This window comes from Bifidobacterium catenulatum PV20-2 (genome assembly GCF_000800455.1).
In the GTDB taxonomy this organism is placed as follows: domain Bacteria; phylum Actinomycetota; class Actinomycetes; order Actinomycetales; family Bifidobacteriaceae; genus Bifidobacterium; species Bifidobacterium kashiwanohense_A.
Map to the genome: position 1 here is coordinate 1,036,555 of NZ_CP007456.1, position 111,899 is coordinate 1,148,453.

The following is a 111,899-nucleotide window of genomic DNA, read 5'->3' on the forward strand; positions in this document are numbered from 1 at the left end:
TGATACAGGGGCGCGTTATTCTAATCCACGCATTAAAGAACCGCAAGACTTTTCTTGCCTAAAAACATTGAAGGTGGTTTCGGTGACTTTCCACGCCCCGTTAGATCTCACGATCCATGATTCCCAAGGTATGTACGATCCTGGCGCTGAGCATGATGCTTGCGGTGTGGGTATGGTCACCACCCTCAACAAGCGCCCGGAACGCAAGATCATCGACGATGCCATCGAAGTGCTCGTCAACCTCAATCACCGTGGTGCGGTCGGCGCCGAGGAGAACACCGGCGACGGCGCAGGCATCCTCATGAGCATGCCAGACGAGTTCATGCGCGCCACCGCAGGCGTGGAATTGCCCGAAGAAGGCCATTACGCAGCCGGCATCGCGTTCCTTGACCGCGACATCGCCACCTCCGGACAGCAGGAGCAGGCCATCACCAAGATCGTGCGCGAAGAAGGCCTCGAAGTACTCGCATGGCGCGTCGTACCCACCAACCCGGACGGGCTCGGACTGCAGGCGCTCGCCAGCATGCCTGCGTTCAAGACGCTGGTCGTGGCCGACCCTGAAGGACAGCTCGCCGGCATCGAACTGGACCGCAAGACGTTCCGCATCCGCAAGCGCGTGGAACATGAGGTGGGCATCTACTTCGCGTCCCTGTCTGCACGTACCATTACCTACAAGGGCATGCTCACTACCATGCAGCTCAAGCCCTTCTTCCTGGACCTTTCCGATGAACGCATGAAGGCGAAGATCGCCATCGTGCACTCCCGCTTCTCCACCAACACGTTCCCGAGCTGGCCGCTCGCACAGCCGTTCCGCCAGCTGGCCCACAACGGCGAGATCAACACCATCCAAGGCAACCGCAACTGGCTGTCCGCACGTGAAGGCCGCCTGAGCTCCGAACTGCTCGGCGAATTCAAGCCGCTGCTGCCGATCGCGACCCCGGGCTACTCCGATTCCGGCACGTTCGACGAATGCCTTGAACTGCTACACCTGTCCGGCCGTTCCATGCCACATGCCATCTCCATGATGCTGCCGCCAGCATGGGAGAAGAACGACCAGCTTGACTCCGACGTCAGAGCGTTCTACGAGTACAACAACACGCTGATCGAACCGTGGGACGGTCCGGCGCACATCATCTTCACCGACGGCACCCAGGTCGGCGCGTTGCTCGACCGCAACGGCTTCCGCCCCGGTCGCTGGCAGCTCACCGACGACGGCTACATCGTGCTCGCATCCGAAATCGGCGTGCTCCCGGAGAACGCCGAAGAGCATATCGTATCCAAGGGCCGCTTGGAGCCGGGTAAGATGTTCCTCGTCGACACCAACGAAGGTCGCATCATCCCCGACGAAGAAATCAAGAAGTCTCTCGCATCCCAGCATCCGTACCGCCAGTGGGTCGAAGGCAACACCGTCGAGATGAGCCAACTGCCCAAGCGCGAGCATGTCAACCACTCCGGCCAGTCCGTGCAGCGCCGCCAGCGCGCATTCGGCTACACCGAAGAGGACCTGAAGCTACTGCTCGCCCCTATGGCCAACACCGGCAAGGAACCACTCGGATCCATGGGCAACGACGCGCCTATGGCCGCGCTCTCTTCCCGCAGCCGCATGCTGTTCGACTACTTCACCCAGAAGTTCGCGCAGGTCACCAACCCACCGCTCGACTGGGAACGCGAAAAGATCGTGACCTGCCTCGAATCCGCCATCGGCCCCGAGCCGAACCTGCTGGCCGATTCCGAACTGCACGCCAAGAAAATCCTCATCCCGTTGCCGGTGCTCAACTCCGACGAAATGGCGCAGCTCAAGCGCCTTGACCGAGCCAAGATCCTCGGTGGCTACTACAAGCCGTTCGTCGTCAAGGGCCTCTATCAGGTCGCAGGCGGCGGCAAGGCTCTGAAGGAACGTCTCGACGATATCTTCCAGGAAGTCGACGAAGCCATCGAAAACGGATCCAACTTCCTCGTGCTCTCCGATCGCGACTCCAACTACACGTGGGGGCCGATCCCATCGCTGTTGCTCACCTCCGCGGTGCAGCACCATCTGCTGCGCAGGCACACGCGCACCCAGATCTCCATGGTCGTCGAGGCCGGCGATGTGCGTGAGATCCACCATGTCGCTCTGCTGATCGCCTACGGCGCGGCGGCCGTCAACCCGTATCTGGCCTTCGAATCCGTTGAAGACCTGTCACGCAAGGGCTATCTCAACGTCGACGCCGAAACCGCGGTGAAGAACCTGACCAACGCGCTGTCCACTGGCGTGCTCAAGATTATGGCCAAGATGGGCGTTTCCACCATCATGAGCTACCGTGGCGCGCAGCTGTTCGAAGCCATCGGCCTGAATAAGGACGTCATCGACGAATACTTCACCGGTACCACCTCCCGCGTCGGCGGCGTCGGGCTCGACGAGCTGGCCGAAGAGGTCGCCATCCGTCACCGCGTCGCCTACCCGTCGCAGTGGACCGCCCGTCCGCACCGCAACCTGCGTACCGGCGGTGAATACAAGTGGCGTCGCACCGGCGAGGGCCACCTCAACGATCCTGAGGCCATCTTCCTGCTGCAGCAATCTACCCAGCGCGGCGATTACGACATGTTCAAGAAGTATTCGGCGCACATCAACGACACCTCCAACCGTCTGATGACGCTGCGCGGCCTGATGAAGTTCAAGTCCGATCGCAAGCCGATCGACATCAGCGAGGTCGAGCCGGCCAGCGAGATTGTCAAGCGTTTCTCCACCGGCGCCATGAGCTACGGATCCATCTCCCAGGAGGCGCACGAGACCCTCGCCATCGCCATGAACACCATCGGCGCACGTTCCAACTCCGGCGAGGGCGGAGAATCCGAAGACCGCATCAACGATCCGCTGCGCTACAGCAAGATCAAGCAGATCGCATCGGCGCGCTTCGGCGTGACTAGCGACTACCTGGTACATGCCACCGATCTGCAGATCAAGCTCGCCCAAGGCGCCAAGCCTGGCGAAGGCGGCCACCTTCCGGGAGCCAAGGTCCCGCCGTGGATCGCCAAGGTGCGTCACGCGACCCCGGGCGTCGAGCTCATCTCTCCGCCGCCGCACCATGACATCTATTCCATCGAGGATCTGAAGCAGCTAATCAACGATGCGAAGATGGCGAATCCGAAGGCCCGCGTCCACGTCAAGCTCGTCTCTGAATTCGGCGTCGGCACCATCGCGGCCGGCGTTGCCAAGTGCCATGCCGACGTGGTGCTGATTTCCGGTTACGACGGTGGCACCGGCGCGGCTCCGCTCAACGCGATCAAGCACGCTGGCACCCCATGGGAGATTGGCCTGTCCGAAACCCAGCAGACGCTCGTGCTCAACGGCCTGCGTTCGCGTATCACCGTGCAATGCGATGGCGAGCTCAAGACCGGCCGCGACGTGGTGATCGCAGCCCTGCTTGGTGCCGAGGAGTTCGGCTTCGCCACTGCGGCGTTGATTGTCGAAGGCTGCGTCATGATGCGTGCCTGCCAGAAGAACACCTGCCCGCAGGGCATCGCCACCCAGGATCCCGAACTGCGCGCACGTTTCAAGGGCAAGCCGGAGCACGTCATCAACTTCTTCATGTTCATCGCCGAGGAAGTACGCGAACTGCTCGCACAGCTCGGCTTCCGCACCTTGGAGGAGGCCGTCGGCCATGTCGAATGCCTCGACCAGAACGAAGCGATCAAGCGTTGGAAGTCCGACGGCATCGATTTGAGCAACGTGCTCATGCAGCCGGGACCGGTTCCGGGAACCATCCTGCATCAGACCATCGAGCAGAACCACGAACTCGACAAGGCGCTCGACAACAAGCTCATCGAGCTTGCGCAGCCGGCCCTCGAAAAGAAGGAGCCGGTGCGCATCGAGATGCCGATCCGCAACGTGTACCGTACGCTCGGCACCATGGTCGGCTACGAGATCACCAAGCGCTACGGCGAGGAAGGCCTGCCGGACGACACCATCGACATGACCTTCCACGGTGCAGGCGGCCAGTCCATCGGCGCGTTCATTCCGCGCGGCGAAACCATCCGCATATACGGCGAAGTCAACGACTACGCGGGTAAGGGACTGTCCGGCGGACGCATGGTCGTGCGTCCGGAGGCGGGCATCACCTTTGATCCGCATAAGAACGTGATCGCAGGCAATGTCACCGGTTTCGGTGCCACCTCCGGCCAGATGTTTGTGGCGGGACGTGCCGGCGAGCGTTTCGGCGTGCGCAACGGCGGCGCCACCTTCGTGGTGGAAGGCGTCGGCGACCACGGATGCGAATACATGACCGGCGGCACCGTCGTGATTCTCGGCACCACGGGCCGTAACCTCGGCGCAGGCTTCTCCGGCGGACACGTGTACGTGCTTGATCTCGACATGAAGCAGGTCAACCCGGCAGCCGCCACCAACGGCGCACTGCTGTTCGAACCGCTCGACAGTGAGTCGGACGAAATCGTGCATGGCCTGGTCAAGCAGCATGCGGAAGAGACCGGTTCCGCATTCGCAGCCGGACTACTCGCCGACTGGAAGAATGCATCCAAGCGATTCACGCACATCGTGCCGAAGCACTTCATCGCCATGCAGAAGGCGATGAAGAACGCCGAAGAGAACAATATCGATTTTAATACGCCCGGCGTCTGGGAACAGGTGTACGAGCAGGTTATGGAAGGAGCGCGCTGACATGGGAGATCCACGTGGATTCCTGAAGGTCCGTACCCGTCGCGAACTGGCCGAACGCCCCGTCGAGGAGCGAATCAAGGATTGGTTCGACGTCCACGCCGAATCCGGCCTGCAACCTTGGACCACTGAACAGGCGGCCCGATGCATGGATTGCGGCACGCCGTTCTGCATGAACGGCTGCCCGTTGGGCAACATCATTCCAGAATTCAACGATCTGGTCCGCCAGGAGAAGTGGGAAGACGCGTACAACCGCCTGTCCGAGACGAACAACTTCCCTGAGGTCACCGGCCGCATCTGCCCCGCGCTGTGCGAGGCCGCCTGTGTGCTAGGCATCCACCAGCCGCCGACCATGATCAAGAACGACGAGTGCACGATCATCGATCAGGCATGGGAGCTTGACTATGTCAAGCCGTTGCCTCCGCAGCGTCTGACCGACCAGACCGTCGCCGTGGTCGGCTCCGGCCCGTCCGGTCTAGCATGCGCCCAGCAGCTCACCCGCGCCGGCCACACCGTGGTCGTATACGAGCGTGATGACGCCATCGGCGGTCTGATGCGTTACGGCATTCCGAACTTCAAACTCGACAAGCGACTCATCGACCGCCGTGTGGAACAGATGGAGGCCGAAGGCACTGTATTCCGTACCGGCGTGGAGATCGGCAAAGACATCTCCTGGGACGACCTGCGCTCCCGCTACGATGCCGTGGTCGTTGCCATCGGCTCCACCGTGCCGCGCGACATGAAGATTCCGGGTCGTGAACTCAAAGGCATCCACTTCGCCATGGAGTTCCTGCCTGACGCGACCCGCCGCATCTACGGCGTTAAGCCAGTCAATGACATCACCGCCGAAGGCAAGCACGTCGTGATCATCGGCGGCGGCGATACCGGATCCGACTGCTTGGGCACGTCCATCCGTCAAGGCGCCAAGGACGTCACTGTGCTGCAGATCATGCCGCAGGAACCAAGCGAACGCCCGGCCAACCAACCGTGGCCGACTTTCGCACGCCTGTATCAGAAGACCTCCTCCATGGAGGAAGGCTTCGAAACCCAGCGCGCCGAATACGTGTACAGCACGGATTCCGTGAACTTCGTCGGCACCGAAGAGGAACAGGCTAAGGTGAAGGTGGAACACTCCACCGCCACCGAAGGCTTCGTGGCCGACGAGAACGGACATGTGACCGGCCTCAAGGTCGTGAACGTGGCACCCGGCGAAAACGGCCCGTTCACACGTCAGCCGGGCACTGAACGCGTGATCCCGGCCGACTTGGTGCTCATCTCCGTCGGTTTCCTGCATCCGGACACCACCACGCTCGTGGACCAGCTGCCCGTTGACCTCGACGGGCGCGGCAATGTGGCTCGCAACGACAAGTTCGCCACCAGCCAGGATGGTGTATTCGCCTGTGGCGACGCCGGACGCGGCCAGAGCCTCGTGGTATGGGCCATCTCCGAAGGCCGCTCCTGCGCGGCTGCCGTGGATGAATACCTCACCGGTGCCACTGAACTGCCGGCACCCATCGTGGCCTCCAAAAGGCCGATGATGCTGCCACGCTGATTCGACGGCGACACTAAGATTCAAGTGGTCTTCATCCGCATCCATCAGAATGCGGATGAAGACCACTTTCCCTATAGGTAACGTTTTTCTTGAATCGATATGACTGAAGCGTGGAAAACAGCCAGCATACGGGTCCAGCATACGCTAAAGTAGCATGCAGCAACACGTAACAAAGGAGTGCACCAATGCCAAATCGCGCCGAACGACGTGCCCAAGCCAAGCAGAACCGCAGGGGAGTGCCTCAACAGTACGACCAGACCAGAGGCCGTGGCCGTTCCGGCATGCTTGACGAATACCAGCTTCAGGAGAAGTCCCGTCGCCTGCAGGACGGCACCGACGGCCCATGGAAACCGACCGGCGGCAGCGTCGTGGAAAATGAAAGCCTGCTGACCACCAATCCGGATTACACAAATCCGAAGATGTTCAAAGCGCCGCATTCCATGCGCCAGTGGTTCCGCGTAGCCAGCTGGACGCTGATCGCATTGTCCGCAATCGCATTCCTTGTAGTCATGTGGCTTCCATCACATCCGATGTGGCTCATCGCAACCGTTTCCATTGTTTTTGCCATCGGTGTGCTTAGTCTGTTCTTCACGGCGGGTAATCCGAAGCATAATCCGAATCTCGATCAGAATGGTACGGCCGTCTGATAGTAAAGCGATGAACGTAAAGCGGGGCTGCGTCCGATGGAAGAATGCAGCCCCGCTTTCACATGCGAGTCACGAATGACGGCACCGTTCGGTCTTGGTTTGTCAGAAAAGATGCAAAACTTTGTGACACGAATGAAACAATCAGGCGTTTCATTGAAAAATTGCCTTACAGTAGTGATGGAACAACTGCCTGACTCGAAGAGGAGAGCACAGATATGAAGGTTGAAATCCTTTCCCGTGAATATCCGCCCAAGGTGTATGGCGGCGCAGGCGTGCACGCGGAGGAGCTTTCCAAAGTTCTGGCGGAACGCGTGGATGTGACGGTCCGTGCGTTTGATGGACCGCGTGCCGAGAATGAGATCCCCAAGATTCCGAGTGATGATCCTAAAGGTTCGCTTAAGGTCATCGGGTACGACGTTCCCAAGGAACTCCAAGAGGCGAACGGCGCGTTGAAAACATTTGGCGTCGACTTGCAGATCGCCAACGATGTGGACGCCGACATCATCCACGCCCACACATGGTACGTCTGCCTAGCCGGTTACCTCGCCAAGATGCTGCACGGAACGCCGCTGGTCATCACCGCGCATTCCCTCGAACCGTTCCGTCCATGGAAGCGTGAGCAGCTGGGCGGCGGCTACGACCTGAGCTCGTGGGCTGAACGTGACGCATACGAGCACGCCGACCGCGTCATCGCCGTATCCGCCGGCATGCGCGAAGACATCCTGTCCGCTTATCCGAATCTCGATCCCGACAAGGTGGTCGTGGTGCACAATGGCATCACCATGAGCCAGTTCGAAACCCCGGCTGACGATGATCCGGGCTGGAAGGTGTTCGAACGCTACAACATCGACCGCAATAAGCCCACGCTCCTGTTCGTCGGCCGCATTACCAGGCAGAAGGGTCTGCCGTACCTGCTGCAGGCGTTGCATTTCGTCGATTCAGGCATCCAGGTCGTGCTGTGCGCCGGCGCACCCGACACTCCGGAAATCATGAACGAGGTCAAAACCGCGTTCGCCAAGCTTGATGAGGAGCGCGGCAACATCATCTGGATCGAAGAGATGCTGCCGAAGCCGGAACTTAACGCGCTCGAACACGGTTGTGACGCGTTCATCTGCCCGTCCATTTACGAGCCACTCGGCATCGTGAACCTTGAAGCCATGGCCTGCGGTCTGCCCGTGGTGGCCTCCGCGACTGGCGGTATTCCTGAAGTCGTCGTCGACGGCGAAACCGGTTACCTCGTGCCCATCGACCAGTTGCACGACGGCACTGGCACCCCGACCAATCCAGACAAGTTCGTGCACGATATGGCCGACGCTATTAACCGCATCATGGCCGACCCTGAAAAAGCGAAGCAGATGGGACAGGCTGGATATGAACGAGCACGCGACAACTTCAGCTGGGAGTCGATCGCCGACAAGACCGTCAAGGTCTACGAGGACGTGCTTGCCGAGCAGGGCAAAGCCGCCGAATAGCCCGTTCGCCACGTAGATGATACGTGAACGCCTTTCGCCGTACGCATTATTCTGGCGGAAGGCGTTTTCATGACTGCAATCTGCACAATGGCAGGGGAGGAAGAATGTCGGAAAAGAACATCGCGCTGAAACTCACTGACGTGGAATTCCGTCGTCGTAAGCGTGTGATTCTCACCAAGGTCAATTTGGAAATCAACAAAGGTGAGAAATGGGTGTTGTTCGGTCCTAACGGTATCGGCAAATCAAGCTTGGTTCAAATGATGAGCACCAGAGGCTTCCCGTCGGAAGGTACCGTCGACATTCTTGGCAACCGTCTCGGTAAAGTGGACGTGTTCTCCTACCGTAACCGCATCGGTTTGAGCTCCGCGGAACTGAGCCGTGCATTCCCGCCTCAGGAAGATCCGCTCGACGCCATCGTGACCGCATTGACCGCGACCACCGGCCGTTGGCGCGACACTTACACCGACGAAGATTATGCCAAGGCGCGCTCCCTGATGCGCGAATTCGGCATCGAATACCTCGAAGGCAAGATGATGTTCAAGCTTTCGGAAGGCGAACGTACGCGCGTGCTGATCTGCCGTGCGCTGATGGCCGATCCGGATTTGCTGATTCTGGATGAACCGACCACAGGACTCGACCTGGGTGGTCGTGAGATCGCGCTTCGTGCGTTGAGCAGGGTTGGTGCCGAACAATCAGACCGTGCCGTGGTATTGGTGACGCATCGTCTTGAGGAGATTCCGCAGGGATTCGACCATGTGGCGATCATGGGTAGAATCACCGGCAACGAAGCCGATGCTTATGCCGACAATGTGGCAGGCAACGATCCGGCCCCCGGAACCATCGTGTACACGGGCGACTTGGAACATGGCTTCACGTCCGCGCGCTTAAGCGAGGTGTTCGGCCTGAAGCTCGAGGTGACACACATGAACGGGCGCTGGAACGCGTACGCGCTGTAACTGGCGCTTTGCATGGCGGAACATGCTGTAGCATGAATAGCGCCAGACAGGCGGTCTTGACCGCACTGTCGCAATGATGGAAGCCGTGTTGGGAATGAAGGAGCGATTGATGCGTCGAGGACCGTTGACGGCGGGCGAGAAAGTGCAGTTTACGGATCGCAGATCCAATAAGATCACCGACCAGCTGGTGCCTGGTGGCGTGACGCAGACCTCGCATGGCATCATTCTGCACGACGACGTGATCGGGCAGCTGGAGGGATCTGTGGTGGTGACGGTGAGCGCCAAACGTGAGACCCAGATCAACCAGGACCATCCGGAACGCGACGCCAACAAGCCTTGGAAGGGCACACGCGCCATCGGTGGGTGGCAGTTCGCGGTAATGCGCCCGCGGCTGGCCGACTATGTGCTGTCGATGCCTCGCGGCGCGCAGATCATGTATCCGAAGGACATTGCCCAGGTAATTCAGTTGGGCGACATCCGTTCCGGCATGAACGTGCTGGAATCCGGAGCCGGATCTGGCGCCATGAGCATCAACCTGTTGGACGCGGTGAGTGAGTCCGGCCGGCTGACCACCATCGAGATGCGGTCGGAATTCGCCCGCGTGGCCGAAGCGAACGCCACGGTCTATTTCGGAGGCCGCCCTGCTTGGTGGGATTTGAAAACTGGAGATTTCGACTCGGTGGCGGCCACGTTGCCGGAGCATTCCTTCGACCGCATCATGCTTGACATGCTCGACCCTTGGAACCGGCTTGAACAGGCGTATCGAGTGATTGCCCCCGGAGGCGTGCTCGTGGCGTATGTGACCACCACCACGCAGCTGAGTCGTATGGCGGAGGCGTTGCGCGAAGCCGGCTGCTGGACGGAACCGGACATCCAGGAAACGCTGGAACGTGACTGGAAGGCGCAGGGTTTGGCGATCCGCCCCGACCATCAGATGATCGGGCACACCGGTTTCCTTATGGTATCCCGTGCGATGGCTCCGGGATTCCAGGCGTTGCGCAAACGCGACCGTGCCACGAAAGACACGACCACGGATATCGATTCCCTGAGCGCCGAAGAACGTGCCGAACAGCTCGAAGACCTTGAACTACGTGACATTTCCGACCGTAAGCTGCGCAAAGTGCTGCGCGATCTCGACGCGCAGGTCGAGGCTATCGGCGATTGATACGGTGTTTCTTGCAGTTGTCCTGAGACAATAGTCGTGTGTGTTGCGTTGACGCGCATCGGATCGTTAAGGATTGGAGCATTCGTCCATGGGAACGAGCCTCAAGAAGGTTGCGAAGAAAGCCAAGGATTACAAATACGTGCTGCTGGTGATGCGCCACGCCAAGACCGAACCGTTCGGTGACGGCGGCGACGCCGGGCGCGAACTGACCGACAAGGGACGCAAGCAGGCGAAGGCCGTCGCCAAAGGCTTGGTCACGCACAAAATGGCGCCGACGCGTATCGCGTGCTCCAGCGCCACCAGAGCAAGACAGACATGCGACCGCATGCTCAAGGTGTTCGGCGACGACCCGAAGGTCGACTATCGCCAGAGCCTGTATGAGGGTGGGGTGCAGTCCGTGTTCGACGAGCTTGCCCAGACCAAGGAAAAGCATCGCGAATTGTTGGTGCTCGGCCATGAGCCCACCGTGTCGATCGCATGCCAGTGGCTGGCGAGCTCCGAATCGGATGCGACGCTGCTCGACCTGCTGAACCTGGGCATGTCGCCGGCTTCGCTCGCCGTGTTCGGATCGAACGAGCCGTTCAATCAATGGCAGTTGCACAGCGGCGAACTCATCGCATTGCTGACGGCCAAGGATTTTGAATAATTCCTTGTCGATCGGCATGATGTTGAGAGGCATGAAACGTTATTGTGCCAACTGATATAAACCGTGCTAATACGCGCCACACTATGCCGGTATGACGCCGAATCGTTGGAATACTGCGGAAACGTAGACGGCAGTAAGGCTTGTATGGTGTTGTGCGCGCGTGACGCTGATACGAGTTTTCCTGCCGAAAACGGCGTTTTACGCCCACTTAGAGTGTGATTTAGAGTGGACTCCCTGACACGGGAGGACAGTCATGGCGGGCAAGACGAAAAACAGAAGGACCGGGGGATCCGGAAGCGTGTTCCAGGACTCCAAAGGACGATGGCACTTCCGCAAGGACATGGGAACCGACCCGGCGACCGGACGCAGACGCCCGCCGATCGAAGCCACCGGCATGGTGAAAAGCGAGGCGCGCGCCCGTTTCCAGGCGAAGATAGCGGAATGGGAGCGGGACGGAAGACTGCCCAGCAAGGACGGCCCGAAAACCGCGGACTACTTCGAACGGTGGATGGAGAAGCACAGGACCACCGTCAACCCCACCACCTGGCGCAACGAATCCAGCTGGATGCGCACCATGAACGCGATCATCGGGAACATCCGCCTCAACCGGCTCACCGCCGACGACATCAACGGCATGTGCAGACGACTGCGCCGCACACGCAAAAGCAAGACCGTCAACACCTATCTCGCAGTCCTCGGCGCCATGCTCCGAACCGCGAAACGGGACGGACTCATCGCCGACGACCCGATGGAAAACGTCGGACGAATGCCGGAGGACCGGTACGAACGCCCCATCCTCGACGTCGCCGACCCAGCGAAGGTCATCGAGGCCGCGCTCGCCGAGCCCGATCCGGCGGTCGCAGTGTTCGACAGTCCGGACGAGCGTGAGAAGTGGGCACTCATGTTCGAACTTGCCTTCACCACGGGCATGCGGCCGGGGGAGAGGTATGGCCTGATGCCCTACCAGCTGGAACTGCATCATGGGATTCCCGTCATCAACGTGTGCCAGCAGGCCAAGCCGATACCAGCCGGCGCCACGATCCCGGATTGGATGGAAGCCGAGCATCTGGATGGGGCGATCTGGCTGACCAAACCGAAGACCGCCAAAGGCGTGCGGACAGTTCCCATTCCGCAGGGGCTTTGGGACCGTCTTTGGGCGCATATCGTCAAATGGGGCGTGCCGTCCCATGGACTGGTGTTCACCAATCTTTACGGCCATCCCATCAGACGGGACAACGAGGAGAAGCGTTGGCGCCGCGCCCTGAAGATGGCGGGACTGCCGTACGTCGACATCTACAGCGCGCGGCACTGGCTCGCCACCGAACTCGCCGCCGCCGGCGCGAGCGACGAGGAGCGCACCGCCATCATGGGCCACACCGACATCCACACCACCAGCGTGTACACGCATTGGAGGGAACGGCGGCTCGCCAAGACGCTCGACGCCGCCCTGCCAGACCTCCGCGACGGCCAGTGACGGACGGCGGCGGCTTTTCCGCAACACGAAAGAGTATTGACACGCCCCGCGCTCGCCGGTAGATTGAGATACGAAGCAAGGAGGTGCCGTGGACGATGAGCATGAAGACAAACGCTTTGACCAAGGGAATACGCAGGGGGGTATCCCTCGTGATGGCGCCGAATCCGACAACGGAATTCAACCGAATCAAAAAAAGGATAGCGGGAACGGACGTGGAGACGTCGTCGGCCAGACTGATCATGATGTCGATGGGCGAGGCGACCCGCAGGACGGTAATGGACGACAGACGATAATAGGCGCGTCGCTCTGGGACGGGCCGACCCCGTCGCCGGAGGATATGGCCGGTTTCAAAACCGTCGATCCGACGTTTCCCGAACGCATTATGCGCATGTCGGAGGAAACCGTACGTACCAAAAACAAGGCGATGCTGCGCTCGTCGACGCTTGAATCATGGGCGGTCCTCATCACATCCGCCAGCATGTCCGCACTACCATGGGTCATCTGCCTCACAGGTGTCCTCAACGGGAACAACGCGGCGGCCGTCATAGGCGGCATCGCCGGTCTTCTCGCCTCAGGCTCAAGCCTGATACAGGCGATCAGGAACAAGAAAAACGATTAAAACATTCAAACCCCGGCGCTCGCGGTATGAACCGCACCCCGATTGTTGGACTGAAGAAATTCAGATTCGATGATCGGAGGTGCGGTTCTTTCGTATGCGTGAGGATCGAAGGAGACGTTACGACGACGGGTTCCGGCGCGAGGCGCTGGAACTCATCAAGGCCGGAGCCGGCAAGGACACGCTCGCCAGACGGCTTGCCATACCGGTGTATACCGCGAGAAACTGGATCATGCTGTACAGGTCCGGCGGCGAGGAGGCGGTCATGGGAGGCGGCGGCAGCAGACGCTACGACTGGGAGACGAAGGTCGCCGCGGCGCGCGACCACGTCGAGAACGGTCTGACCAAGACGGAGGCCATGGCCAGGCACGGGATCGCGAGCATCGCGTCCCTGGAGCGCTGGTGCCGCGACTACCGGTCCGGAGGTCCGGAGGCGCTCAGGCCGAAACCCAAGGGCAGGCCGAAAGGCGCGAGATCCAGACCGAAGCCCGAACCGACGCGCGAGCAGGAGCTCGCCGAACAGGTCGCGTACCTGAAGGCGAAGGTCGCGTACCTGGAAAAACTCCGGGCCCTGCGGGCGTCCAAGTCACGCGGCGCGAGCGAAGCGCCGTCGTCCGACTGCTCGCGGGGCGGGGACACCGGCTCGACCACCTCCTCGAGATAGCCGGGCTGCCGCGATCCACGTACTACCATCACCTGTCGCGCCCGGCGCATGTGTCCAGGCCGGACGTGGAGCCGATGGTACGGGAGATATGGGAGCGCACCCCGAACGGGTGCGGCCACCGGCAGGTGCGCATGTGTCTGGTCCACGAGTTCGGGCAACGAGTGTCGGCCAAGAGCGTGCTCAGGGTCATGCGGCGCATGGGACTGAGATGCGCCATCCGCTCCAGGAACCCGTGGAGGAGGTACAGCTCGTACAGGGGCGGGACGGGAGGCCACGTGCATAACCTGCTCAGACGCGACTTCGACGCGGCCCGTCCGTTCTCCAAGCTCGGCACCGACGTCACCGAGTTCAAGGTGGCGGGCGGCAAGGCGTACCTCGCGCCCGTGTACGACATGGCCAGCAAGGAGATCGTGGCCTGGGACGTGAGCCGGCGTCCCGACCTGGACCAGCAGAAGCGTCTGCTCGCCATGCTCGCGGAGCGCCTGCCCGCCGGCGCGGAACCCATACTGCACTCGGACATGGGATGGCAGTACCAGCACCAATGGTGGCGGGACGAGCTCGAACGCCTCGGCATCCGCCAGTCCATGAGCCGCAAGGGCAACTGCCTGGACAACGCCGCCACCGAGCAGGTGTTCGGACACCTGAAGGACGAGTTCTACCGCGGCCGCGAGTTCGACTCGTACGAGCAGTTCAAACGCGAGCTGGACGCCTACATCGTGCACTGGAACACCAGACGGCGCCAGATACGACTCGAGGGACACACCCCGGAGGAGTTCCGGAGCATGTCCCTCGCGGTCTAGGGCTGTATCCTAATTAACAACGTCCAACAATCGGGGCGCAGTTCAATGCTGGGGGAGGGGCGTTTTCGTGTTCCGGCGGGTGTATCATACGGAGAAAGCAGAAAAATAGAGTCTACTTTGAGTGACACTCAGGTGGTGGAAACACGAAACTCCAAGCGTGGCAACGCATGCAGAAACCTCACCGCTATAAACCGTGCTTATAACGACACTCAAGTTTTCTTAATGCCTTATAGCAAGGCGTTTTGTGATAGCTTGAGCGGGTTGCATTGTTTATATCAGATGGAGGATTCATGTCCGCTCTCACTTCCGTCTCCGGTTTCCCGCGCATCGGCCAGAACCGCGAGCTGAAGAAAATTATCGAAGCCTATTGGAAGGGTGCCGCCGCGCTTGACGACGTGCGCGCCACCGCCAAGGAGCTGCGTGCCAAGCATTGGAAGTTGCAGCAGGCAGCAGGAATCGACCTGATTCCGAGCAACGACTTCAGCTATTACGACCAAATGCTTGACACTGCCATCCTGCTGAATGTCATTCCGCAGCGCTATCAGCGCCTCGCCTTCGACAATCCCGAGGAGACGCTGTTCGCCATGGGCCGCGGCTACCAGGGAGACAAGGGCGACGTCACCGCGTTGCCGATGAAGAAGTGGTTCACCACCAACTACCACTATCTGGTGCCGGAAGTCGATGAAGTCACCGACATCAAGCTCAACAGCACCAAGCCGTTCGACGAGTTCAACGAGGCGAAGGCGCTCGGCATCACCACCAAGCCGGTACTCATCGGCCCGTACACCTTCCTCAAGCTAGCCCGCAACCCGCAGGCCGAAGAACTCGAATACGATAAGGGCCTGATCAACGCGGTCGCCGCCGTCTACGCCGAGGTCGTGGCCAAGTTCGCCGAACTGGGCGCCGAATGGATCCAGATCGACGAACCGTACCTCGTGCTCGACAAGGAGCCGGGCGACGTCGAACTGTTCAAGAGCCTGTACGCCAAGATCCTGCCCGCACGCAATGGCAAGATCAAGGTGCTGCTCAACACCTACTTCGGCCACATCGCCGACGTGTATGAGACCGTCAACCTGCTCGCCTTCGACGGCATCGGACTCGACCTCAACGAAGGTAAGGATGAGAATCTCGCCGCCGTCGAAAAGTTTGGCGTCGCAGAGAACACCACCATCTTCGCCGGCGTGGTCAACGGCCGCAACATCTGGCGCAACGATTACGCCGTCAGCCTCGGCCTTGTCGACGCGCTGAAGAAGGTCGCCGACAACGTGGCCGTCTCCAGCGCAAGCTCCCTGCTGCACGTGCCGTTCAGCACCGAAGGTGAGGACAGTCTCGCCGATGACGTGCGCAAGCATTTCGCCTTCGCCGTTGAAAAGCTCGGTGAACTGCACGACATCGCGGTCCTTGCCGACGCCAGCGAGGAAGACAAGAAGGCATCCGAAGCATTGGCCGGCAACCAGGCACTGTTCGACGGTACCCGCGTCGCCGCCGACAAGAACGTAGCGGAACGTCTCGCAGCCCTGACCGACGCGGACTTCGTACGCCAGCCGGCACGCGCCGAACGCCAGAAGGCACAGCGAGAGGCGTTGAACCTGCCATTGCTGCCGACCACCACCATCGGATCCTTCCCGCAAACCAAGGAAGTGCGCGCCGAACGCGCCAGACTGCGCAAGGGCGAAATCACCAAGGCAGAATACGACGAATACATGAAGGCGCAGATCGATGCCTGCATCAAACATCAGGAGCAGATTGGCCTCGACGTGCTTGTGCATGGCGAATTCGAACGCAACGACATGGTCGAATACTTCGGCCAGAACCTCAACGGTTTCCTGTTCACCAAGAACGCTTGGGTGCAGTCCTACGGCACCCGCTGCGTGAAGCCCCCGATCGTATGGGGCGACGTGTCCCGCGCCAACCCGATCACCGTGGAATGGAGTGCTTACGCGCAGTCCCGCACCAGCCATGTGATGAAGGGCATGCTCACCGGCCCGGTCACCATTCTCAACTGGTCCTGGCCGCGCGAGGACATCACCCACGAGCAGCAGACCCAGCAGCTGGCCCTCGCCATCCGCGATGAAGTGCTCGACCTCGAAGCAGCAGGCATCAAGGTCATCCAGATCGACGAGGCCGCCCTGCGCGAAAAGCTACCGCTCAGGAAGACCGACTGGCACAAGAAGTACCTCGACTGGGCCATTCCGGCATTCCGACTGGTGCACTCCGCAGTCAAGCCGACCACGCAGATCCATACCCACATGTGCTACTCGGAGTTCAACGACATCATCACCGACATCGATGCCATGGACGCCGACGTGATCTCTTTCGAAGCCTCCCGCGGTGATCTTGTGGTGCTCGACGCCATTCACGACGCCAACTTCGAAACCGAAGCTGGCCCGGGCGTCTACGACATCCACTCGCCGCGCATCCCGTCTGAAGCCGAAATCGAGGAACGCATCTACGAAATCCTCAAGAAGATGGACGTCGAAAAGGTGTGGATCAACCCCGACTGCGGTTTGAAGACCCGCGGCAACGCCGAAACCTGGCCAAGCCTCGAAAACCTCGTGGCCGCAGCCCAGGCTGTGCGCGCCAAGCTGGCCAAGTAAGGCGAAACGTTAGGAACAAGACAACAGCCATGCATTCGCCAATGTTCTCGCTCGAGGTGTTCCCTCCAAAGCGAACCTCCCCTGTGGGTACCATCTACGACACGTTGGATGGCCTGCAGGGGTTGGACCCCGATTTCATTTCCGTCACCTACGGCACCGGCAAATCATCCGACCGTACGCTGACCGCGCGCATCGCCCACACCGTAAGCGAATACGGCATCCCCAGCGTGGCCCATCTGACCGCGCAATATCTGAACAGGGATGACGTCGACCAGGCACTCGATATGTTCGAACAGGCCAAAGTCTCCGGCGTACTCGCCTTGCGTGGCGACCGCATCGACGGTGCCGAACCGGCAGGAGTGTTCGACCATGCCAGCGATCTGGCCGTGTACATCCGCCAGCAGCGTCCGGGCATGAAGATCTACGGCGCCTGCTATCCGGAAAAGCATCCGCAGGCGGCAACACTGGAAGAAGACATCGACAATCTCAAAAAGAAAGTCGACGCCGGCGTGACACACCTGATCTCGCAACTGTTCTACGATAACGAGGACTTCCTGAGATTCCTCGACAAAGCGAGGACTGCAGGCATCGACGTGCCGATCGAAGCGGGCATCATGCCAGTCATGAACGCGAAATCGGTGTTGAACATGTCGAGCAAATGTCAGTCGAAGATTCCCGAAAAACTCGGCATCATGCTCGATAAATGGGGAAGCGACAAGGCTTTGCTTAAAGAGGCGGGTATCGCTTACGCATCCGAGCAGATCTGCGATTTGGTGGCGCGGGGCGTCGACGGTGTGCACCTGTATACGATGAACCATCCATGCGTCAGCCGACGTATTTGGTCCAACGTCAAACCATTCTTCGTCTGATTTCAGGCGATGCAACAAACATCAGGGGCGGTTGCGGGTATTTCGCAACCGCCCCTGGTTTTATACGGTTGCTATAGAAACCATGACTTCCATGCAACACAAGTTCGGAGCGCTCGATCTGATTCGAGCAGGGCTGCAAGATTTCGACAAAGCTCGCACATTGTTCGATGAGCTGCACAATGACGGCATTGACGATGACAGAATGCGACTGCTGCTGACAACGCTGGAAAAAGCGTGCGATCCTGACGTCGAACTCAGCAACCTGGTGGACATCACCAACGCGATGCAAAGCCAGGGGCGCGACTTCGACGCCATGGTGCCCGACGAGGCGGCGCTCGTACGGCTCATCACCGTGCTCGGCGTATCCGATGAAATGGGCAAGCTCATGCGATTCCGGCCCGAACTCGTGGAGGCCGTAGCCAACGACGCCTGCGAAAGCCATCTTTACAATCACGAACAGCGCAGAGCGCATGTGCTCAAATCCGTAGGAGCCGATCCCAATGACCATGCCATGCCGGCCGCAAGCCTGCCACTTGCCGAGGCTGCGACGGCGCTACGTAAAACCTATCGCAAACAACTCGCCGCAATCATGGCGCAAGACGCCACGGCGAACGATCCCATCGAAATCCAACCGCGCATCAGCGCCGAACTTTCCGACCTTGCGGACGCGGCGCTTGAAGGCGCGCTCGCCATCGCACGCCATGAAGTGGACGGCAGCGAACATGTACGTTTCGCCATCATCGGCATGGGCAAATCCTCCGATCACACGGCTACGGCGCGCATCGCGAACGCGATCCGCTAAGAATACGGCATCGACGCGGTGACACATCTGACCGCGCAGTATCTGGATCACGAGGCCGTGGACGAGGCGTTGGACATGTTCGACCAGGCCAAGGTCTCGGTGTGCTCGTCCTGCGCGGCGATCACGTGGAAGGTCGTGAGCCGGCCGGCGTGTTCGAGCACGCCTCCGATCTGGCGGCATATGTGCATGAGCGCCGTCCGAACCTCAAACCGTACGACGCCTGCTACCTGGAGAAACACCCGCAGGCGGCAACACTGGACGAGGACATCGAGAATCTCAAAATCAAAGTCGACGCCGGCGTGACACACCTGATCTCGCAACTGTTCTACGATAACGCCGATTTCCTGCGCTTCGTGGACAGGGTGCGCGCCGCCGGCATCGACGTGCCGATCGAGGCCGGCATCATGCCGGTGACCAACGAGCAATCCGTGCGGCGCATGACCTCGATGTGCGCCTCTCGAGTGCCGGAGAGGCTGGATCGGATTCTGCAACGATGGGGGAGTGACCCCGCTACGCTGAAGGAGGCCGGCATCATCTACGCCTCCGAGCAAATCGCCGATTTAGTGGCCCGGAGCGTGGACGGCGTCCATTTGTATTCGATGAACCATTCCGGCATCGCCCGTCACATCTGGCGTAACGTGCAGCCGCTGTTCTGAGGATTATCTGCCTGTTCGCCGCGCTGCGATTGTGTTCCGCGGGGATGGCGGAACGTCATATATGTGACGCCGAGAGAGTCCTGTTGCGTCGGATATCACGCAAGATCGTTCTATCCGACGTCACGGTTGGGACTTCTACTTTTTCTTGGTATTCCTCGCACGCTTCAGTGGTGTTTTCGGCTTGGCGGGCTCGAACCACGGGAAGCAGTGAAGCACCCAACGGTGCAGTGGCGGGGTCTTGGCGACGGCCCAACCTGCAATCATTGCGAAAATCGCCACCCACGAGGCGAGATTCTGCTTGGCGAAGATCAGCAGGATGGTTAGTCCCACGGCGACGATGCCGAGGACTTGCGAATATTTGTTCTGTGATTCGGTGGTCTTGTCCGTCTTCATCGGCACGAAACCGAAGAACAGGCCGATCGCCACGGATGCGATGGCGACGGCGACACAGATGATGATGTCCTGAGTGCTCATGAACGTTCCCTCCCGGAACAGGCGATGAAGATATGCGATTGCATCAGTCTACCGTGGCGCATCGGTGCGCGCCGGATGCCCTCCTTCTATTCGAGATTCATCTCGGCGCTGATCGTGCGGTCGATGAGCTTGCGCTGATGGATCATGTTGGCGTATTTCGGGTTCTCCGTCATCCCCTCGCTCCCATGTCCGGCGTCAACGCCAGCGATTTGCGCGATAATCTCCTCGTAGGAGGTCTTGGCGGTGCGATACACGCCGCGGATACGTCCTTGTCGGATGACCACGATGCGATCCGACACCGCGAACACGTTCGGCAGGTCATGGCAGACCATCACCACCGACCGGCCATCGGAACGTATCCGTTTGATGTAGGACAGCACTTCTGCAGCCTGCATCACCGACAGCGAGGCGGTCGGCTCGTCGAGCAGGATGAGCTGCGGGTCGTTGAGCAGCGTGCGGGCGATGGCCACGGTCTGACGCTGCCCCACCGACAGCGAGGCGATGGGGGACCCCACGCGGATCGCGGAGTTCAGCGCTCCGAGCACGGAACGGGCTCGCGTGTTCATCATATCGTCGTCACGAACCCAGCCCGACTGCATCTCCTTGCCGAGGAAAAGATTGGAAGCCACATCGAGGTTGTCGCAGAGCTCCTGGCCTTGGAAGACGGAAGCGATGCCCATGCGGTCCGCCTCCCGGATCGATGGGATCGTCACCTGTTCGCCGTTGAGATAGATATGCCCGAATCCGGGTTGCAGAAAACCGGAGATCACCTTCATCAGTGTGGACTTGCCGGCGCCGTTGTCGCCCACGATGGCAATGACCTCTTTGCGATCGATGGTCAGATTCACCGATTTCAGCGCCTCGACGAATCCGAATCTGACGCAGATGTCCTCCAATCGCAGCAACGGAGGTGTACTTGCGTTCCTCATGTCATCCCTCTTTCCTTGACCTTTCCCTCATGGGTGTTTCGTCTATGCTGCGATGCTGTTGCGGATCGCATGTCCGATGGCGGCGAGCGCGCCACCCAGCGCGCAGTTGCCGCTCGGGTGAGGGGAGCTCAGCACCGTGATCGGCATGACCGCGTCGGGGAACAGCAGCCGCTGCAGCGCTTCATTGAACGGTTGCGTGAACACCTCGCCGGTCATGGCGAGTTTGCCTCCGACCACGACGACCTCCGGGTCGATGCTGATGCACAGGTCGGCGGCCACTTGCCCGATGCGCACCGCCGTGTCGGCGATGATGCGGCGGCATCCGGGGTCGCCGTCGTTCGCCTGTGCCACGAGGTCATCCATCGTCATGTTGCCGTGTGTGACGCTGAGCAGTTGCACCAGCCGGTTCTCAGAGACGATGGTGTTGAGACATCCGCGATTGCCGCAGGAGCAGATCGCACCGAGCGGATCGACTTGGATATGGCCGATCTCGCCGGCTAGGCCGGTCACCCCGTGCATGATCTTCCCGCCGGCAACGATACCCGCGCCTACGTTGTCATTGGTGGAGATATAGACGAAGTCGCGCTTGCCAATTGCCGCGCCCATGCGCGATTCGCAGTAGGCGGCGTAGTTTGCATCGTTGTCGACGTATACGGGGGTGTTGAATGCGGTGCTTAGCAGGGAGACGATGTCGAAGCCATCCCACCCGGGCATGATGCCGGGGATGGCGATCATGTGGTCGCCGATGGCGACTGGTGCGGCCAAGGCCACGCCGATGCCGGCGATCTCCCCGAGATCAGCGTCGATACTGGTCATGGTCTCATCGATGAGTTGTATCGCGCGTTCCAGTGTGGTGTCGGCCTTGTGTCCGAGGGGAAGCGGCAGCATATGCTCCGCGATGATTGATTTAGAGAAATCGACGACGGCCAGTTTCAGTTCGCGTTGCGCGATCCACAGGCCGATGCCGAGACCCTGATTGTGGGCGAGTTTGACCAAGGTAGCCCTGCGGCCGTTGCGTATGGTGCTTTTGGTCTCCAGCTGTCCCTCGTCGACGAGTTGGTGGACGAGTGTGGAGACCGTCGCGGTGGAGAGGCCGGTGACCTCCGCGAGTTCGACCTGCGTCATGGCACCGAATTTGTGGATACTGGACAGCAGGTTGGCGCGGTTTGCCTCGCGCAGGGAGGTTTGTGAGCCGAAAAGTCGTGTTGCCATGGATATCCAGTGTAGTCCGACACGGTAGTCGCCGGGGCCGTGTGCGCTCTTCCTGCGGCGTGTCGCGTCGAAAGGCGCATATACAGCTCTTATGTTCGATAACTGAATTTAAAAATCGTCTAAGAACCAAAATAAGTTTGACAACTTAACTCAAGATGTATACTATGGGATGAACCGGGATGGTCCGGATCACAAACGGAACGATGGTTGTTCCGTCACCCTCAAAGATGAAGGAGAATATATGCAGTTCACCAAGAAGATCGTCGCCGTCGTGGCGGGCGTGGCGATGTGCGCGGGTCTCACGGCCTGCGGCAGCAGTCGAACCGGACAGTCTGGCGACGGCGACAAGATCGAGAAAGGCGCAACCATCGGCATTTCGATGCCGACCAAATCCGAGGAGCGCTGGAACAAGGATGGCAACAACCTCAAGGCCAATCTTGAGAAGCAAGGGTACAAGGTCATCCTGTCGTTCGCGGATGACAAGCCCGCCCAACAGAACGCCGACATCGAGAACATGGTCAACAACGATGCGAAGATCGTCGTGGTCGCCTCCAAGGACGGCACCGCGGTCGGTCCAGCCGTCGAGAAGGCCCGTGACGCTGGCGCGAAGGTCATTGCCTACGACCGTCTGATCATGAACACCGACGCGGTCGACTACTACGCCACGTTCCAGCTGGAGCAGACTGGCGTGCTCGAGGCCACCTGGCTGATCGACAAACTCGGGTTGGAGGACGGCGCCACCGGCCCGTTCAACATCGAGCTGTTCGCAGGCTCCCCGGACGACAATAATTCCAAATACTTCTTCAAGGGCGCATGGGATCTACTCCAGCCCTACTTCGAGAAGGGCATCCTCGTCAACCCATCCAACCACGGCGGCGGCGTGAAGGCCTCCGACAAGGCCGAGGACATCTGGCAGAAGATCGGCGTGCAGTCTTGGAAGGCCGAGCAGGCCCAGAAGGATATGGAATCCATCCTCGACTCCACTTACGCGCACGGCGAGAAACTCGACGCGGTGCTCAGCCCTTACGACGGCATCACCCAAGGCGTGGCCAACGCCATCGAGTCCAAGCGCCCGGATATGAAGCCCGGCACCGACAGCTGGCCGTACATCACTGGCCAGGACGCGATGGAGATCTCCATCGCCAACATCGCTAACGGCAAGCAGGGCGAGACCGTGTTCAAGGACGTGAACAAGCTCGCGAACGCCGTCGAGGAGTTGATCATCGAGATCGCCGAGGGCAAGGAGGTGTCCGGCATCAACGGCAAGTTCAACAACGGCAACTTGGACGTGCCGTCCAAGCTGCTTGACCCGCAGGGCATCACCATCGACAACCTCTCCGATCTGGTGAAGGCGAACTACGTGACCCAGAGCCGCTTCAACGAACTGACTAAGGGCACGCTGCTCGAGGATCAGATCAAGTGACGCGACGGTTCGACGGATGGGGCACGCGGCCGTCGTGGCGTGCGCCCCATCCCCTCGCAACACAATATGAGGAGTGATGAAATGTCTCAAACAGACACCATTCTGATGATGGAGAACATCACCAAGACGTTCGGACCGGTCAAGGCCCTGACTGACGTGAATCTGGAGGTGGGCCGTGGCGAGATCCATGCCATCTGCGGCGAGAACGGCGCGGGCAAATCGACGTTGATGAACGTGCTTTCCGGTGTGTATCCATACGGCAGCTACAGCGGCAGGATCGTCTTCGACGGCAAGGAATGCAGATTCCGCACGATCAATGACTCCGAGGCTGATGGCATCGTGATCATCCATCAGGAGCTGGCGCTGAGTCCGTTCCTGTCCATCGCCGAGAACATCTTCATTGGCAACGAGCGAGCCAGGGCCGGCGTCGTCGACTGGGACTGGACTCGCGCCGAGTCCAGAAAGCTGTTGGATCGCGTGGGTCTCCCGGAGGATCCGGACACCAAGATCATGGACATCGGTGTCGGCAAGCAGCAGCTCGTCGAAATCGCCAAGGCTCTGAGCAAGGATGTGAAACTGCTCATCCTCGACGAGCCCACCGCAGCCCTGAACGACGAGGACTCCGCCCATCTGCTCGGTCTGGTGCGCCAGCTGCGCGACGAGCAGGGCGTGACTAGCATCATCATCACGCACAAGCTCAACGAGGTCGCCGCTGTCGCCGATAACGTCACCATCATTCGTGACGGCTCCACCGTCGGACAGATGTACGTGACGCCGGAGACACCGCTCGATCAGGACGAGCTGATCCGCAAGATGGTCGGTCGCCCGCTGCACAACTTGTATCCGGATCATCCCTCTAACAAGCCGGGCGAGGAATATCTGCGCATCGAGGATTGGACCGTGCATCATCCGCTCGACGTCGAGCGCGTGATTGTGGACCACGCGAACATCAACGTGCGCGCCGGCGAGATCGTCGGGCTCGCGGGGCTGATGGGTGCCGGCCGCACCGAGTTGGCCATGAGCGTGTTCGGACGGTCCTATGGCTCGAACATCTCAGGCAACGTGTACGTCAAAGGCAGGAAGGTCAACCTGCCGAACGTGCAGGCCGCCATCGACGCCGGAATCGCCTACGCTACCGAGGATCGCAAGGTATACGGCCTAAACCTGTTGCAGAACATCCGTGAGAACGCCTCGCTCGCCTCGTTGAAGAAGATGAGCCGGCACGGTGTGATGGACGATAACATCGAACGCAAGGAGGTTGAAGAATACCGCAAGGACTTCCACATCAAATGTCATGACATCGATGTGAACGTCGGCACGCTTTCCGGCGGCAACCAGCAGAAGGTCGTACTCGCCAAATGGGTGATCTCCCAGCCGGACATCCTCATCCTCGACGAACCGACCCGAGGCATCGACGTCGGCGCCAAATACGAGATCTACGAGATTATCGACCAGCTGGCCGACGCCGGCAAGGCCGTCATCGTGATCTCCTCCGAACTGCCGGAACTCATCGGCATCTGCGACCGCATCTACACCGTAAGTTACGGCGTCGTCACCGACAACGTCGAGAAGAATGGATTCACTCAGGAATACTTGATGAAGGGAATGACCAAGGAAAGGAAGGTGGACGCCCGATGAGCGCCACAACCGCAACATCTGCACAGAAGAAAGAGAAGGTCAGCCTGCTGGCCACCATCGGCAACAATGCCCGCCAATACGGCATCGTCGGCGCGTTGCTCGTGATCGTCATCGCCTTCGAGATCCTCACCGGAGGTGTGCTGCTCAAGCCGAACAGCTTCGTGTCGCTGATCCAGCAGAACGCCTATGTGATTATCCTCGCCATCGGCATGGTGATGGTCATCATCGCCACCCACATCGACTTGTCTGTCGGTTCGCTAGTCGCCTTCATCGGCGGCGTCTGTGCCCTGCTGATGGAGCGCGCAGGTATGAACTGGACTCTCGCCATCCTCCTCTCCCTCGTCGTCGGCCTCATCGTTGGCGTCTGGCAGGGATTCTGGGTGGCCTACGTGGGCATCCCGGGCTTCATCACCACCTTGGCTGGCATGTTGATGTTCCGAGGGCTCGCCACCGTGATCGTTGGCGAATCCGTGCCGATCACCTCCAATGCCTTCCGTGGCATCGCCCGTGACTATCTGCCGAATATCCTGGGTTTCTGGGGGCCGTTCGATGGCCTGACCCTTGTCGTCGGCGTGCTGTGCATCGTCGGCTACGCTTTCTCCCAGCTGCGCAAGCGCAAGCGCGTCGAGAAGGTCGGCCTGGTGCCTGAACCGATGAACCTGACTATCCTCAAGATCGTCCTCACGGCCGTGGTCATTGCGTTCGTCACCTATCTGCTGGCCTCTTCGGGCAACGCGGAACAGGGCGGCATCCCGATTATGCTCGTCATCGTCGGCGTGCTCGTGCTCGTCTACAACTTCATCCTGACCCGGACCGTGTTCGGTCGTCACGTCTACGCCGTCGGCGGCAACCGCAAGGCAGCCATCCTCTCCGGTATCAACACCAAGCGCGTCGACTTCCTGCTGTTCGTCCATATGGGCTTCCTCTCCGCCGTCGCCGCGGTCTGCATGCTGTCCCGTCTGGCTTCCGCGACTGCACAGGCCGGCATGGAGTTCGAAATGGACGCCATCGCCGCCTGCTTCATCGGCGGTACGGCCGTCACCGGCGGTATCGGCACGATTCCGGGGGCGGTGGTCGGCGCATTCGTGATGGGCGTCATCAACCAGGGTCTGTCGATCATGGGCGTGGACACCGCCGTGGTGAAGACCATCAAGGGCCTTGTGCTCCTGCTGGCCGTCGCCGTGGATATCATGTCCAAGCGCAGGAAGAGCTGATCCGTTCCGAATCCCCTCCGGCGGATGGGGTCGGCATCGCGGCGATGCCGACCCCATCCGCCCGTCCCATGCTCATTGTCGAAAGAAAAGGAGTCCTCATGCGACTGAATACGCATTCCACCGCCCGTCTCTATGCGCTAACCTGCCTCGCCTGCGTGATCTGGCTCGCCCAGTCGCTGATGCAGGCACAGGCCGACGGCTCGTTGCTCGACTGGTCTACCATCGTTTTCTCGCTGTGTCTGCTCGTCGTGATCGGCTGGTGCGCCCGTTGCGCCGTCGTTGGCTGGAACACGAAGGACGGCGATCAGGCATCGACGTCCCACGATGTGGGGACCTCGATGGAGCATCGTCGATGACATGTCTGTCGTGAAACGCGGAGGCGGTCGCAGATCGACCGAAATCGCGTCTGAACGGGGCATGGCGTGTACATTAACTAGATATGAACTCAATGAACGCTTTCCATCCATCGGCCATGGATCTGATCCGCACCGGGCTGCAGAACCTCGACGACGCACGCGCGAACCTCGGCCGGCTCAAAGCCGACGGCGTGTCCGACGAACGGCTGGTTGGTATGCTCAAGGCTCTGTCCAAGGCGTGCGACCCAGACTGCGCGCTTTCCAACTTCGTCGACATCACCAACGCGATGCAAAGCCAGGGGCGCGACTTCGACGCCATGGTGCCCGACGAGGCGGCGCTCGTACGGCTCATCACCGTGCTCGGTGTATCCGATGAAATGGGCAAGCTCATGCGATTCCGTCCCGAACTCGTGGAGGCCGCGGCCAATGACGCCTGCGAAAGCCATCTTTACAATCACGAACAGCGCAGAGCGCATGTGCTCAAATCGGTAGGGGCCGATCCCAATGACCATGCCATGCCGACCGCAAATCTGCCACTTGCCGAAGCTGCGACGGCGCTGCGTAAAACCTATCGCAAACAACTCGCCGCAATCATGACGCAAGACGCCACGGCAAACGATCCCACCGAAATCCAACCGCGTATCAGTACCGAGCTTTCCGACCTTGCGGACGCGGCGCTTGAAGGCGCGCTCGCCATCGCACGCCATGAAGTGGACGGCAGCGAACATGTGCGTTTCGCCATCATCGGCATGGGCAAACTGGGCGCACAAGAGCTCAACTATGTATCCGACGTGGACCTGATCTACGTGGTGGAACCCGCCGACGCAGACACCAACGGCATGACGCTCAGCCGAGTCGGCACCAAAATGGCGACCACCCTGCAACGTGTATGCCAATCCGTCATTATGGGCGTCGCCGAACCGACGCTTTGGCAGATCGACGGCGGACTGCGTCCCGAAGGCAAGGATGGACCACTGGTACGCCGGCTCGAATCCCATGAAGCCTATTATGAGCAATGGGCGGAAAACTGGGAATTCCAAGCCCTGCTCAAAGCGCGCCCGGTAGCTGGCGATTCTGACCTCGGCCAGGCGTATATGAGCATGACCCGACCGTTCGTCTGGACCGCATCCAAACGAGACAACTTCGTCTACGACTGCCAGCAGATGCGCAAACGTGTCGAAGATCTTATTCCCAACCCGCTGAAAGACCGTGAAATCAAACTCGGCAGGGGAGGCCTGCGCGACGTCGAATTCACCGTGCAGATGCTCCAACTCGTGCACGGACGCTCCGACGAGGCATTGCGCACCAGCTCCACACTCGAATCCCTGCAAGCCTTGGCCGAAGGTGGATACGTGTCACGCAAACAAGCCAAAAAACTCTCATGGGACTACCGATTCGAACGAGTGCTGGAACACCGACAGCAAATGTGGGCGCTCAAACGCACCCACCTGTTCCCGGACCTCGGCAAAGCCAACGCGGGAGGCCTTGAACGCAAACGAGACATCACCATCGACGAGCTGAACCAAAATCTCGAACTACGACGACTCGCGCGCGCGTTCCACATGCATCCCGAAGAACTCGTCAATAAATATGATGAGACACGTCGCGAAGTACGTCACCTGCACATGGACATCTACTACAGGCCCATGCTGCCCATCAACGCGGGACTCGACGACGAACAGGTGGAACTCTCCACGAAAGCCACGCAGGAACGATTCGAATCCATCGGATTTGCCGACGCTGACGCGGCCATGCGCCACGTCACCGCACTCACCGCAGGCATCTCCCGAGCCGCGAAAATCAACCGCATCCTGCTGCCCGCGGTATTGCAATGGCTCGGCGAAGGGCAGAATCCAGACATGGGACTGCTCAACTGGCGCAAACTCGAAGAAAACTTCGGTTCCGAAAGCGAATACCTCGGATTCCTACGTGACTCGCCATCAGCGGCACAACGCCTATGCCACATACTATCCAACTCACGATTCCTCGGAGACGCGCTCAACAAATCCGTCGAATCCGTCACCTGGCTTGGCAACGACGAATCCCTGCAACCACGCTCGCGCGAAAGCCTCAATATCCAAACCAAAGCAACGCTCGAACGCAATGCCGGCAACATCAACGACTTCGCCAACTCCATCCGAGCCATGCGCAGACACGAAATCGAACGCATCGGCCTCGCATGGATGAGCGGCGTGATCGACGATGAAGCATCGCTCGCCGGCATGACCGACGTATACGACGCAGCCATCGAAGCGTCACTGCAATGGGCCATCCAGCATCGCATCAACGACATGCAGCTCGAACAAGCGCCCGCCGCAATCGCCATCATCGGCATGGGACGCTACGGCGGCAGGGAAGTCAACTTCAGCTCCGACGCCGACGTGATCATCATCTATCGGCCATCCAAAGGCGCCGACGACGCCCAAGCCAACCTCTTCGCACGCAAAGTACAGGAAGACCTGCGCGCGATCCTGCAAGGCCCAACCACATTTGAACCAAAAATCGAACTCGACATGGACTTAAGGCCTGAAGGCAAAAACGGACCACTCGTACGATCCTACGCATCCTGCGAGGAATATTACCGATCCTGGGCAAGCACATGGGAACACCAGGCACTGCTACGCGCCCGATACGCAGCAGGCGACGTGGCGCTCGCCGAGGACTTCCTGATGAACATCGCCGATCCGTTGCGTTATCCGAAAATCGATCTTACGGAAACGCAAATCGCCGAAATCCGCAAGCTTAAGGCGCGTATGGAAGCTGAACGTTTGCCGCGCGGCGTACGCAGGGATCGCCATCTGAAACTCGGCAAGGGTGGACTATCGGATGTTGAGTGGACGATTCAACTGTTGCAATTGCAGCATGCGGGAAACAACGCCAACCTGCGCGTCAACGGTACGTTGCTGGCGTTAGACGAGCTGGAACATCGCAAGCTGATTTCCGCTGGCGACGCTGTGGTGTTGCGTAAGGCATGGCGCATGTGCACGGCTGCACGCAACGGCAGCTACCTGTGGAGCGGACGCGTCAATCAGGCCGATATTCTGCCGGACGATTCATATTCGCTGGGAGGTATCGCCGTATGTCTCGGATACGATGCAAACCGAGGGCAGCATTTCGAGAACGATCTGCTTGCAGTAATGCGCAAGGCCCGCGACGTAACGGAACGCCTGTTCTACGGCCGTTCGTGAGCTAGGAAGTTAACGGCGAGGAACATGTTGTGACCGTCGGATCGAGGCCATACGGCTCTGACGAATGTGCTGGATCAAGGCTTCTGCCTATGGAAGGACGGAGACCGCTCCACGAGTATTCGTGAACACGCGGTGAACCGTCAGGGTCTGCATTTCAGGCTATAGTTGGCTAGGTCACTTCGAGTGGCCACCTTCAACCACAAGTTGCATGAAAGGTGAGCCGTTGTCTTCAGTACTCGAACAGGCGGTTGAAACGCCGATGGTAGGAAAAAGCGTCATCACATTGGATGATCTTTCCATTCGCCAGATTCAGGAATTACTCCACAAGGCGCAGTACATTGATTCTCATCGTAAAGAAGTGGCGCACGCCTGCGACGGCAGGGTGCTCGCCACTTTGTTTTATGAGCCCAGCACCCGTACGCGTCTGAGCTTTGAAACCGCCATGCTCCGACTTGGCGGCAAGGTGATCGGCTTCGCTGGCGCCCAGCTCGCTTCCGTGACCAAGGGTGAAACCATTTCGGACACTCTGAAAACCGTGTCCAACTACGTGGATGTGGTGGCGATCCGCCACCCGAAGGAGGGTGCTGCTCTCGTGGCGTCCCGCGCGGCTTCCGTACCGGTCATCAATGCCGGCGACGGTGGACACATGCACCCCACGCAGACCTTGGCTGATTTGGCGACGCTGCAGTCGCGTTTCGGTCGCGTGAACAATCTGACCGTCGGTCTGTGCGGCGATCTTACCTTCGGTCGTACCGTGCACTCCCTGATCGAAACCCTGTGCCGTTTCGGCAATGTGAACTTTGTGTTGGTCAGCCCGGACGAGCTCAAGACCCCGCAGTACGTGCTCGACCGTATCAACGCCACCGACTCCTGCTCTTACACGGAAGTCAAAGATCTGGTTTCGGTGATTGGCGATCTCGACGTGCTGTACATGACCCGCGTGCAGAAGGAACGATTCTTCAACGAAGACGACTATCTGCGACTGCGCGACACCTACATTCTCGACGAAGCCAAGATGGCTTACGCCAAAAAAGACATGGCTGTGCTGCACCCGTTGCCGCGAGTCAACGAAATTGCCGTTGAAGTGGATGACGACCCACGCGCCGCCTACTTCGAACAGGTCAAGAACGGCATGCTCATGCGCATGGCATTGGAAAGCTCGGTGGTTGGAGACGAACTGCCGGGATACGAACCGCTTGAATCCAAGGAGGTTGCGGCCTGATGGAAGTCACCAGCATTCAGAACGGCATCATCATCGACCATGTGCCTGCCGGCACCGCGCTCAAGGTGCTCGAATACCTGAAAATTGATCCGGCTAAGACCAAGCTCGCGCTGATCATGAACACCGATAGCCACATGTTCGGCACCAAAGACATCATCAAGATCGAAAGCGAAGAGGAAGCCGAAACCATCGACCTTGACGTGCTCGGCCTTGTGGCACGCACCGCAACCGTCGGCATTGTGCGCGGCGGTAAAATCGTAGAGAAAAAGCAGCCTACACTGCCGGAACATGTGGTCAATATCATCAAATGCGTGAACCCGCGCTGCGTGACTACCACCGAGCCGGCCGTGCAGATGTTCCACCTGGTGCATTCCGACCGTCAGGAATACCGCTGCGACTACTGCGACGAGGAAGCGAAGTTCTGATCCATGACCCTCACCCTTCACGACATCAAGGTTTGGAACACCGGCGAAGTCATTGATCTGATCATCCCATCCGACACTGATGAAACGGTGGACGCTTCGGTCATGTCCATCGCCCCGGGATTCGAAGATCCCCACGTCCACTTCCGCGATCCGGGCCAGACCTACAAGGAATCCATGGTTTCCGGCTGCGCGGCCGCCGCCTCTGGCGGATACACGAACGTGCTCATCATGCCGAACACCGTTCCCGCCATGGATGGCGTGAAGGTGACGGCGGGGGAACCGGGTGCCAGCGAAGTGCTCGACGCCGGTTTCGACACGGTCATCGACTATCTGCAGCATTACGAACAAGCCCATGATGTGACCTTGCCGGTGCGCTATGACCTGTGCGTATGCGCTTCCAAAGGGCGTGCAGGCAAGGAAGCGACCGATGTGGCCGACTGGATCGGTTACCTGCCGGAACATGATGACGACAACAAGGACGCCTACCAGCTGTGCCACCCGGTGACCGCCATCAGCGATGACGGTTCCGCGGTAACACCGGAAATCCTCGACCAAGTGTTCGACAACGTCAAGGAATCAGGCTTGTACCTGATCGAGCATTGCGAACACCACGATACCGGGGCGGTCAATGAAGGTCCCGTATCACGAGAACTAGGCGTACCCGGCATTCCCGAAGATACCGAACTGAAGATCGTCGAACGCGATATCGAGATGGCGCGCAAGACCGGCGTGCATGTGCACTTCCAGCATGTCAGCACTGCGATTTCCTTCGATGCGATTCGCAAGGCCAAAGCTGAAGGATTACCGATCACGTGCGAAACTGCACCGCACTACATTGCGTTGTGCGATGAAGCATTGCTGAAATACGGCACTCTCGCCAAGATGAATCCGCCGTTGCGCTCCGAAGAGGATCGCAAGGCAACCATCGCAGCCGTAGCTGACGGCACCGTCGATCTGCTGGCCACCGACCATGCACCGCACACCATGGAAGAGAAGGACCTTGGTTTCCTCGATGCTCCGAACGGCATCATTGGTCTTGAATGCGCGTATGGCGTATGCCACAAGATTCTTGTGGACGGCGGCTTTATCTCCGACGAACGCCTGATTGAACTCATGTCGACTGCGCCAGCCGAACTTATGGGACACAGCAAAGCCGACATCACAGCGTTGCTTGACGAATACGCAGACGCCGTCCCCGGAGACGACGACACCAAACGCGTGCTGGACCTCGTCAAGGTTCCTGCAGAAGACCGCGCGGATCTGGTAGTGCTCAACACCGACGAGAAATGGATCGTGAATCCTGAACGATTCCATTCCTCGGCTCGCAACACTCCGTTTGGCGGATGGCAGGTCACCGGCCGTCCGCTCGCCACCATCATCGGCTCGAAACTAGTCTTCAGCCGTATCAACAAGGAGGATTGATGGATCGCCTGATCGAAGCAATCGAAGCCAAGCAGAATCCGAGCATTGTGGGACTTGACCCGACCGAAGCGCTCGTGCCAGCGCAAATCGTGGCCAGCTTTGCCGAGGAAATCAGCGAACAGGTTGAAGATCCGGCGGAAGTGCCGGCCATGCAGCTTTCCGTGGCCTTCTTCGAATTCAATCGCGCCATTATTGACGCCGTCGCAGACATCGTACCTGCGGTCAAACCGCAGATCGCCATGTATGAGGCGCTTGGTCCGGCAGGCATCGACGCATACACTATGACCTGTGAATACGCCAAGCAGAAGGGATTGTATGTGCTCGGCGACGTCAAGCGCGGAGACATCGGCTCCACCGCGGCCGCATATGCGCATCACCTCAGCGGTGTAGGATTGGGCGACACCGCCTACGATCCATGGCATGAGGATGCGGTAACCGTGAACCCATACCTCGGCACCGATGGCATCACACCGTTCGTCGACGCCGCCACCGATAACGACAAAGACATCTTCGTGCTCGTGCGCACCTCCAACCCGTCCAGCAGCGAACTGCAGGAACTTGAACTCGCTTCCGGCGAATGCGTATACGAGCATGTTGCCGATCTGGTGGAAGGTTGGGGTGCTGAAACCGTTGGCAAGAACGGCTATTCGCGCGTTGGCGCGGTGGTCGGAGCCACTCACCCGGAGGAAGGCAAGGCATTGCGCACACGCATGCCGCACACATTCTTCCTGGTGCCGGGCTACGGTGCCCAAGGTGGCACCGCGCAGGGCGTAGCCGGCATGTTCGACCGTGACGGCATGGGTGCTCTCGTCAATTCGTCCCGAGGCATTATCGGAGCATGGAAGAAGTCCGGCAAGTATTCCGAATCCATGAGCGCCGATGATGCTTTGAACCTGGTCGCCGAATCGGCACGTGAGGCAGCCAAAGACATGCGTGACAATCTGCGTGCGGTCTTGCCGTAACCTGCCGACTGTCCAACTGTTCAATCTGAAAGAAAAACAACCATCAAACCATCGAACGTAATAGAGAGGGAGTTCATGACCACCGCAACAACGTTCGTTCCGACCGTTGCCGAGGCGACTATGGCAGGTTTTTTCCCGAGCCGGCATGAAGTCGAGGTCGTTGACAATCAGGAACTGACTGACGGCGTGTACCGTTTGACGTTCCGCGACGAATACATCGCCAGCCATGCAAAGCCGGCACAATTCGTTGACGTATATTCCAACGATTCAAGCAAGCTGATGCCGCGTCCGTTCGGCGTTTGCGAAACCAACGGCGACGAAGTCAGCCTCATGTTCGCCGTGGTAGGCAAGGGCACCGCCGAATTCGCGCAGCTGAAGCCGGGAGACACCATTCGTGTGATGGGTCCGCTTGGCAATTCGTTCAAGACCAAGGAGCCGGCCAATTATGTGCTGGTGGCTGGTGGCCTTGGTGTGCCTCCGCTCGTGTATGCGGCGCAGCATATTGCCGGCGTCGAAGGCGCGGTCAGCACCGCGGTGTTCGGCTACCGTAACGTGCATTTCGGCGACGAATATGTGGGCAAGTATGCTGACAAGGTGTACAGCATCGACGAGAGCGAAGGCAATGTGATCACCCTGCTCGACCGTATCGAAGACGAGCTGCTCAGTGACGAGCTTAAGCCGGTGATTCTGACCTGCGGACCTTTGCCGATGATGAAGGCAGTGGCTGCATGGGCCGCGAAGCGTGATATGGCATGCCAGCTGAGCTTGGAACAGCGCATGGGCTGTGGTTATGGCACTTGCGTGCTGTGCACGGTCGACACGTTGGACGGACGTTTGAAGGTCTGCTCCGACGGTCCGGTCTTTACTCGCGAACGTTTGGGATGGGGTGAATGAGATGATCGACGATACCCAGCATGAGAACCTGTACGGTTCGTACGAATGGAAGCATCCCACGCAGGTGGCGGGCGTGCCGTGGAAGAATCCGGTCGCCACGGCTTCCGGCACCTTCCAGTATGCGGCGGTCCGCTGGTTCTACGACGTGAGCCAACTGGGCGCGGTCACCACCAAGGGCGTCTCCCCGGTGCCATGGGAAGGCAATCCAGGCATCCGTACCGCTGAAGGCCCATCCAGCAACATCAACGCGGTCGGCCTGCAGAACCCGGGCGTGGACCATTATTTGGAAGACGACCTGCCCAAGCTCAAGGCCATCAACGCCACGGTCATCGCCAATGTGGCTGGCCACTGCGACGACGACTATGTCGAAGTCGTGTCCAAGCTGAACGATTCGCCGGCCGACATGCTGGAAATCAATGTGAGCTGCCCGAACGTGTCCGCTGGAGGCATGAGCGTCGGCACCGATCCGGTAGCCTTGAGCCGTCTGATCACCCGACTGCGCAAGCTTACCGACAAGAAGATGATTGTCAAGCTCACGCCGAACGTCACCGACATCACCGTGCCTGCCCGCGCGGCCGTGGAAAGCGGTGCCGACGCGCTGAGCATGATCAACACACTGCTCGGCATGCGCATCAACATTCGCACTGGGGAGCCGATCATCGACCATGTGACCGGCGGCGTTTCCGGACCGGCCGTGCTGCCGATGGGACTCGTGGCCGTGTGGAAGACCCGCTCCGCATTACCGAGCACTCCGATCATCGGCATCGGCGGCATCGATTCCGGCGAGAAGGCGCTCGAATACCTGTATGCCGGAGCGAACGCCGTGGAAGTCGGCGCGGCCGCACTGTTCGAACCGACCGCACCATTGCGCGTGGCCCGCGAACTCGACGACCTGCTCGACGCACGTCCCGAACTCGCAGACAAGCTCGCCAAGGGCGAAACTTGGCGCTGATCTCGATCATTCATCAAAGGAGCATGACATGACTGAATCCCTCGACCACCGTTTTACCAAGTTCCTGCTGGAAGCACAGGCGCTGAAATTCGGCGAGTTCACGCTGAAGTCCGGTCGTAAGTCGCCGTATTTCATCAATGCGGGCGCATTCAACGACGGACGTAAGATCGCCACGCTCGGCGCATTCTATGCGGAGAAGATCGCGGCGGAAATCGAAGCAGGCAATTTGCCGAACGACATCGACACCATTTTCGGCCCTGCCTACAAGGGCATTCCGCTGGGCGTCTCCACCGCGATCGCTCTGACTTCCGGCCACGGTATGGAGGTCGGCTACACCTTTGACCGTAAGGAGAAGAAGGATCATGGCGACGGCGGCATGATGGTCGGCACTCAGCTGACCGACGGCATGAAGGTACTGCTCGTCGACGATGTGATGACCGCAGGCACCGCAGTACGCGAGGTCATTCCCAAGCTCAAGGCCGAAGCGAATGTGGAGGTCGTCGGCTTGGTGCTTTCCGTGGATCGTATGGAAAAGACCAAGGATTCCGACACGTCCGCGGTGAGGGCCGTCGAAGCAGAGTTCGGCTTCCCGGTATTCGCCATCGCCAATGTGCGTGAGATCTTCGAGGCTGGCCAGCGTATCGAAACTGCTGACGGCACCGCGTACGTGACTGACGAGATCAAGGCCGCTGCCGACGCCTATCTGGAGCAGTATGGCGCCTGAATTCTATAGGCAGGTCCTACAATTGAATATATGAAAAGTGCCTCACACCAATCGAAAGCATCGGTGCGAGGCACTTTTTCATATCTCATATCAGATCATATCAGAGTGCATTCAGTCGATCAGGTTGTATCCATGGTCGGCCACCACCGACTTGAGCTTCTCCAAATAGTTTTCCGCGGCCTTCGACAGCTTCGCACGTTCGTTTGTGATCCAGCCGACCAGCATGGTCTCATCGGTGTCAAGCGGCACGGTCACGATTTTCTCATTGTTGAGATCGCCGTTGTCGATGCCGGTGCACACGGTGTAGCCGTTCAGACCGATGATGAAGTTCAGAATCGTCGCACGGTCGGTCACGTTAATCTGCTTGGGGGAGTATTCCGGCCAGACCGCCTCTTCGGCGAAGAAGAAGCTGCCCTCCTCGCCCTGCTCGTACTGGATGAACGGGAATGGCTTCAAGTCGTCCATCGTGACTTTCTTCTTGCCGGCCAGCGGATTGTTGCGTGAAATGAACACATGCAACGGAGCACGGAACAGTGGATGGAATTCCAAATGCTTTTCGCGCAACATCTTGCCGATCACGTCTTTGTTGAAATCGGACAGGTAGATGATGCCGATTTCGGAAAGCATGTTCGCCACTTGGTTGATGATGTCTTTGGTGCGTGTCTCGCGAATGGTGAACTCGTATTCGTCGGATTTGATGGAGTTGATCATTTCCACGAACGCTTCGACGGCGAACATGTAATGCTGTGTGGACACGGAGCACAGCTGTTTGCGTGGCTTCGCGTTCTTGTAACGTTCTTCGAGTAGCGACGCCTGATCGAGCACCTGGCGCGCGTAGGTGAGGAATTCCGCTCCGTCCACGGTCAAGGCGATGCCTTGCGACGAGCGGGTGAAGATTTCGATGCCAAGCTCGTTCTCGAGTTCCTTCACAGACGAGCTCAACGCGGGCTGTGACACGTACAGCTCGTGCGAGGCTTCGTTCATGGAACCGCATTCCACGATTTTCACAATATATTTCAGCTGAAGAAGAGTCATAAATTCAGGTTAGAGCCATGTACTGACCGTAGGGGGAGTGCTTATACCCTCTTGTCTGGATAGTGGACTGCCAATCACGCAGATCGAAGACGTGAAAAACCAATTGCAGCTTGACGAGGATCGTACACAGTTGGAAACCCCAAAAACCGTGCTCGACAAAACCGGTCAAGTGTTCGCCCAATGGGAGCAGACCGGCTTGACGAGTCAGGGCCTACTTGACGGGTCAGGCCTACAAGCAAAAGAGTTGTCCCTATCGGAGTGCCCTATATCGACATACAAGCGACAAAAAAGGGATTGCCCGGTTTTCTACAAACCAGACAATCCCGTTCGTCACAACCTACTACAGTTCGGTCTACTGGTACAGATGGCCGCCCTGCTCGCGGAAGCGTTCGCTCATTTCTTGCATGCCGGCAGCGATGGTTTGCGCGTCGGCGACGAGCTTCTCCTGTGCTTCGGCATTACCGAATTTTTTGCGGATGTTTTGGCTGATGGCCATGGAGCAGAACTTCGGGCCGCACATCGAACAGAAATGCGCCATCTTCGCAGGCTCGGCCGGCAAAGTATCATCATGGAACGCGATGGCGGTGTCCGGATCGTAGCTCAGGTTGAACTGGTCAAGCCAACGGAATTCGAAACGTGCCTTGCTCATGGCATTGTCGCGGTCGATGGCGTGCGGATGATGCTTGGCGATATCAGCCGCATGGCAGGCGATCTTGTATGCGATCACACCTTGCTTCACATCGTCCTTATTCGGCAACCCAAGATGTTCCTTCGGCGTCACATAACACAGCATGGCAGTGCCATAGCGGGCGATTTCCACACCGCCGATCGCCGACGTGATGTGGTCGTAGCCGGGAGCGGTGTCAGTGGTGAGCGGTCCAAGCGTATAGAACGGCGCGTCCTTGCAGATCGCCTTTTCCATTTCGATGTTCATGCGCACGGTGTCGAACGGAATATGGCCGGGTCCTTCGATCATCACCTGCACGTCGTGTTCCCATGCGCGCTGGGTAAGCTCGCCCAAAGTCATCAGTTCGGCGAACTGTGCCGCATCGTTCGCATCGGCAAGTGATCCCGGACGAAGTCCATCACCTAGTGAGAACGCGACATCGTACTTGGCGAAGATCTCACACAACTCATCGAAATGCGTATAAAGGAAGCTTTCCTGATGATGCTGCAAACACCATTCGGCCATGATCGAACCGCCACGCGAAACGATGCCCGTCATACGATTCGCCGTCAACGGCACAAAACGCAGCAGCACACCGGCATGAATCGTCATGTAATCCACGCCTTGCTCGCACTGTTCGATCACCGTGTCGCGGAACAGTTCCCAGCTGAGCTTGGACGCATCATCCTCCACCTTTTCGAGCGCCTGATACATTGGCACAGTGCCAATCGGCACGGGGGAGTTGCGCAGAATCCATTCACGAGTGGTGTGAATGTCGTTGCCGGTAGACAGATCCATCACAGTGTCGGCACCCCACTTGGTGGCCCACGTGAGCTTCTCCACCTCCTCGTCAATAGACGAAGTGACCGCCGAATTGCCCATATTGGCGTTGAGCTTGGTGAGGAACTTCGAGCCGATGATCATGGGTTCAGCTTCGGGATGGTTGATATTGCAAGGCATGACCGCACGCCCTGCGGCCAGTTCGCTGCGTACCAATTCCACGCTGCAATGCTCGCGTTCCGCCACATAGCGCATTTCCGGCGTGATGATGTTGTGGCGCGCATACCACATTTGCGTCACCGGATGATCCTTGGCCTTCATCGGCTTATGCTGGCGACCACGCCATTCCTTGGAGGCCTTGCCGCGCTTGATGGCGCGCTTGCCGTCATCTTCCAAATTGCGGCGACGTCCTTCATATTCTTCGACGTCTCCACGGTCAAGAATCCAGTCCAAGCGTAGGGGAGCGAGACCCTCCTTCGGATCGCATTTCGGACCTTCGGTGTTATAATCCTTGAATGGTGCGTTCGGTCCGACGCCAGGAGTGTCAGACAATTTGATTTCGGTGTACGGCACTTGCAGATCGTAGGAACCGAATTCGTTTTCGAAATGCACCGGCGTGGTTTTACGAATATGTGCTTTGTCTCGCTGCTTGGAATCGCGTGCGGCAATGTCGACGCGCTGTTGCTTGGCAAGCTTGGATGCGGCCTTGGCTTCCTTCGCATTGGTGAACTTCTTTTCGCCGGATGCGCCGTCGGCTGTGTTGTCAGTGTTGATTTCCGCCGTTTTCTGGGCTTTCATGCGCGGCGCGTACCCGTGCTTCGTGTCGCCACGTACGGCTTTCCAACGCGCTACCATATCTCGGGTTGCGGCTTCAGGATCATCGGCTCCTGCAATCGCGGACACCACGAACCAGCCTGCCGCCTTTGAATGCGCCAGCATTTCCATATCATCTGCGGTCACGCCACCGCCTACCACTACCGGAAAACCACTGGCTGAACAAATAGTGTTGATCTGCTCTTCGTCAAGCGTGCGACCTGAACCGTCATTGCCGCCTACGGATGCTTCCGGCTTGGTGACGGAAACATGCAACGGCGCCGCACCGATATAGTCGATGCAGCCGTCAGGCAATTCGTTGATGAGTTTGACCAGGCTTTCCGTTTCCGCCGACAATCCCACGATGGCATCTTCGCCAAGCAGTGCACGGGCTTCACGCGGTTCCATATCGGTCTGCCCGATGTGCACGCCGTCAACCTTGATGCCTTTGCTGCGGGCCTGCCACACCACGTCCACGCGGTCATCGATCACGAATGCCACGGAATCCGACTTATTGTTGTCTTCGATGATCTGCGCGATATCACGCGCCATGTCGGTAAGATCCTTCGCATCAGCGTCTTTGGCGCGCAGTTGGATGAAGCTTGCGCCCCCGCGCAATGCGTCATCGATAACGTCGGTGATCGGTCGGCCTTTGCAATCCTGTGGTCCTACCACAAGATAGGCGCTCAGGTCGAAGCTGTCTCGCATCGACGCATATGGATAATTATTCATGATTCCCCCTTGATTATGCTGTTTTGGGTTGGGAAATTTGATTTCGTCAGTAAATGGGTATACTGACACGCCCGTATTCTTGGATACACGGGATAGAAAACGAAATTACGATTGATGATTTCGCGATGCAGGCTGTTTGGTCGACGCGTCTGCTGTGCAGACTTTTACGGATGCCAATTGACGCTGACAATGCGTGTGTGCTGTGGCACTCATTCTCCGCTCCCTACGATGGTGTTAACCAACAGGTTCAAAGGGTCAGGCATTCACCTATCTCAGCTCCGTTGGGGAGCCCCCCTGCTTTATGTGTTGGCTATGAATCTACGCCCTGCACTGGACGTAACTTTCATCGAAGCCCACAGAAGAGTTAGGCCAGTCGTCACTTTCGCATGCATCGCCTTCATCCGTATCACGACCTCGCCGCGCAACTCACAGCAAAACTCTCCTTGCAGGCCAAGCTATACTTCAATTAAATGCATTGCGTGTGAAAGAGGTTGACTACATGTTGGAAACGGAACGGCTGACATTGAGGGCTTGGGCGGAAACAGATGCGGAAAGCTTGTACGCCTATGCGAAAGATCCGGATATCGGGCCTATCGCAGGCTGGCCCGCACACCGGTCGAAAGAAGAAAGTCTCAATACGATTCGTCATGTGCTCAATGGCAAGGAATGCTACGCGATTTGCGAGCGCGGCAGCAATAGCCCCATTGGTTCGATTGAGTTAAAGCTTAATGGTCATACGGATATGACGGATCGTGATGATGAGTGTGAGTTGGGTTACTGGCTGGGCAAGCCTTTCTGGGGGAGGGGTTATATGCCGGAGGCAGCCAAGGAGGTTATCCGTCATGGTTTTGTTGATCTTGGTATGAGTGCGATTTGGTGCGGCTATTATGACGGCAATCTGAAGTCGAAGCGGGTGCAGGAGAAGGTTGGTTTTGTCTATCATCACACGTGTGATGAGGTGCCGGTGCCTCTTATGCACGAGGTGCGTGTCGGGCACGTGAATATTCTTACCAAATCACGCTGGCAAAATTTGGATGCCCGCTGATTGTGCCAGAAGCCAACCTAGAATGCTTTGGAAAGGTCTTGGTGGGCTTCGAACGGATGCTGGTCAAGACCCTTTAGAGCTTCATGATGTTTTCCTCGATGCGACGGATGACGTCAATGAAAGCTTCATCGTTTTTCCCGGTTGGATCTGGCAGATTCCAATTATCGTCGAAAGCTCTGCCGATATAGGGGCAGCCCACGTCGCAGCCCATGGAGATCGCAGTGTCAGGTTTTGGAATATCCGAAATCAGTTTGGAGTATTGCGTTTTCTTCATGTCGATGCCGTAAAGCTCTTTCATGAGTCGTACGGCATCCTGATTGATCTGCGGCTTGGTTTCCACGCCTGCGGAATAAAAGTCAAAATCGGTTCCGCGTAAATGCTTTCCCAACGCTTCGGCAATCTGGCTGCGGCATGAATTATGCACGCAAATAAAAGCCACTTTTCTCATAGCTTCCCCTGTCTGCGATGTTATGATTTCGCGATTGCTGTTCCGTATTATACGTTTCGCCCAATGTGCCACATTCACATCATCGAGTAACACAATGCCCGGTACGACCATGGCATAAGTTGGTCGTACCGGGCATTGGCTTGGATTATTTGCCCCAGACTTCTTCGGCGATGGATCTTACGAGTGCAATCTTAGCCCACTGCTGCTCCTCAGTGAGTTTGTTGCCTTCCTCAGTGGAGGCAAAACCGCACTGGGTGGACAGACACAAGCGGTCGAGTGGCACATACTGGGCCGCCTCGGAGATGCGAGCCTTAATCACTTCCGGATCTTCAAGTTCCGGTCTCTTGGAGGTGACGAGGCCAAGCACAACCTGCTTATCGCCGGAAACCTTAGCCAGTGGCGCGAAGTCACCGGAACGGTCGTCGTCGAACTCCAGATAGTAGGCGTTCACGTTCTCTTCGCCGAACAGCTTGGCTGCGACCGGAGCATAACCGCCGGACGACAGCCACGTGGAATGGAAATTGCCGCGGCAGATATGGGTGTTGATCACCAGGTCGTCAGGCTGATCCGCGATCACTGCGTTAATTACGTCGAGATTCTCCTGCTGCAGACGGGCCGCATCCTCATCGCTCCAGCCGAGACGCTCACGCACGCTCTTGTCGCACAGGCGAGTCCAAGTGCAGTCATCGAACTGCACGTTACGGCAGCCGGCGGCATACAAGTCGGCGATGACCTGACGGTATGCGGCCACAATATCCGCGGTCAGCTCGTCGTCATCCTTGTAGAACTCGTCGTACGGGTAGGCGTTCTTGTTGCCGGTAAGCACGAAACGGGTCTGCGCTGGGGAAGGCATGGTCTGGCGAGCTACGGTATTGTCATCTTCAAACTGCTTGACGAACTTGAAATGCTCCACAAACGGATGATCGTGTCCGTCGAGCTTGCCGGTCACCGTGGCAGTGTCGGCGGGAGTGACCTCGTCATGGAAGGCAACGCGATGGGCGGCTGCGACATGGTCCACGCCGTTGAAGCCCCACATGAAATCGAAATGCCACCAGCCGCGACGGAATTCACCATCGGTGATGACATGCAGGCCGGCGTCCTTCTGCTTGGCAGCCAAATCAGTGATCAGCCTGTCTTCGACAGCCTTCAACCCAGCGGCATCAATAATACCTGCAGCATAATCTGCACGAGCCTGCTTGAGTTCGTCCGGACGTAGATAAGAACCGACCACATCGGCGCGGAACGGCGCATTCTCGGAATATGCCATGATTCTCCTTTGACTATTGACTTGCGATTAACAATCACAACACAACGACAAAACCAACAATATGCTATCCCACCACCCACAAACACGACGTATTCCATCCGCCTGGTTGACAACGTACTTCCGTCCATCCACAGAGTTTTCAATGCTGGAATAAATGGGGATGAATGACACTGCATGGCGTTCCGATATTGGCAGACACGCGGCCGATGATTGTGCAGAGAATCGCGAAAGGCATGCGGAATCACGGCATGAGTTGCGTTGTGTTCGTATATAATCGCAACGGACATGAACGACTGCAAGGAGGCTGCCATGACTGTGCCGCAACGAGTGCTTGACACTATGAATTCCGGACTGATCTACACCTGCGATGACGAAGAGATGATCAAAGCACAGAAGGAACAGATGGAACTGCTATACGACTTCAACGCAACCCGCCCCAGTCAAATGACGCAACGCAACGAAATCGCACGCCAACTGCTTGGTGAATTCGGCGAGGACGCTTATATCGAACCGCCGTTGCATGCCAATTGGGGATGCAACACGTATTTCAGTGCGCACGCTTACGCCAATTTCAACCTCACGTTGGTTGATGATGGTGAAGTGCATATCGGCGAACATACCATGATCGGCCCGAACTGCACTATCATTACCACCGGCCATCCGATTCGTCCTGACCTGCGCGAGAAGGTCACACAGTATTCTCTGCCGGTCACCATCGGCCGTAATGTGTGGTTGGGCGCCAACGTTACCGTGCTGCCCGGCGTCACCATTGGCGACAATTCGGTGATTGGCGCATGCTCGCTGGTTACCAAAGACATTCCCGCCAATGTGGTCGCATTCGGACAGCCATGCAAGGTGTATCGCGAAATCGGCGAACATGATGACGTCTACTATTGGCGTGACCGCATGATCAACCCACCCTACGATCAGAAGCAGTAAAACAAATCACTACTGGCCAACCGTTAAAACAGGTCGAATCATCGTGGACTGGTCGTTATGACAGATCCACGATCCCATAATTTGCGACTGTCAAGCGAAATACCGGGCGCACCATTGCTCCACCACACGGGCAAGGCGCGCTTTTTCTTTGAAAACTCAGTCCTGGCTGCTCCAATCAATCATGCTTCCCACCATAATGCGTGAAATGTAACGGATGCATGTCCGCGGTAGATGTTTACATAGTAGATGTTTAGATAATTATCTAAATAAGAAAATCTTTAAACATTGCAAAGTGAAGGAGGAATGCATGGCAGGGGAGGGATTCAAAGCGCTCTCCGATCCCACGCGACGGCGCATTTTGGAATTACTGCGCGAACGTGACATGACGGCTGGTGAACTCGCAGAACAATTCAACATAAGCAAACCGTCGATCAGCCACCATCTGACCACGTTGAAAACCGCGGGACTGGTAACCGACGAACGGCATGGGCAGAACATCATCTACAGTCTCAACACCACGGTGATGCAGGATCTGATCGGATGGTTCATGGGATTCATGGACAGCGATGGAAACGTCAATCAAGCGAATGATCAAACAGACAGTAAATAAAGGAGAGTCTTATGCGCGGGAACAACTTGAACGATTTCAAAAAAGCCTTCGATAACAACATCAACAATGCCGAAGACAAGAACAAGACTGATTCGGGGGAGAAGATCGCTCCGATCGGACGTAATCTGTGCATTGCGCTTGTTGCACTGTGTGTAGTCAACATCATCGCACATCTTGCTTGCTACAGTCGGCTTCCCGAAAACGTGCCGATTCATTGGGGTGCCGATGGTTCGGTCAATGGTTATGGCCCGCGTGCCGTAACGTTGATTCTTGATGTATTGCCGTTGCTGTGCTTGGGACTTTTCCTCGTCATCCCGAAGATGGACCCCAAGGGAGAAAACTACATGAAGGCCAGCGGACTGTATCGTGGATTCGTCATCGCGTTCACACTCATCATGTGCGGTGTCACATGGTTCACTGAAGCCACCGCATTCGGTGTAATCCCAGCTACCGGCGGTCCCGTTGGGCTTATTATCAGCGTGGTATTGGGCGCGTTGTTCGTCGGCTTAGGAAATTACCTTCCGCGCATGCGCCAGAATTACACTTTCGGCATCAGAACGCCTTGGGCTCTGGCCGACGAGAACAATTGGAAGCGTACGCAGCGTGTAGGTGGCATCTCTTTCATGGTGTTGGGAGTGTTATTGGTCGTAGCGGGCGTTGTCAGCTCTGTCGTGCCTGTGGACGACATGCTCATGGCTGCAATTATTGTGACGATAGCGGTTGGCGCAGCGCTCGTTCCTTATGTGTACAGCTACCTGTTGTTCCGCCGCAATCGCGGTTCGCGGCAAAACTGAAGTAACGTCATAGCGATGCTAAATACCGTCGCCTTGACACAGAACACAAATCAACGTTGATAAACGCCGTTGGTAGGCTGGGGAAAGTTCGATGACTGAACTCAGGAGATCCAATTGAAAACAGTGAAGGAATCGAATCTGAATTTCTTCACTGTTTTCAATTGGGGTGCGGTTCACATGCGTGCGATCCGCACCCTTTGTTAATTCAAGTGTTCGTTTTGAAAAAAGTCAGAAATCCATGCCCAAAGATTTCAGATCGCGGCGAGCCTGATCGGCGTTAGTGAAGCGGAACGCGTGCATGCCCACGGCCTGTGCGCCGGTGACGTTCTTCGCGGTGTCGTCGAAGAACACGCTGGATTCCGGCCTGAGATTGAAACGGCTCAGTGCCAGTTCGTAGATGTCGGCATTCGGTTTGTGCATCTTCTCCACGCCAGACACCACCGTGCCCTGCAACAACTCCTCCAGCTGCGGGAACCTTTCGAAAGCAAAATGGAACGTCTCATGCGACCAATTCGTCAACCCCCACACACCGTAGCCTGCAGCCTTCAAATCACGAAGCAGCTGTTCCATATCCGGAATCATGCGGGGGAGCGCATCGCCATAGCGTTCGATGTAATCGCGGAAGATCTCAGCGATCTCCTCACCCTGCTCGCGTACCACATCGGGATAAATGTCTTCGAAATCTTCGCCATGGTCCATACGATCCTCATAATCATAGAAACCGCACGGATCATCATCTGCGCAAATACGGTCTACAACTACCCGGGGGTACCTGCCTTCAAGGCATGCGCGCGTCTGCCAGTCGATGAGCACGCCGCAAAAATCAAAGACCACATCGGTGACGTTGGCACTGGGGGAGGTCATGAAAATCCTTCCTGCAAAATACGGATTGGCAACGCCAGTGTAACGCAAGGTAACCGACGCTGGGGCTGATGTTCAGTAAATTTGTTGCACGATTAAAGTAATTGTAAAAATGCAGGCTGAATACCGTCGATAATATCGCTGGCGATGATTGGATGGCCGATTTCTCCGAAATGCTGCTTTTTGGAATGACCGTAGATTTGCGGACGATGCCATCCACGCTGTTCGGATTGCGATGCAATCGCTCCCGCAAGACCATGCATGTAGGCGCCGGCAGCCACGACCTCGGGAACCAATGCCGGATCCTCGGCAAGCATGTCGTCCTGCTGCGCGAGCAGGGCTCCCAACATGCCGGCGAGCACGTCACCCGATCCTGCGGTAGACATCCATGCCGGTGCGCGACCGGAAAGAATCACACGCTCATTGTTCTCGCCATCAGCGCCCACCACCATGGTCACCGCGCCCTTCATCAACACGGTCGCACCGGTCAGCTCATGGAGTTTGCGGGCGCAGGCAAGCGGCTGCGAGCACACCTCGTCGACACCGACTTCGTTTTTGCCCAGCCGAGTCAGCATGTGGGCCAGCTCTCCGGCATGCGGGGTGACGACCACCTGAGTCGGCACCTTATCTGGTAGCAGGTCCAAGGCTCCGGCGTCCACCACGATTGGTGGCATATCCAGTGCGCCTGCATGCCCGGCATCGACATCGTCGCTAAGATCGGTTTCTTGCGGCAGCTCATAGTGCTTCAGTAACGCGGCTATGGTTTTGCGCTGGAAGTCGGAGTCGGACGCTTCGTCATCGCCTGCGGGAACGCCGGAGCCAACCACCCACGATTGGACGCGTCCCTTGCCGATCACCGCCTCAGGCAACGAGGAAAGCACCATATCCTGCGCGCGTTGTGGGCCAAGATAACGCACCATGCCTGTGTTGGTGTGTGCGGCGGCAGCGGAAGACAACACGGCCGCACCTGGGTAACGTGCGGAACCTGTCACTAAGCCGACCACTCCGCGTGAATATTTGCCGTCCGAAAGCTGCGGCAGACGGATCGAATCCGTTACGAAATCGCCATCCGTCATTTCGGTCGCGGGAACGCAATCATCGATATCGAAGCCGAAATCGACCAAAGTGAGGTGCCCACATGCATACGAGGCGGGCGGCACCATTGCGCACGGCTTCATCGCACCGAACGTCACCGTCACGTCTGCCGGAATATATGGTCCCGGCAGCGAACCATCATTCACGCCAACGCCGGACGGTGTGTCGATCGCCACGACAAGCGGCAGATCGGAGGAGGGTTCATTGTTCGGCAAGGCGGGCCTGTCGGGAAGTTCGCCATCGAATCCCAAGGAGGATGCGATGGCGCCTGCGATGCCACGCAACGCGCCGCTTACGCCAATGCCGGTCATCGCGTCGATGATCACATGGGAGCCTTGGGCGTACTCTACTGCGGCCTGCAGCCGTTCTCCGGCCTCTCCTGCGGAGAAGCCCGTGGCGCATCCGGGGATTTCGGCGGCGGGGTCGAGTGCGAGAATGCGGCCTCCGGCGTGCACGAACGCGCTGAAAGCCTCCTCGTGCAGGGAGCGGCCCACAGCGATTGCAGTGACTTGCGCGCCTTCGTTCGCTAATTCCGCACCGGCGTACAGGCCGTCGCCGCCATTGTCTCCTGCGCCCACAAGCAGGGTCACGCGAGCGTCTTCGATGGTGAGATCCTCGTCGTCGAGCAGCGTCATGGTCACGTGGGCCGCTGCCGAGGCGGCCATGCGCATCAGCGGCACGCCGTCGTCTAGCAGCGGACGTTCCATGTCGCGCACGGTATCGGAGTCGTAGGCGCTGTACAGCAGTGTTTGCAAACGGTCGACGTCGTCGGCGATGTTCATAACGTTCCCTTCCTTGTCGTTTATGAGCGACAATCCCTACTGTAGTCGTAATATTGGGAGTCAAGGATTTTTCGGCGTGGAATGGAGGCCAAAATGGCGTATATCGAAATGCGGCACAGTTACAAGCGTTACCAAATGGGTTCCACCACCATCATCGCGAACGATGATGTGAGCTTCGGCATTGAAAAGGGCGAACTGGCCATCATTCTGGGCGCGTCGGGCGCGGGCAAGTCGACGGTGCTCAACATTCTGGGCGGCATGGACACGAATTCCGAAGGCAGCGTGGTCATCGACGGACGCGACATTTCCAACTACTCTCCGAGACAGTTGACGGCCTACCGTAGAACGGACATCGGTTTCGTGTTCCAGTTCTACAATCTAGTGGCGAATTTGACCGCGAAGGAAAACGTCGAACTCGCCTCGCAGATCGTTTCCGACGCGCAGGATGCCGTCAAAGTGTTGGAAGACGTCGGTCTCGGAGATCGTGTCGACAATTTTCCCGCGCAGCTTTCCGGCGGTGAACAGCAGCGCGTGGCCATCGCCCGAGCCGTTGCGAAGAATCCGAAGATCCTGCTGTGCGACGAGCCGACAGGCGCGTTGGACTACAACACCGGCAAGCAGGTGTTGCAGATTCTGCAGGACATGAGCCGTAAGAAAGGCGCAACCGTGGTGATCGTGACCCACAATTCGGCGATCGCGCCGATTGCGGATCGTGTGATCCGCATGCATGATGGCAAGGTTACCGCCGTCGATGTCAACGAGCGTCCGATGGATATAGCGGAACTCGAGTGGTGATGCCGCGACACGCGGTACGACACTCGATTTGCGAAGACGTGCGAAGCGTGTAATATATGTGACTTGTGCACGGAAGCAATTCCGTACAGGAAGCACATTCCTGCGTAGCTCAGTTGGCAGAGCATCCGACTGTTAATCGGACGGTCACTGGTTCAAGCCCAGTCGCAGGAGCGCAGTTTTAGGAGTTTTCTGATTTTTTCGGGAAAGACTTAAAACGAGAAAGATATTCCTGCGTAGCTCAGTTGGCAGAGCATCCGACTGTTAATCGGACGGTCACTGGTTCAAGCCCAGTCGCAGGAGCTTAGGCGGAAACCCTTATGGGAGTAAGGTTTCCAGTCGGAATCGGAAGAGCCGTCAGGGGAGTGAGAGGCGGATGTTCTCTCCGATTCTCAGACAAACTCGCCATGTCATCACGGAAAAACCAGAAAAAGGGCCGTGACACGCCGGTGAAGCGTTCGGCGGACGCTCTGCGGGACGGTCGGCGGCGTCCGCCGTGTTCCGCTGGAACATCCCACGGGGCGAGGGAGAACGCGGAGGGAACAGGAGAGAATACGCACCGCGCACCGGCGTTTCACGCGTGTCGGAAGCGTACGGTCCTCCGACCGTTCGATGCCGGTCATGCCGCACGGACAGACGTGCCGCGACCATCATGGGGTATGCCGATTCTCTCCCGGAAGCGGGGGAGAGAACAGGAAAGGTAGCCACGGACAGGAAAGACCGCAGCGGTCGTAGATCATGGACGTTCGAACGGGAACCCGACCATGGGAACACCCGCATGATTCGTTTCTCGGTTGCCAATCCATCCCGTGCGTGCAGCCGGACGAATATCTCGGTTCGCTGTCTGAAACCCAGTGAGGGGGTACGGTCATCTCGCTATGCGAGACTTCACAAAGCCTACACAAATACCGTTGATACGGTGTCAAAAACACGCAAAATATACCCCCTTTACACGAATTAACACTCTCGTTACATGTTCGTAACATAAAAACCGCCATTTTCCAACGATTTCAAATTTGCGTGTTGCGGTCACGCGTGACCGCAGCGTGACCGCAAATGACCGCAACCCCCGTAATGTCGAGAAAACGTTGGAACGACGCCGTTTTCAGCACATAAAACAGGCCAAAAAACGGCAAAAACACGGTAATACTAGTAAGTAGACCTACTCTTATGACATTAGAATTAAGTAAACCTATAAGAACATGAATTAACCCAAGAGTTTACTTGACCTGCGAGAAAGAAAAAGATGTTTTATTACTCGCTTCGCTCGTAATAACACATCCAAAAAGAAAGTTTGCGTGCTAAAATCGCAACTGTGACGCCGAAGCCGCTTGACAATCCCCCGTTCGGCGCTCCCGCATCAGTCGGCGTTCCCCAGCCGCCAAACCCAGAACAATCCACGAAGACCCGCACTCACGACGCATCATCGTCAACAGCTGGAACGTCGAATCCCTAAGCCGGATGGCATTGCCGCCATGCCACTGCCTGTTCCAATTCCACGTGCGCGGCGACAGGCTCGACTGCCAGCTGTACCAGCGCTCCTGCGACATGTTCCTCGGCGTGCCGTTCAACATCGCGGAATACGCGCTCCTCACCATGATGGTCGCCCAGCAGACCGGCTACAGGCCCGGACGGTTCATCTGGGTCGGCGGAGACACCCACATCTACAGGAACCACCTGGAACAGGTCGTGAGGCAGCTCGAACGCGAGCCGCGCCCGTACCCGCGTATGAGCATCGACAAGGCGTCTAGCATCGACGCGTACACGTATGACGGACTTCCACCTGACCGACTACGACCCATGGCCCGCGATCAAGGCACCGGTGGCCGTCTGAGACATAAAAAAACGGGGACATCCTCATCGAAAGGATGTCCCCGTTTTTTCGTATGCGGTCTCGATGCTTGGTGTATGTTTATTCATTATTTTCATAAAGGGATCTGCCATACCGATGAAACGGTAAGCGGTAAAAGAAAAGCCCACCGGCGCAAACCAGCGGGCAGAAGATGAACTCACTCATAATCGGATGAATCATAATCCCAATAATCCGAATCGTCATCATCGCTATCAGACGAATACGAACTATCCGAACCATGCCTATCAGACGAGTCTGAAGAATCAAAACTATACGCAGCAGACACACCTACGAACAAAAGCGCCGAAACCACAATGCCGACAATCGCCACGGTCAACGCCTTCCATGAATGCGATGAAGTACGATCATCCACAAACTCCCTCATATGCGACTCAGCATCATCGCCATATTTCTCACGCAATCCATCAACGGACAAACGTTGAGGATCACCAGCTTCAAAACGCTCAATCTCATACAACCTATCCAACGGGATAAGCCCCGAACGCCTGATACCATTCCTCACCGAAAACTGAATCACCCAAGCCAACAACGCCAATCCAGCGATACCAGCGGTCATACAAGCCAATCCGATTAGAAAAACCATGATGTTCTCCTTGCTCTCCTGCAATATGTCTCAACAAGGATTATCCCGCTAATCGACCGACTGATGAATCATGGGCGTTTCTCAAAAAGTCATCCTTGAGAATCTGGCGGTAATCCGTAAGAACCTGCATGGTCACGCCCAGCTCCGCTGCCATATGCCATGCGTCACCGTCCCACAGTTCTTCGGCCATGGCGAACTCGACCGGGCTTATCAACGTCGATGCCGTCTCGCGTCGCGCCCGACGCTCGCACTTCACGCCGAACCGCGTGCCGCAGCCGAGATCACGGTACTTCGCGTGCACAAGCTCATGGCATAGTGTGCAGAGCCTCTGCCGGTCGTTCAACCAGTCGGCAAGCCAAATCGTCCGCAGCCGGTCGCAATACAATCCGCAGGTAGTGCCGGGAATATCGGATTCCAAAACCTTCAAACCCATGGCTTCGGCCTGCTGTTCCAAAACGTCGATGGTGATTCGTGACATTGTTCCCTTCGTATTATTAGGCGGCGGCATCATGAGTGAATGCCGCCGCCATGTTCGTGGTTGTCTCAGTCTTCAGGTGTTTCGGCTTCGAGTCTCGCGTTCGGGTCGTCGTTCGCGGCCATGTCGAATTCGTCACGGTAGATGATCGGACTGTTCGCCCAGTCGGCGTCCGCGTTTTCCTTGAGACGGCGTGCGAGTTCCTGAAGCAGCTCGTCATCCGAAGCGTCATGCAGTCTTGCGACGGTCTTTCCGTTAGCCATCTCGTCGGCTCTTATATATCCGAACTCAACCAGAGCCTCTACGGGGGATTTGTGGTAGGCGCGTGCAATAAGAATGACGTTCTCGGCGCTGAACCCAAGGGCATTGTTGTATTGCCTCCAAGCGGTTGTCTTGATGATTCCCGCTTTGAGGGCTACTTCGGCGATGGTGTCGCCTTGGACTGTTTCTTTGAACCATGTTTCTTTGCTCATGGTTTCATTATGCAACCAAAGCGGTTGCAAGTCAACACGCCGAGCGAGTTGCGAAATGAAAAAACCTGTTGCATGATGTAACCACAAGTTGCAAAAAGAAATTCGAGGTTGCGAAAGGAATCACTGATGGCTGAATACAAAATGCAGTTCCGAGACGGCTTCCTAGACCGAACAAAACTCATGAGCGGACTCAAAACAGACGAAGCGTTCGCCGGAGCAATAGGAGTCAGCGAAAGCGTCCTAGCCAGAGCCAAAAAAACCAACGAATGCACACCACTCATGCTCATAGGACTCTACAAAGCATTCGGCTTCCAACCCGGCGAAGTCGCCCAAATCAAACAAACCGCCTAACCACACCACACACGTCAAGGAACCCACAATGAAAATCGTCACGCCAAACGGCATCCTCGAAGGCAAAAACATTGAAACCATCCTCAAACAATACGGGCACGACTGCCTGCGCGGTGCAGACCTGTGGGGTGCAGACCTGCGCGGTGCAGACCTGAGCGGTGCAGACCTGCGCGGTGCAGACCTGCGCGGTGCAGACCTGAGCGGTGCCAACCTGCGCGGTGCAGACCTGAGCGGTGCAGACCTGTGGGGTGCCAACCTGCGCGGTGCAGACCTGTGGGGTGCCAACCTGCCGGAACTTACCATCGCCAAAACCAGCATCCTCCCCGACGAAGGCGACATCATCGGCTGGAAAAAAGCATACGTAGACGACATAATGCCACCGAGACCAGTCATCGTAAAGCTCCTCATTCCGGCCGACGCGCAACGCTCCAACGCCACCGGACGCAAATGCCGCGCCAGCAAAGCGCGAGTGCTCGACCTGCAAGACAAGCAAGGCAACGGCCTCCCACCGGATACCACGGCGTACAGCGGACACGACACAGACTTCACGTACAAAAAAGGCGAAACCGTGCACGTCGAAGACTTCGACACCAACCGGTGGAACGAATGCGCCCCCGGCATCCACTTCTTCATCACCCGCATCGAAGCCGTCGAATACTAAGGAGACCCCAAATGAATGAAACCAGACAACAGAAGCTTGAATACCTCACCGACAACGGCTACCTGCATAATCTGCGAGGAGAGTTAGGCATGTCCACTAAAACGCTAAGCATCCTTACAAAACTGCCAGAGGACATGTTTACCGCCATCATCCCAAAGGATGCGAAGAACGGAGCTACTGGAAACGCGATTCTTTCAGAAGATTTGGTGAAAGCCATGCGCAGAGGCTCCAAAGAACTCCAAGCCAAATACAACACCACCGACATGATCGACATTCTCTACGCTGAGGCAACCAAATGAGCAACGATATTGTCGAAATCCCGTTCAACGGGAGTGCGATGATCGCTCAAAGGTTCGATGACGGTGAAATCTACGCGGCATTGAAACCCATCTGCGAGAACATCGGCATCGCGTTCAACGGACAGCGGGAACGGCTCAACAGAACGCCTTGGGCAGTTGTGCGTATGATACGCACAACTGGTGCGGACGGCAAACAGTACGACATGCTGGCTGTCAGCCGTAAGACGTTGACCATGTGGCTCGCCACCATCGACACGAACCGTCTCAGCGACGAGCGAGCACGCCATAACGTGACCGTCTACCAGCAGGAAGCCGCAGAAGCCCTCGACAAGTACTTCAACGAGGGTGGAGCAATCCGCGTTTCCGATACTGATTCGGACGAGGACATCATGGCTCGTGCCGTGCTTGTCGCGCAGAAGACCATCGAGCGCAAGAACCAGCAGATTCAGGCCAAGGACGCGCAGATCAGGGAGCTGGAGCCGAAGGCTCAAGCGCTTGATGATTTCACGAACGTGGAAGACAGGCTGCTTGTCCGCGACGCGGCAAAGGTCCTGTCGAACGCAGGAACACCCATCAAGGAAAAACAGTTGCGCGAGTGGATGGCCGACCATAACTGGATTTTCAAATCCGGTGGCTCTTGGCGTGCGACCGCGGAGCATTGCGCTGCGGGCCATCTCGTGATGGTCATGTCCCAAAAGCATGGAGTCAAGGATGATGGCACGCAGTTCGCCTTCCCTCCCACCGTGCGCATAACCCGCAAGGGTTTGGCGCTCCTGCACAAGCGTCTTGGCGAAATCGCATTGGACAAGGCGCTTGACGCGGAGGCGGCGGCATGACGATGATGAATCCTCCGGCACCGCCGTTCGAGCAGTCGATTGACGATGCCGGACGTTACAAGCTTCTCGTCAACGAGAACAACGGCGGTTCCATCGTTGAAATCGATGGGGGTAAACGATTCACGTTGGCATTAATCAGTGAAAGCAGGTTGGAAAGCTTCTCCCAATGGCTTTCCGACACGTTGGGCCAATCACGATAGGAGACAGTAATGGAAGACGATTACAAGATCCGCATGGTCGAGGAGTTCCACGAACTCAAAGACAGAATCAACAAGATCAACGACATCATCGAAAAATACAATAACGGCGAACGGGAGCACATCTCCGTAAGGGAAGCCTCCATGATGATGGCTCAATCCTACATCATGCAGGATTACGCGCTGGTCCTCTTCGACCGTCTCAAAGCAGCGGGCATCAACCCCGAATCCGACGACGTGGAACCGGAGGAGAAGCCACTGCCACCTGAACCGCAATCGCATGGATTCTTCATCCCGCGCGACGGCAAACCATACCTGATTCTCCACGACATGGACGGCACATGGTCATACGTGACGAACACGCTTGGCGTCATGCGCAAAATCCACAGTTGGAGTGAATTGCCCTACGATATCAACAAGTTCAATGGATACTTTAACTGGGAGCAGCTGGTCGAAGACCTCCAAGATTCAGCCTTCCCGCTCATCCCACTGAATGGCTTAAGTATGTTGGCAATCGCCAAGGCGCTCGCCGACAACGACTGATTCTTCCCCATCCGCCTGCAACCCGGATGGGGACCCATAAGCTTCGCCAGCCACTCCGATAAACAATCAAACAATGGAAAATTGGACGTTTATCGAATATCCACGTTCACCGGCTGGCAAAGATGGAACATCCAATGATGCTCCATGCCGTGGCGAAACATATCCAAACGAACCGTCACAAGCGTTTGCATACACGCGCCGCCACGGCAATCGTCCAAGCCCACGCAGTGGGAACAGGAACCGTACCACAAGACCATCGCCAATCGAACCAGACACCATATCTTCTCCTGTTACTCAAAGGTATACGACGATGATCTCGAACGGCTCGCGGTCCGAATCCGCGCTTGGACGCCAGCGGCATGACGTCAACGCCACCCATCGGGACGAAGTCTTTCACCTGGTTTTCTCCGCCCCGCATCGGGAACGATGGTCGGCCAGACTGGTTTCCCTTATTTTCCCAGTCGCCCCGCACACCCTTTTGCGAGCCAACCGTCCAGCGTCATGCCGCAACCCGCTTACCCCAACCACCAATCCAAGGAAGGAGCACACACAAATTGACGGCACCCATCATCTTCGAAGACGGCATCCTCACCAAAGACGAGGCAATCGCCTTCACAAAAGTAGGAAAGAAAACATTCGAAGACCTGTACGGGTCCCTCGGATACCAATCCGGCCAAAACAAACTCTTCACAAAAAAGGAACTCCTACTCCGATTCTACGAAATCAAGGACCAAGCAAAGGAGATCAAACAATGACCACCAGACGACTAGTCACCCCGAAAGACATACGAGACAGACAATTCCGACTCTCATTCCCATTCATGGGATACGACGCCAACCAAGTCGATGACTTCCTGGACGACTGCGCGCTCACCATCCACGCCCTCTGGAACGAAAACCGGAAACTCGCCACGGAAAACAGACGACTCCAACACGAGAACCAAACCCTCAAAACCGACGTGAGCTTCTACAGGCTCGCAGTAGACACCATCGAACACCAAACCAAGGAACAACAATGACCAACACCCCCGAATACGACTTCAGCAGCCTCCGCCCCGACGAACTCAACTCCACCATCGCCGGACTCGCCGCACTGAACAAACGAAGCGCCGAAGCCCTCAAAGCCGCAAAGGAAGAATGGCGGCGCTCGCATGACGGCGGCGATAAGGAGCACGCCGTGTTCGCCGGACTGGATGCGGGTGAAATCAGTCTCAGCAAAGGCACCGAAGGCCATTACGAGGTCGTTGACGAGCGTGCGTATGGTGCCATGCTGCATGACAGCAAGTTCCTCATCCCCGGTGGCAACGATGCGGCGGAGGCCGTATGGATGCCACGACCCGAAGCGAAGTCGGAAGCCTATCTGAAGGCCATGATCGCGGACCATGGTGGCGAACTCCCGCCCGGCGTCGAGTTCAAGCCGGGACGCGCCCAGACCGTCACGCTTCACACCACGAAAGGATTCGTGGACAAGGTTTTCACCAGCGAGATAGCCCCGAAGATGTTCCAGATGCTCACTTCGACCAAGGAAGAGTAGCCATGTGCAAAAGCCTTACCATCACCAACGAGCAGGACACTTGGAGCCGCGCCCAGCTCGCGGCACTGTCCCAGCTTGGAGTGCAGAACGCGCAGCCAGCCGACTTGGCGGTGTTCCTGCACCAATGCCAGCGTACCGGACTTGACCCTTTCAGCCGTCAAATCTACCTGATCGAACGCCGTCAGAAGCAAGGCAACGAATATGTTTCCAAGCAGACAATCCAAGTCGGCATTGACGGTTTCCGTCTCATCGCCCGTCGTGCGGCGGACAGGAACCATGAACTGTTCAGCGAACCGGAAACCCTCTGGTGCGGAGAGGATGGCGTCTGGCATGACGTGTGGATCGCCCAGACCCCTCCGGTCGCGGCGAAGGTCACCGTCCGTCGAGGAGAAGGCGAGTTCACCGGCGTGGCCCTCTACAGGGAATATGTCGGAACCCGTTACGACAAGAATCTCCGCAGGCAGGTCCCCACCAGCATGTGGACTTCGAAACCGGTGACCATGATCGCGAAATGCGCCGAAGCCCTCGCACTACGCAAGGCGTTCCCACAGGATTTGAGCGGCCTGTACACGACCGACGAGATGCAGCAGACCAACAACGAGACCGAAGAGGAAATGGTCGAAGCCGAAGTGGTTGACGAGCAGCCACGTCAGAAGCCACGACAATACGCTCCGCAGGTCCGTCAAGGCCAGCCGGAGCAGACCGCTGCCCAGGCCCCATCCAACGGTCCGGCCAGTCCCGACCAGTTGAAGGAAGTCACCGGCATCCTCCGCGCCTGCCAGATCAAACCGGAGGAAGCTGACGCGTTCATCCAGAAAATCCTCCACGACCAGACGGTCACGGGCGCAAGCCTCACGGCAGTGCAGGCACAAACATTCATCAACGAATACCACAAGCACATGCAGCAGCAAGGAGCGGCACAATGAAATACGATCCGAAGAAACTCACATACGGCGACGCGCTCAGCATCTCGACCGCCAACATGACCGTCACCGTCGAAGACGGAGGCGTACAGCATGTCACCGGCAAGCTGAAGCACCTCGACATGGACGACGCGCTCGCCTGCGACAATCCTGCGCTCCGTGATCTCATGGCATTGTCGCTCATCATCTCGGACAACGAGTATTTCGTCGTCCGTGACGACGATAAGGGAATCCTATGCCCGGCCATCAGATTCGACCATGACCTGAACGTCACCTGGAACACGATCATCTCCATCGAAGAGAATCCCGACGACGGCGTGGAGTTGGACTTCACGGACTGGAAGGCGACGCTCGTCAAGGTCGAGACCCCCACCGCCGACGTGGACAAGCCAACCACCGACACCCAAGCCGAGGAGTGGGAGAAGCAGCTTCCCAAGGCCAACGGATTCTACAAGGCCGCGACCGGCAGCGTATGGCTGCATTCCGGTGATACTTGGACCCCTATCCTGAACCGTCACGGCAACGTTCCGCCGCAAGCCTTGCAGCAGACCACCGAGGCATTCGCCGTCAGCAGCGGCCATTCGAAACGATTCCCGTTCGAACGCCTCTGCGAGAAGAGACTGCCGACCCGTCCGGGCTTCTACCGCAACAAGGACAAGACGAACCTATACCACCTCAACAGTTGCGGCGTGTGGAAGCTCATCGCCTACATGGGACCGGGCTTCGACTCGCATTCGTTGAAGGACCCATGGAAGTCGCAGTTCATTCCAGCGTTGAGCGGCGAGGTCATGTCCGAGAGAGACGTCCGAAACGACATGCCCCTCCACTACTGCACCCTCGGCCTCAAACAACCGAAGGAAGCGGACTGCGGGGCGAACTTTTGAACATCACCAGACGAGCCGGATGCACGTGCGCATACTGCGTGCGTCACGATCCAGTCAAGACCGGACTCATCCCATACTGCCGTAAATGCGGCAAAAGCGCTTGCGCCGCAGCACGAAGCCACATGATCATGTGCAACGTCGAAGCGTCCAACAGCCACAAGACGGCCGACCGTCTCAAAAACATGAAAGCCAAAGACCAGCAGGGATGGGTCGGACTCAAACCCCATCCACGACACGACAAGGAGAACAAGCAATGAGCACTCCGACCATCACCCTCGTGGGGCGAATCGTCAAAATCAAAAAGGACGGCAACCTGTTCAACGCCGGAACCACGAAGAACGGCAAGAACTACATCCAGTTCCGCATCCTCTGCTCCAACAGGGTCAAGAACCAGGACGGCTCATGGGGTTACGGCGCATCCTGCTCACGCACCTGCGAAGCATGGAACGATCTCGCCACGCACATCCAGAACAGCATCAAGGAAGGCGACGAGTATATCGTCATCGGCAACGAGTCCGATGATCGTTTCGATGATTCGTCCGGCGTCACCCACTACACGCAGAAGGTCAACGTCCGCGAGATCGGTCCGAGTCTCCGATGGGGCACCGCCCAACTGGTGAACGCAAGCCAGCAGTACGGCCAACGCCAGACCGCATCCGCTCCCGCCATGCCGCAGCAGGCAGGCCCCGACCCGTGGAGTGGCGGCGGATTCGACGGGTTCGGACAGCCAGCAGGAGAACCGGCGTTCTGATGCCACGCAACCGACAGTCGGCCAAAAAAGCCGGAACGGCAATGGAAACGGCGGTGGAACACTACCTGCAATGGGCGTTGGACGACCAACGCATCATCCGCCGCCGTCTCCACGGCAGCAACGACCTAGGCGACATCGCGAACATCTTCTTCCACGGCCAGCCGGTATGCGTGGAAGTCAAGAACACCAAACTCCTCAACGCCACGAAACACTACAACGAGGCGGCCGAGGAGGCCGGAAACCTTGACAGCCCATACCCGTGGGTCGTGCAGAAGAAGCCACATGTCGGCCTGTCCACGCTCGAACGAATCGGCCAACAGCTCGCATACACGGATCTGGAAACCTACCACACCATGTGCGCGCTGTCCGGACGGTTCACTGAAAAATTCGACATCGACCTCATCGGACGAAGCAGACAATACGTCTGCATCACCTTGGAGAACCTAGCCCTCATCCTCAACGCCGGACTGCCACTCGGACCGGAAGGACAATCATGATCGCGACAGTCGCCACATGCGCCCTCATCGTCAGTGCCATCGGATTCGTCATCATGCTCTGCTCGCTAAACCTCATCGACCGTAACAGGCCGTCAGGCGACTGGCTGTGGATATTGGGCATGACCCTAGTGGAAGGCGGTTCGATAACCATCATCACCGACATCGGAATAGGACTCATGACATGACAGGAGAATCTGAAGTGAGGGACGGCCACACCCGACTCGACAACGGATTCTGGGCCGACGCGAGGATATGCAGACTCCGCGACGAAATGCCAAGAGCGGCGCTCATCTACGTCATGGCATTGAGCTGGTGCAGCTGCAACCTCACCGATGGAGACATCGACACCGACCAGCTGACGTACACGCTTGGCGCATCCGAACAGGAGATCGAAACCCTCATCGACATCGGCCTGTTCCAACAGACCATCACCGGCGTGCGCATCAACGAATACCAGTCGAACGGGAACCACACCAGAAAAGAACTGGCCGACCGGACGGCCCGCAACACGGCAAGCAAACGCCGAAGCCGCGCACGACAGGAATCCGACGACAAGTATTCCGCCGATTTCGAAACCTTCTGGAAAGCGTATCCACGACACGTTGACAAGCGTCCCGCCTGGAAAGCATGGAAGAACGCCATCCAAGACACGAGCACGGACACCATCATCAACAGCGCCCGAGCCTACGCCAGACAGGTTGAGATCGAAGGAACCGAACCCAAATACGTCAAATACGCGGCCACATGGCTCAACGCGGCGGGGTGGGAAAACGAATACGACATCCGACCAACCCTCACCCTTCGCACCAATCCGACCATGACGAGCCGCAACGAATCGAACCGCATGGCGAACCTCAACAGGGCATGGCAGTACATGAGCGACGAGGAACGCCAACGTGCGATGGGAGGAACAGGATGATAACCAAAGGAGAGGCCGCGATGCTGCTGACCACGATCAACGCGCATCACGGCAACGCCCAATGGGACGACCTGCAATTGGACGAGTTCTACCGCGAACTCGACAAGCGCAGCAACATCCAAGACATGCGGACAGCGGTCGTGAGATTCTATGCGACCCAATCTGACAAGTGGATGCGTGCCGCCGACATCAACATCCTCTGCAAGAAAATCCGCGCAAGCCGGATTCCCGACGAGAACACCATCCAACAGCTCGCCGCCAAGCATCACGTCACGGCGGACGACTATTGGGAGTTCAAACGTCGCGTCATCTTCGGCACCGCGCGGGAAGCCCAAGAGTTGGGTGAAGCCGTCAGCAAGGCCCTCGAACGGGCCGACCGTCCGCAAATCGCATCCAAGCCCATCGCACGCCAGCCAACCGTGGCCGACGATCTGGCAGACCTGTTCAAAACACCATGAGCAAATGGAAGGAAACCAACAAGTACGGCATCCGTGAAAGCAACGCCGCCTACTGGCGTTACACGCGGCGGATGGACAAGGAAGCCGAAATCCTCAAGGAACTCGGACCACAGCCTCCAACGCATGTGGACCTGACCGGACTGGAAACCTATATCCAACGATTACGTGAATCCAAGGAGCCAACAATGGACGACAATTATCTCATCTGGTTCGATGTCGAAACCAGCGGACTCGACCCAATGTCCGACAATCTACTGGAAGTCGAAGCCAGAATCACCGACATGAAGGGCCTTCAGGTGCCACTCACCGACGACCCCCTGATATTCCATAGGGTCATCCGTTTCGATGACAACATGCCAATCCGCGCGTTCAACAGCACGACCATCGACATGCATTCCAGAAACGGACTCATCGGCGAATGCATGAACGCGGAAGACACGCTCAAAAACGTGGACAAGCAGATGGCCGTCTGGCTCATCGACACGGGCCTCGACCCCGGTCTCATGCATCCAGCCGGAACCAACGTCCACTTCGATATCCGATGGCTCGACGTGAACATGCCCAACACGAGCGGCATCCTCCACAAGCTCAGCCACCGGCGACTCGACCTCACCAGTTTCCGCCTCTTGGAACTCGCCCACGGCGGCGACCCATACGATTGCGGCCACGAAACCACGCATCGCACAACCGACTGCCTCAACCGCGACATCTCCGAATACGAAACCATCAGCAGCCAGCAAGGACAGCGAAAATGACCCTAGAAACCCTCGAAATCCAACCGCTCACCCCAAACGCCACAGTCACCCGCGCCCACGACGCGGACGCCGGACTCGACCTCCACTGCATCGAAGACTTCCACATCGACGGACTCGACCGCATCACGGTCGGCACCGGCATCGCGATCAACCTGCCCGAAGGCTACATGGCACGAGTCTGCCCACGTTCCGGCCTCGCCAAGAATTACGGCATCGACATCCTCGGCGGCATCATCGACGCCGGATACCGTGGCGAAATCAAAGTCATCCTGCATAACACGTCAACCAGCCGCATCAACTTCCGTTGCGGCGACCGTATCGCGCAACTCGTCATCACGCCGGTGGAAACCCCCAGAATCCGCAAGGTCGCCGAATTCACCGACACGACGGAACGCGGAGGAAACGGATTCGGCTCGACCGGACGATGAACGACGGGAACCAGCCATGAAACGAAACGTCTACACCATCCACGGACAACGATTACGAAACACACAAGCGTCAATGCTTGTCCACATCGTCGAAACGCATCGAATGCCATCATCCGCGTTCCGCGCGAAACCGTTGGCCACGTTGGGCTCCCTCATCGACAGGCATCTCATCATCCCCCTCGCGGACGGCACCTACAAGCCAACCAAGCAAGGCATCGAGACCGCCGACGCGATCAAACGATTAGACAAGGAAGAGCCAATACGACAGCCAAACATCGTCGAACGCGGCATCAACCGAAACTTCAACAAATACTGGAACGACTACTACTCGCATCCACGCACATACGAATACCACCCGACACTGGAAACCATCTGCGAAAGGAGCCGATGATGCAGACACTCAGCCCGAAACAGCAGGAAATGCTCACTGACGTGAGCAACATGCAAGGCCAATATCAGGCCGTCGACAACCAGACCGGCAGGGCACTGCTCCGCAAGAAACTTATCCGTCAAGTGAACGACCAGTTCGAGACAACCAAGGAAGGCGAACGACTGCACATGGAAATCGTGAACCAGGCATTCGAGAACGCAAGGATGGTGCTAAATGACTGACAACATAAATCCAAGCCACTATAAGGACGGCCCATTCGAATGCATCGAACTATCCAGACTACTTACTTCCGACTGGGGCCAAGCCATCCAATACTGCTTCAGATGGCAACACAAGAACGGCGTGGAAGACCTCAAGAAGGCACTCTGGTTCATCAATGACGCGCTCAGCCACAACGTGCCGCCAATTGCCGCATGGAACAGAGAGGATGCCTGCGCCTCCGAAGCCAAAGCCGATAGGCTTCTCGAAATACTGGCGACTGAAAACTGGGCCGACCTCGGACGATTCTGGCTGGAACTCAAACACGGAACCGCATGGACGGTACGTTTGGCGCTCGCCGAAAAGATCAATGAAATCGAAAAGGAAGGCAAATAATCATGGAACATATCGTGCAGTTCGCCATCGGCATTGACGACAAGACCATTCAGAACCGTATCGAGGAACACGCCTACACGGACGTGCTTAACAAGCTCACCAAAGAAGCCGTGGACAGTGTTTTCGCACACACCAGCGCGTATTCGCGGGAAATTATGTGGAAAAGCCTGATGGAGAACGCTTTGCAAAGCTTCCTCGAAGAACGCAAGGACGAGATCATCGACAAGGCCGCGAACATGCTCGCCGACCGGTTCCAACGGACGAAGAAATATCGGGAAGCCATGGGAGACGCCATCGCAAAGGACGGTGAGTGATGAACGGCTTGAACAATGTTGATAAAACTCTGATTGTCACGGTCGCTGGATTCATCGCAATAGCCCTTTTGACTGGATTCGGCATCTACGCGTCTTGGTATGTGGGCACGCATCATGATTACGGCATGACGACGGTCAAGACCGGCGACGTGACATGGGCCTGCCTCACCGACCGCGATACGACCATTGGCTGCGACACCGTGGAGGAATACAAGTGAAGAAAATACTTGAAAACATGATCATCAAATGGCATCAGGCCGGATATTCGCTCAACGAGATCGCGCCACTCGTGCCGCAAGTGCCGAAAGCCGAAATCGAAGCCATAATCCGCCAGCACGACAAGGAGAAACGACTTTGACCGGCTACATCATCTGGCCGAAGGGTGACATGAGACTGCATACATGCCGAGTGTACAAGACGCTCCAAGAGGCATCGGACGCGGCACAGGAGAGCGCCGACTTCCACCACAGGCCCGTAGAGGTGCGTGCAGCCAACGAAACCCAGCAGCGAATCATTAAAACCTTCGAACCAAGGAAACATAGATGAGCGAAGAAATACGAGTGGGAACCACCTGCGTCACATTCCGTGTGACGGCGTTCGACAAGCAGACTGAGATTGCGACAGTCCAAGTGGACGTACCAATCTACGCGAACATCGGCGACGATATTGGAAACAATGAAAAAGGCTTTATCGAAGCCCACGTGCAGAAGGATTTCGACAAGAAGGTAGAGCACGCATTGCAAGTGTTCGCGGACACGTTGGAAGCGTCATTCAAGGAAGGAGAGCGAAATGTTGAGAAGCATTGATTTCAAAACCATGCCTTACCTGTTTACCGACAAGACTGGCACTTGTCTGACTGTGAAGTTCGACGGCAGGGAACTGGATGACATCTACAAGCAGGTGAAAGCCATGTACGATCATGAGCACCCGTCTGATGGCATGCCCATCGAACCAACGGAACCGGGCTGGTATATGACTCGGGATGGTGAAGACCTGTTGAGCTTCGACGGTGACGCATGGCATATCCACCATCTCGGCGGTGGTGCGGAACCGTTCGCTGACGGTGATCTGGAAACGATGGACTGGAGCGTGGTCAGACGAACGTTCGATGCTGACTCATTTCCTTTAATTCCAGTCAATCCAAGAAAACCGAATATGACATGGGAGTCCACGAATGTTCAACAGAAAGCATAGGAAAGTCCGATACGTCACATGCCCGTACTGCGGCAAAAGCCCAGTCATATCGGAAGGGCGCAGCATCACGGACAAGAACAAGCTCGTCATGCATTACAAGTGTCCAAACAATCATCTGACCACCGGCGATACGCCATATCCAAGCCATGCATTGGACCTTTGGCTTCTCGCAGTCGGCAAGGTGCTGAAAGTCGATGACGTGATATGCGACTACTTCGCCAAACAGCAAAAGAAGGAGACGGAACGATGACCGAGCATGAGGACTACTGCGTGAGCATCCGCAAATCCTACAGACCGCCGTACCGCAAGCCGGTCGGATGCACGGTCGTGTTATGGGCTTGGAGCAGTTACGACGAAACATGGTGGTATGCGGCCAGACGTGAATACCTGTTCGCGGACTACAACAGCAGCCACAAGAAAGCGTTACGGCGGGCGAGACGGGACGCTAGAAAACTCGCCGGAATCTTCGACTGCACCAACCATGACACCAACGAGAAAGGAATGTGGCAATGAGCGACGTGCATGAATCATTGACGGACTGGCGGACACTGCCCGTGAGCACGCTCGCCGGTCATAGGGCGATAGTCCAACTCGACGAGGGCACGATCATCGACGGGTATCTGGAATACGTGCCGTCGAAACTCCGCAAGGAACTACGAGGCGCGACGGAAGGAATCTGCGAAACGTTGACGGTCGAGGGCGTGTACCAGCCGGTAATCATCAGCGTGAACGCAGGTGAGAAGCATCTGGCCAATGGGGTGAAAGCCGTGAACATCCTCAAGGAGATGAGCGCATGAGAAACGCATTCCACACAGACCACGAACCGACCGACTTGCAAGGGGACATGAAATGAGCGTGCTATACCACGGCGGAGTTCCAGACATGAAACCCGGCGACATCATCGAACGTTGGGCGGCACGCGAATACGCCGACATGCGGCACATCATGAGCGAAGCCGAAAGGAGCATCAAATGAGCATAAGAACGAGAACAACCTACTTGGCGGTGTGCGACTATCCGGGCTGTTGCCTGGGGCACGAATTCTGGGAATTAACCGAGGAACACGCAATCGAAACCGTTATCGACGATGACGAATGGCTGTGCCTGTTCACCGGTGATAATGAGCCGAGATTCTTCTGCCCCTTGCACTTGCGATACAAGCCAGACTCCTCGCCGGATGACTCGCCGACAGTCCTTTTCGATTCAGACAGTCCAACAACACAACCAGCCTTGCACGCTCTAAACAAGTACTACGAGGATATGAGCACACCGCAACCACTGCCAAAACTGGAATGCGAGGACACGATAATCGCCATTCTGCAAGACGAAAACTGGGAGGAACACCATGGTGACGAACGTGAGTGAAAAGGACAAGACCCTGCAAGAAGTCATCGAATGGTGTGAGACGGAATGGAATAAAACCAATCACGACTCAGACAATCCTGACAAGGAACTGCTAGAAAAATACACCGTCTACGACGGTTTGACCAGCGCCTATGAGTTCGTCATCGGTCACTGTTGTTCCATGCTCGGATATTCCGGCTCCATGCCGTCCGAGGTGCCGAATCAAAGCGAGGACGAAAAAATGATCGGTGTGTTAGAACTCCTACCGCATGACATGGGTCTACGTGTGGAACTCGATACGAACGAAACATACTACCTGAAAAGCGGATGGACAGAACGCTGTGACGGGATTTATGGGATTGCTTGCGGATACGAGGATTGCTCCGAAGGCATTACGTGGTTTAGAGACCCGGGTCGCATCGCAATCATGAACAGCCGCGTGAAGCTAGCAGTCCCATTCGATGAACACGAAACCAAAGCCATCAAGCGAAACGAGGATACGAACATGAAGGAGACAAACCGATGAACGACGATAAGCAACATGCGGTGTGGCGTGAAAGCATTGAAAAATACGGCAAGGAGACACAAAGCATCGTCTGCATGGAGGAATGCTCCGAACTCATCCAAGCCATCAGCAAGCGCCTACGCGGCAAGCCCGACGCCACCGACAATCTCGCAGAGGAAATGGCCGATGTGACCATCTGCCTGTACCTGCTCAAAGAAATGTACGGCATCACCGACGAGCAGTTGGATGAATGGATTGCACGCAAGACGGCAAGGCAATCCAAGCGAATGCAGGCCGATGACCCATTCCTGGAAAGCGAGGCCACGGAAATGAACGCGGCGGAAACCGATAAAAGAACGCTGCCTATGGCTGATACGCACTATGCGGTCAGTATCAGGCACATCTACGACGCGCATACCGACATGCTCAAGGGATACAAGCTGATCCTCTGGGAAGTGCAGGAAATAGCCGCGATAGCTGTAGCGGAACGCGACTATCCGACCGGAATGTTCGACCCGATACCGCAACAAACGTTGGATGATGCGGACGCACTCGCACGCATATTCAAATGCAGGAACTACGGGACCGACGAAACGGAGATGTGGAATGAGCAGGGCTGATACCACTGCCATGCTGTCTGAGCTGGTGGAGAAGCGTTTGAAGAATCGCGTGAGTTTTTGGGCGAGCGAGGTCAACTTCGACCTTGGAACACCACGGAACAGGCGCATCGACTACATCGGATTCAAGCCTTTCACGCCCGGCTACGTGCTCGAACCAAGCAGTGTGGAACTCGGCATTTTCTCCTGCTACGAAATCAAGTCATGCATGGCTGATTTCAAATCGGGTCACGGGCTGACGTTCTACGGTGACGAAAACTATCTAGTCACCACGCCTGAGCTTGCGGATGAACTGCGTGTGAGCCACCAGATTCCGCGAGACATCGACCAAGTGCTGGTGCCCACGACCAAAGGGGACAAGCTCAGATGCCTGTACGACGTGTCCTATGGAGACAAGCGGAACAGCTACAGGCGGCGTCCGGCAAGCGAAATGCTGTACGCCATGATCGAAGCAAACGGAAAGAGGACAAATTGAGCATCATGCTTGACGAGGCCAACGCTTACGAGCGTGGCATGGATGATGATTTGACTTTTCAGACGGTTCGGGAGCTTGCCGGTACAGCGTACATGGCCGGACGTTCCGCTCCACCAACTGCCGTTGAGATTGAGGCCGTGGCGAGAAAACTGTTGTGGTGGGCCATGGCACCAGTCTGGGAAGACGTCATGCCCAGTGAGGACTGCTTATGGACTCTGGCCGAGCCGGAGATGCGAGCCAATTACATCAGGGACGCTCGGGAAATGCTCGAAATCGCACGGAAGGCGGTAAACGAATGAGCAAAGACATGGAGAAGATCATGTACATAATCAAGAAAGCGTCCTACGCGCTCAACGCGATAGCGATGCTCGCAATCATCATCATAAAAATCATCGCCAACGCGAACCCTATATCCATAGCGATACTCTCGTTCCTCTACGGAGCATACGTGACGATCGTGTTCGTCATACTGTACGACGACCACTTGGAGAAGGAATACGAGTGAGCCTACGGAAACAGGTCCTCCACTACGCGGATCTCGACTACGATGCGGACGAGATAAGCCGCCTGCTGCACGTGGACAGAAGGCTCGTACTCCAAATCGAAGCCCACCGCAACGACCCCGAACCAGCCACATCAACGGAAGGCGAACAGCCAACGCTAATCTGACACACATACTATACTGGACAAGTCGCCCAACGGTTGCAAACAAAGGGTTGAGGCAACAAGACCAAACACACCCAAAACGCAACCAAGGAGCCAACACTTGACGCAAACCACATGCGCGACATGCTGGAAAACAACCGACGACAAGCATACCCTCTGCACATCCTGCGAAACCAAACTCCAATTCGATCTGCAATGGTTCGAAAACCACCTGCAAGACCTCGAATGGCGCACAAACCGCATGGACAAGACAGGCAACGGCGGAGGCGGCGGACATAACGGACTCGCCACCTCCCCGGCACCATTACGCGAAACCGCGTTCGAACTCATCGAAGGCAACGGCATGGACGACATTCCAAGCCTCCGTGACATTATCAACGAATACGCGCGATGCCTGAACGTGACCGCCCCATACGACCGGAAACTCGAAACACTCATCCGCAACATCCGGCTCACCGACAAGTGGAAGACCAGCAAGGCAACACCAACCTACGCGCGAATCATCCACCGTATCCGGCGCAAGGCCCAGGAACTCCTCGACTTCACCCTCGAAGACCAGATCATCATCGGCGAATGCCCGACCGACGACTGCCACCGTATCGTGAAAGTCATTCCAAACGCCACGTTCGCACCGAAATGCCCAGACTGCGGACAAGTGTATCCAGTCTCCGCCATCCGTGAGAACAGGCGACGCAAACTCCTCGCCACGCACATCACCGGCACGCAGACCGAAATCCGCAGACTGCTCCTGCAATGCGGCATCATCGTCAAACCCGGCACCATGCGCAGTTGGGTCAGCAGGGGAGACCTGAAACCCGTCACGCCGGTCAAAGACACGCGCAAGCAACGCTACCGGCTGTCCGACGTGTACAAGCTCGCCGTCAGAAACCCCGAAAAGGAAACGAACATTTGGATGCTCCTACAGGAGGAACAAGCATGAACATCGACCTCTCCAACCCGCCATACGCGGTCAAACTCAACGATCTCGGATTCGCATACTCGTACACCGACCGTGAGAAAGGCATCATCGTCTACACTCACGCCGACCCCAGATTGGTCGGCTCCAAATGGGTTGACCTTTGGGACGACGTGGAATGCATCATCGACTTCGAAGATGCGAACTGCATGGAACCATTGTCATTCACATTCAAGAACCTTAGAAACGGCGTCAGCAAAACCATTCCGGCAAGCAATCTCGCCCTAGTGGAAGAAGTTATCCGATGGCCGCCACTATCAGCATCACCGACAAGGGCAAGACCATCACCTACCACGCGCATCACATGCGAGACCAAATCGAACCAGTCAAACAGTACGGCATGTTCGGAGAACGATTGGACGCCCGAAAGAAACTACACGTTCTCACCTTCTACACGGAGGATTGAATTGATCAACATCAAATGCTCGCCAACCCTACTGCTATTGTCCGGCGTGCTGGCACTCCTGAAGATCATGGGAGTATTCCCATACTCATGGATATGGGTGATCGCACCCATTTGGATACCACTACTCGCGCTGGCCGGTATCACAGTCATCCTGATAATCGCTTGGATTATCGGCGTCATAGGCGTGCTTATTCTCGAAAAGTTCGGAGACTAATTGCAGATCAGCGGCAACACCAGCAACGGGGATGTGGCGTGCGTCATTGACACGACACAGGACAACATCACCAAGGAGGCACAATGAAAGTACTCGACTTCACCGAGGAAACAGACGAACTGGAAAACAAGCTGATAAAACTCGGATTCTATTATCAAAGTACCGACAAGGAAGAGAATGATGGTCTGCGAAACTCCTCACGACTGCTAAGCACATGGGTGAATGTCATGAATGACGTGACCCTGCGGATCATCCATACGTATGACAGATACGGTGATGAAACCAACGAATACGTCAGGATAACGGATAATTGCACGAACACAAGCGTCAACATGTCGGTCGAAGAGTTCATGGAATTGGAACAGATCACGAACAGCCACGGCAGCACATTCCCACGCCTCGGAAACATCCAACGAAACGATTTCCAAATCCAACGAAACGATTTAAACGAGAACTTAAGGAAATACGTGGAATGAGCGAGACAATCACGGCAGACCATCTGAACGCCACGCACTTGGGCAAGCGAATCACCATCAAAGGCAAGCATGGCACCGTCATGTCAGGCAAGCTGAAAAAAATCAGCGCCGACTACGTCATCATGCCCGATTTCGTGTCTTACGGCCCCTGCGAAGAATACATGCCCAAACCATTGAGGCCCAGGAAAGACGTTCACATCATCCTGCACTTGTCGAACCAAGTCAACGACGATATTAAAGCAACCGTGCATGAGAACACGGAACTACAGGTAGAAGAGGAACAGTGACAACACCAACCACCAAAGAACTGCTCATGCGTGTGATCGCCATGAAGTCACCGGAACTGTTCGACGGGTCAGACAACGAGCCGATCGAAGTGACCTCATACAACTATTATGAAGAAGGACCGCACCTCTGCGAGACATGCGACTATTCGTATTTCCTGCTACGAATAGGATACCGAACACGCGGCAGGAAAACGAAATGTCTAAATTATGAATACTTCGACCTATCCGACCTGCTCAGAACATTGGACAAGTGGGATGCGCAACATGACGATACGAGGAGGTCGGACGCATGAAATGGTTCACCAGCGACCTGCACTTCGCACACCCATTCGTGGCCGCGCTACGCGGTTACGCGCTACCCGGATACGCTCGCGACGAATCGATCAAGCAACAGGCCGAACACGACGGCAGGCAGCTTAAGGATTGCGTTGACTGGCGGAAGCACGATGCCGACATCGTACAAGCGATAAACACATACGTCGGCAAGGAAGACGAACTCTACATCCTAGGAGACATCAGTTCCGGCAGCACGTGGAGCGTCGATCAGGCGATAATGCGCATCCAGAATCTACAGGTTCCACGCAAACGCAGACACTTGATCCTCGGCAACCACGAAATGCACAGTTCCAGCCGCACGCTGACGAAACTAGCTGAAGCGTTCGGGGAAGTCGGAAGAGTCGGCATCACCGAAATCAGAGACGGGTGGGGCAACAACCCACACACGGTATTTTTAAGCCACTTCCAATGGCGTGAGGACTTCACGCAAAGCAAACCCCTAGGCGCAGTCTCAACCAATTGGAACGCGCCGGAGTTAGCCGCATACGCGCTACCACGCATGGAAAACACTCTGCTCCTGCACGGACATACGCACGCGTATGACCCGCTTGAGTTCGGCAGGCATCACAATGAGATCAACGTCGGATTGGACGCATGGTGTTTCGAGCCAGTCAACGAAGCCTCCTTGGTGGCAATTGGCTACCCACTGCGGTGAGTGTAACTGAGTAATGAAGTTTGGGCGGGTTAGACCACTTCTATTCAACAGCATCGATCTGACAGCGGAGTTCCTCTATCTCATTGGAAAGGATGGTGAGAAATTCCCGGTATTCGTCGAGTTCGACCGCCGTGTCGATAGCTTCGGCCTCCAGTTCGAACCGGCAGTCGCCGTCGTCGGTGAATGTTAGATCAGGAAAGTCGAACCATTGCCAGCTGTAACAGTCCGGGTCGCCATGCCACCCGTTTTCGGTTTTGGTCAGCGTGTAGTGTTCCGTGCCTTTGTAGTTGCCGTTCATGGTGTACTCCTTTTAGTCCATGTTTAAAAAGAAAAACGTTGAAAACAAAGGGCGCAGCACAATCGCCACGCCCCGAAACCAAACAAACGGACTGAATGAATCAGACACCCGCACGCCTACGTGCAGCGGCCTCAGCCTTGAAGAACGCCGCGAAAGCGTCGCCTATGGACGCATAAAACACGCCATCAACACGCCAGCCGTCATAACCTTTGGAATCATACCCACGCAAGTCAGCAAGCTCAGCGCGCATAAGCGGCAACGCCTCACTCCGCGACAACGCGCTACGATGCCAATTATTGTCGAAATGATCCGCAGCAACCCAAGCGTCGCGTTCCCTGCGCGAGTCAAAAGACAACAGACTACAATACGGCTCACCCTCAAAATTGGTAACGCCGACACCAAACCGCCAATACCCGGCATAAAAGTGGATACTCATTTTTGATACTCTCTTTCCAGCCCCCTTGCTAGAATAAGAGGGCTTATAAATTCGTTTGTTTTAAGCAAAACCCCAAGAGTGTTGCCACACTCTTGGGGTATTTTCATCAGACGGGTAACCCCGCCAAACATGTTCGAATAAACAAAATCCCGGCCACTCGAAAGCAGCCGGGATTCATCAGCATGAGGCAATTACGCGCCGAACGGCACGGCCTGTGCATAAGCTGTCTCAGGGGCAACGTCAATAGTTCCGTTATCCCATTCGACAGTACTCACACCGGCCCTGGCCGTCTTGAAAACATTCGGGTCACGCAACCGCTTGAACACGCCATCGTCCATATAGGGCGACATGTCAAGCACGCCGCAATGACCATCGGAAAAACGCAAAGCCACATGCGAGCCATCCAACGCCACAGCGTCAGTAACCCACACTTCATTGGGAACACTCACAATAAACCTCGTTTCATAGGGCAAGCGGGGCAATCGGATAAATAGGCTCATTGTTCATGGCAAGAGTCCAATTAGCCTCAAGCTCCTCACGATGCAATTCAATCCAAGCAACAAGAATTCTGTGTTGCTTGCGGGGCAACGGCTCCCCGGCCGTCACATTCCCGTCGAAGTCATAGGAAGCCCTATGACCCTGATACGTCGCGTGAATATGCGGCGGATTATGCTCGTTACGGTAGTTCATCTGCACGATGATCCCGAAGAACATGCTCAATGTTGGCAACTATGCCACCTCCTCACTCTTACGCCGATCATATCGGCTGAACATTAACATTTCGTGGACTACCGCACCCGTAAAGAGTGCCGATAGCCCCAGCGGATTACAAATCAATCCGCCGAAGATTCAGAGTCAGAATCGTCTTCCAAAAGCTTGCGAGGATTCTTGACATGCAACGCGTCACAAATACGCACGGCGACATTGAGACTCATCCCACCGACGTTACGTTGTCCAGTCTCGAACGCGCCAACACGTGACTGGCTCAACCCTGCTTTGTCAGCCAGCTGTTGTTGTGTCATGCCGCGCTTCAGTCTGAGTTCCCTCATTCCCATGTCAGTATCCTTCCGTAAGAAAATCCACAGGGTCGCATTGCAGCGCCTCAGACAATCGTAACGCCGTCCGCAAATACATTTGCGAAACAGGACGACCATTCGTCTCAAAACGGGAGATGGATGGACGTGCGATGCCACTCAATCCGGCCAGCTCCACCTGCGTTAATCTGCGTGCCTTGCGAATGTTCTTCAATCCGACGACGCCAGCGGACACGCCGCCACGCCACACATGCTCATCTGGATACAGGTCCAACACGTTGCAATGCAACGCCTGCGCCAGCTTCGCAGCCGTACTCAAATACATGTTCCGCGCCTCGCCCGCATGGTTCTCATACGCCCACAGGCGCGTGAAATCCACGCCGGTCAACGAATCCAACTGCTGCAACGTCAGTTCGGAACGCTCACGCAGCTCACGCAACCCCATGACGGCTCCTTCCAGACTTAAGGACACCATAGCATCGGCGGCGAAACAACGCCGCCGACACTCAGTCAATCCAATCCGTATTCCAGTCCAACATGTCCATTGGAATCATGCAGCCACCGGAACACTGGACGTACAGCCAGGTAGAATAGCCCATGCGAGCCGCCCTCACGCCGCGAACCCACTCATGCAGCCACTCCAACAAGAGCGACAGAGTGGAACGACGACGCCAAAACGACTTGCCAGACGCATAATCGAACCCCTCGTACTCGGCAATAGGGGAGAAAACGTCACGCTTACGCAAGTCAAAACCCTTCACCATCATTTCAAAGCCTCCTTCTTCACGGATTCAATCGCATCGCCGTAAATGAACTGCATGATTTCCCAACCCTCCTCAATGGAACGGTCGGCCAGCAGCATGCCGCCGCAGTCCTTGAACCCGTCCTCGCTGACAAACCCAAGAACCTTGCGGACATTCTCCTTTGACGGGTCAAGGCCAGCGTCCTTCATCAGTCCCTCAAGGTCGTCAACGACCCATTTGATCTCCGCGATGATTCCAGTGCTCATAATCCTGTCAACGGAATCGTCCCTACCCATACCCTTGCTCATTTCTTTTCCTCCTTGGTCCAAGGGATAATCTGATGCAGCAGATACGCCGCAGTCGTCAACTGGTCGTAAGCGGCCAGCACGTAAGCCGAATCAGGAGCGTCACCGCTCCCAAGATTCGACAGCAATCGGACGGCCTCGACGGCCTTGTCCGCCGCATTCGCGCACACATCCGAATCATGAGCGTCCATCACAGACACCCATCCTCGTCAGCATTCGTCCACCAGACGTAATCAAGCTCGAAATCGATGCTCGACTCGTACTGCTCGCCGATCTCATCAGGTGTCATGCTGCCAAGCACGTAACCGGTGAACTCCTCATAATCGGCGGAATGGGCATTGTTGTGCAGCATGAACACCTGCTCGCACCAGCCCGGCAGCGCAGACCAGAATTTCTTCCAATCCTTTTCAGAAACGTATTCGCCCATTGCGTCGATACGGTAGACACCCTCGTAAGGCTTGAAACGTTCCCTGATGAGCTTACGCAGCCCATCACCCGCCATCGTCTCAATGGCATCCACGACATCCTCGCCAATCGGTTCATCCAACGGCATGGCCTTCAACTCGTCAATGGTAATCATCATTCTTTCCTTTCAATCGATACGAAACTCTTCGCCATACTTGACGCAGTGGGCATCCAAATAGGCGTCGAAAAACTCCTGCTCGGAACACGGCGCGAGATTCGCGTGCAACAGCTCCCGCAACTCGTCATCCATGAGATTCACAGCGGCCTCATAAGACACGGGACGCCCATCCCGATCAATAACAACACTCATCGTTCTTTCCTTTCGCTCAGCAGCAGAACTCGTCAGTGAGTTCCACCAGTCTTTTCAACGACGTCCGCATGAGACGCGAACGACAGCCGACACCGGCCAGTTCCAGCCGGTTCACCATCGCCACGCGCACGGCCTCTCCGTTACCGACAGTGCAACGCGTCAGAAACCGGCCATCGGCACGCAGAACCGCATCCCGATACGCCTCCGCATCGGCCTGAGACCTGTGACGGCGCACGCGGATTGCGCCACCCACATATTCGACGGTCCACAACGCGGCCATGTCAGTCAGCCTCCCCAAAACGGTCGAACATCTTGTCATACGCCTTGCGCACAGCCGACAGGCCATTGCGGTACGCGGACATGCGATTCTCAGGAGTCGAAGACACAGCCAGGTCATGCTGCCAGCTAGCCGGAAACGCGATATGCTCCAACGTCCCGTCCACATCCGTCTGACGAACCTCGACATGCTGCGGGAACATGGCGTCGAACACCAGCACGCACAGCTCGAACGCCAGCCGCGTGTCCGCGTCGGCGACATAAAGGAAATCATTCTCGGCCAGCCGCCGCGCCTCATCGACGTCGAACGGCAGCGTGGCATACAATGCGACGAACCGTCCGACCGTCTCGTCATCCAGACCGCCGTCAGCGAAACAGTTTTGCACGACATCGATGAGATTGTCCCGCAAATCGGGCACCAGACCACACGCGCCGCCACGGATATACGGCACCTCGTCACGGCTGAAATGCCTCTCGAACCACTGCCAGCACACGTAACCCACATAGCCGGTCAGCTCACGCGGCAGCAAGTTGACGTCGATCATCGCGCCACCTCCTCGCCGTTAAGGAAATCAACGAACTTCCGCCGCGCCACACCATCGGCGTCACAGCCCAGCAAATCATTGCCGATGACGTCATAGCCGCAGCCGGTAACGAAATAGAAATACCAATCATCGCCGCCACGGCTCAGCCAGCACGAACGCACATGCTTGACAAGACCGTCGTAACGGTCGCACTTGAACCATTCCACTAGACCCTCAGCCAGAAGCGAGTCGAAACGGAACCGTCCGACGCAGATTAAGCTGTTCTCCTCCTCTTCCACGCGCCCCACGGCCTCGTCATCCAGCCTGTCGTCAAGCGAATAGCCAGCCTCAAGCGTCGCCAGATTACGCAGCAGCTCATACGAGTCGATACCGTCGAACGTCTCATGCTCAACGATTTCATCCGCGTTGAACCAAGTGATTTCCTTATAAATGCAATCGTCGAATTTCATGGTACAATCTCCTTTGCAATTAGAGGTGAATATTGATTGCATGGCCGGTCGCAGTCCCACCTGAGACCGGCACTTTCATTTCCCAGTGCCGCCCCACGACAGCACCTTGCCGCCGTCAACCAGCACGTAAGACTCGCCCATGCGATTGCCAACGGACACGGCACGCCACTCGCATATGCGCTCATAGCCGCCAGCCGTACTGCCGTCTTCCATGCCGCACTGGGGGATATCCGACAGCGACGTGTAGCCAGCCAAGTCGGCCTGACCATAGTCAGCCGTCGCATACGTCTCACGCCACCAATTCCATTGCTGTTCAGGCGTCCCATAAGGGTCAGCCACCGGCATGGGATTGCACACCGGCGAACACGCCACGGCGAACGCCGCCACGCCTACGGCCAGCAATCCAGCCAGCTTCACACACTTACGCATTCCACTTACCTCCCTTGGCGGTCTCGATATAACGTGGAAGCTTGTCCACGTCGAAATACATGTCGCCCGACACCGGGTCGGCATCATCGCGCCACGCTTCAAACACGGCATCACGGTCAGCGCCACCCAGAATGGCGTCAGACACCTCGCCATCGAAGTACTCCCGCAGCCACGCGGCCTCGCGCCGCTCCCAGTCGGATTCATCCAACACCGGGCAGTAGCGCCCGTCCTTGGTAATCATGTCTATCGCATATTGGACGACGGCCTGATCCGACAGTCTGCCATACTCGTCCGTCAACTCAATCGCATAGCCGACACCGCAGAACGCGCGCGGCACATGACCGTAGTCGGACAGCCACCGCACGGCAGTCTCAATATTGCTTTCATCCAGCGCGCTGTCGAAGTACAGTAGCCGCGAAACCTGATACGTGTAATCGTTGAACACCGTATCGGCCACGCGGATACCCCGCACCCATTCCAGAATGTCCGGCAGCACGTCGTCGAACGACGGCAGTCCAGCATAGCCGACACCGTCCCACACGTCCCGCAGTTCCTCGTACAAGTCGGCATCCTCAGCCGTATCCTTGCGAACCTCATGCACATACATTTCATTTTCCTCACTTTCAGATAGATAGGTTGATTTTCAGCGAGACAACGTCAGAAACAGGTCTGAATACCGCAGCTCCAAGTCGAGAGCCTTAAGCGCCCTGCACGCGGCCACATAGTCGCCCGAATCCATGCATTCGACAAACTGCTGCGCATAGGCGCACGTCTCCACATCATCGGAAGACACGCATTCCAGCAAGTCGTCAAGGCTAGGCCATGCGCCCTCGGAATCATCGACAGTGCATTCTCCATGGCTGTACAGGTGCCACGTCATGCCGTCGAGATTCCAGCAATCCGACCCTTTGCCGTCCAGTATGTCGCCTAACGTCTCAGGCCAATCCATAAACTCGTAATCGACAGCGACACTCAGGCTCAGGTTGTGCGCGTCGTACAAGTCGGCCAACCGCCCCCAGTCAGCCTCAGCGGAACCGCTGTCGTACACGTCCCATATGGCCCTAATGGCGACGGCCATATCCTTGTACCCGGACGGCGGCACCGGACTATCATCCCCACGCATGTACGCAAGGAACTCAGGCGACGGCGCTGTGACAACGTCAAGACTGGAACCGTCCAGACCGTCCGGGAACTCGGCGCCATTGCATGAATACAACTCCAACGTGCTGCCGCCCCGTTCAGACTCACGCAAGCCATGACGTCCAGCCATGACGTCGTAAAAATCATCAACGGAATTAAATCCAGACATGATTACCCACTTTCATAGAGATTTGTTGATTAGCCGCCATATGACGGCACAGTGCGCGGATGGGGAATCGCACCCCATGGAACCTCGCTAGAGCCACGCCATAGCCCGGAGTCTGGCTACGTGAATTAGAGGTTTTTCCCGATAAGGTGCTCGGCCATCCTTAGCGCACGCGCTTGCATGTCAAGCAACGTCTCGCCGTTGAACGCCATACTTGCGTCATGACGTTGTGCCATGTACCTACGCAGTTGTGATGGCGTGAAGTAGTGTTCCGCGATATCGACGTTGTATACAAGCGCGCAGCCGTCGTAACTGTATTGCGTCCAGTCGGCCGCGCCGTCCAGCAACAGCTCACGCAATTCGTGCCGATCAGACGGCAGTTCCATGTCGCCGTTTCCCAGATTGCCCAGCATGTCCACGGCGTCGTCCCTCACGGCGCGGCCCCACTTGCTGCGCGGGTTGAGCTGTTCAAGGGTTGCGATTGCTTTGTTCACTGTGGTCATTTCAATACTCCCTTTTTATTAGTTGGTTACATTAATTTTGGTAGTGGTCAGCGATTTTCTTTTTAAGGTCAGCCAATGTGTGCGCCCCGATTTGCACGCCACGTTTTCCGTCGTGCCATTCTTCGTTGAAAACGTAGCCCCCGCCCCAATCAGGCTTAAGTTTCACCACGTCACCCACACGTTTGCCATCAACCATCGCATACCGGAAATATCCGTCGTCAACGGTATTGCTGTATGCGCACGGCAACGTGATCAGGCTTCGAAGTTTTACGATTTTGACAGTCATTTTTTAACCTCCGCTTGTTTATTGGTTACATTTGTAAAGCTGGACGCGTCATACGAGATTGACATAATCACGCACGGCCGTATTCCAACCGGTATCCTCCCAGGCATATGTGCCAACCTTAGCCATGAGGCATGGCGACAGTGAGCCGGAAACGGTGGTATCCCGCAATGGCACGCACACCACCTTGTAGGTATGTCCGGTGTTCGTCTCACAGTAGACGGCAGTACGGTGCGAACTCACAAGCACGCGCGTAATCCGCACATCAGGTACGAAATCGCTTGCAAGATCGACAACCCTAGGCCGCATTGCCGCAACGCGAAACGCAGCAATAAGCGCATGACGTGCCATCGATTCCGCCGCCAAGGTGCCCTGAAATTCAAGCACCGGCATTTCACGTATCCAAAGATGCGACACGTAAGACGGTAGGGACTCACGCGCCGTAGTGAGACAGTCGCGAAAGATTTTTACAGCCATTTCTTCGTTGGTATCCATAATAAACCCCCTTAAGGTTTAGTGTTAATTGGTTAATTGCGTGCCACTAGAGGGTATCGCGCCCCCTCATGGTCTAAACAGTGGCGAGAGGGGCGCAACCCTTGCGGATTACGCCCATGAAGATTTGTTCTTTGGCTAACGCCACCCGCAAAGTGGCGCAGAGGCGCATACGCACCCCCTATAGACTTTTATTGTCCGCATAACCCCCAAACGTAAGACGTTTGTGGTCAACCGCTAACGCGACTGATAGGCGCTAAAAACATGTCTGTTCCGCAACCTATTACGCCGTGGTTTACAGCCTATGCCGCCAACCATGCTCACGCATGGCAAACATAGGCATTGCCGCTTACAAATCGGCCTCCTCATTGGCGATAGTCTCTCACACTACGCCAAACGTCGGCGGTACCCCCCTTACGAGTTCTCGCGCTCTACATTGTCAATCAAGTTCACGTACACTGCCTAGGCAAAATTGGCACTGCCAACCACGCCCACCTAGTGGGCATTATGCACACACCCCGAAAAACGCCGCCACCTAACCCCCAAAAGGGGTGAAGCTTAAACTACCGGCCTTCGGTAACACTCTTCTTTTGTCAAACACTCGCAACACTCGCAGACGGGACACTGCACCTCGGCACAGTGGCCACCGTTCCACACGTGGCAGTTTTCCGGCGCACACACTCGATACGCCCCCCTAACCGTCTCAGGCTAGGCTATGCGGTGCCTAGGCACCTGACCACCACGGCTTCATCTGCCGGTTGCTACAGCCGGTTGCGAGTGGTGTGGCGAGAGTGTCGCACCGACCTCGCTAGGCTGACTGCCTAACCGGTTGATAGCCATCACTATACATACCCAGTTGGATATAATCAAATCAAGGAAACAAACCACATTAAAACGTTGAAATAACACCGTTCTATCGGCGTGTTGAAATATGGGTAGGGGGTAAAGAAAACGAAAAAAGAGTTTGGATAGCACAAGAAAAAATAAAGTCAAGCAAGATACCAAAATACGGACAAAAAATATTGAGCGAGATAGATATAAATAATAAGGGATACGACACAATGACGCGCATACGTACAACTGTACGAACGAACATTTGTACCATCGAACGAACGTTCTAACCGGGGCTGGGGGAGGGTCCTCCGGGTGCGCCCGTTGGGGCCGTCGGGTCAATGGTAGAAATAGTGCGCGCCGTCTGAAAAAGTCCGCGCATGAAACGTGACATGACAACGACGATGTTGGGTTCACATTGAAATCGTCTTCAGCATACCACGTGACACGCCGTATTCTATGCCGTTTCTATTGCAACGTTGACGCAACGTTGGGGGTGAGTATGCTGTCGCATGTCGGAATGAATTTTGGAGGACGCGTGGCGTCCTTGTGGGTGTCATTCCGGCTAGCGGTTCGGTGGTGCTCCTTGTCTCTTGGTTAAGGATTCCGACCGTTGGGACGTTTGCGTTCATAAGGAGCACCGCTAGGGACAGTTGGCTGAGTCTGGTTTAAGGTAGTCGCCTCGAAAGCGACCGACTCTAACGGGTCCGGGAGTTCGAATCTCTCACTGTCCGCAGATGGCATCTTCCTAGGTAAGGTGCGATTCGGTTTCAAGTCCAATGCGAGAGGCTTGTTGGTACCGCCGTTTGATCTCGCACATGGTTCCTATCGCTCTTGTGGGAGTGTTAGTCGCGCGTGGTTTTCTGGCTCTCTTGACCATGCGTGGTGAGATGCCGGTTCGAATCCGGCTGGGAGCCCTTTGAGGGTGGATAAATCCCGGAATATAGTGTGTGTTTTTGGATTGTCCGTGAGATTGCGTCCATCCTCGTTTCTTGTGCCGGCCCCACCCGGTGTCGCCTATATGGCTGCGCCATTTGTTTTTTGGGGCTGACTTGCAATCCTGTTGGCACAGCCTTTTGGTTGTCGGGTTCGATTCCCGAGGTTTGCTCTAGGTTTCATGGGGGTAGCTGCCTGTGAGACCGATGGCATTGCTCGAATGTCCCCGCTGGAACATGTGGGGATAAGAGGCTCCCTGCCTTAATCAGGCGGTTGATGACCGAAGGGGAGGCACGGCCAGACGGATGCATATATACATACACGTTCCTTGCCGTTGGTGGTAAAGCCCATTCCACCATGCCGAACGTCTTGCCGACTTGGACGTTAACTAAGTCGGGTATATGGCATTGGTGCAACTGGTAGCATGGCGGTCTCCAAAACCGTCGATGTTGGTTCGAGTCCAACATGCTGTGCTCAGCCTACCCACAGGTTGTGGGAGAGGTCTTCGGAGTCGTCTTGTGGCGGCTCTAGTTTTAGCTGACCCGCCTAGTCTGCGGGAACAGTCTCCTGAGTCGCTGCGGCGGCTCTTGCTTTTGGATGCTTGGCAGAGTGGCTTATTGCACCACCTCGCTAAGGTGGCGACCGGGAACGGTTCGGGGGTTCGACTCCCTCAGCATCCGCGCGCCGTGGCTGGCGGTAAAAAGCCATTTTTTGCCATTGGATTTCCTTATGGCGGTTTGGGTTAGATGACGGGCAATCCCCATGTTTTGTGGTGAGTGCGGCGTGGGGGTTGTCTGTTCTTTTGCTTTGGTGGCGGAATGGTAGACGCGGCGCACTCAAAATGCGTTGTCTTTGTGGCGTGAGGGTTCGACTCCCTCCTGAAGCACTGAGGAGTGGCGATGACCAACGATTGGAATAAGTCGCATCGTAAGGAACGGTTCAATCCGGGTTGGGAGCGGACGCGTCGTGAGGTGTTGGATTATTACGGGTGGCGTTGCCAGTATCCGGTGATCGGTGATGATGGCGTGTTGCGTCCGTGTGGCGCTCATGCGAATGAGGTCGATCATATCATTCGTGCCGAGGATGGTCAGCCTGATGATGATTCTTGGGATAATCTTCAGGTTCTTTGTCGTGCTCATCATTCTTATAAGACTGGTTTGGAGTCGGCTGACGCGCGGCGAAGGAAGAGGGTTGAGCGTGAGGAGGCTCGTTGGTACAGGCATCCCGCGTTCGGTTAGCTGAGGGTGAGTGCAGTGTGAATGGGTGTGATGGGCCTGTTCATGCTCATGGGATGTGTAGGTCTCATTATGATCGTTGGCGGCGTAGTGGCAGTGGTGCCCGTAAGCGTCGTATGAGTCGTGCGTGTCTGGCGTGTGGCTCTTTTTTTGAGACTGAGCGTCGGGACAAGGCTTTTTGTTCGGCTCGTTGTCGTAAGCGTTTCCAGCGTTTGAAGGCTGAGGGTGCGGCTCCTAATCGTACTCCGCAGCCGTTGAAGTCGGTGTTGTGGGAGCCTCGGTCGAATGCCCGTGTCGGGCGGCGGGGGAGTGTTCCCACTGGTTTTTGGACTGCCGAGGATGAGTGGAACGCGTGTTCTCATACGTGTCCGGTTTGTGGGTTGCCGCTTGACCGGTCGGTTGATGTTTTGAGTGATGATTTTCCGGTTGGCGCTTGGCGTGTGTCGTTGGAGCAGGGTGGTGAGAACTCGTTGGCTAATCGGATTGTCGTTCATCGCAGGTGCGCGTAGTGCCGTAACGGGCTTCGCGCTTGTCGTCCCGTAATGGGGCTTTGCGGGGAGTGATGTTATGGGCAGGAAGACGAGTGATTCCGGTAATCAGGTTTTGGAGATTCCTGATGGGAAGTTGGGGCCTGATCTGCCTCCGGCTAACCAGATTTTTCCCAAGGGTGGGGAGTGGTTGCCGTTGGTTGCTCATTGGTACGAGGAGTATCGGCGTAGTCCGAATGCTTCGATGTTGCGTTCGGCTCCTTCTTGGATGGCTGTCCAGTTGGGTTTCGCGACGATCAATGAGATGCTTTCGACTCGTCGTTATGCGACGTTGATGCCGGTCGTGCGTCAGTTGTTTGACGAGTTGGGCTGGACCCCGGCTTCGATGCGCGCGTTGAAGTTCGACGTGCCGGAGGCTGACGACCATGCCGCTTCGGATGGTTCGAATCATGCTGTGATCCAGGATATCGATGCTTGGCGTCGCAAGATCGAGGCGGCTGGCTGACATGCATTTGATGATTCCTAACCTGACTTATGAGGATAGGCGTAGGAGTCTTGGACGTTTGGCGTTGTGGTGGGTTGAGACGTTCAGCCTCATCGGTCGCGGTGGTGCGACCGGTAAGCCTGTCACTCATAGTCCTGAGTATATCCAGTTCTATTTGAACGCCTACGCGTTGAAGCCGAATGGTCGGCGCAGGTTCAATCGTGTGAGCTTGTGGCGTCCGAAGGGTTGCAACAAGAGTGGCTTGGGCAACGATCTGGCCTTGTTCGAGGCTTTTGGCCCTTGTCGCTTCGACCATTGGGCTAATCCGGGTGAGACGTATACGTTTCTTGGTCAGGCTTACTATTACCTGCCAGGTGAGCCTGTTGGTCGTCCTGTCCAGCGTCCTGAGATTCTGTGTTTGGCTACGTCCGAGGACCAGTCGGGCAATATCTTCGATTCGATTCACTATAACTGCACTTCCGGCCCGTTGGCCCAGTTGCAGGGTTTCGGCATGGAGGTCACGAAGACCCGTATCGGCTTGCCGGAGGGTGGGGAGATTATTCCCACGACTTCCGGCGATGCGTCGAAGGATGGTGGTCTTGAGACTTTCGCGTTGATGGATGAGGTGCATCTGTATACGCTGCCGAAGCATCATTCGATGTATAAGACGGTTCAGCGTAATCTTCCGAAGCGTTCGTTGGATGCCGACCCTTGGGTGTTGGAGATGACGACGTATTTCCGTCCGGGTCAGAACAGTGTGGCGGAGAACACGTTGAAGATCGCGGAGGATATTCAGGCTGGCCGTTCCAGGCATTATAAGGGCTTGTACTTCGACTATCGGTATTCGACGCTTCCTATCGAGGATTTTCCTGATGAGAAGAAGCTTGAGCACGCGTTGTATGAGTCGTATGGCTCTGCCGCCCATTCGGATGATGGTAAGGATTACATCATTCTTCCCGATGGGCGTATCGAGGCCGTTGATGCCGATGGCTATTCGGTTGAGGGGTTCTCGCTTCGTGATGATGGCGTCGAGCCGGGGCCGTCGAAGGATGGTTGGGTTGACATTCATGGTCTGATGGGGCAAATCTACCAGCCTGATTCGGACCCGAATGATTCGATTCGTTATTATTTGAACTCTCGTGCGTCGAGTGAGGATTCGTGGCTTACGGAGCCTGCGATCCAGTCGCATTTGGCTTACAGGGATTTGTATGGCCGTGCTGTCGGCTCGTCTTCTCGTTTGGATGGGGTCTGGAAGGATTTCATTGACGAGGATGAGGAGATCACGCTTGGGTTCGATGGTTCGATTCGTAATGATTCGACCGCGTTGGTTGGTTGTCGCGTGTCCGATGGTCTGCTGTTTCTTATCAAGTTGCAGCAGCGGCCTGATAATGCGGACCCTGATTGGCGTGTTGACCGAGATGGTTTCGATGCCGCCGTGCGTCGTATGTTCGAGAATTACAATGTCATCGGCTGTTTCGCCGATGCGCATTTCTTCGAGTCGATGATTGGCGGCTGGGAGGCTGAGTATGGGCGTGGCATGAAGGTGTTCGCCCGTGGCCAGTCTTCGATGATGAAGTTTTGGACGAATAACTGGTCGCAGGATATGTATCGTGCGTTGCAGTGCGCGCATTCGTCGTTTGAGTATGCTCCCGAGCCTGTTGAGGAGGGGGAGCCTGACCCGAATAATATTCTTTTGTGTGCCGACCCGCGTCTTGTGTCGCATTTCCGTAACGCGAAGCGGCGTGAGAAGAGTTGGGGCTATCAGATTCATAAGGAGACGCCTAAGAGTCCGCACAAGATCGATGCGTGCATGGCTGGCGTTTTGGCTTATGCGGCGCGTGAGAAGTATTTGGGCCAGTTCGAGGATGAGACTCCGCAGCGGGTGATACCGCAGCGGGTCTGGTGATTTTGGGGTGTTCGTATGGCTTCCACATCTTCTAATATGCAGAGTCTTGTTACTGGCGATGACGAGCCTGATGGTGATGGTCTGGCGTTGACGCGTCTTGCGACGCGTTTGCAGAATCGTATTCCTGACCTGTGTGTGTTGAAGACGTTTTATGACGGTCGTGAGACGGTTCCGTTGCAGTCCGTGCCGAAGGCGGCGACCACGACGGCCAGTGCCGTGTATAGGCGTTTTGTGGATATCTGCCCGTTGAATCTGGCTCATACGATTGCGGATGCGGTAATCACGTCGCAGCATCCTACCGGTTTTCGTCTTGTCGCCGACAAGACGATGCGGAGCACGGATGCGGATGACATGTGGGATAAGTGCGGCATGGATGTCCGTTCGTTGAACATGTTCATGGATGCGGCGATCTACGGTGCCGCGTATGCGATGGTTCTCGGCAAGGAGAATCCTTCGTATATCCAACGGTTGAGCCCGTGGAGCACGGTTGTGTCCGACGACAAGGATTCGGCTGTGGTGTATGGGTGGTCCGAGGAAGAGCAGATCGAACGGTTGACTTTGTATCGCATCGTCCGTAATGATGACGGCGAGATTCAGAGCGTCTATTCGCGTACCGCGAAGCATGAGGTCAAGTCGCGCACGTTGCCTTCCGATTCGGTCGATGACGAGGATACCGTGTATGACCTTGCCAACGACGATTCGAAGAAGCGTCCAGAGTTCGAGGCGCAGTTCGAGTGGGAGGGCCAGTCTTCCGGCGATGATTGGAAGTTCGCCCTTGATTGCGGGTGTCTTCCTATCGTGCAGTTGACCACTCCTAACGGCAAGGGCCAGTTCGAGGCTTCCTTGAAGACGTTGAGGTCCATCGACCAGCAGCGTTTTCAACGGTTCTGCATTCAGGAGATGCAGGCGTTCAAGCAGCGTTGGGTGTCGGGCGACATGCCTGAGTATTACCAGAAGAGCGACCCTGCGGTCAAGGCCGGTAAGGCTCAGGCCGGTGACAAGATCGACTATTCGGAACTGTTCGAGATGGGTCCCGCCGCGTTGTGGCTGCTTCCAGCCGATGCGAAGATTGGCGAATCGTCCATTACGGATATCACGCCGGTTGTGAATGCGGCCGCTTCCGATGTGAAGCTTCTGGCAGGTGCCACTGGCACTCCGTTGTCGATTCTTTCGCCTGATGTGGCTGGTTCCGCCGAGGGTGCGAAGCTGACGACTCGTATGCTGCGGTTGAAGGTCCGTGACATGAACATGAGGGCCAATGACGCTTTCGTGCTCCTGTTGAAGATGGCGTTGACCGCTTCCGGCAGTAATGCTTCGGAGGAGCGTTTCGAGACGACTTGGGAGCCGTTGGAGCTTCCGTCCGAGTTGGAGCAGTGTCAGGCGGCGGCTCAGGTGAAGGGTGTTCTTCCGTTGAAGACCATCGCCCGTCGTTATCTGCATATGACCGAGACGGAGATCGCGGAGATGATTCAGGATGCTCAGGATACGAGTTTCCTGAATGCCATGGCGCGGCAGAACGCGGCTTTGGATTCGTCGGCGAGGCAGACTGATGCGACGATGAATGATTCGTATCTGGGTGACGGGTCCGGTTTGGATTCGTTCGCGTCCGATTCTGGTTCTATGGGGGCCGATGATTCATATGGTTCGACCGGTGGCGGTGAGGTCTGATGGCCGATAGCGCGTTGGCTGCCGTTCAGGCGTTGGATGACCAGCGGTTGAAGCTGGTTGACGAGTTCGTCCGCAGGGCTTGGAACATGTGGCGTAGCCTGACTCCTTCCGACTGGTGGAATGATGCGGTGGCCGAGGGGGCGGCTGCTTATGTGACGCAGCAGCATATCGCGTTCGTGAAGGCTATGCGCCAGCAGGGCATCTCGTATGCGGATACGATGCTGCGTCTGGCCGGTGTGAACGGTTTGGGGGATGTCCCACAATATGAGGTTGTTCGCGCCAATACGGACCCGTGGCAGGTCGCCATGAGGGTCGCGGACGAGTATCGCACTCAGGCCGTGAAGAATCCTGAGATTCGACCTGCTACGTGGGATGAGATTCTGAAGGACGCCGACCAGTCCGCCGCCAACCATGTGAAGGCTTGGCTGATGGCCGCGAAAATCCAGTTGGAGAACAATGCGGTCACTGACGGCTATGTTGCTCAGAATCGTGCCATACAGTCGCGTTACAGGAGTTCCGGCGTCGAACGGTATCGGCGTGTGATTCATCCCGAACTGTCGAAGACGGGTTCGTGTGGTTTGTGTGTCGTGGCCGCTACCAACACGTTCACGAAGGCTGATTTGATGCCCATGCACAACAGATGCAAGTGCACAATTTCTCCGATTACCGCATCGAATGACCCCGGGTTGAAATTGAACTCGGATGATCTGATGACGATATACAAGGCCGCTGGCAAAACGTCGGGCCGTGATTATTCCACGAGCGCGACGGATTTGACGAAGCTTCGCGTGAAGGTCGTCAACAATAGCGAGCTTGGGCCTGTGCTGCTTCGCAAGGATGCTCCGGTGAATGGGAACGCGCCGGAATGGCATCTGCCAGACATGAAGATGACCAGTGCGCAGATGGAGCGCATGTTCGCCCGTGCGACCGAGTTCAACGCCCGGTACAAGGAATTGCTGGATGGTGACAAGGATTCGGTTCAATTCCGTTTCGATGGGCGTTCGTATGAGTTCAAAAAGACAGTCCACACTAAGCAGGCTTGGCAGTACGTGCGGAGCCTGTTGGCTTATTCTCGCGGTTTTTTGGGACTGGCCGCTTAAACATTAAGGAGATTGGGTCTTATGGCCTCTCAGGATAATGAAGTCGAATCCGAAAAGGACAAGACTGTTGGTCAGGCCGGAACGGTCGAGGATGCCGTGGAGGATGCTCGGACCACTCCGGTTGACGAACCCGCCGTTGAGCATGACGCTCCGGCTGATGATAAGGGTTCCGATGATTCTTCCAAGCCGTCCGATGGTGACGAGCTTGCCAAATGGAAGGCTATGAGCCGTAAGAACGAAGACCGTGCTTCGGCCAATTACAAGGCTTTCCAGTCCGCCGATGCGGAGCTTAAGGCCGCGAAGACGCAGATTGCGCGTCTTGAGGCCAAGGCTAAGTATCCGCAGATCACGGACGCTGTTCTTTCCGACCTCTGCCCCGCAACGGAGCCGGAGGCCATCGCGTCGTGGGCTGAGAAGTATGCGGCGTACAACCCGATTGACACTTCCAAGGTGGAGAGGAAACCGCAGCAGACCGAGGATGCTTTGGCCCGCAAGGTAGCCATGCAGGCCGAGTTCCCGTCCGGCACCTCGCATCCGAAACGTCAGCCGGGCGACGCTTACAAGCGTGTGATGGAACGTCAGAAGGCACGTAAGCGCAGCAAGTAGTTTCCTACTGATTCTTTGAAAGGATTGAGCGTATGACTCAAGAGATGGTTCATTCCTCCGGTATCGTCACCGTTGAGGAGGACAATTCCTGGCGTCATGGCGAGAAGAACACCAATGATTCGGTGTCCGTCACCATCGTGCCTGAATTGTTCAAGACCACTGACAACAAGTATCTGACCGGTGTGGGTCCGAAGGCCACGACCGTTTACATTCGTTCCGGCATTCCGCTGGCGAAGATCACTTCCGGCGCGAACGTCGGCTCGTATGGTCCGTATGACAAGCAGGCCACCGATGGCCGTCAGACCAAGATCGCAGGTCTGCTTGAATCCATGGTGGCCGTGAACATCAACCTGTCCGGCTGGGATGTGGACGACCCGACCGTGGGCATGACCTATCGTGGCGACATCGTGGCCTCGAATCTTCCGGTGAAGCCGGAGTCCGGTGCTGTGTGGGACGGCGAGTTCTACGACGTTGAGGATGACGTTGTGAAGCCGTTGTCCGTTTCGACCGGCGTGACCATCACCGCGATCAAGCTGACCAAGGATGGCACCAATGCCATCACCGGTGGCACAGCCACCCTCTCCAACGGTAAGACCGTGAACATCACAGTTTCCTGATTGACGGTCTTTTACTTCTAAACATTTTGTGAAACCCACCCATCGCGGTGGGTTTTTGCGTATCTAAGGAGTTTTTCTTGGCTATTGACAAGACTATCATCCCGCCATCCGAGGCGACCGAGGTCGCTCAGGCGGGACATGACTATGTGAACGGCATCCTTCCATTGTCGAACATCTTCCCGGTCACCTCCAACGGTGGCGACTGGACCGCTTCGTGGACTCCGGTCATTCCGAAGTCGAAGACCCGTGCGATGAAGCATCGTGCGTTGGATGCCGAGATCGGGCACACCAAGTCCGAGACCTCGACCGCTGAGATTCATACCGGACTGTTGCCGTTGTCCGGCATGGACCATATCTCCGAGCGTGATATCGCCAAGCATCAGGACGATACCGCCTATATCCACGATCAGGCCGAGGCGAAGTTCGAGGCTCTGGGCCAGCAGGCTGGTGTGACCGAGGAGTTGGAGCGTTTGCAGTGCTTGGTGACCGGCAAGGTGGTCATCAAGGAGAACGGCGTCAATATGACGTATTCGTTCCAGCGTCCGGGCAACCAGCAGAATGTGAAGCCTACCACCACTTGGGATAACGACAAGTCGAATCCGTGCGACGACATCGAAGCCTGGGTGAAGATCATGCGCAAGGCTTACGGTCGTAAGCCGCACGCCGTCGCCACCACCGGTGTGGTCATCGATGCCATGCGTACCAACGAGTTCTTCCGTACGCAGGTGTCCGGCATGGATTTGGAGCATTCGAAGACCAAGCTGTCCCGTCAGGAGGTGTTGGACGTGCTTCGTGCGCAGTCCGGCATCACCGACGTGCTTCTGGTCGATGAGGCTTACGAGGATTTGAAGCTCGACAACACCTTCGACATGGATGCCGATGTTTCCGCCGCGTTCCCGGACAAGACCTTCATCCTGCTTCCGTCGTTCAACGATTCGTCTCTTGGCGCTACCCTGTCCGGTCCTACCGCAGAGGCCCAGAACTCCGAGTACGAGATCAACAAGAGCGTGAACGATGGTCTTATCGGCGCTATGTTGTCGCATCAGGCTCCGTTGAACTACGACATTTGGGTCAACGGCAATTATCTGCCGATTCTGAAGGAGGCCGTCTCGACCTTCAAGGCGGACGTGCTGGGCGAGTAGCCTTCTTGAAGCTTAGGGGGTTTCGCTGATGTCGAATGGTGTTACCGATGCCGTCGATTGGGTGGAATGCTTGGAGCTTCATTGCCTTCCCGACGCCGACGTGTTGAAACGGTATCCGAACGCTTGGCTCACGTACATGTGCCATCGTGCGGAGACCGTGGCGTCCACTTCGAGCACGAACTGCTTGCCACGGTTGAAGTCCGGCGACCTTGACCTTGAGGATTACGAGTTCGTCATCTGTTCGATGGTGTGGCGCGTCATCCGCTATTCGGATATCAAGACCGAATCGAACGGCACGTACCAGTTCACGCGTTTCGACCCGCAGGACAATCCGCCAGGCAAGGATGCGTCGCCGAATCTGTATCTGTCGAAAAGGGAGAAGCAGATTCTTGACGGCTATGCGAATGGGCGCGGGCCTATCGGAACCGTTGGCGTCGGCGTGAACCGTATCTATGGAATGTGATGCCTATGTCTCGTGAAACATGGGATTTGGGGCATCCTTACGATAAGTCCGGCTCCGATGCCGTTGTGGAGCATCCTTACAAGGATGTCACGGTTCCTTGGGTGAAGCCTGATTCGATTCTGTATCGGGACAAGGTGATCGTCGTGTTGTACACGGTCCGTCGTGGGCCTCATGGCACGACGTATGTGCCCGGCAAGGCTTACTGGTGCTGGTGTTCCATCGAGGGCCGCGAGCAGCAGGCCGGCATGTTTTCCATTTCCGGTGCCGAGGATAAGTCGCCGCAGACTTGGGGTGGTTTGCGTGAGGTCACGCCGTCTCAGGTCGCTGCCGTGGAATGGCATGGCGATATCCATACGGAGGTCTGGTATCAGGGCGACTGCTACGACGTTGACGGCGCTCCGACGTTCCGTCAGCATGGCGAGGTTCCACACTATGAGATGCATATTCGGCGTAACGCCGACTATTCGCAGATTCCTGTGGGGTTGCGTCCGAAGCCTCCCGCACCGGACCCTGACGACCATGTGTGGGGTGAGGCCGATGGCAAGAGTTTTCATTGACCGTGATCTGAGCACGAAGGTGGCCGAATGGTTCGGCCCGCAGGCCACGTCGGAGAAGGCCGACGAGGTGCTTGCGGATGCGAGGATGCTTGCAACCGCGCGCGCCGAGGGCCGCGACCCGGGTATTCCGGTCGCGAAGGACCTGAGTCTTGAGAAGCGTTACCACGGCATCGACACCGACGTGTGCCTTGACGTGGAGGGGCGTGACGGGTCGAATGTGGCCGTCGAGCATGAGTGGGGCGCATGGAACGTGCAGCGCCGCCATTGGGTCGAGGGCCATCATGTGATGCGTGACGCGGCCCGTATGAACGGTGGTGTCTGATGCCGCTGATTCAGCCTGATTACGAGCGTTACCCGCAGGAGCGTCCGATGGTTGACTTCGATTCGCTCGTGTACACGCTTCTGACCGCTGGTTTCACTGACAATGCGCATTGGCCTGACGTGCATGTGCTCAACGAGGTCGATGTGGATGTCGATGCGTGGGCCTCGTTCTCGAACATCGTGTTGTTCCATTCGAACGCTCCGACCATGGCTACCGGCAATCATTCGACCGGCGTGTGGGATTGCGATATCGACATCATCGTCGCCACGAACGACGCCGACCGCTCTTTCGGCTTGGCGCAGGAAGTGTACCAGCAGATCATGCAGTGGCCGCGTTACGGACGTACCGATTATGGCCGTGTGATTCGGATTGTCGGCAATCCCGGTTTTGGCAAGAGCGCCGGTGGCAAGCAGGCCACGGGCAAGAAGGTGAAGCAGTATTCCGCTTCCTCGTTCACCGTCCGCGCGGAGGATTCGCTTCGCGTTGGATGATTTTCCGTTTTTTCGTTTTCAAGCCTCGCCATGTGCGGGGCTTTTTTGTAAGGAGATATGAGATGGCGTTTAATGACGACGCTACTTTGATTGCCACTTACGGCACTTTGTTCTACGCTCCGGTCGGAACCGCTCTCCCGGCTAACGGCGCTAAGGCGTTCAAGTTGAACTCGGACACCATTCCAGCAGAGGGCAGTGGTGGTGGCGCTTGGAAGAATCTGGGGCATACTTCCGCCGACAACAAGATTTCGTTCTCGTTCGATGGCGGCGACGCGACCACGCATAATTCGTGGGCACGTAAGAACCTGCGTACCACTTACGCCGATTCGACCTGCACCATCACCGCGAAATCGTTGCAGTTGGATGGCGACACTCTGAAGCTGATCTACAACGGCAATGACGAGGATGGCGGCGTCGGCGTGGGCATCACCAAGAAGCCGCAGACGTTCAGCCTGTTCCTGTTGGCTCAGGAGTCCGCCGATGATGATTCGGACATCCGTTTCGGCGCTTTGTTCCGCAAGGTTTCCGTGACCTTCGATGGCGGTCCTGATTTCTCTGGCGATGATTTCGTCGAGCAGGGCATGACCGGCGAGGTGGAGACCGTCGCCGGCAAGAAGCCGATTGTGTTCTTCGAGGCTTCGAAGATGAAGCAGTCCTGATCGAGGCTGTTTCCTCTTCGCTCTGACGCCGGACCCCTGTTTCTCCTATCCGGGGGTTCCGGTCCTTTCCCGTTCTTCGTTGACGGAAGATAGGAGATTTTCAATGCTTTCAGATAGGAGAAAACATGGTTGACGAGACCGTTGAAGAGAATACCGCCACCGGGTCCGATGATTTCCGTATCCCGGAGACTTGGACGGAACTGTGCGAGAACGAGCCGCTGTTCTCGCTTCTGCCGCCTCTGGCCCCTGCTGAACGCCTCTCGTTCAAGCAGGCCGCACAACTGCGCAAACTGTCCGGCATGGCCGGTTTCACGCTCAACGCCGACATCAACGGCCCCGAAGCCAAGTCCTTGGACGACATCGAGGCGAAGATCGACGAGCGTATGGAGTTCGTCGGCACGGCTTTGGATTGGGTCAAGTCGCTGACCGACGAGCCGGACAAGGTTGACGAGTGGACGACCGGCATCGGATTGGATGAACTGTTCTGGCTCATCGAGGCGATTCTCATGTTCTACACGGACCAACTGGGAAAATCGCTCGCTTCGAAGCGCAAGTCCGCGTCCACCCGGTCGAACTGACCTCCGACTTCCAACGTTTCTATGGTCTGGACATAACCGGCGCGAGACTGAATCCCACCCGCGCCGAACGCCTCACGGCGGGGCTGATGGCAATGCCTGACAGCCTGTACAGGGCACGGATATTGGAAGACGAGCCTCCAACCACGTCCGATGAATCCAAGACAGACAAGCCGACCGTACTGCCATGGCTTGGATGGGATTCGAAGACGATGGTCGCCGTTGAGGTTCGCAACATGATGAACGCGGTGATTACCGCGAAATACGGGGGCAAGAATGCCAGACCGCATCCACTGCTCCCTCCCGGCGCTGACAAGGAGCCGCCTCGCCGGGAGAACGAAGGTACAGCGGAGAACTTCGAACGCATGTTCACGAAGTTCCACATGACCTGATTCTGAACAAACCCCCACATTCCAGTGGGGGTTTTCTATTTCCGTCTTTCTTTCTGGGGGTTGCCTATGGCTGGCGAGCATCGCGCCGGTACGGTCGTCGTTCGTGTCACTGCGGATACGAAGGGTTTCCGCCGTCAGGTCGAGGAGGCCGCACGCGGCATAGGCGACCTCGACGTGAACGCGGCATTCGAACCTGACACCGCCCAGCTTGAACGCGCCTACCGCGAATGGAACGGCAAGAACGCCTCCATACAATTCAATTTCAAACCCAATACGAAGAGCATCGACCCGTGGATGAAACGGTTCGAACAGCAGGAGGAACGCCTTCGACGCGGCCTCACGCTCAAACCGGACTTCGATCCGTCCAAATTGAGCCGTGGCCTGTCCGAGTTCAATTCCCGCACCAACACGGCCCTCCGTGGCAACGGACTGCTGAACTCGAAGCTGATCGAAAAGAACCTCGACCAGACCGTCAAGGCGTTCGACGCCAAAGGCCGCGAGCTGGCCGACACATCCTTCTTCAAGAAGTCGGCCCTCCAAAAAACCGAACAGCTTTCGTTCGCGACAAGCCTCGACAAGACCGTCGATAAGTACCGCGAGAAGAAGATGGACCTGTACCAGCAGGTCCGTGGACTCATCAAAGGCAACGAACACCTCTCCAACGAGCAGATACGCCAATTCGAGAAACTGTCCAACCGAATCGTCAAAACCCGCAACGACATTCGCGGACTGAAAGGCGACCTCGCCAAGGCCACCCGCGAAGTCGAACGCCTCGACGCGCAACGCCTTGAGATGAAGACGAAGAAGCTCCCGACATCCGACCTGTGGAAACAGGAACGCGAAGCCGCGAAGCAGGCCACAGCAGCCAACAAGGCGCTCGCCGTTCAGGAGAAGGAGCTTGGCAGGCTCCGTAAGGCGCAGTCGTCGCTTGTGGACATCGCGTCCGATGGTGATGCGAAGCGTGTATCGAAGATGACCCGTCAGGTGCGTGCCCTTGAGGAGAGCATCGTCACCGCTGGCAATTCGCTGTCGAACTTCTCCAAGGCCCGTGACACGGCTTTGGGGCTGCATCAGAAGCAGGAGACGTATGCCGACTGGTTCAAGGGCCAGCAGGTCGCGTCGTCGCGTTTCGCGAAGGAGATCGACGCGCAGCAGGCCGAGATGGCCCGCGAGTCGAAGAAGGCTAGGGACGAGTGGTCCCGTCCGGTTGACTCCACGGCCATCGCCCGCGAGCGGTTCGCTGAGTCGCGGCGTGAGGCCGAGAACCTTATCGACACGTATCGTGGCGTGCGCAAGGAGCTTGAGTCCGACGTGTCCGCCATGAAGCGGAACAACCGGAACTGGTTCGACCTTGACGAGTACAAGCGCACCGTCAAGATGCTTGGCGAGATCGACGACCGTATCGAGAAGCTGAAGAAGAGTCCGGTCACAAAGGCGACCCGTCTTGAGGGTTCCGATTTCCAGAAGCGTCTCGCCGACCTGTATTCGAGGAACGGCGTCCGTAATCGTGAGGATATCCGGCTTCGTTTCGTCGCGGAGAATCTGAACGAGGTCAGGTCGAAGATCGAGGCGTTCAAACGTCGCGGCGTCGATGTTCCGGTCACGTTGAAGGCCGAACTGCGGGAGATGTACCGTCAGCTGGCCTATTACCAGCGTCTTCTGAAGGATAATCCGAAGGCGCGGGTGAAGATCGATGTCGAAGGTGATTTCGCCCGCCTGAACCGTGATATCGAACGGTTCGAGACGCAGCGTGTGAAGGTCGAGTTCTATGAGGATGGCGCTGACGAGATACGCCGCACCATGCGTGAGCTTGAACATAAGAGGCTCGATGTTCCGGTCACGTTGAAGGCCGAGTATTCGAACGTCGAAGCCGAGATGCGCCGGTATGCGGAGAAGCTGAAATCCAATCCCGATGCGGAGATTCCGGCGAAGCTCCATATCGACAAGAAGCACGCCGAGGAGGAGCTGAAGAGGTTCCAAGAAAAGAACGACACCCTTGATATGGATGTCGATCTTGAGACCGCTTTGGCCCGCGCCCATCTCGCTTACTTCACACGCCCGCGCACGATTGACATTTTCGCGGAGTTCAAAGGCACTGATCTCGGTAAGATCATGAGCGGCATGACCGCTGGTGCCACGGGTGTCCGTGGCGTGCAGAACGAGTGGCAGAAGCTCGTGAACATGTTCGACAGGTTCGATGAGGTCGTGCCGAAGTGGAGTCTGCTGGGCGCGGTGTTCGCGTCCGCTGGCGCTGGCGCGTTGAACCTGTCCCGTACCGCTGGCAGTGCCGGCGCTTCTCTGGTGATGATGAGCAAGGCGGCTTTGGCCGCTCCGGGCGCACTGTTGGGTGTGGCCGCTGCTTTCGGCGCCGGATATTCCGCTGTGAAGAATTACGCGGATTATATCGACGTGTCCACTACGAAGTTGGATGGCTTGCAAAAGAAGCTGTCCGATTCGTTCTGGTCTGAGGCGAAGCAGCCGGTCATCGACATGATGAACGCCTTGGGTGGCAACGGGTTCGTTGACGGTATGGAGAAGGTTTCTTCCGCCGAAGGCAAGATAGCCGCGAACGCCGCGAAGATAGTCGCTCAAGGCGAATACGTGTCCCGTATCAATTCGATTCTTGGCAATACGGTCAAGGGCGTGGACGCGATTGACCCTGGCGTTCAGGCTGTCACCGCTTCCGTTGTGAGGCTTGGCGATAGTAGCAGCTCGTATCTGCCGCGCATGGCTAACTATGTGAGCCGTAACGCGACGCTGATGGCGCAGTGGGTCGATGAGGCGGAGCGTACCGGCAAGGTCACCCAGGCCATGGAGAAGGCCATCGAGCAGGGTGGCTATCTCATGTCGAGCGTCAAGTCGGCTGGTGGCATCCTCAAGGGCACGTTCGGCACGTTGGCCGAGGGCGAGAATGGCATCGAGAAGTTCTCCGACGCTTTGAGTCGTGCAGACAGGGCCGTGAACGGCGTGAAGTTCCAAGCCACGTTGGCCGCGTGGGCCGATGGTGCGAAGCAGGCTTCGGGCAAGTTCCATGATTCGTTCCGTGAGGTTGGCGACGCTGCCTATGAGCTGCGGGATACCACCAAGCAGGCGTTCGTTGACGCCGGTTCCATGGTATCCACCGGCATCGGCTCGGTGAGCAGTATGCTTGGCAAGTCGAAGCATGACATCGCTGACTTCAGCAACGGCGTGTCCGAGGGATTCCAGAAGGTGTTCCATGCCGTTGATTCCGCCGCTCCGGCGTTCGGCAGCCTGCTGTCGATGGTCGGCGAATTGTCCGACACGTTCGGTGGAACGTTGGGGAACACGTTGAAGTCGGCGGCTCCGACGATCAAGGTGTTGGCCGATGGCGCTGCCGCCATGGCTCAGGCTTTCGGCAAGCTGCCTGCGCCCGTTCAGGCGATGGTAGGCATGTATGCGACGTTCGGCAAGGCCGGCATCAGCGCTTACAATTCGTTGAAGCGTGGCATGTTGCAGAACATCGAATCCACGTTGCAGTATCGGAAGACCTTGAGCCAGTTGGGCATCACCTCGCAGGAGACTGCGATCAGCATGAGCGAGCTGGTTCGGGCGATGGCTCGTCTGAAGTCCGGTCAGACGGCTGGCGTGCTGACCGGCGAGGTTTCGAATATCCGCCAGATGGGAGCCGCAGCCGACGAGACCACTGCGAAACTGAATCGCATGAATCGCGCGCAGGCCGGCGGTTCCGCCGTCGCAGGCGTTGCCGCTGGCGCTGGTTCCACCGGCTTGGTTCGTGGTGTCGGCGATGCGGCTGAGGGAGCCGCCCGCAAGACCGGTTTGCTGAAGACCGCCTTGAGCGGCGTGGTCGATTTCCTTGGCGGACCTGTCGGCATCGCCATTGGCGGCGTGACCACGGCGTTGAGTCTGGCCGGCAGCGCGATCAGCTCGTACAATGATGCCACCGCGCACACACAGACGGTGAACCGGACCGTCGCCGACTCGTTCAAGAACGTTCAAAGCGGCGCGGCGGACGCTTCAACGGCTGTTTCCAAAGCCAAGAAAACCGTTTCGAAGAATTGGACCGACAAGGATTACGGTTGGAAGCTCCCGAACGGCAACGCCATCGAGAAGGGTCTTAGCGGTATTCAGAAGTCGATAAGCCCGTTCAAGGATTCGTCCAAGGCGGCTGACGCTCTTGGCATCAGCGTCAAACAATTGAATTCCGCCGCGACCGGAACGAACGACGCCTATGACAAGATGCACAAGAAGCTTGAGGCCATCAAAAACGACCAGCAGTGGGTCATGGGCGCGAACGGCCAGATGGTGAACGCCAACGAACAGCAGGCCGAAGCCGCCGAACGTCTGCTTGGCGTGCTTGAGGACTCCCACACCGAATGGGTAAAAGGCATGAGGGTGGCGTCCGATTGGATTGGCAGCGCCGATAGCGTCGCCAACGTTTCGGCATTGGCCGCCGACAAGCTCAGCCTGCTGTCCGAATCCCTCGCAGCCAACAATTACGAACTGGAAGGCAACAGCAAGAACGCCCAGGCCAACCGCAAGATGATGGCCGATTATGCGGACAGCGCCTTGCTGGCCGCGAAGAACATCATCTACGCGGGCAACGGCAGCGCCGAAGCGAACCAGAAAGCCAAGAACGCCATCTATTCCGCCCGTCAGGAAATCATTCAGATGGCCGAACAATGCGGCATGTCAGCCGAAGCCGCCGCCGCGCTCGCCGACCAGATGGGTCTTGTTCCCGATAACGTGTCCACGAAGTTCGATCTGACGAACATGGATTCGGTGAAGGCTCAGGTTCAGGATTATATCGACCAGCTTGAGTTGACCGAAGGTCAGAAGGAAATCATTCTTGATCTCGTCCAGAAGGGTGATATAACGAGTTTCGACCAGTTGGCCGGTGCCGTGAAGTCGCTCATGGGCGGTGCGAGCGAGAAGGATTTGATGATTCTTCTTGACGCTCAGGATAACGCTTCGGATAAGATCAAGAACGCGAAGTCTTTGGCTGAGGGTTTTGGTCTTACGAAGGCTGAGATCAATATTCTTGCCAAGGATGAGGCTGGCCCGGAGTTGGATGCCGTCAAGCAGAAGCTTCGTGACGGTGGGTTGACTGACGCTCAGATTCAGATTCTCATCGACGCTTTGGACAAAGCCAGCGACAAGATGGACAAGACCAATTCCAAGAAGAATCAGACCGCCAAAGGCGTGAGTTTCAGAATCGACGCCACTGATGATGACGCCAGTGTGAAATTGGCGAAATATCAGGGGCTTAACGGTTCCACGCTGGCGACCGCGCACACGTTTGTGATTGGCGATGATTCGAGCGCCCAGAACGCTTTTAACAATACGAGAGCGTATGACGGCGTGACGTTGGCTCAGCCTTGGGGTCGCGTGTTGGGTGACAACAGTGTGGCGCGTGCCGTGTTCGCTGCCATTCAGGCGTTCAACGGTGTGACCATAGCAAGCCCGTGGGGTCGTGTGCTGGGCGACAACAGTGGCGCGCGTATGGCGTTCTTGGAAACGAAAGCATATGATGGTACGACGATTTCCCGCCCGTGGGGTCGTGTGCTGGGCGATGCTTCCGATGCCCAAAGTGTGTTCCGTAGCATCAGCGCGCTGGATGGCACCGTTCTTGCCACTCGTTACGTGGATGTCGTCACTCGTAAGAGCGGTGATGGTTCCGCGCGTGCGGCTACCGGTGGCCGTATCAGCGGGCCGGGTACTGGCACGTCCGATTCGATTCCCATGTGGCTGTCGAACGGTGAGCATGTGATCAGGGCTGCGTCCGCGAGCAAGCTTGATCGTACTGTCGGCCCGAATTTCCTGAACGTGTTGAACGCGACCGGTGACCTGGACAGGGCGGTGTCGCAGGCTCGCACGTCGTATGCGCGTAGTGCGGTTGATATGAGTCGTAGCGCGTATGCGGCTGGCGGGCGTGTGGAGAAGATGATGTCCGGCTTGTATGAGGTCAACGTTCAGGTTCCCGCAAGAACTGGAACGACTGTCAATCAGACGTTCAACACGAAGGTTGTCAGGAGTAATGATGACTTGTATGTTGCCGCGCCGATATTGCATCGTAATGCTTTGGCTGAGGCTAGGAGGTATCAGCGTTGAGTTTTGATCTTCCCGAGCTTGTCGAACTGTCGAATGGTAGTGAAACGCTCACGTTCGATGGTGGTAGTGGTGTGAGTCCCGATGATGATGTTCTTCTGATTGGGGAGGATGGTGTCGAGGGATGGTTTGAGTCGCCGGATGATAAGACGGTGATGAGCGAGCGGGGTCAGGGTGATGGCGCGCATGATGTGTGGGCGTCGGATATTCTGTATTCGGCTCGCGTGTTGACGTTGCATTTCATCGTGTCGGCTCATGACCGGCAGGGTGTTGTCCGGCTTCTCAATAAGGTTCGTCGCGTGTGTGCCCACAGTAGGGTGCGGTTTCGGCTTCGTGATGCTGGCTACGACTGTTATGCGACTGGTAGGGCGACTGTGAAGGCGTCCGCGAAGTATGCTCAGGATGGATGGTTGGAGGATTGCACGTTGACTGTGACGTGCGAGCGGCCTGAGATTCTGAGCATGGACGAGTATACGTGCCAGTTGAGCGCGATGCACGTTTCCGGTGGGGCTGTCGGATTGCGGTATGGGCCGGGCTATTGGACGGAATGGGAGGGGGCACGTAACGCTTCCCCGAGTCTGATGCATACTGAGTCGAATATTGGTTTGCGTGGATTGGCTTACCCGTTGAATTATGGGTTGAAATTGGATGGCGTCGGGTCGAACGTCGGATTGTTGTACAATCGCGGCACTTCCCGCGCATATCCGACGTTCATCGTGCATGGTCCTATGGATGGCGTGCGTTTGGATTTTCCGGGAACCCAACAGTCGATTGTGTGCGATCAGACGGTGCGTGATGTGCCGTTGGTTTTGGATTGTCGGAGTCGTACCGCCCAGTTGGGTGGCCAGGATGCGAGTCGGCAATTGTCCCGGCGTGGTTTTCCGACGATTCCGGCTGGTGGTTCGCTTCGTGTGGTCTTGTCGAATCTTGGTAATGGTTTCGTTGATTGCAGTGTGCGCGACACCTATATGTAAGGAGTTTGAATGAGCACGGTTGCTTTGGGAGTGTCACCGGATACGAATGGTGTTGGTGTGACTCCGCTTGTGCATCGTCGTATTTTGGGTGCCCAGTGGGCTAATACGGGTTTGGTTGACGGGTTGAACGTGACAGGCCGGAGTGACCTGCGGTATAACGTTAGCGCTGGTGTTGCCGTGTGTTCGCGTGGGTCGGCTGATGGTAAGACGTTGGCTTATTTCGAGGGTGGTCAGACTCCCGCCGTGGCGGCTGGCGACCCTTCCAATCCGCGTATCGACATCGTATGGATTCAAGCCCATAATCTGATGGAGTACAAGGATTCGGACAATTACGTGACGGTGGGCGTCACTCAGGGTTCTCCTTCGGCTAGTTTGGCTGAGCCGACCATTCCGGCTGGCGCGACGATGTTGAGGAAGATGAAGATGCCAGCCGGAGCCTCTTCCACCGCTTCAGCGGTTCAAATGTGGAGCGCCGACTATGCGATACCGTATGGCGCGAGTCTCGGCAAGATTGGCGAGAATTGGGATCGGCGTGACATGACCGGCGATTCGACGGTGGGGAGATACTATTTCGAGCAGGAGATCGAGTTCAGTCTTCCATCTGACCGCATGTTGGAACTGTCGTTCAAATGCAACCTCAGCTCGGCCGGTGCGACTTCGTGGTCTGACATGTCGCATCGCACGGAATGGGCGGTAGGCTTTCAGATCGATGGCAAGGATCTGGACCACTCGTGCGCGAACTTCGTTTCCTATGGTGCGTGGGAGACGCACGAGACCAGTTACGTGACGGCGGTGAACAAGGGTCACCACACGGCGCGCCTGCGCACGTGGCTTCAGTACGGCAACGCGCCGGTGTTCCACTACAACGCTTCGCAGGGTGACAATAACGCCCTGTGGTGCGGCAGGCGATTCATCATCTGGGACAGGGGGCAGGTGGTCTGATGGCGTGGAACGCGTTCCTGTATGACACGCTTACTGGGCAGATCGCGCAGAGCATCGACGTTCCGTCGTTCTCATGGTCGATGACGGTCTCAGATTCGAGCTTCAGCACCACGAGCCAGCATGGCAAGGGCGTGGGCGATGACGAGCTGACCGGTTTGGAATTGCCGTGGAGTCAGATTCCGGGCACCACGCCCGCCGCGCGTGCAAGCGCGTTGCAGCCGTACAAGCGTGGCATCGCATTGTTCTGGAAAAGCACGCTCGATGACATAGCCTCGCTGGGTACGCCTGTATTGGCGGGGGCGTTGGGCGTGCGCACGTCCAGTTGGAACGATGTGAGCGTCCCCTACGTGTCGATGATGGGATTGCTGGAAGACCGGTATCTAGTGCATGAGGGTTCGTTTGGCATGGATGCTGGGCATACGTCCAGGAAATCGTATCGGTGGGAGAATCTGAGCTGGCGCGCTTTGGCGTGCGAGGTGATCCGCCAGTGCACTGAGGTGAAGCCTGGCGGTTCGTTGCCCATCGATCTGCCGTACTTGAACGAGACCGGCACGCATTCGCTGCCTTCGGATGGTTCGACGGATGATAAGAACGCGCCGAAGCAGAAAAGCAAGAAGCGTGTGAACACGGCGGACGGGTATGTGGAGACCGTGGTGGACGGGGATACGACCACCATCACGGAACAGCATGTGACCAGGAAGACGAAGCAGGTCACGGAGACCAAGCCGTATTCGTATACGACCCGCAAGGGCACGGTCACGAAGCAGCATACGACCACTAGGACCATCACCGTGGCGCAGACCACGGTGACGAAGAAGACAGTCACGAAGAACTACGCTGACTACAGCGAGCGGACCGTGACCACCACGACCACGGTGTATTCGTTCGACGGGAACGGCAAGCAGACAGGCAGCGCCACAAGTACGGATGGCCCGCATAAGACGATACTGCCCCGTCAGACCGTCGCGGAATACAAGGACTTCAACATCTCGAACCACCGCTGCTCGGATATTCTCAAGAGCATCGCCAACAGCGATGACGGTCCCGATATGCAGTTCCGCCCCTATCTGTCGGATTCACAGCACATCCGGTTCCGGTTCCTCGCCGGTTCTGACGGCGACGTGTACCTGAATCAGGACAAGCGCCTGTCGTTGTCGTGCTCGCCATCCGGGGGAACGTTGGAGAACGTGAAGATAGACCGAGCCGCACCGTTCATGCGCGTGTACGCCACCGGAGCGGGCACCGACTCGGGCACGATGTGCTGCCAGAGCGAGGATCTGACTCTGGTGAACCGTGAGGACCCGTACCCGCTGCGTGAGACCACGGTCAGCAGCACCGATTCTAAGACCTACGAACTGCTGGCGTCCACGGCCAACGGGTTGTTGAACGCGAACCGCAAGCCCTTGATGCAATTGTCCGGTGAGATCAACGTTGACGATAGTGATGCGATGGGATTGCCGTTGCATCCGCTTGGGAGTTTCTGGCCGGGGGAGATGTTCGATATTGCGATTGACGGTTTCCCCGACTTGCCGGATGGCGTGTATCCGATGCGTTTGATGCAGATGAGCGGTGATGAGACTGGCAAGGTGACTGTGAAGTTCGACCCTGTGGCTGACCCGACCGCCTGAATTTTTCATGACCCCACGTTTTCGTGGGGTTTTCTTGTATGACACCCCACGTTTCTCGTGGGGTTTTCTGTTTTTGGAGTGTGCGTAGTGGCAGACCATGTTGAACTCAGGCCGGATGACGCATCCCTTCCGTTGACGTTGGCTGACATAGCGTTGCGGAACAGCAACATGCGGTTGACGTATCTTTCCGGCACCATCGCGGTCGATAACGGGGATGGGACGCAGACTTGGATCGGCGGCTCCGATTCGGGCGAAGCATTGCCGGGTTGTAACGGCATCATCCCGTGGGTTGGTGACACGACTCCTCCCGGACGTCCCAACGGTATCAGCGCCGTGTGCAGGACGGAATGCGTGTTCGTCCAATGGGATGGCACGTTGGAGGGTGGTATTCCAGCCGACTTCGACCATGTTGAATTGTTCGCGAAGCCGGATAGTACCGGTGAATCGTTGGATTTGGGCCAGTTGCGTGGTAAGGGCGAGCTTGCGACCGGCGTGCTGCCGGTCGGTGACGTGGTTGAGGTGTGGGCCATAGCCTATGACAACGCTCATGACGAGAATGGTGTGTCCAAGCCGAACGCCTCGCAGGAGTCGGAACATGCGACCGTCATCATCGCGCCCATCGTTTCCCAGAAGGATTTGAATGACGCGGCTTCTGAGATTCTTGCTTCCGCGAAGGATGATGCCGCCGCTCAGGTGAAGAAGGTCAGTGACGGGTTGGATGCGGCCCGCAAGGACATCGACGCGAACACCGAAGCGGCAACCGCTTTAAAGAAGCAGCAGACCCAACTGCGTTCCGACTTGGATTCCGCGTCGAAGAAAATCGACGAGAACGCTCAGGGTGTTGGTGCCGTCAAGAAACAGCAGGATACCGCTGATGCGGCGTTGAAATCGTTGGGCAAGACCGTTGAGGATAACAAGGCCGCTCAGGATGCGATTAACGATCAGCAGGCTGAGACGAACAAGACGATTGCCGATAACAAGGCGGCTTTGGCTGATGCGTCGAAACAGTTGGAACAGGCGAAGGCTGATATCAAGGCTGGCCGGTCTGATTTGGCGAAGGCTCAGGAGACTCTGGCCGACAATACGCAGAAACTGTCTCAGGCGCAGAAGGACATCCAAGCCACCAAGTCGGCTCAGGATGCCACTGCTAAAGAGCTTGCGTCTGCGAAAGCTGACATCAAGGCTAATCAGGATGGTCTGACCGCCGCGAACAAGACGATTGCCGATAACAAGGCGGCTTTGTCTCAGGCGCAGAAGGACATCCAAGCCACCAAGTCGGCTCAGGATGCGACCGCCAAGACGCTCGCTCAGGCGAAGTCTGACCTGTCTCAGGCCCAGAAGGACATCGCGCAGACCAAGACCGACCTGACCACGGCGAATGGCGAGATTTCGAAGGCCAAGGAGTCTGCGGCTCAAGCGTATGCGGAAGCGCACAGCAAGAATCACACTTTCCGTGGCCCCGACGAGCCGAAGGACAATCTGATCGTCGGCGACTTGTGGCTCAAGACGCAGAAGTATTGGACGCGCTGGCAGGGCGAGAAGAATAACTCGCCGTCTCTGCTTGCCGACTTCTACACCTACTGGCAGGGTGAGCCTAATAACAGTCCGTCCGTGCTCGTGCCGCTCGCTGACCGCGTGATCGACACGCTTGTCTGGGATGGCTCCACGTGGAATCATCTCGGCTATGCCGACGTGGAGAACAATGCGAAGCAGATCGAGCAGGCGAAGCTCGACATTGCGGACAATGCTGCGAAGACCACGGACGCTCGGAAGGCTGCCGAGAATGCTGCCGCCGCCGCGAAGACCGCTCAAGGCACCGCCGACAGTGCGACTGGCGCGGCGAAGACCGCGCAGGATACGGCTAATGCGGCTCAGACGGCGGCGAAGAGCGCGACAGCGACTGCCGGTCAGGCTAAGAGTGCTGCCGATGCGGCGCAGACCGCCGCCGAAACCGCCAAGAAGACCGCGACCAATGCGGAAACATTGGCTGACACGGCGAACAAGTCGGCCAGTGCGGCCAAGTCTGACGCGGCTTCCGCCAAATCGGATGCGTCCACGGCGAAATCGGATGCCGCCAATGCGAAGACCGCCGCCGCCAATGCGTCGAGTGTGGCGACCCAGGCCAAGGCTACGGCTGACAGTGCGGCCCAGTCCGCGACTGATGCGGCGACCGCCGCTCGGAAGGCGAATGATGCCGCCGCCGCTGCCGCCGGTGTCGCGAACGGCAAGGCGGATGTGCTTATCCAATCGTCGGCTCCGGCCACGTCGATGCGCAAGGCTTCGACCTTGTGGATTGATACGACCGGTGGTGCGAACACGCCGAAACGGTGGAATGGCAGTGCTTGGACGGCTGTGACCGACAAGGCTGCGACTGATGCCGCGAACGCGGCTGTCAAAGCCAACAGTGCGGCGAAGACCGCGCAGGACACGGCGGACAAGGCCACCACCGCCGCCGCGAATGCCGCATCCCAAGCCAATCAGGCCGAAGCCGCCGCGAAAAAGGCCCAGACCACGGCTGACGGCAAGAATCTCATCTACCGTGGCCCCGACGAGCCGAATCATGATGGACTGAAACCGGGTGACATGTGGTGGCGCACCCAGAAGTATTGGACGCGCTGGCAGGGCGAGAAGAATAACTCGCCGTCTCTGCTTGCCGACTTCTACACCTACTGGACTGGTGAGCCGAACAATTCGCCTAGCGTGCTCGTGCCACTGTCTGACCGCGTGATCGAGGTGTTGACTTGGGATGGTACCCGTTTCGAGCCGTTCGATCTCGTGGCGAACAATGTTCTCGCTGCTGGCACGGTTGGGGCGAAAACCATCGCCGCAAACGCGATCACCGCCGAGAAATTGGCCGTGAATGCTGTGACCGCCGATAAGATCGCCGCCAACTCAGTGACCACCGAGAAGCTGGTGGCTGACGCTGTGACCGCCGCCAAACTGGCCGCAAATTCGGTGCAGGCGCGGAATCTCACCGCCTTGTCGGTCACGACCGACAAGCTCGCTGCCAATTCGGTCACTACCGGCAAGCTGAAGGTCACGGAGGATATGACCGTCGCACTGCTCAACGTCCACAAGATTCAAGCGGGCGACATTGTGTCCGGTGCCGTGACCGCGGACAAGCTGGCCGCCACTGCCGTGACCGCGGACAAGCTGGCCGCGAACAGTGTGACGGCTGGCAAGGTGCAGGCCGGTGCCATCGGCACTGACAAGGTGGCGGCGAACGCGATCACGACGGCGAAGCTCAATGTTACCGAGGACATGATGGTGGCCTTGCTCAAGGCTCACCAGATTCAGGCCGGTGACATCACGGCCAACGCGGTCACGTCCGACAAGATTGCCGCAAACGCCATCGGCACGGACAAATTGGCAGCTAATGCGGTCACTTCGGACAAGATTGTGGCCAACGCGATTACCTCTGACAAGATTCTCGCCAATTCGGTCACTACCGGCAAGCTGAAGGTCACGGAGGATATGACCGTCGCCTTGCTGAAGGCCCATAAGATTCAGGCCGGCGAGCTTGACGCCAATAGCGTGACCGGTCAGAACATCAGGGCCGACGCCTTGTATGGCAAGACGATTCAGGGTGGTGTGTTCCGCACGTCCGATGGGCGTATGGTCATCAATGATGCCGGTATCGTGGCGAAGTCCAAGACGAGTCGGAAACGTCAAGCGTATTACACGTATTGGCAGGGTGAGCCGAACAACAGTCCCAGTGTTTTGGTGACTGTTGATTTGGATGCGGATGAGACGTTCGTGTTGGATTCGCAGTCTGGCACGGTCGCCTTGTGTGGTGAGATTCTTTCCGGTTCCACGATCAGTGGCACGTCGATTGTCGGTAGCGAGTTCCGTACCGCTAATTCGCGCATGTTGTTGAACGATAGTGGCTTGGTGTTGCGGAACGTGCAGGGCAAGGCCACTGTCACGTTGGATGCCGCTTCAGGTAACGCGACATTCACTGGCACCGTGACCGGTTCCACGATCACTGGCGGCACGGTTTCCGGCGCTGTCATCACGGGTAGCGCGTTCACGTCTCCGGATGGGAAGACGAAACTGAACTCTTCAGGATTCTACGTGGGCGACAAGCTGGCCTATGATGCTAAGACTGGCTTGCTGTCGTTGAAGGGTAGCATCCAGTCGGGTTCCGATTTGAGTGGCGTGACCGTGACCGGTTCCACGATTCAAACGTCAAGCGCGGCGAATCGTGGGTTGAAGCTCACTTCCGGTGGCCTCGTCGCCTACGACGGGAATGGTAATGCGAAGTTCACGTTGAAGTCTGACGGCACCATTCAGATGAATGGCGCGTTGATGACGAACGGCAAGCTGACCGCCGCCACGTTGGAGGGTGGCACGATCACCGGTGGCACGATCACTGGTGGAACGATTCAGTCGAGTACCGCCGCCAATACCGGCTTCAAACTGACTGGTGGAGCGTTGGACTTCTATGACAAGTCGAACAATCGAACCGTCCATTTGAACGGTACCGATAATCTGCTTTCCGGCACGTTCCAGACCCGCACGAGCGGTCATCGCGTGCGCATCAGCCCGGACTACCAGTCGTACATCATCGGAGGTTCGGAGACTTTTACCGGCGACGGATTGGAATTCCCAGCCTACAACGGTTCCACCGCCTACTACAGTCATCCGACGGTCGCGTCCGCCATCCAGTCGAATCAGGTCGGCTCGATGAGCGAATTGGACTTGTGGAGCGGACACATCACGAAGAACGATCCGGCCGCCTTCCTGCGACTCCAGTCCAAGCCACGCAAGAGGGGCGGCACCGGCAGCGGCGGCGTCACATCCACTGTGAAGGCAACGGCGAACACGAATTACGACGAGCCCGACATGAGCAAAAAAAGCAGCGCAACGCTCACTTTAACCGGCGACAGTGCGAACGGTTCGGAGTTCTGGCTCCACGCGCAAGACGCGAACGGTTATGTCGGAATCGGAGCGAACATCGCGACCGGATACCTGTCGTTCGGTGGCTTTCTCAGCGGCATCACGAACCGTCAGACCTTCCAGTCCACTGCCGCGTGGAAGGCATGGTGGCCGAATCCCGGCCAGCGCATCGCGACCGGCGCAGCGGCGCAGGTCACCTGCACGCTCAGTCCGGCGAAATACGGCCGCTATTTCGTGGTCGCGAACGCGGATTCGGAATGGGCCGGCATCATCGCACATCCGTGCAATACGGGCGGGCAGAGCGGCTTCACAATGAAACTGTATAACGCCGACCAGCCGTGCCCCGTCGACGTGTATGCGGAATACCTCGCCTATCTGGTCAAATGATTGGAGGAAATCTTGTCAGCGACTTTTGAAATGGATGCGAACGGATTGTGCATCATCCGATGCGACCCGCCGGTGAACGGGTCGGACAGTTTCGTATTCCAGCCCGATGTGATCGTCTCGTGGAAGGCGCTGCTCGGCCTTGCTTCGACCCGTGAGGCGATCGCGGCGATCATGCAGGGCAGGGAGGATACGAGCCGATACGACCCGAAGACCGGCAGGGGCGTGTGGACCGGAGCGTTCGAAGCGTTGGAATCGGCTTTAACGGATTCCGCGACCAGTGTGAGCATGCTTTCCGCCGATGGGGAAGTGTTGGACGATCCGCTGACAGCCGCACGCAATGAGACGCGCGCAGGGATGCGATTGCCTGTCATGTCGAATGAGACCGACGCGCGAATGCGTGCCGCATTGACCTCGGATGCTTCCGGCGTGGAAGCGTCGAGTGGCATCGACGTGGCCTGTACGCGGGATGTAGACGGATTGGATGATTTCCTCTCGGACGAATCCAGTCAGGCGATGCTGGATGAATGCGAGGAACGGTTCTTCGCGTCGCTCATGCCAAGACAAAGCCAACAGAATTAAGGAGATTGATCATGGCTGATGAAAACAATGAGAATGCGACCACGGCGGACAAGATCACGGCCAACAGCGTGACGACCGCGAAGCTGACGGCCGACGCTGTGACGGCGGACAAATTGACCGTGGACAGCGTGCAGGCGGGGAACATCACCGCTCTTGCCGGCACGGCCGGCAAGGACGATTCCGACGTGTCGGCTTCCGGAGTGCTTGACCTGCGTCCGCCGTCCGCGAGCCTGAAGGCGGAACTGTGCCGCCTGGGACTCGAATATTCCAGCACTGACGCGGCGGGCGTGGAATCATGGCGCGACTACCAGCGCGGCGTGCTCGCCACATTCGACGGGACGGGGGCCAATGTCACGATCGCGGACGTGAAGACTAACCTGTCCGCCACCTTGTCTTTGGCCGAGGTGCGGAAGGTTACGCGCATCGACACGATGACCACAGCCGACTAATCCGGCATTCCACATTTTTCAACCCCCTGCAATCCAATCGGATTGTGGGAGTTCCGCATTAAAAGGAGACTTATTTTGAATCAGATTCCAGCCGACGCGAACGACGTCATCGACACGCTCTCCGCGCAAATCGGCACTCTCAACAAACAAATCGCAATACTGAACAGCCAACTCGCGGCGGCCATGAAACTGATTCCGCAGGATGTGCGCGACGCAACCAAGGGGGTGGATGATGACAGTGAGGATTAACTGGTTCCCGGACCCGAATCTGGCTAACACCATTTTCAAATGCATACCAATAAAATGCACTGTGGATTTTCCGACCGTCGGCGGCTTCCGGTGGCTGCGTGCCACGACCAGCAGTGGTGGTGACGTATACGCGCAATACGAGCTCACAGGAGTGAATCTTCCACCGGCCGGCGCGTATCACATTCACGCAGTCTGCTATGCGCAAGGCACGGGCGCGTTGTTCCGCGTCTATGCGGGCGTCGGCAACGGATTCACCATCCTGTACGAGACCGGTGTCGCAGACAATCAGACGAAGATTATTGACGCGGACATCACGATTCCGGCCGGCACGACGCAATTGCTGATCCGTGTCATTCCACCGTCCACGGTCGGAAAATTCATACTGATTCGCGACATCCTCCTCGAATCCAAGTCCACTTACGACACTGCCATTGGGGGGGGGGCTTCCGGGCTTCTTCACGGGGGACACGATGCCGCTCGCATAGGAGCGTCCGTCGGGCGGGTGATGCCCGATGAGGGTCACGAACCGATGCACGAGCCCAACCTCGACCATCACCTTGAGAGCAAACGCGTGGAGGCCCATCACGACCGTTCCGAGCGTGATGGGCATGAACTATTGGGTCAGCGTCTATGTGAACGTCACCGGCGGCACCATCCGGATAGAAGGAACGAATGCCGACATCAGCAAAAGCCAACGTATCCATTACTCGATGGTCATCAACAATACCGGTCCGGTATCAATGTGTTATCGCGTCAAGTCAGGCAGTCCGACCGTCACCGTGACAGACATGCTCTTATGCTCGTTCGACGAGTATCAGGCGAACAAGGCTGTGCTCGACAGCCTCCAATATTTCACCGGGGATACGATGCCGCTAGCCTAACCCTCACGGGGGTGGTGGCATGAGCCCGATCACCAACTATTGGCCAGACCCGCGTTTCCGCGACATCGGCAAGCTCGGCATGCACGGCTGCACCATCGTCAACGCGAACGGCCTGTACGACCCGGCGAGTCAATCATGGCCGGGCGTCACCATCAAAACGACAAACACAAACGGTACGGATAACTGGTGTGAGAGGACCGTCAGCCTGCCAGCGGGCGCGAGGCTCGTCATTGCATGCAGTTCGAACGGCAACGCTACCGACACGAACACCAGCATCAACTGCTGGAGCGCGACAAATAAGGTGGCGGAATGCCCTTTGAACGGTGGA

The 111,899-nt window shown here is 57.1% G+C and carries 131 protein-coding genes, 6 tRNA genes, 3 pseudogenes and 1 riboswitch (1 of these 141 running past the window's edge); of the genes and pseudogenes, 108 read left to right on the forward strand and 32 right to left on the reverse strand.

Translation table 11 applies throughout. The features are described 5' to 3' along the window. Positions 1–82: 82 nt before the first annotated feature. From gltB to AH68_RS10870, 15 genes and pseudogenes are all read left to right on the forward strand, one after another. A complete protein-coding gene (gene gltB, locus AH68_RS04390) occupies positions 83–4,654 on the forward strand; it encodes a glutamate synthase large subunit (RefSeq protein ID WP_039197999.1) in 4,572 nt (1,523 codons plus the stop codon). Position 4,655: 1 nt separating this feature from the next. Continuing rightward, positions 4,656–6,203, forward strand: coding sequence for a glutamate synthase subunit beta (locus AH68_RS04395; protein WP_039198001.1), 1,548 nt, complete (start codon positions 4,656–4,658; stop codon positions 6,201–6,203). A gap of 185 nt (positions 6,204–6,388) precedes the next feature. Continuing rightward, positions 6,389–6,850, forward strand: coding sequence for a membrane protein (locus AH68_RS04400; RefSeq protein WP_039198003.1), 462 nt, complete (start codon positions 6,389–6,391; stop codon positions 6,848–6,850). A gap of 215 nt (positions 6,851–7,065) precedes the next feature. Then, positions 7,066–8,322, forward strand: coding sequence for a glycogen synthase (glgA, locus tag AH68_RS04405; RefSeq protein WP_039198005.1), 1,257 nt, complete (start codon positions 7,066–7,068; stop codon positions 8,320–8,322). Between the two features lie 104 nt (positions 8,323–8,426). Beyond that, the gene (locus AH68_RS04410) at positions 8,427–9,278 is read left to right on the forward strand and encodes an ABC transporter ATP-binding protein (RefSeq protein ID WP_052189145.1); all 852 of its coding nucleotides are present in this window, start codon (positions 8,427–8,429) and stop codon (positions 9,276–9,278) included. A gap of 109 nt (positions 9,279–9,387) precedes the next feature. Further along, positions 9,388–10,443: a tRNA (adenine-N1)-methyltransferase gene (locus AH68_RS04415; RefSeq protein WP_039198007.1), complete on the forward strand. Its 1,056-nt coding sequence runs from the start codon at positions 9,388–9,390 to the stop codon at positions 10,441–10,443. 88 nt (positions 10,444–10,531) lie between these two features. Further along, on the forward strand, positions 10,532–11,089 hold the full coding sequence (locus AH68_RS04420; protein ID WP_039198009.1) for a SixA phosphatase family protein: 558 nt from the start codon (positions 10,532–10,534) through the stop codon (positions 11,087–11,089). A 253-nt stretch (positions 11,090–11,342) separates the two neighbouring features. After that, the gene (locus tag AH68_RS04425) at positions 11,343–12,563 is read left to right on the forward strand and encodes a tyrosine-type recombinase/integrase (RefSeq protein WP_039198011.1); all 1,221 of its coding nucleotides are present in this window, start codon (positions 11,343–11,345) and stop codon (positions 12,561–12,563) included. An 88-nt stretch (positions 12,564–12,651) separates the two neighbouring features. Next, positions 12,652–13,182: a hypothetical protein gene (locus AH68_RS04430; RefSeq protein ID WP_039198013.1), complete on the forward strand. Its 531-nt coding sequence runs from the start codon at positions 12,652–12,654 to the stop codon at positions 13,180–13,182. A 94-nt stretch (positions 13,183–13,276) separates the two neighbouring features. Further along, on the forward strand, positions 13,277–13,843 hold the full coding sequence (locus AH68_RS04435; protein WP_039199817.1) for a helix-turn-helix domain-containing protein: 567 nt from the start codon (positions 13,277–13,279) through the stop codon (positions 13,841–13,843). Next, the gene (locus AH68_RS04440; protein ID WP_081995941.1) at positions 13,798–14,643 is read left to right on the forward strand and encodes an IS3 family transposase; all 846 of its coding nucleotides are present in this window, start codon (positions 13,798–13,800) and stop codon (positions 14,641–14,643) included. Before AH68_RS04435 ends, AH68_RS04440 begins: the two co-directional genes overlap by 46 nt. Positions 14,644–14,933: 290 nt before the next feature. Beyond that, on the forward strand, positions 14,934–17,240 hold the full coding sequence (gene metE, locus AH68_RS04445) for a 5-methyltetrahydropteroyltriglutamate--homocysteine S-methyltransferase (RefSeq protein ID WP_039198017.1): 2,307 nt from the start codon (positions 14,934–14,936) through the stop codon (positions 17,238–17,240). A 29-nt stretch (positions 17,241–17,269) separates the two neighbouring features. Then, positions 17,270–18,109: a methylenetetrahydrofolate reductase [NAD(P)H] gene (gene metF / locus AH68_RS04450; protein WP_039198019.1), complete on the forward strand. Its 840-nt coding sequence runs from the start codon at positions 17,270–17,272 to the stop codon at positions 18,107–18,109. Positions 18,110–18,191: 82 nt separating this feature from the next. Next, a pseudogene (locus AH68_RS10865) lies at positions 18,192–18,863 on the forward strand (bifunctional [glutamine synthetase] adenylyltransferase/[glutamine synthetase]-adenylyl-L-tyrosine phosphorylase); the annotation flags it as partial. Continuing rightward, positions 18,852–19,567, forward strand: a pseudogene (locus tag AH68_RS10870) (methylenetetrahydrofolate reductase); the annotation flags it as partial. The pseudogenes AH68_RS10865 and AH68_RS10870, both read left to right, overlap by 12 nt. Before the next feature lie 135 nt (positions 19,568–19,702). Here AH68_RS10870 and AH68_RS04460 read toward each other — a convergent pair. The 3 genes from AH68_RS04460 to AH68_RS04470 all read right to left on the reverse strand — a co-directional run bounded on the left by AH68_RS04460 (position 19,703) and on the right by AH68_RS04470 (position 22,182). Continuing rightward, on the reverse strand, positions 19,703–20,041 hold the full coding sequence (locus AH68_RS04460; RefSeq protein ID WP_039198021.1) for a hypothetical protein: 339 nt from the start codon (positions 20,039–20,041) through the stop codon (positions 19,703–19,705). An 86-nt stretch (positions 20,042–20,127) separates the two neighbouring features. Then, positions 20,128–20,970 carry an ATP-binding cassette domain-containing protein gene (locus tag AH68_RS04465; protein ID WP_039198023.1) on the reverse strand — a complete coding sequence of 281 codons (843 nt, stop codon included), beginning with the start codon at positions 20,968–20,970 and terminating at the stop codon, positions 20,128–20,130. 42 nt (positions 20,971–21,012) lie between these two features. Further along, positions 21,013–22,182 carry an ROK family transcriptional regulator gene (locus AH68_RS04470; RefSeq protein ID WP_039198026.1) on the reverse strand — a complete coding sequence of 390 codons (1,170 nt, stop codon included), beginning with the start codon at positions 22,180–22,182 and terminating at the stop codon, positions 21,013–21,015. Positions 22,183–22,423: 241 nt separating this feature from the next. Here AH68_RS04470 and AH68_RS04475 point away from each other — a divergent pair, with 241 nt between their 5' ends. From AH68_RS04475 to pyrE, 12 genes are all read left to right on the forward strand, one after another. After that, positions 22,424–23,605, forward strand: coding sequence for a substrate-binding domain-containing protein (locus AH68_RS04475; protein ID WP_039198028.1), 1,182 nt, complete (start codon positions 22,424–22,426; stop codon positions 23,603–23,605). An 81-nt stretch (positions 23,606–23,686) separates the two neighbouring features. Further along, positions 23,687–25,243 (forward strand): sugar ABC transporter ATP-binding protein, encoded by a 1,557-nt coding sequence (locus AH68_RS04480; protein WP_039198030.1) that lies wholly within the window; start codon positions 23,687–23,689, stop codon positions 25,241–25,243. Next, entirely contained in the window at positions 25,240–26,457 is a 1,218-nt protein-coding gene (gene mmsB, locus AH68_RS04485) for a multiple monosaccharide ABC transporter permease (RefSeq protein ID WP_039198032.1), read from the forward strand. The genes AH68_RS04480 and mmsB overlap by 4 nt, the downstream gene beginning before the upstream one ends. 98 nt (positions 26,458–26,555) lie before the next feature. After that, positions 26,556–26,813 (forward strand): hypothetical protein, encoded by a 258-nt coding sequence (locus AH68_RS04490; RefSeq protein WP_039198034.1) that lies wholly within the window; start codon positions 26,556–26,558, stop codon positions 26,811–26,813. Between the two features lie 92 nt (positions 26,814–26,905). Beyond that, positions 26,906–30,001: a bifunctional [glutamine synthetase] adenylyltransferase/[glutamine synthetase]-adenylyl-L-tyrosine phosphorylase gene (locus tag AH68_RS04495; protein ID WP_395947837.1), complete on the forward strand. Its 3,096-nt coding sequence runs from the start codon at positions 26,906–26,908 to the stop codon at positions 29,999–30,001. Between the two features lie 208 nt (positions 30,002–30,209). Beyond that, positions 30,210–31,223 carry an aspartate carbamoyltransferase gene (pyrB, locus tag AH68_RS04500; protein ID WP_003834949.1) on the forward strand — a complete coding sequence of 338 codons (1,014 nt, stop codon included), beginning with the start codon at positions 30,210–30,212 and terminating at the stop codon, positions 31,221–31,223. Then, the gene (locus tag AH68_RS04505; RefSeq protein ID WP_003834948.1) at positions 31,223–31,648 is read left to right on the forward strand and encodes an aspartate carbamoyltransferase regulatory subunit; all 426 of its coding nucleotides are present in this window, start codon (positions 31,223–31,225) and stop codon (positions 31,646–31,648) included. Before pyrB ends, AH68_RS04505 begins: the two co-directional genes overlap by 1 nt. Positions 31,649–31,651: 3 nt before the next feature. Beyond that, complete coding sequence (locus AH68_RS04510) at positions 31,652–33,070, forward strand: dihydroorotase (protein ID WP_039198041.1); 1,419 nt, start codon at positions 31,652–31,654, stop codon at positions 33,068–33,070. Continuing rightward, positions 33,070–34,032, forward strand: a complete 963-nt coding sequence (pyrF, locus tag AH68_RS04515) for an orotidine-5'-phosphate decarboxylase (RefSeq protein WP_039198043.1) — start codon at positions 33,070–33,072, stop codon at positions 34,030–34,032. The genes AH68_RS04510 and pyrF overlap by 1 nt, the downstream gene beginning before the upstream one ends. Positions 34,033–34,107: 75 nt before the next feature. Then, a complete protein-coding gene (locus AH68_RS04520) occupies positions 34,108–34,926 on the forward strand; it encodes a dihydroorotate dehydrogenase electron transfer subunit (RefSeq protein WP_039198045.1) in 819 nt (272 codons plus the stop codon). A gap of 1 nt (position 34,927) precedes the next feature. Next, entirely contained in the window at positions 34,928–35,878 is a 951-nt protein-coding gene (locus AH68_RS04525) for a dihydroorotate dehydrogenase (protein WP_039198046.1), read from the forward strand. A gap of 28 nt (positions 35,879–35,906) precedes the next feature. Continuing rightward, positions 35,907–36,602: an orotate phosphoribosyltransferase gene (pyrE, locus tag AH68_RS04530; RefSeq protein ID WP_039198048.1), complete on the forward strand. Its 696-nt coding sequence runs from the start codon at positions 35,907–35,909 to the stop codon at positions 36,600–36,602. Positions 36,603–36,713: 111 nt separating this feature from the next. On the opposite strand, the gene AH68_RS04535 is transcribed toward pyrE, so the two are convergent. Then, positions 36,714–37,637: a LysR family transcriptional regulator gene (locus tag AH68_RS04535; protein ID WP_004221895.1), complete on the reverse strand. Its 924-nt coding sequence runs from the start codon at positions 37,635–37,637 to the stop codon at positions 36,714–36,716. Positions 37,638–37,989: 352 nt separating this feature from the next. Next, positions 37,990–40,632 (reverse strand): phosphomethylpyrimidine synthase ThiC, encoded by a 2,643-nt coding sequence (gene thiC, locus AH68_RS04540; RefSeq protein ID WP_144245758.1) that lies wholly within the window; start codon positions 40,630–40,632, stop codon positions 37,990–37,992. Between the two features lie 200 nt (positions 40,633–40,832). Then, a riboswitch (TPP riboswitch) is annotated at positions 40,833–40,935 on the reverse strand. A 193-nt stretch (positions 40,936–41,128) separates the two neighbouring features. Here thiC and AH68_RS04545 point away from each other — a divergent pair. Then, complete coding sequence (locus tag AH68_RS04545) at positions 41,129–41,674, forward strand: GNAT family N-acetyltransferase (protein WP_039199820.1); 546 nt, start codon at positions 41,129–41,131, stop codon at positions 41,672–41,674. 73 nt (positions 41,675–41,747) lie between these two features. On the opposite strand, the gene AH68_RS04550 is transcribed toward AH68_RS04545, so the two are convergent. Continuing rightward, positions 41,748–42,122 (reverse strand): arsenate reductase/protein-tyrosine-phosphatase family protein, encoded by a 375-nt coding sequence (locus AH68_RS04550; protein ID WP_039198051.1) that lies wholly within the window; start codon positions 42,120–42,122, stop codon positions 41,748–41,750. Positions 42,123–42,267: 145 nt separating this feature from the next. Next, on the reverse strand, positions 42,268–43,389 hold the full coding sequence (locus AH68_RS04555) for a 5-methyltetrahydropteroyltriglutamate--homocysteine S-methyltransferase (protein WP_039198052.1): 1,122 nt from the start codon (positions 43,387–43,389) through the stop codon (positions 42,268–42,270). 285 nt (positions 43,390–43,674) lie between these two features. Between AH68_RS04555 and AH68_RS04560 the strand changes: the two genes are divergently transcribed. From AH68_RS04560 to AH68_RS04570, 3 genes are all read left to right on the forward strand, one after another. Then, the gene (locus AH68_RS04560) at positions 43,675–44,328 is read left to right on the forward strand and encodes a sugar O-acetyltransferase (RefSeq protein WP_374938131.1); all 654 of its coding nucleotides are present in this window, start codon (positions 43,675–43,677) and stop codon (positions 44,326–44,328) included. A 307-nt stretch (positions 44,329–44,635) separates the two neighbouring features. Beyond that, a complete protein-coding gene (locus AH68_RS04565) occupies positions 44,636–44,938 on the forward strand; it encodes an autorepressor SdpR family transcription factor (RefSeq protein ID WP_039198056.1) in 303 nt (100 codons plus the stop codon). 11 nt (positions 44,939–44,949) lie between these two features. Further along, positions 44,950–45,732 carry an SdpI family protein gene (locus AH68_RS04570; RefSeq protein ID WP_039198057.1) on the forward strand — a complete coding sequence of 261 codons (783 nt, stop codon included), beginning with the start codon at positions 44,950–44,952 and terminating at the stop codon, positions 45,730–45,732. Positions 45,733–45,960: 228 nt separating this feature from the next. Here the strand turns inward: AH68_RS04570 and AH68_RS04575 are convergent, their stop codons facing one another. Together AH68_RS04575 and AH68_RS04580 are read right to left on the reverse strand one after the other, a co-directional pair. Beyond that, a complete protein-coding gene (locus AH68_RS04575; protein WP_039198059.1) occupies positions 45,961–46,596 on the reverse strand; it encodes an HAD family hydrolase in 636 nt (211 codons plus the stop codon). Between the two features lie 92 nt (positions 46,597–46,688). After that, the gene (locus tag AH68_RS04580) at positions 46,689–48,470 is read right to left on the reverse strand and encodes a bifunctional ADP-dependent NAD(P)H-hydrate dehydratase/NAD(P)H-hydrate epimerase (RefSeq protein ID WP_039198061.1); all 1,782 of its coding nucleotides are present in this window, start codon (positions 48,468–48,470) and stop codon (positions 46,689–46,691) included. A 93-nt stretch (positions 48,471–48,563) separates the two neighbouring features. On the opposite strand from AH68_RS04580, the gene AH68_RS04585 reads away from it, so the two are divergent. The 4 genes and pseudogenes from AH68_RS04585 to thyA all read left to right on the forward strand — a co-directional run. Then, positions 48,564–49,265, forward strand: coding sequence for an ABC transporter ATP-binding protein (locus AH68_RS04585; RefSeq protein WP_039198063.1), 702 nt, complete (start codon positions 48,564–48,566; stop codon positions 49,263–49,265). A gap of 98 nt (positions 49,266–49,363) precedes the next feature. After that, positions 49,364–49,436: transfer RNA gene (locus tag AH68_RS04590), tRNA-Asn, on the forward strand. A 56-nt stretch (positions 49,437–49,492) separates the two neighbouring features. After that, positions 49,493–49,565 (forward strand) — tRNA-Asn (locus tag AH68_RS04595). A gap of 1,092 nt (positions 49,566–50,657) precedes the next feature. After that, positions 50,658–51,096: pseudogene (thyA, locus tag AH68_RS04600) on the forward strand (thymidylate synthase); the annotation flags it as partial. Between the two features lie 175 nt (positions 51,097–51,271). Here the strand turns inward: thyA and AH68_RS04605 are convergent. From AH68_RS04605 to AH68_RS04615, 3 genes are all read right to left on the reverse strand, one after another. Further along, the gene (locus AH68_RS04605; RefSeq protein ID WP_144245695.1) at positions 51,272–51,718 is read right to left on the reverse strand and encodes a hypothetical protein; all 447 of its coding nucleotides are present in this window, start codon (positions 51,716–51,718) and stop codon (positions 51,272–51,274) included. Between the two features lie 40 nt (positions 51,719–51,758). Further along, on the reverse strand, positions 51,759–52,196 hold the full coding sequence (locus AH68_RS04610; RefSeq protein WP_052189147.1) for an ImmA/IrrE family metallo-endopeptidase: 438 nt from the start codon (positions 52,194–52,196) through the stop codon (positions 51,759–51,761). 65 nt (positions 52,197–52,261) lie between these two features. Next, complete coding sequence (locus AH68_RS04615) at positions 52,262–52,666, reverse strand: hypothetical protein (protein WP_039198068.1); 405 nt, start codon at positions 52,664–52,666, stop codon at positions 52,262–52,264. A gap of 126 nt (positions 52,667–52,792) precedes the next feature. Between AH68_RS04615 and AH68_RS04620 the strand changes: the two genes are divergently transcribed. The 44 genes from AH68_RS04620 (at position 52,793) to AH68_RS04835 (ending at position 72,150) form a co-directional block, all read left to right on the forward strand. After that, positions 52,793–53,017: a hypothetical protein gene (locus AH68_RS04620; protein WP_039198071.1), complete on the forward strand. Its 225-nt coding sequence runs from the start codon at positions 52,793–52,795 to the stop codon at positions 53,015–53,017. A gap of 28 nt (positions 53,018–53,045) precedes the next feature. After that, the gene (locus AH68_RS11220) at positions 53,046–53,678 is read left to right on the forward strand and encodes a pentapeptide repeat-containing protein (RefSeq protein ID WP_039198073.1); all 633 of its coding nucleotides are present in this window, start codon (positions 53,046–53,048) and stop codon (positions 53,676–53,678) included. 11 nt (positions 53,679–53,689) lie between these two features. Then, the gene (locus tag AH68_RS04630; protein WP_039198075.1) at positions 53,690–53,977 is read left to right on the forward strand and encodes a hypothetical protein; all 288 of its coding nucleotides are present in this window, start codon (positions 53,690–53,692) and stop codon (positions 53,975–53,977) included. Continuing rightward, complete coding sequence (locus AH68_RS04635; RefSeq protein ID WP_039198077.1) at positions 53,974–54,813, forward strand: phage antirepressor N-terminal domain-containing protein; 840 nt, start codon at positions 53,974–53,976, stop codon at positions 54,811–54,813. The genes AH68_RS04630 and AH68_RS04635 overlap by 4 nt, the downstream gene beginning before the upstream one ends. Next, complete coding sequence (locus AH68_RS04640; protein ID WP_039198079.1) at positions 54,810–55,013, forward strand: hypothetical protein; 204 nt, start codon at positions 54,810–54,812, stop codon at positions 55,011–55,013. The genes AH68_RS04635 and AH68_RS04640 overlap by 4 nt, the downstream gene beginning before the upstream one ends. A 9-nt stretch (positions 55,014–55,022) precedes the next feature. Further along, the gene (locus AH68_RS04645) at positions 55,023–55,553 is read left to right on the forward strand and encodes a crAss001_48 related protein (RefSeq protein ID WP_039198080.1); all 531 of its coding nucleotides are present in this window, start codon (positions 55,023–55,025) and stop codon (positions 55,551–55,553) included. A 554-nt stretch (positions 55,554–56,107) separates the two neighbouring features. After that, positions 56,108–56,308: a hypothetical protein gene (locus tag AH68_RS10730; protein ID WP_039198082.1), complete on the forward strand. Its 201-nt coding sequence runs from the start codon at positions 56,108–56,110 to the stop codon at positions 56,306–56,308. Then, on the forward strand, positions 56,305–56,571 hold the full coding sequence (locus AH68_RS10735) for a DivIVA domain-containing protein (protein WP_039198084.1): 267 nt from the start codon (positions 56,305–56,307) through the stop codon (positions 56,569–56,571). The genes AH68_RS10730 and AH68_RS10735 overlap by 4 nt, the downstream gene beginning before the upstream one ends. Further along, a complete protein-coding gene (locus AH68_RS10740; RefSeq protein WP_052189148.1) occupies positions 56,568–57,086 on the forward strand; it encodes a hypothetical protein in 519 nt (172 codons plus the stop codon). Before AH68_RS10735 ends, AH68_RS10740 begins: the two co-directional genes overlap by 4 nt. Positions 57,087–57,088: 2 nt before the next feature. Beyond that, a complete protein-coding gene (bet, locus tag AH68_RS04665) occupies positions 57,089–58,012 on the forward strand; it encodes a phage recombination protein Bet (RefSeq protein WP_052189149.1) in 924 nt (307 codons plus the stop codon). After that, positions 58,009–58,893, forward strand: a complete 885-nt coding sequence (locus tag AH68_RS04670; protein WP_039198086.1) for a hypothetical protein — start codon at positions 58,009–58,011, stop codon at positions 58,891–58,893. Before bet ends, AH68_RS04670 begins: the two co-directional genes overlap by 4 nt. A 122-nt stretch (positions 58,894–59,015) precedes the next feature. After that, a complete protein-coding gene (locus AH68_RS11165) occupies positions 59,016–59,150 on the forward strand; it encodes a hypothetical protein (RefSeq protein ID WP_268871205.1) in 135 nt (44 codons plus the stop codon). After that, positions 59,147–59,644 (forward strand): single-stranded DNA-binding protein, encoded by a 498-nt coding sequence (locus AH68_RS04680; protein WP_039198092.1) that lies wholly within the window; start codon positions 59,147–59,149, stop codon positions 59,642–59,644. The genes AH68_RS11165 and AH68_RS04680 overlap by 4 nt, the downstream gene beginning before the upstream one ends. Then, complete coding sequence (locus AH68_RS04685; protein ID WP_039198094.1) at positions 59,644–60,141, forward strand: hypothetical protein; 498 nt, start codon at positions 59,644–59,646, stop codon at positions 60,139–60,141. The genes AH68_RS04680 and AH68_RS04685 overlap by 1 nt, the downstream gene beginning before the upstream one ends. Then, entirely contained in the window at positions 60,138–60,326 is a 189-nt protein-coding gene (locus AH68_RS04690) for a hypothetical protein (RefSeq protein ID WP_039198097.1), read from the forward strand. Before AH68_RS04685 ends, AH68_RS04690 begins: the two co-directional genes overlap by 4 nt. Then, a complete protein-coding gene (locus AH68_RS04695) occupies positions 60,323–61,060 on the forward strand; it encodes a hypothetical protein (RefSeq protein ID WP_144245696.1) in 738 nt (245 codons plus the stop codon). The genes AH68_RS04690 and AH68_RS04695 overlap by 4 nt, the downstream gene beginning before the upstream one ends. Then, positions 61,057–61,518, forward strand: coding sequence for a hypothetical protein (locus AH68_RS10060; RefSeq protein ID WP_052189150.1), 462 nt, complete (start codon positions 61,057–61,059; stop codon positions 61,516–61,518). The genes AH68_RS04695 and AH68_RS10060 overlap by 4 nt, the downstream gene beginning before the upstream one ends. Next, positions 61,515–62,273, forward strand: a complete 759-nt coding sequence (locus tag AH68_RS04705) for a 3'-5' exonuclease family protein (RefSeq protein ID WP_052189151.1) — start codon at positions 61,515–61,517, stop codon at positions 62,271–62,273. Before AH68_RS10060 ends, AH68_RS04705 begins: the two co-directional genes overlap by 4 nt. Beyond that, a complete protein-coding gene (gene dut, locus AH68_RS04710) occupies positions 62,270–62,701 on the forward strand; it encodes a dUTP diphosphatase (protein ID WP_039198101.1) in 432 nt (143 codons plus the stop codon). Before AH68_RS04705 ends, dut begins: the two co-directional genes overlap by 4 nt. Before the next feature lie 73 nt (positions 62,702–62,774). Continuing rightward, positions 62,775–63,092: a hypothetical protein gene (locus tag AH68_RS04715; protein WP_039198103.1), complete on the forward strand. Its 318-nt coding sequence runs from the start codon at positions 62,775–62,777 to the stop codon at positions 63,090–63,092. After that, positions 63,089–63,313 carry a hypothetical protein gene (locus AH68_RS04720; protein ID WP_144245698.1) on the forward strand — a complete coding sequence of 75 codons (225 nt, stop codon included), beginning with the start codon at positions 63,089–63,091 and terminating at the stop codon, positions 63,311–63,313. Before AH68_RS04715 ends, AH68_RS04720 begins: the two co-directional genes overlap by 4 nt. Then, positions 63,306–63,686 carry a DUF3310 domain-containing protein gene (locus tag AH68_RS04725; RefSeq protein WP_039198107.1) on the forward strand — a complete coding sequence of 127 codons (381 nt, stop codon included), beginning with the start codon at positions 63,306–63,308 and terminating at the stop codon, positions 63,684–63,686. Before AH68_RS04720 ends, AH68_RS04725 begins: the two co-directional genes overlap by 8 nt. A gap of 2 nt (positions 63,687–63,688) precedes the next feature. Beyond that, positions 63,689–64,000, forward strand: a complete 312-nt coding sequence (locus AH68_RS04730) for a hypothetical protein (RefSeq protein WP_039198108.1) — start codon at positions 63,689–63,691, stop codon at positions 63,998–64,000. Beyond that, entirely contained in the window at positions 64,000–64,218 is a 219-nt protein-coding gene (locus AH68_RS04735) for a hypothetical protein (protein WP_039198110.1), read from the forward strand. Before AH68_RS04730 ends, AH68_RS04735 begins: the two co-directional genes overlap by 1 nt. Further along, a complete protein-coding gene (locus tag AH68_RS04740; protein ID WP_039198112.1) occupies positions 64,215–64,358 on the forward strand; it encodes a hypothetical protein in 144 nt (47 codons plus the stop codon). Before AH68_RS04735 ends, AH68_RS04740 begins: the two co-directional genes overlap by 4 nt. 184 nt (positions 64,359–64,542) lie before the next feature. Then, a complete protein-coding gene (locus AH68_RS04750; protein ID WP_039198116.1) occupies positions 64,543–64,806 on the forward strand; it encodes a hypothetical protein in 264 nt (87 codons plus the stop codon). Next, the gene (locus AH68_RS04755) at positions 64,790–65,194 is read left to right on the forward strand and encodes a hypothetical protein (RefSeq protein WP_039198118.1); all 405 of its coding nucleotides are present in this window, start codon (positions 64,790–64,792) and stop codon (positions 65,192–65,194) included. Before AH68_RS04750 ends, AH68_RS04755 begins: the two co-directional genes overlap by 17 nt. Next, on the forward strand, positions 65,175–65,444 hold the full coding sequence (locus AH68_RS04760; RefSeq protein ID WP_039198121.1) for a hypothetical protein: 270 nt from the start codon (positions 65,175–65,177) through the stop codon (positions 65,442–65,444). The genes AH68_RS04755 and AH68_RS04760 overlap by 20 nt, the downstream gene beginning before the upstream one ends. After that, positions 65,441–65,707: a hypothetical protein gene (locus AH68_RS04765; RefSeq protein WP_039198122.1), complete on the forward strand. Its 267-nt coding sequence runs from the start codon at positions 65,441–65,443 to the stop codon at positions 65,705–65,707. The genes AH68_RS04760 and AH68_RS04765 overlap by 4 nt, the downstream gene beginning before the upstream one ends. Continuing rightward, the gene (locus AH68_RS04770) at positions 65,704–65,991 is read left to right on the forward strand and encodes a hypothetical protein (RefSeq protein WP_039198124.1); all 288 of its coding nucleotides are present in this window, start codon (positions 65,704–65,706) and stop codon (positions 65,989–65,991) included. Before AH68_RS04765 ends, AH68_RS04770 begins: the two co-directional genes overlap by 4 nt. A gap of 52 nt (positions 65,992–66,043) precedes the next feature. Then, positions 66,044–66,169 carry a hypothetical protein gene (locus AH68_RS11170; RefSeq protein ID WP_268871206.1) on the forward strand — a complete coding sequence of 42 codons (126 nt, stop codon included), beginning with the start codon at positions 66,044–66,046 and terminating at the stop codon, positions 66,167–66,169. Beyond that, positions 66,166–66,558: a hypothetical protein gene (locus tag AH68_RS04775; protein WP_052189152.1), complete on the forward strand. Its 393-nt coding sequence runs from the start codon at positions 66,166–66,168 to the stop codon at positions 66,556–66,558. Before AH68_RS11170 ends, AH68_RS04775 begins: the two co-directional genes overlap by 4 nt. Continuing rightward, positions 66,539–67,063, forward strand: coding sequence for a hypothetical protein (locus AH68_RS04780; RefSeq protein ID WP_039198126.1), 525 nt, complete (start codon positions 66,539–66,541; stop codon positions 67,061–67,063). The genes AH68_RS04775 and AH68_RS04780 overlap by 20 nt, the downstream gene beginning before the upstream one ends. Next, the gene (locus AH68_RS10970) at positions 67,060–67,662 is read left to right on the forward strand and encodes a nucleoside triphosphate pyrophosphohydrolase family protein (protein WP_236682456.1); all 603 of its coding nucleotides are present in this window, start codon (positions 67,060–67,062) and stop codon (positions 67,660–67,662) included. Before AH68_RS04780 ends, AH68_RS10970 begins: the two co-directional genes overlap by 4 nt. Then, positions 67,649–68,134 (forward strand): hypothetical protein, encoded by a 486-nt coding sequence (locus tag AH68_RS10065; protein WP_052189153.1) that lies wholly within the window; start codon positions 67,649–67,651, stop codon positions 68,132–68,134. The genes AH68_RS10970 and AH68_RS10065 overlap by 14 nt, the downstream gene beginning before the upstream one ends. A 5-nt stretch (positions 68,135–68,139) precedes the next feature. After that, a complete protein-coding gene (locus tag AH68_RS04800; RefSeq protein ID WP_052189154.1) occupies positions 68,140–68,433 on the forward strand; it encodes a hypothetical protein in 294 nt (97 codons plus the stop codon). Further along, the gene (locus AH68_RS04805; protein WP_039198128.1) at positions 68,430–68,639 is read left to right on the forward strand and encodes a hypothetical protein; all 210 of its coding nucleotides are present in this window, start codon (positions 68,430–68,432) and stop codon (positions 68,637–68,639) included. The genes AH68_RS04800 and AH68_RS04805 overlap by 4 nt, the downstream gene beginning before the upstream one ends. Further along, positions 68,636–68,803 carry a hypothetical protein gene (locus tag AH68_RS10745; protein WP_158332982.1) on the forward strand — a complete coding sequence of 56 codons (168 nt, stop codon included), beginning with the start codon at positions 68,636–68,638 and terminating at the stop codon, positions 68,801–68,803. Before AH68_RS04805 ends, AH68_RS10745 begins: the two co-directional genes overlap by 4 nt. A 97-nt stretch (positions 68,804–68,900) precedes the next feature. Further along, positions 68,901–69,740 carry a hypothetical protein gene (locus tag AH68_RS04810; RefSeq protein ID WP_039198131.1) on the forward strand — a complete coding sequence of 280 codons (840 nt, stop codon included), beginning with the start codon at positions 68,901–68,903 and terminating at the stop codon, positions 69,738–69,740. After that, entirely contained in the window at positions 69,737–70,396 is a 660-nt protein-coding gene (locus AH68_RS04815; RefSeq protein ID WP_039198133.1) for a hypothetical protein, read from the forward strand. The genes AH68_RS04810 and AH68_RS04815 overlap by 4 nt, the downstream gene beginning before the upstream one ends. A gap of 83 nt (positions 70,397–70,479) precedes the next feature. Then, a complete protein-coding gene (locus AH68_RS04820; protein WP_039198136.1) occupies positions 70,480–70,872 on the forward strand; it encodes a hypothetical protein in 393 nt (130 codons plus the stop codon). Then, positions 70,869–71,159 (forward strand): hypothetical protein, encoded by a 291-nt coding sequence (locus AH68_RS04825; protein WP_039198138.1) that lies wholly within the window; start codon positions 70,869–70,871, stop codon positions 71,157–71,159. Before AH68_RS04820 ends, AH68_RS04825 begins: the two co-directional genes overlap by 4 nt. After that, complete coding sequence (locus AH68_RS04830; RefSeq protein ID WP_144245699.1) at positions 71,156–71,452, forward strand: hypothetical protein; 297 nt, start codon at positions 71,156–71,158, stop codon at positions 71,450–71,452. Before AH68_RS04825 ends, AH68_RS04830 begins: the two co-directional genes overlap by 4 nt. Further along, positions 71,449–72,150 carry a metallophosphoesterase gene (locus tag AH68_RS04835; RefSeq protein WP_039198142.1) on the forward strand — a complete coding sequence of 234 codons (702 nt, stop codon included), beginning with the start codon at positions 71,449–71,451 and terminating at the stop codon, positions 72,148–72,150. The genes AH68_RS04830 and AH68_RS04835 overlap by 4 nt, the downstream gene beginning before the upstream one ends. A gap of 40 nt (positions 72,151–72,190) precedes the next feature. Here the strand turns inward: AH68_RS04835 and AH68_RS04840 are convergent, their stop codons facing one another. The 20 genes from AH68_RS04840 to AH68_RS04935 all read right to left on the reverse strand — a co-directional run bounded on the left by AH68_RS04840 (position 72,191) and on the right by AH68_RS04935 (position 80,027). After that, the gene (locus AH68_RS04840; protein WP_039198144.1) at positions 72,191–72,448 is read right to left on the reverse strand and encodes a hypothetical protein; all 258 of its coding nucleotides are present in this window, start codon (positions 72,446–72,448) and stop codon (positions 72,191–72,193) included. 100 nt (positions 72,449–72,548) lie between these two features. Continuing rightward, the gene (locus AH68_RS10070; RefSeq protein ID WP_144245700.1) at positions 72,549–72,803 is read right to left on the reverse strand and encodes a hypothetical protein; all 255 of its coding nucleotides are present in this window, start codon (positions 72,801–72,803) and stop codon (positions 72,549–72,551) included. A 272-nt stretch (positions 72,804–73,075) separates the two neighbouring features. Beyond that, entirely contained in the window at positions 73,076–73,333 is a 258-nt protein-coding gene (locus AH68_RS04850) for a DUF2442 domain-containing protein (protein WP_236682457.1), read from the reverse strand. Positions 73,334–73,346: 13 nt separating this feature from the next. Beyond that, a complete protein-coding gene (locus tag AH68_RS04855) occupies positions 73,347–73,598 on the reverse strand; it encodes a DUF4160 domain-containing protein (RefSeq protein WP_052189156.1) in 252 nt (83 codons plus the stop codon). Between the two features lie 119 nt (positions 73,599–73,717). Further along, positions 73,718–73,939: a helix-turn-helix transcriptional regulator gene (locus tag AH68_RS04860; RefSeq protein ID WP_039198149.1), complete on the reverse strand. Its 222-nt coding sequence runs from the start codon at positions 73,937–73,939 to the stop codon at positions 73,718–73,720. Between the two features lies 1 nt (position 73,940). Continuing rightward, a complete protein-coding gene (locus AH68_RS04865) occupies positions 73,941–74,363 on the reverse strand; it encodes a helix-turn-helix domain-containing protein (protein WP_236682458.1) in 423 nt (140 codons plus the stop codon). A gap of 61 nt (positions 74,364–74,424) precedes the next feature. Then, entirely contained in the window at positions 74,425–74,685 is a 261-nt protein-coding gene (locus AH68_RS04870; protein ID WP_039198151.1) for a hypothetical protein, read from the reverse strand. Beyond that, positions 74,682–74,969 (reverse strand): hypothetical protein, encoded by a 288-nt coding sequence (locus AH68_RS04875; protein ID WP_039198153.1) that lies wholly within the window; start codon positions 74,967–74,969, stop codon positions 74,682–74,684. The genes AH68_RS04870 and AH68_RS04875 overlap by 4 nt, the downstream gene beginning before the upstream one ends. Beyond that, positions 74,966–75,157 (reverse strand): hypothetical protein, encoded by a 192-nt coding sequence (locus AH68_RS04880; protein WP_039198155.1) that lies wholly within the window; start codon positions 75,155–75,157, stop codon positions 74,966–74,968. Before AH68_RS04880 ends, AH68_RS04875 begins: the two co-directional genes overlap by 4 nt. Continuing rightward, entirely contained in the window at positions 75,157–75,549 is a 393-nt protein-coding gene (locus AH68_RS04885) for a hypothetical protein (RefSeq protein ID WP_144245702.1), read from the reverse strand. The genes AH68_RS04880 and AH68_RS04885 overlap by 1 nt, the downstream gene beginning before the upstream one ends. A gap of 9 nt (positions 75,550–75,558) precedes the next feature. Beyond that, on the reverse strand, positions 75,559–75,741 hold the full coding sequence (locus tag AH68_RS04890) for a hypothetical protein (RefSeq protein ID WP_039198157.1): 183 nt from the start codon (positions 75,739–75,741) through the stop codon (positions 75,559–75,561). A 16-nt stretch (positions 75,742–75,757) separates the two neighbouring features. Beyond that, complete coding sequence (locus tag AH68_RS04895) at positions 75,758–76,021, reverse strand: hypothetical protein (protein WP_039198159.1); 264 nt, start codon at positions 76,019–76,021, stop codon at positions 75,758–75,760. A gap of 1 nt (position 76,022) precedes the next feature. Continuing rightward, entirely contained in the window at positions 76,023–76,562 is a 540-nt protein-coding gene (locus AH68_RS04900; protein WP_039198161.1) for a hypothetical protein, read from the reverse strand. After that, entirely contained in the window at positions 76,559–77,011 is a 453-nt protein-coding gene (locus AH68_RS04905; RefSeq protein WP_039198164.1) for a hypothetical protein, read from the reverse strand. Before AH68_RS04905 ends, AH68_RS04900 begins: the two co-directional genes overlap by 4 nt. 75 nt (positions 77,012–77,086) lie before the next feature. Further along, positions 77,087–77,440, reverse strand: a complete 354-nt coding sequence (locus AH68_RS04910; RefSeq protein WP_039198165.1) for a hypothetical protein — start codon at positions 77,438–77,440, stop codon at positions 77,087–77,089. Beyond that, on the reverse strand, positions 77,433–78,047 hold the full coding sequence (locus AH68_RS04915; protein ID WP_039198167.1) for a hypothetical protein: 615 nt from the start codon (positions 78,045–78,047) through the stop codon (positions 77,433–77,435). The genes AH68_RS04910 and AH68_RS04915 overlap by 8 nt, the downstream gene beginning before the upstream one ends. Before the next feature lie 36 nt (positions 78,048–78,083). Further along, entirely contained in the window at positions 78,084–78,749 is a 666-nt protein-coding gene (locus tag AH68_RS04920; RefSeq protein ID WP_039198169.1) for a hypothetical protein, read from the reverse strand. A 125-nt stretch (positions 78,750–78,874) separates the two neighbouring features. Further along, positions 78,875–79,249, reverse strand: a complete 375-nt coding sequence (locus tag AH68_RS04925; protein WP_039198171.1) for a hypothetical protein — start codon at positions 79,247–79,249, stop codon at positions 78,875–78,877. A gap of 31 nt (positions 79,250–79,280) precedes the next feature. Continuing rightward, entirely contained in the window at positions 79,281–79,535 is a 255-nt protein-coding gene (locus AH68_RS04930) for a hypothetical protein (RefSeq protein WP_039198173.1), read from the reverse strand. A gap of 48 nt (positions 79,536–79,583) precedes the next feature. Next, positions 79,584–80,027, reverse strand: coding sequence for a hypothetical protein (locus AH68_RS04935; protein ID WP_144245704.1), 444 nt, complete (start codon positions 80,025–80,027; stop codon positions 79,584–79,586). Positions 80,028–81,502: 1,475 nt separating this feature from the next. Between AH68_RS04935 and AH68_RS04940 the strand changes: the two genes are divergently transcribed. The 29 genes from AH68_RS04940 to AH68_RS05075 all read left to right on the forward strand — a co-directional run. Continuing rightward, positions 81,503–81,589 (forward strand) — tRNA-Ser (locus tag AH68_RS04940). A gap of 603 nt (positions 81,590–82,192) precedes the next feature. After that, positions 82,193–82,264 (forward strand) — tRNA-Trp (locus tag AH68_RS04945). Between the two features lie 122 nt (positions 82,265–82,386). Further along, positions 82,387–82,471, forward strand: a tRNA-Ser gene (locus AH68_RS04950). A gap of 124 nt (positions 82,472–82,595) precedes the next feature. Next, a tRNA-Leu gene (locus AH68_RS04955) sits at positions 82,596–82,677 on the forward strand. Between the two features lie 13 nt (positions 82,678–82,690). After that, positions 82,691–83,029: an HNH endonuclease gene (locus AH68_RS04960; RefSeq protein ID WP_039198178.1), complete on the forward strand. Its 339-nt coding sequence runs from the start codon at positions 82,691–82,693 to the stop codon at positions 83,027–83,029. 564 nt (positions 83,030–83,593) lie between these two features. Continuing rightward, positions 83,594–84,019, forward strand: coding sequence for a phage terminase small subunit (locus tag AH68_RS10560; RefSeq protein ID WP_143239872.1), 426 nt, complete (start codon positions 83,594–83,596; stop codon positions 84,017–84,019). A 1-nt stretch (position 84,020) separates the two neighbouring features. Next, a complete protein-coding gene (locus AH68_RS04970; RefSeq protein ID WP_039198181.1) occupies positions 84,021–85,904 on the forward strand; it encodes a hypothetical protein in 1,884 nt (627 codons plus the stop codon). 36 nt (positions 85,905–85,940) lie between these two features. Then, on the forward strand, positions 85,941–87,572 hold the full coding sequence (locus tag AH68_RS04975) for a hypothetical protein (protein ID WP_052189158.1): 1,632 nt from the start codon (positions 85,941–85,943) through the stop codon (positions 87,570–87,572). Then, positions 87,572–88,672 carry a hypothetical protein gene (locus AH68_RS04980; protein ID WP_039198184.1) on the forward strand — a complete coding sequence of 367 codons (1,101 nt, stop codon included), beginning with the start codon at positions 87,572–87,574 and terminating at the stop codon, positions 88,670–88,672. Before AH68_RS04975 ends, AH68_RS04980 begins: the two co-directional genes overlap by 1 nt. A gap of 21 nt (positions 88,673–88,693) precedes the next feature. Continuing rightward, entirely contained in the window at positions 88,694–89,278 is a 585-nt protein-coding gene (locus AH68_RS04985) for a hypothetical protein (protein WP_039198186.1), read from the forward strand. Between the two features lie 32 nt (positions 89,279–89,310). Beyond that, positions 89,311–89,895 (forward strand): hypothetical protein, encoded by a 585-nt coding sequence (locus tag AH68_RS04990; protein WP_039198188.1) that lies wholly within the window; start codon positions 89,311–89,313, stop codon positions 89,893–89,895. Between the two features lie 77 nt (positions 89,896–89,972). After that, positions 89,973–91,037 (forward strand): major capsid protein, encoded by a 1,065-nt coding sequence (locus AH68_RS04995; protein ID WP_039198191.1) that lies wholly within the window; start codon positions 89,973–89,975, stop codon positions 91,035–91,037. A gap of 28 nt (positions 91,038–91,065) precedes the next feature. Beyond that, positions 91,066–91,500, forward strand: coding sequence for a hypothetical protein (locus AH68_RS05000; RefSeq protein ID WP_039198193.1), 435 nt, complete (start codon positions 91,066–91,068; stop codon positions 91,498–91,500). A gap of 5 nt (positions 91,501–91,505) precedes the next feature. Next, positions 91,506–92,057, forward strand: a complete 552-nt coding sequence (locus tag AH68_RS10075; protein ID WP_052189159.1) for a hypothetical protein — start codon at positions 91,506–91,508, stop codon at positions 92,055–92,057. Continuing rightward, on the forward strand, positions 92,038–92,379 hold the full coding sequence (locus AH68_RS05010; protein ID WP_039198195.1) for a hypothetical protein: 342 nt from the start codon (positions 92,038–92,040) through the stop codon (positions 92,377–92,379). The genes AH68_RS10075 and AH68_RS05010 overlap by 20 nt, the downstream gene beginning before the upstream one ends. Beyond that, positions 92,379–92,870 (forward strand): hypothetical protein, encoded by a 492-nt coding sequence (locus AH68_RS05015; protein ID WP_039198198.1) that lies wholly within the window; start codon positions 92,379–92,381, stop codon positions 92,868–92,870. Before AH68_RS05010 ends, AH68_RS05015 begins: the two co-directional genes overlap by 1 nt. Positions 92,871–92,932: 62 nt before the next feature. Then, positions 92,933–93,529 (forward strand): phage tail tube protein, encoded by a 597-nt coding sequence (locus AH68_RS05020; protein WP_052189160.1) that lies wholly within the window; start codon positions 92,933–92,935, stop codon positions 93,527–93,529. A gap of 125 nt (positions 93,530–93,654) precedes the next feature. Then, positions 93,655–94,107 (forward strand): hypothetical protein, encoded by a 453-nt coding sequence (locus AH68_RS05025; RefSeq protein ID WP_039198200.1) that lies wholly within the window; start codon positions 93,655–93,657, stop codon positions 94,105–94,107. A gap of 86 nt (positions 94,108–94,193) precedes the next feature. Beyond that, positions 94,194–94,496, forward strand: coding sequence for a hypothetical protein (locus tag AH68_RS05030; RefSeq protein ID WP_144245706.1), 303 nt, complete (start codon positions 94,194–94,196; stop codon positions 94,494–94,496). A gap of 66 nt (positions 94,497–94,562) precedes the next feature. Next, positions 94,563–100,586 carry a hypothetical protein gene (locus tag AH68_RS10080; RefSeq protein ID WP_052189161.1) on the forward strand — a complete coding sequence of 2,008 codons (6,024 nt, stop codon included), beginning with the start codon at positions 94,563–94,565 and terminating at the stop codon, positions 100,584–100,586. Then, the gene (locus tag AH68_RS05040; RefSeq protein WP_039198202.1) at positions 100,583–101,557 is read left to right on the forward strand and encodes a hypothetical protein; all 975 of its coding nucleotides are present in this window, start codon (positions 100,583–100,585) and stop codon (positions 101,555–101,557) included. Before AH68_RS10080 ends, AH68_RS05040 begins: the two co-directional genes overlap by 4 nt. Before the next feature lie 9 nt (positions 101,558–101,566). Then, positions 101,567–102,499 (forward strand): hypothetical protein, encoded by a 933-nt coding sequence (locus tag AH68_RS05045; RefSeq protein WP_039198203.1) that lies wholly within the window; start codon positions 101,567–101,569, stop codon positions 102,497–102,499. Then, positions 102,499–104,127, forward strand: a complete 1,629-nt coding sequence (locus AH68_RS05050; RefSeq protein WP_236682459.1) for a hypothetical protein — start codon at positions 102,499–102,501, stop codon at positions 104,125–104,127. The genes AH68_RS05045 and AH68_RS05050 overlap by 1 nt, the downstream gene beginning before the upstream one ends. A gap of 87 nt (positions 104,128–104,214) precedes the next feature. After that, complete coding sequence (locus AH68_RS10975) at positions 104,215–109,413, forward strand: hypothetical protein (RefSeq protein WP_052189162.1); 5,199 nt, start codon at positions 104,215–104,217, stop codon at positions 109,411–109,413. 12 nt (positions 109,414–109,425) lie between these two features. Then, positions 109,426–109,992 (forward strand): nitrate reductase, encoded by a 567-nt coding sequence (locus AH68_RS05060; protein ID WP_236682460.1) that lies wholly within the window; start codon positions 109,426–109,428, stop codon positions 109,990–109,992. A gap of 11 nt (positions 109,993–110,003) precedes the next feature. Then, positions 110,004–110,441, forward strand: a complete 438-nt coding sequence (locus AH68_RS10980) for a hypothetical protein (protein ID WP_236682461.1) — start codon at positions 110,004–110,006, stop codon at positions 110,439–110,441. Positions 110,442–110,516: 75 nt separating this feature from the next. Continuing rightward, on the forward strand, positions 110,517–110,690 hold the full coding sequence (locus tag AH68_RS10875; RefSeq protein ID WP_173405845.1) for a hypothetical protein: 174 nt from the start codon (positions 110,517–110,519) through the stop codon (positions 110,688–110,690). Positions 110,691–111,292: 602 nt separating this feature from the next. Continuing rightward, positions 111,293–111,571: a hypothetical protein gene (locus tag AH68_RS05070; RefSeq protein ID WP_236682473.1), complete on the forward strand. Its 279-nt coding sequence runs from the start codon at positions 111,293–111,295 to the stop codon at positions 111,569–111,571. A gap of 19 nt (positions 111,572–111,590) precedes the next feature. After that, positions 111,591–111,899, forward strand: partial view of a hypothetical protein gene (locus AH68_RS05075; RefSeq protein ID WP_039198209.1) — the 5' portion only. It continues 183 nt past the right edge of the window; 309 of the gene's 492 nt are visible here — the first part of the coding sequence; it begins with the start codon at positions 111,591–111,593; its stop codon lies beyond the right edge, outside the window.

Excerpts from the sequence above, each read along its gene's own strand:
- AH68_RS04765 (WP_039198122.1), top strand. The coding sequence starts at position 65,441 with ATGACCGAGCATGAGGACTACTGCGTGAGCATCCGCAAATCCTACAGA.
- AH68_RS04755 (WP_039198118.1), top strand. The coding sequence starts at position 64,790 with ATGTTGAGAAGCATTGATTTCAAAACCATGCCTTACCTGTTTACCGAC.
- AH68_RS04680 (WP_039198092.1), top strand. The coding sequence starts at position 59,147 with ATGAGCACTCCGACCATCACCCTCGTGGGGCGAATCGTCAAAATCAAA.
- mmsB (WP_039198032.1), top strand. The coding sequence starts at position 25,240 with ATGAGCGCCACAACCGCAACATCTGCACAGAAGAAAGAGAAGGTCAGC.
- AH68_RS04855 (WP_052189156.1), bottom strand. The coding sequence starts at position 73,598 with ATGTTCTTCGGGATCATCGTGCAGATGAACTACCGTAACGAGCATAAT.
- pyrF (WP_039198043.1), top strand. The coding sequence starts at position 33,070 with ATGGATCGCCTGATCGAAGCAATCGAAGCCAAGCAGAATCCGAGCATT.
- AH68_RS04685 (WP_039198094.1), top strand. The coding sequence starts at position 59,644 with ATGCCACGCAACCGACAGTCGGCCAAAAAAGCCGGAACGGCAATGGAA.
- AH68_RS11170 (WP_268871206.1), top strand. The coding sequence starts at position 66,044 with ATGAGCGTGCTATACCACGGCGGAGTTCCAGACATGAAACCCGGCGAC.
- AH68_RS05025 (WP_039198200.1), top strand. The coding sequence starts at position 93,655 with ATGGTTGACGAGACCGTTGAAGAGAATACCGCCACCGGGTCCGATGAT.
- AH68_RS04505 (WP_003834948.1), top strand. The coding sequence starts at position 31,223 with ATGGAAGTCACCAGCATTCAGAACGGCATCATCATCGACCATGTGCCT.
- AH68_RS04570 (WP_039198057.1), top strand. The coding sequence starts at position 44,950 with ATGCGCGGGAACAACTTGAACGATTTCAAAAAAGCCTTCGATAACAAC.
- AH68_RS04575 (WP_039198059.1), bottom strand. The coding sequence starts at position 46,596 with ATGACCTCCCCCAGTGCCAACGTCACCGATGTGGTCTTTGATTTTTGC.
- AH68_RS04475 (WP_039198028.1), top strand. The coding sequence starts at position 22,424 with ATGCAGTTCACCAAGAAGATCGTCGCCGTCGTGGCGGGCGTGGCGATG.
- AH68_RS04490 (WP_039198034.1), top strand. The coding sequence starts at position 26,556 with ATGCGACTGAATACGCATTCCACCGCCCGTCTCTATGCGCTAACCTGC.
- AH68_RS10740 (WP_052189148.1), top strand. The coding sequence starts at position 56,568 with ATGACCAACACCCCCGAATACGACTTCAGCAGCCTCCGCCCCGACGAA.
- AH68_RS04990 (WP_039198188.1), top strand. The coding sequence starts at position 89,311 with ATGACTCAAGAGATGGTTCATTCCTCCGGTATCGTCACCGTTGAGGAG.
- AH68_RS04495 (WP_395947837.1), top strand. The coding sequence starts at position 26,906 with ATGAACGCTTTCCATCCATCGGCCATGGATCTGATCCGCACCGGGCTG.
- AH68_RS04915 (WP_039198167.1), bottom strand. The coding sequence starts at position 78,047 with ATGTATGTGCATGAGGTTCGCAAGGATACGGCTGAGGATGCCGACTTG.
- AH68_RS05030 (WP_144245706.1), top strand. The coding sequence starts at position 94,194 with ATGGCAATGCCTGACAGCCTGTACAGGGCACGGATATTGGAAGACGAG.
- pyrE (WP_039198048.1), top strand. The coding sequence starts at position 35,907 with ATGACTGAATCCCTCGACCACCGTTTTACCAAGTTCCTGCTGGAAGCA.
- AH68_RS04815 (WP_039198133.1), top strand. The coding sequence starts at position 69,737 with ATGAACATCGACCTCTCCAACCCGCCATACGCGGTCAAACTCAACGAT.
- AH68_RS10970 (WP_236682456.1), top strand. The coding sequence starts at position 67,060 with ATGAACGACGATAAGCAACATGCGGTGTGGCGTGAAAGCATTGAAAAA.
- AH68_RS04610 (WP_052189147.1), bottom strand. The coding sequence starts at position 52,196 with ATGTCACGAATCACCATCGACGTTTTGGAACAGCAGGCCGAAGCCATG.
- AH68_RS10065 (WP_052189153.1), top strand. The coding sequence starts at position 67,649 with ATGAGCAGGGCTGATACCACTGCCATGCTGTCTGAGCTGGTGGAGAAG.
- AH68_RS04880 (WP_039198155.1), bottom strand. The coding sequence starts at position 75,157 with ATGGACGCTCATGATTCGGATGTGTGCGCGAATGCGGCGGACAAGGCC.
- AH68_RS04630 (WP_039198075.1), top strand. The coding sequence starts at position 53,690 with ATGAATGAAACCAGACAACAGAAGCTTGAATACCTCACCGACAACGGC.
- AH68_RS04960 (WP_039198178.1), top strand. The coding sequence starts at position 82,691 with ATGACCAACGATTGGAATAAGTCGCATCGTAAGGAACGGTTCAATCCG.
- AH68_RS04395 (WP_039198001.1), top strand. The coding sequence starts at position 4,656 with ATGGGAGATCCACGTGGATTCCTGAAGGTCCGTACCCGTCGCGAACTG.
- AH68_RS10560 (WP_143239872.1), top strand. The coding sequence starts at position 83,594 with ATGGGCAGGAAGACGAGTGATTCCGGTAATCAGGTTTTGGAGATTCCT.
- AH68_RS04910 (WP_039198165.1), bottom strand. The coding sequence starts at position 77,440 with ATGCGTAAGTGTGTGAAGCTGGCTGGATTGCTGGCCGTAGGCGTGGCG.
- AH68_RS04715 (WP_039198103.1), top strand. The coding sequence starts at position 62,775 with ATGCTTGTCCACATCGTCGAAACGCATCGAATGCCATCATCCGCGTTC.
- AH68_RS04970 (WP_039198181.1), top strand. The coding sequence starts at position 84,021 with ATGCATTTGATGATTCCTAACCTGACTTATGAGGATAGGCGTAGGAGT.
- AH68_RS04470 (WP_039198026.1), bottom strand. The coding sequence starts at position 22,182 with ATGGCAACACGACTTTTCGGCTCACAAACCTCCCTGCGCGAGGCAAAC.
- AH68_RS04975 (WP_052189158.1), top strand. The coding sequence starts at position 85,941 with ATGCAGAGTCTTGTTACTGGCGATGACGAGCCTGATGGTGATGGTCTG.
- AH68_RS05050 (WP_236682459.1), top strand. The coding sequence starts at position 102,499 with ATGGCGTGGAACGCGTTCCTGTATGACACGCTTACTGGGCAGATCGCG.
- AH68_RS05020 (WP_052189160.1), top strand. The coding sequence starts at position 92,933 with ATGGCGTTTAATGACGACGCTACTTTGATTGCCACTTACGGCACTTTG.
- AH68_RS04865 (WP_236682458.1), bottom strand. The coding sequence starts at position 74,363 with ATGGGGTTGCGTGAGCTGCGTGAGCGTTCCGAACTGACGTTGCAGCAG.
- AH68_RS04645 (WP_039198080.1), top strand. The coding sequence starts at position 55,023 with ATGGAAGACGATTACAAGATCCGCATGGTCGAGGAGTTCCACGAACTC.
- AH68_RS04985 (WP_039198186.1), top strand. The coding sequence starts at position 88,694 with ATGGCCTCTCAGGATAATGAAGTCGAATCCGAAAAGGACAAGACTGTT.
- AH68_RS04825 (WP_039198138.1), top strand. The coding sequence starts at position 70,869 with ATGAGCGAGACAATCACGGCAGACCATCTGAACGCCACGCACTTGGGC.
- AH68_RS04620 (WP_039198071.1), top strand. The coding sequence starts at position 52,793 with ATGGCTGAATACAAAATGCAGTTCCGAGACGGCTTCCTAGACCGAACA.
- AH68_RS04695 (WP_144245696.1), top strand. The coding sequence starts at position 60,323 with ATGACAGGAGAATCTGAAGTGAGGGACGGCCACACCCGACTCGACAAC.
- bet (WP_052189149.1), top strand. The coding sequence starts at position 57,089 with ATGTGCAAAAGCCTTACCATCACCAACGAGCAGGACACTTGGAGCCGC.
- AH68_RS04895 (WP_039198159.1), bottom strand. The coding sequence starts at position 76,021 with ATGGCCGCGTTGTGGACCGTCGAATATGTGGGTGGCGCAATCCGCGTG.
- AH68_RS04905 (WP_039198164.1), bottom strand. The coding sequence starts at position 77,011 with ATGAAATTCGACGATTGCATTTATAAGGAAATCACTTGGTTCAACGCG.
- AH68_RS11220 (WP_039198073.1), top strand. The coding sequence starts at position 53,046 with ATGAAAATCGTCACGCCAAACGGCATCCTCGAAGGCAAAAACATTGAA.
- AH68_RS04870 (WP_039198151.1), bottom strand. The coding sequence starts at position 74,685 with ATGATGGTGAAGGGTTTTGACTTGCGTAAGCGTGACGTTTTCTCCCCT.
- AH68_RS04890 (WP_039198157.1), bottom strand. The coding sequence starts at position 75,741 with ATGAGTGTTGTTATTGATCGGGATGGGCGTCCCGTGTCTTATGAGGCC.
- AH68_RS05000 (WP_039198193.1), top strand. The coding sequence starts at position 91,066 with ATGTCGAATGGTGTTACCGATGCCGTCGATTGGGTGGAATGCTTGGAG.
- AH68_RS05070 (WP_236682473.1), top strand. The coding sequence starts at position 111,293 with ATGGGCATGAACTATTGGGTCAGCGTCTATGTGAACGTCACCGGCGGC.
- AH68_RS04400 (WP_039198003.1), top strand. The coding sequence starts at position 6,389 with ATGCCAAATCGCGCCGAACGACGTGCCCAAGCCAAGCAGAACCGCAGG.
- dut (WP_039198101.1), top strand. The coding sequence starts at position 62,270 with ATGACCCTAGAAACCCTCGAAATCCAACCGCTCACCCCAAACGCCACA.
- AH68_RS04725 (WP_039198107.1), top strand. The coding sequence starts at position 63,306 with ATGACTGACAACATAAATCCAAGCCACTATAAGGACGGCCCATTCGAA.
- glgA (WP_039198005.1), top strand. The coding sequence starts at position 7,066 with ATGAAGGTTGAAATCCTTTCCCGTGAATATCCGCCCAAGGTGTATGGC.
- AH68_RS04690 (WP_039198097.1), top strand. The coding sequence starts at position 60,138 with ATGATCGCGACAGTCGCCACATGCGCCCTCATCGTCAGTGCCATCGGA.
- AH68_RS04930 (WP_039198173.1), bottom strand. The coding sequence starts at position 79,535 with ATGACTGTCAAAATCGTAAAACTTCGAAGCCTGATCACGTTGCCGTGC.
- AH68_RS04550 (WP_039198051.1), bottom strand. The coding sequence starts at position 42,122 with ATGAGAAAAGTGGCTTTTATTTGCGTGCATAATTCATGCCGCAGCCAG.
- AH68_RS04935 (WP_144245704.1), bottom strand. The coding sequence starts at position 80,027 with ATGGATACCAACGAAGAAATGGCTGTAAAAATCTTTCGCGACTGTCTC.
- AH68_RS04410 (WP_052189145.1), top strand. The coding sequence starts at position 8,427 with ATGTCGGAAAAGAACATCGCGCTGAAACTCACTGACGTGGAATTCCGT.
- AH68_RS04415 (WP_039198007.1), top strand. The coding sequence starts at position 9,388 with ATGCGTCGAGGACCGTTGACGGCGGGCGAGAAAGTGCAGTTTACGGAT.
- AH68_RS10060 (WP_052189150.1), top strand. The coding sequence starts at position 61,057 with ATGATAACCAAAGGAGAGGCCGCGATGCTGCTGACCACGATCAACGCG.
- AH68_RS04735 (WP_039198110.1), top strand. The coding sequence starts at position 64,000 with ATGAACGGCTTGAACAATGTTGATAAAACTCTGATTGTCACGGTCGCT.
- AH68_RS04585 (WP_039198063.1), top strand. The coding sequence starts at position 48,564 with ATGGCGTATATCGAAATGCGGCACAGTTACAAGCGTTACCAAATGGGT.
- AH68_RS04510 (WP_039198041.1), top strand. The coding sequence starts at position 31,652 with ATGACCCTCACCCTTCACGACATCAAGGTTTGGAACACCGGCGAAGTC.
- AH68_RS04580 (WP_039198061.1), bottom strand. The coding sequence starts at position 48,470 with ATGAACATCGCCGACGACGTCGACCGTTTGCAAACACTGCTGTACAGC.
- AH68_RS04920 (WP_039198169.1), bottom strand. The coding sequence starts at position 78,749 with ATGTCTGGATTTAATTCCGTTGATGATTTTTACGACGTCATGGCTGGA.
- metF (WP_039198019.1), top strand. The coding sequence starts at position 17,270 with ATGCATTCGCCAATGTTCTCGCTCGAGGTGTTCCCTCCAAAGCGAACC.
- AH68_RS05010 (WP_039198195.1), top strand. The coding sequence starts at position 92,038 with ATGGCAAGAGTTTTCATTGACCGTGATCTGAGCACGAAGGTGGCCGAA.
- AH68_RS04425 (WP_039198011.1), top strand. The coding sequence starts at position 11,343 with ATGGCGGGCAAGACGAAAAACAGAAGGACCGGGGGATCCGGAAGCGTG.
- AH68_RS04605 (WP_144245695.1), bottom strand. The coding sequence starts at position 51,718 with ATGGTTTTTCTAATCGGATTGGCTTGTATGACCGCTGGTATCGCTGGA.
- AH68_RS11165 (WP_268871205.1), top strand. The coding sequence starts at position 59,016 with ATGATCATGTGCAACGTCGAAGCGTCCAACAGCCACAAGACGGCCGAC.
- AH68_RS04635 (WP_039198077.1), top strand. The coding sequence starts at position 53,974 with ATGAGCAACGATATTGTCGAAATCCCGTTCAACGGGAGTGCGATGATC.
- AH68_RS04545 (WP_039199820.1), top strand. The coding sequence starts at position 41,129 with ATGTTGGAAACGGAACGGCTGACATTGAGGGCTTGGGCGGAAACAGAT.
- AH68_RS04670 (WP_039198086.1), top strand. The coding sequence starts at position 58,009 with ATGAAATACGATCCGAAGAAACTCACATACGGCGACGCGCTCAGCATC.
- AH68_RS04555 (WP_039198052.1), bottom strand. The coding sequence starts at position 43,389 with ATGGCATATTCCGAGAATGCGCCGTTCCGCGCCGATGTGGTCGGTTCT.
- AH68_RS10980 (WP_236682461.1), top strand. The coding sequence starts at position 110,004 with ATGGCTGATGAAAACAATGAGAATGCGACCACGGCGGACAAGATCACG.
- AH68_RS04900 (WP_039198161.1), bottom strand. The coding sequence starts at position 76,562 with ATGATCGACGTCAACTTGCTGCCGCGTGAGCTGACCGGCTATGTGGGT.
- AH68_RS04770 (WP_039198124.1), top strand. The coding sequence starts at position 65,704 with ATGAGCGACGTGCATGAATCATTGACGGACTGGCGGACACTGCCCGTG.
- AH68_RS04420 (WP_039198009.1), top strand. The coding sequence starts at position 10,532 with ATGGGAACGAGCCTCAAGAAGGTTGCGAAGAAAGCCAAGGATTACAAA.
- AH68_RS04435 (WP_039199817.1), top strand. The coding sequence starts at position 13,277 with ATGCGTGAGGATCGAAGGAGACGTTACGACGACGGGTTCCGGCGCGAG.
- AH68_RS04805 (WP_039198128.1), top strand. The coding sequence starts at position 68,430 with ATGAGCAAAGACATGGAGAAGATCATGTACATAATCAAGAAAGCGTCC.
- AH68_RS04565 (WP_039198056.1), top strand. The coding sequence starts at position 44,636 with ATGGCAGGGGAGGGATTCAAAGCGCTCTCCGATCCCACGCGACGGCGC.
- AH68_RS04760 (WP_039198121.1), top strand. The coding sequence starts at position 65,175 with ATGTTCAACAGAAAGCATAGGAAAGTCCGATACGTCACATGCCCGTAC.
- AH68_RS04720 (WP_144245698.1), top strand. The coding sequence starts at position 63,089 with ATGATGCAGACACTCAGCCCGAAACAGCAGGAAATGCTCACTGACGTG.
- AH68_RS04705 (WP_052189151.1), top strand. The coding sequence starts at position 61,515 with ATGAGCAAATGGAAGGAAACCAACAAGTACGGCATCCGTGAAAGCAAC.
- AH68_RS04860 (WP_039198149.1), bottom strand. The coding sequence starts at position 73,939 with ATGGGAATGAGGGAACTCAGACTGAAGCGCGGCATGACACAACAACAG.
- AH68_RS04465 (WP_039198023.1), bottom strand. The coding sequence starts at position 20,970 with ATGAGGAACGCAAGTACACCTCCGTTGCTGCGATTGGAGGACATCTGC.
- AH68_RS10735 (WP_039198084.1), top strand. The coding sequence starts at position 56,305 with ATGACCACCAGACGACTAGTCACCCCGAAAGACATACGAGACAGACAA.
- metE (WP_039198017.1), top strand. The coding sequence starts at position 14,934 with ATGTCCGCTCTCACTTCCGTCTCCGGTTTCCCGCGCATCGGCCAGAAC.
- AH68_RS04925 (WP_039198171.1), bottom strand. The coding sequence starts at position 79,249 with ATGACCACAGTGAACAAAGCAATCGCAACCCTTGAACAGCTCAACCCG.
- AH68_RS05045 (WP_039198203.1), top strand. The coding sequence starts at position 101,567 with ATGAGCACGGTTGCTTTGGGAGTGTCACCGGATACGAATGGTGTTGGT.
- AH68_RS04640 (WP_039198079.1), top strand. The coding sequence starts at position 54,810 with ATGACGATGATGAATCCTCCGGCACCGCCGTTCGAGCAGTCGATTGAC.
- pyrB (WP_003834949.1), top strand. The coding sequence starts at position 30,210 with ATGAAAGGTGAGCCGTTGTCTTCAGTACTCGAACAGGCGGTTGAAACG.
- AH68_RS04525 (WP_039198046.1), top strand. The coding sequence starts at position 34,928 with ATGATCGACGATACCCAGCATGAGAACCTGTACGGTTCGTACGAATGG.
- AH68_RS04800 (WP_052189154.1), top strand. The coding sequence starts at position 68,140 with ATGCTTGACGAGGCCAACGCTTACGAGCGTGGCATGGATGATGATTTG.
- AH68_RS04885 (WP_144245702.1), bottom strand. The coding sequence starts at position 75,549 with ATGATGATTACCATTGACGAGTTGAAGGCCATGCCGTTGGATGAACCG.
- AH68_RS04840 (WP_039198144.1), bottom strand. The coding sequence starts at position 72,448 with ATGAACGGCAACTACAAAGGCACGGAACACTACACGCTGACCAAAACC.
- AH68_RS04730 (WP_039198108.1), top strand. The coding sequence starts at position 63,689 with ATGGAACATATCGTGCAGTTCGCCATCGGCATTGACGACAAGACCATT.
- AH68_RS10075 (WP_052189159.1), top strand. The coding sequence starts at position 91,506 with ATGTCTCGTGAAACATGGGATTTGGGGCATCCTTACGATAAGTCCGGC.
- AH68_RS04560 (WP_374938131.1), top strand. The coding sequence starts at position 43,675 with ATGAACGACTGCAAGGAGGCTGCCATGACTGTGCCGCAACGAGTGCTT.
- AH68_RS05015 (WP_039198198.1), top strand. The coding sequence starts at position 92,379 with ATGCCGCTGATTCAGCCTGATTACGAGCGTTACCCGCAGGAGCGTCCG.
- AH68_RS04750 (WP_039198116.1), top strand. The coding sequence starts at position 64,543 with ATGAGCGAAGAAATACGAGTGGGAACCACCTGCGTCACATTCCGTGTG.
- AH68_RS04780 (WP_039198126.1), top strand. The coding sequence starts at position 66,539 with ATGGTGACGAACGTGAGTGAAAAGGACAAGACCCTGCAAGAAGTCATC.
- AH68_RS04535 (WP_004221895.1), bottom strand. The coding sequence starts at position 37,637 with ATGACTCTTCTTCAGCTGAAATATATTGTGAAAATCGTGGAATGCGGT.
- AH68_RS10080 (WP_052189161.1), top strand. The coding sequence starts at position 94,563 with ATGGCTGGCGAGCATCGCGCCGGTACGGTCGTCGTTCGTGTCACTGCG.
- AH68_RS04615 (WP_039198068.1), bottom strand. The coding sequence starts at position 52,666 with ATGAGCAAAGAAACATGGTTCAAAGAAACAGTCCAAGGCGACACCATC.
- AH68_RS04460 (WP_039198021.1), bottom strand. The coding sequence starts at position 20,041 with ATGAGCACTCAGGACATCATCATCTGTGTCGCCGTCGCCATCGCATCC.
- AH68_RS04980 (WP_039198184.1), top strand. The coding sequence starts at position 87,572 with ATGGCCGATAGCGCGTTGGCTGCCGTTCAGGCGTTGGATGACCAGCGG.
- AH68_RS04520 (WP_039198045.1), top strand. The coding sequence starts at position 34,108 with ATGACCACCGCAACAACGTTCGTTCCGACCGTTGCCGAGGCGACTATG.
- AH68_RS04480 (WP_039198030.1), top strand. The coding sequence starts at position 23,687 with ATGTCTCAAACAGACACCATTCTGATGATGGAGAACATCACCAAGACG.
- AH68_RS04875 (WP_039198153.1), bottom strand. The coding sequence starts at position 74,969 with ATGAGCAAGGGTATGGGTAGGGACGATTCCGTTGACAGGATTATGAGC.
- AH68_RS04835 (WP_039198142.1), top strand. The coding sequence starts at position 71,449 with ATGAAATGGTTCACCAGCGACCTGCACTTCGCACACCCATTCGTGGCC.
- AH68_RS04775 (WP_052189152.1), top strand. The coding sequence starts at position 66,166 with ATGAGCATAAGAACGAGAACAACCTACTTGGCGGTGTGCGACTATCCG.
- AH68_RS04820 (WP_039198136.1), top strand. The coding sequence starts at position 70,480 with ATGAAAGTACTCGACTTCACCGAGGAAACAGACGAACTGGAAAACAAG.